General features: G+C 47.0%; 79 protein-coding genes (2 of these 79 only partly in view). 48 read left to right on the top strand and 31 right to left on the bottom strand.

Annotated elements, in window-relative coordinates; translation table 11 throughout:
- The 3 genes from ACYVD4_RS12310 to ACYVD4_RS12320 all read left to right on the top strand — a co-directional run.
- Positions 1-361, top strand: partial view of a cytochrome-c peroxidase gene (locus ACYVD4_RS12310; RefSeq protein WP_460945924.1) — the end only. Its footprint begins 827 nt before the window's first position; 361 of the gene's 1,188 nt are visible here — the last part of the coding sequence; the start codon falls outside the window, past its left edge; the stop codon is at positions 359-361.
- A gap of 166 nt (positions 362-527) precedes the next feature.
- Positions 528-2,612 carry an NAD(+) synthase gene (gene nadE, locus ACYVD4_RS12315; RefSeq protein WP_460945926.1) on the top strand — a complete coding sequence of 695 codons (2,085 nt, stop codon included), beginning with the start codon at positions 528-530 and terminating at the stop codon, positions 2,610-2,612.
- 2 nt (positions 2,613-2,614) lie between these two features.
- Positions 2,615-3,469: a DMT family transporter gene (locus ACYVD4_RS12320; RefSeq protein WP_460945928.1), complete on the top strand. Its 855-nt coding sequence runs from the start codon at positions 2,615-2,617 to the stop codon at positions 3,467-3,469.
- Positions 3,470-3,535: 66 nt separating this feature from the next.
- Here ACYVD4_RS12320 and ACYVD4_RS12325 read toward each other — a convergent pair whose 3' ends face one another.
- The gene (locus tag ACYVD4_RS12325; protein ID WP_460945930.1) at positions 3,536-4,471 is read right to left on the bottom strand and encodes an OmpA family protein; all 936 of its coding nucleotides are present in this window, start codon (positions 4,469-4,471) and stop codon (positions 3,536-3,538) included.
- A gap of 205 nt (positions 4,472-4,676) precedes the next feature.
- Here ACYVD4_RS12325 and ACYVD4_RS12330 point away from each other — a divergent pair, with 205 nt between their 5' ends.
- The 4 genes from ACYVD4_RS12330 (at position 4,677) to ACYVD4_RS12345 (ending at position 8,539) form a co-directional block, all read left to right on the top strand.
- Positions 4,677-5,789: a hypothetical protein gene (locus tag ACYVD4_RS12330; protein ID WP_460945932.1), complete on the top strand. Its 1,113-nt coding sequence runs from the start codon at positions 4,677-4,679 to the stop codon at positions 5,787-5,789.
- Positions 5,790-6,106: 317 nt separating this feature from the next.
- A complete protein-coding gene (locus ACYVD4_RS12335; protein ID WP_460945934.1) occupies positions 6,107-6,661 on the top strand; it encodes a peroxiredoxin in 555 nt (184 codons plus the stop codon).
- A gap of 93 nt (positions 6,662-6,754) precedes the next feature.
- Positions 6,755-7,342: a carboxymuconolactone decarboxylase family protein gene (locus ACYVD4_RS12340; RefSeq protein WP_460945936.1), complete on the top strand. Its 588-nt coding sequence runs from the start codon at positions 6,755-6,757 to the stop codon at positions 7,340-7,342.
- A 198-nt stretch (positions 7,343-7,540) separates the two neighbouring features.
- Complete coding sequence (locus tag ACYVD4_RS12345; RefSeq protein WP_460945938.1) at positions 7,541-8,539, top strand: c-type cytochrome; 999 nt, start codon at positions 7,541-7,543, stop codon at positions 8,537-8,539.
- 240 nt (positions 8,540-8,779) lie between these two features.
- Here the strand turns inward: ACYVD4_RS12345 and hemH are convergent, their stop codons facing one another.
- Both hemH and ACYVD4_RS12355 read right to left on the bottom strand, forming a co-directional pair.
- Positions 8,780-9,841 carry a ferrochelatase gene (gene hemH / locus ACYVD4_RS12350; protein WP_460945940.1) on the bottom strand — a complete coding sequence of 354 codons (1,062 nt, stop codon included), beginning with the start codon at positions 9,839-9,841 and terminating at the stop codon, positions 8,780-8,782.
- A gap of 66 nt (positions 9,842-9,907) precedes the next feature.
- The gene (locus tag ACYVD4_RS12355; protein ID WP_460945942.1) at positions 9,908-10,693 is read right to left on the bottom strand and encodes a hypothetical protein; all 786 of its coding nucleotides are present in this window, start codon (positions 10,691-10,693) and stop codon (positions 9,908-9,910) included.
- 270 nt (positions 10,694-10,963) lie between these two features.
- Between ACYVD4_RS12355 and ACYVD4_RS12360 the strand changes: the two genes are divergently transcribed.
- The 3 genes from ACYVD4_RS12360 (at position 10,964) to ACYVD4_RS12370 (ending at position 13,560) form a co-directional block, all read left to right on the top strand.
- Positions 10,964-11,797, top strand: coding sequence for an outer membrane beta-barrel protein (locus ACYVD4_RS12360; RefSeq protein WP_460945944.1), 834 nt, complete (start codon positions 10,964-10,966; stop codon positions 11,795-11,797).
- A 155-nt stretch (positions 11,798-11,952) separates the two neighbouring features.
- Positions 11,953-12,843: a hypothetical protein gene (locus tag ACYVD4_RS12365; protein ID WP_460945946.1), complete on the top strand. Its 891-nt coding sequence runs from the start codon at positions 11,953-11,955 to the stop codon at positions 12,841-12,843.
- Between the two features lie 150 nt (positions 12,844-12,993).
- Positions 12,994-13,560 carry a precorrin-2 dehydrogenase/sirohydrochlorin ferrochelatase family protein gene (locus tag ACYVD4_RS12370; RefSeq protein WP_460945948.1) on the top strand — a complete coding sequence of 189 codons (567 nt, stop codon included), beginning with the start codon at positions 12,994-12,996 and terminating at the stop codon, positions 13,558-13,560.
- A gap of 74 nt (positions 13,561-13,634) precedes the next feature.
- Here ACYVD4_RS12370 and ACYVD4_RS12375 read toward each other — a convergent pair whose 3' ends face one another.
- From ACYVD4_RS12375 to ACYVD4_RS12395, 5 genes are all read right to left on the bottom strand, one after another.
- Positions 13,635-16,430, bottom strand: coding sequence for an SBBP repeat-containing protein (locus ACYVD4_RS12375; protein ID WP_460945950.1), 2,796 nt, complete (start codon positions 16,428-16,430; stop codon positions 13,635-13,637).
- A 442-nt stretch (positions 16,431-16,872) separates the two neighbouring features.
- Positions 16,873-17,208 (bottom strand): MGMT family protein, encoded by a 336-nt coding sequence (locus ACYVD4_RS12380; protein WP_460945952.1) that lies wholly within the window; start codon positions 17,206-17,208, stop codon positions 16,873-16,875.
- Positions 17,208-17,783 (bottom strand): DUF3109 family protein, encoded by a 576-nt coding sequence (locus ACYVD4_RS12385; RefSeq protein WP_460945954.1) that lies wholly within the window; start codon positions 17,781-17,783, stop codon positions 17,208-17,210. The genes ACYVD4_RS12380 and ACYVD4_RS12385 overlap by 1 nt, the downstream gene beginning before the upstream one ends.
- A 132-nt stretch (positions 17,784-17,915) precedes the next feature.
- Entirely contained in the window at positions 17,916-20,312 is a 2,397-nt protein-coding gene (locus ACYVD4_RS12390; protein ID WP_460945956.1) for a lytic transglycosylase domain-containing protein, read from the bottom strand.
- Positions 20,313-20,353: 41 nt separating this feature from the next.
- The gene (locus ACYVD4_RS12395) at positions 20,354-20,995 is read right to left on the bottom strand and encodes an O-methyltransferase (RefSeq protein WP_460945958.1); all 642 of its coding nucleotides are present in this window, start codon (positions 20,993-20,995) and stop codon (positions 20,354-20,356) included.
- 459 nt (positions 20,996-21,454) lie between these two features.
- On the opposite strand from ACYVD4_RS12395, the gene ACYVD4_RS12400 reads away from it, so the two are divergent.
- The 3 genes from ACYVD4_RS12400 to ACYVD4_RS12410 all read left to right on the top strand — a co-directional run bounded on the left by ACYVD4_RS12400 (position 21,455) and on the right by ACYVD4_RS12410 (position 26,990).
- Positions 21,455-22,174: a BclA C-terminal domain-containing protein gene (locus ACYVD4_RS12400; RefSeq protein WP_460945961.1), complete on the top strand. Its 720-nt coding sequence runs from the start codon at positions 21,455-21,457 to the stop codon at positions 22,172-22,174.
- A 38-nt stretch (positions 22,175-22,212) separates the two neighbouring features.
- Positions 22,213-22,386, top strand: coding sequence for a hypothetical protein (locus ACYVD4_RS12405; RefSeq protein WP_460945963.1), 174 nt, complete (start codon positions 22,213-22,215; stop codon positions 22,384-22,386).
- Between the two features lie 410 nt (positions 22,387-22,796).
- Entirely contained in the window at positions 22,797-26,990 is a 4,194-nt protein-coding gene (locus tag ACYVD4_RS12410) for a non-ribosomal peptide synthetase (RefSeq protein WP_460945965.1), read from the top strand.
- A 260-nt stretch (positions 26,991-27,250) separates the two neighbouring features.
- Here the strand turns inward: ACYVD4_RS12410 and dtd are convergent, their stop codons facing one another.
- The 8 genes from dtd to ACYVD4_RS12450 all read right to left on the bottom strand — a co-directional run bounded on the left by dtd (position 27,251) and on the right by ACYVD4_RS12450 (position 43,152).
- Positions 27,251-27,703, bottom strand: a complete 453-nt coding sequence (gene dtd / locus ACYVD4_RS12415) for a D-aminoacyl-tRNA deacylase (RefSeq protein WP_460945967.1) — start codon at positions 27,701-27,703, stop codon at positions 27,251-27,253.
- Between the two features lie 33 nt (positions 27,704-27,736).
- The gene (locus tag ACYVD4_RS12420; protein WP_460945969.1) at positions 27,737-28,894 is read right to left on the bottom strand and encodes a serine hydrolase domain-containing protein; all 1,158 of its coding nucleotides are present in this window, start codon (positions 28,892-28,894) and stop codon (positions 27,737-27,739) included.
- Positions 28,895-29,077: 183 nt separating this feature from the next.
- Positions 29,078-30,586 (bottom strand): DUF1501 domain-containing protein, encoded by a 1,509-nt coding sequence (locus ACYVD4_RS12425; RefSeq protein ID WP_460945971.1) that lies wholly within the window; start codon positions 30,584-30,586, stop codon positions 29,078-29,080.
- A 1-nt stretch (position 30,587) separates the two neighbouring features.
- The gene (locus ACYVD4_RS12430) at positions 30,588-33,359 is read right to left on the bottom strand and encodes a DUF1553 domain-containing protein (protein WP_460945973.1); all 2,772 of its coding nucleotides are present in this window, start codon (positions 33,357-33,359) and stop codon (positions 30,588-30,590) included.
- 202 nt (positions 33,360-33,561) lie between these two features.
- Entirely contained in the window at positions 33,562-36,888 is a 3,327-nt protein-coding gene (locus ACYVD4_RS12435) for a VCBS repeat-containing protein (RefSeq protein WP_460945975.1), read from the bottom strand.
- A gap of 90 nt (positions 36,889-36,978) precedes the next feature.
- Positions 36,979-38,544, bottom strand: a complete 1,566-nt coding sequence (locus ACYVD4_RS12440) for a RagB/SusD family nutrient uptake outer membrane protein (protein ID WP_460945977.1) — start codon at positions 38,542-38,544, stop codon at positions 36,979-36,981.
- Positions 38,545-38,571: 27 nt separating this feature from the next.
- Entirely contained in the window at positions 38,572-41,631 is a 3,060-nt protein-coding gene (locus ACYVD4_RS12445; protein WP_460945979.1) for a SusC/RagA family TonB-linked outer membrane protein, read from the bottom strand.
- A gap of 180 nt (positions 41,632-41,811) precedes the next feature.
- The gene (locus ACYVD4_RS12450) at positions 41,812-43,152 is read right to left on the bottom strand and encodes a sugar porter family MFS transporter (RefSeq protein ID WP_460945981.1); all 1,341 of its coding nucleotides are present in this window, start codon (positions 43,150-43,152) and stop codon (positions 41,812-41,814) included.
- 92 nt (positions 43,153-43,244) lie between these two features.
- On the opposite strand from ACYVD4_RS12450, the gene ACYVD4_RS12455 reads away from it, so the two are divergent.
- Positions 43,245-44,126, top strand: coding sequence for an AraC family transcriptional regulator (locus ACYVD4_RS12455; protein WP_460945983.1), 882 nt, complete (start codon positions 43,245-43,247; stop codon positions 44,124-44,126).
- A 57-nt stretch (positions 44,127-44,183) separates the two neighbouring features.
- On the opposite strand, the gene ACYVD4_RS12460 is transcribed toward ACYVD4_RS12455, so the two are convergent.
- The 3 genes from ACYVD4_RS12460 to metG all read right to left on the bottom strand — a co-directional run bounded on the left by ACYVD4_RS12460 (position 44,184) and on the right by metG (position 52,845).
- Complete coding sequence (locus ACYVD4_RS12460) at positions 44,184-47,561, bottom strand: DUF5107 domain-containing protein (protein WP_460945985.1); 3,378 nt, start codon at positions 47,559-47,561, stop codon at positions 44,184-44,186.
- Positions 47,562-47,633: 72 nt separating this feature from the next.
- Positions 47,634-50,516 carry a sugar-binding domain-containing protein gene (locus tag ACYVD4_RS12465; protein WP_460945987.1) on the bottom strand — a complete coding sequence of 961 codons (2,883 nt, stop codon included), beginning with the start codon at positions 50,514-50,516 and terminating at the stop codon, positions 47,634-47,636.
- A gap of 262 nt (positions 50,517-50,778) precedes the next feature.
- Complete coding sequence (metG, locus tag ACYVD4_RS12470) at positions 50,779-52,845, bottom strand: methionine--tRNA ligase (protein ID WP_460945989.1); 2,067 nt, start codon at positions 52,843-52,845, stop codon at positions 50,779-50,781.
- A gap of 122 nt (positions 52,846-52,967) precedes the next feature.
- On the opposite strand from metG, the gene ACYVD4_RS12475 reads away from it, so the two are divergent.
- The 4 genes from ACYVD4_RS12475 to ACYVD4_RS12490 all read left to right on the top strand — a co-directional run bounded on the left by ACYVD4_RS12475 (position 52,968) and on the right by ACYVD4_RS12490 (position 57,111).
- Positions 52,968-54,065, top strand: coding sequence for an AAA family ATPase (locus ACYVD4_RS12475; RefSeq protein ID WP_460945991.1), 1,098 nt, complete (start codon positions 52,968-52,970; stop codon positions 54,063-54,065).
- A complete protein-coding gene (locus ACYVD4_RS12480) occupies positions 54,058-54,573 on the top strand; it encodes a hypothetical protein (protein ID WP_460945993.1) in 516 nt (171 codons plus the stop codon). Before ACYVD4_RS12475 ends, ACYVD4_RS12480 begins: the two co-directional genes overlap by 8 nt.
- Positions 54,554-55,594 carry an SDR family NAD(P)-dependent oxidoreductase gene (locus ACYVD4_RS12485; protein WP_460945995.1) on the top strand — a complete coding sequence of 347 codons (1,041 nt, stop codon included), beginning with the start codon at positions 54,554-54,556 and terminating at the stop codon, positions 55,592-55,594. The genes ACYVD4_RS12480 and ACYVD4_RS12485 overlap by 20 nt, the downstream gene beginning before the upstream one ends.
- 113 nt (positions 55,595-55,707) lie before the next feature.
- Positions 55,708-57,111 (top strand): tetratricopeptide repeat protein, encoded by a 1,404-nt coding sequence (locus tag ACYVD4_RS12490; protein ID WP_460945997.1) that lies wholly within the window; start codon positions 55,708-55,710, stop codon positions 57,109-57,111.
- 85 nt (positions 57,112-57,196) lie between these two features.
- Here ACYVD4_RS12490 and mtaB read toward each other — a convergent pair whose 3' ends face one another.
- The gene (mtaB, locus tag ACYVD4_RS12495) at positions 57,197-58,525 is read right to left on the bottom strand and encodes a tRNA (N(6)-L-threonylcarbamoyladenosine(37)-C(2))-methylthiotransferase MtaB (protein WP_460945999.1); all 1,329 of its coding nucleotides are present in this window, start codon (positions 58,523-58,525) and stop codon (positions 57,197-57,199) included.
- Between the two features lie 476 nt (positions 58,526-59,001).
- Here mtaB and ACYVD4_RS12500 point away from each other — a divergent pair, with 476 nt between their 5' ends.
- The 16 genes from ACYVD4_RS12500 to ACYVD4_RS12575 all read left to right on the top strand — a co-directional run bounded on the left by ACYVD4_RS12500 (position 59,002) and on the right by ACYVD4_RS12575 (position 78,059).
- Positions 59,002-60,036, top strand: a complete 1,035-nt coding sequence (locus tag ACYVD4_RS12500) for a glutamine synthetase beta-grasp domain-containing protein (protein ID WP_460946001.1) — start codon at positions 59,002-59,004, stop codon at positions 60,034-60,036.
- A 251-nt stretch (positions 60,037-60,287) separates the two neighbouring features.
- Positions 60,288-62,477 (top strand): glutamine synthetase III family protein, encoded by a 2,190-nt coding sequence (locus ACYVD4_RS12505; protein WP_460946003.1) that lies wholly within the window; start codon positions 60,288-60,290, stop codon positions 62,475-62,477.
- Between the two features lie 122 nt (positions 62,478-62,599).
- On the top strand, positions 62,600-63,160 hold the full coding sequence (locus ACYVD4_RS12510; RefSeq protein ID WP_460946005.1) for a hypothetical protein: 561 nt from the start codon (positions 62,600-62,602) through the stop codon (positions 63,158-63,160).
- A 92-nt stretch (positions 63,161-63,252) separates the two neighbouring features.
- Positions 63,253-63,726: a pyrophosphohydrolase domain-containing protein gene (locus tag ACYVD4_RS12515; RefSeq protein WP_460946007.1), complete on the top strand. Its 474-nt coding sequence runs from the start codon at positions 63,253-63,255 to the stop codon at positions 63,724-63,726.
- Between the two features lie 26 nt (positions 63,727-63,752).
- Complete coding sequence (locus ACYVD4_RS12520) at positions 63,753-64,205, top strand: GNAT family N-acetyltransferase (RefSeq protein WP_460946009.1); 453 nt, start codon at positions 63,753-63,755, stop codon at positions 64,203-64,205.
- A 15-nt stretch (positions 64,206-64,220) separates the two neighbouring features.
- Positions 64,221-65,468, top strand: a complete 1,248-nt coding sequence (gene pepT, locus ACYVD4_RS12525; protein ID WP_460946011.1) for a peptidase T — start codon at positions 64,221-64,223, stop codon at positions 65,466-65,468.
- Between the two features lie 78 nt (positions 65,469-65,546).
- Positions 65,547-66,515 (top strand): MBL fold metallo-hydrolase, encoded by a 969-nt coding sequence (locus tag ACYVD4_RS12530; RefSeq protein WP_460946013.1) that lies wholly within the window; start codon positions 65,547-65,549, stop codon positions 66,513-66,515.
- 159 nt (positions 66,516-66,674) lie between these two features.
- Positions 66,675-67,310, top strand: coding sequence for a ribonuclease H1 domain-containing protein (locus ACYVD4_RS12535; protein ID WP_460946015.1), 636 nt, complete (start codon positions 66,675-66,677; stop codon positions 67,308-67,310).
- Positions 67,311-67,480: 170 nt separating this feature from the next.
- A complete protein-coding gene (locus ACYVD4_RS12540) occupies positions 67,481-68,197 on the top strand; it encodes a tRNA1(Val) (adenine(37)-N6)-methyltransferase (protein ID WP_460946017.1) in 717 nt (238 codons plus the stop codon).
- A gap of 68 nt (positions 68,198-68,265) precedes the next feature.
- On the top strand, positions 68,266-69,261 hold the full coding sequence (locus tag ACYVD4_RS12545; RefSeq protein WP_460946019.1) for a glycosyltransferase family 2 protein: 996 nt from the start codon (positions 68,266-68,268) through the stop codon (positions 69,259-69,261).
- Between the two features lie 116 nt (positions 69,262-69,377).
- On the top strand, positions 69,378-69,980 hold the full coding sequence (locus ACYVD4_RS12550) for an inorganic pyrophosphatase (protein WP_460946021.1): 603 nt from the start codon (positions 69,378-69,380) through the stop codon (positions 69,978-69,980).
- Between the two features lie 149 nt (positions 69,981-70,129).
- On the top strand, positions 70,130-71,419 hold the full coding sequence (locus ACYVD4_RS12555) for a glucuronyl esterase domain-containing protein (RefSeq protein WP_460946023.1): 1,290 nt from the start codon (positions 70,130-70,132) through the stop codon (positions 71,417-71,419).
- Positions 71,420-71,668: 249 nt separating this feature from the next.
- A complete protein-coding gene (sppA, locus tag ACYVD4_RS12560) occupies positions 71,669-73,438 on the top strand; it encodes a signal peptide peptidase SppA (RefSeq protein WP_460946025.1) in 1,770 nt (589 codons plus the stop codon).
- Between the two features lie 91 nt (positions 73,439-73,529).
- Positions 73,530-74,738 carry a helix-turn-helix domain-containing protein gene (locus ACYVD4_RS12565; protein WP_460946027.1) on the top strand — a complete coding sequence of 403 codons (1,209 nt, stop codon included), beginning with the start codon at positions 73,530-73,532 and terminating at the stop codon, positions 74,736-74,738.
- Between the two features lie 102 nt (positions 74,739-74,840).
- Positions 74,841-76,826 (top strand): pyrroloquinoline quinone-dependent dehydrogenase, encoded by a 1,986-nt coding sequence (locus tag ACYVD4_RS12570; RefSeq protein WP_460946029.1) that lies wholly within the window; start codon positions 74,841-74,843, stop codon positions 76,824-76,826.
- A 33-nt stretch (positions 76,827-76,859) separates the two neighbouring features.
- Positions 76,860-78,059 (top strand): acyltransferase family protein, encoded by a 1,200-nt coding sequence (locus ACYVD4_RS12575; protein ID WP_460946031.1) that lies wholly within the window; start codon positions 76,860-76,862, stop codon positions 78,057-78,059.
- 101 nt (positions 78,060-78,160) lie between these two features.
- Here ACYVD4_RS12575 and ACYVD4_RS12580 read toward each other — a convergent pair whose 3' ends face one another.
- Together ACYVD4_RS12580 and ACYVD4_RS12585 are read right to left on the bottom strand one after the other, a co-directional pair.
- Positions 78,161-78,928 carry a hypothetical protein gene (locus ACYVD4_RS12580; protein ID WP_460946033.1) on the bottom strand — a complete coding sequence of 256 codons (768 nt, stop codon included), beginning with the start codon at positions 78,926-78,928 and terminating at the stop codon, positions 78,161-78,163.
- Between the two features lie 75 nt (positions 78,929-79,003).
- On the bottom strand, positions 79,004-80,413 hold the full coding sequence (locus ACYVD4_RS12585) for an OmpA family protein (RefSeq protein ID WP_460946035.1): 1,410 nt from the start codon (positions 80,411-80,413) through the stop codon (positions 79,004-79,006).
- A 157-nt stretch (positions 80,414-80,570) separates the two neighbouring features.
- Between ACYVD4_RS12585 and ACYVD4_RS12590 the strand changes: the two genes are divergently transcribed.
- Positions 80,571-81,356, top strand: a complete 786-nt coding sequence (locus tag ACYVD4_RS12590) for a UDP-2,3-diacylglucosamine diphosphatase (protein ID WP_460946037.1) — start codon at positions 80,571-80,573, stop codon at positions 81,354-81,356.
- Positions 81,357-81,427: 71 nt separating this feature from the next.
- Here the strand turns inward: ACYVD4_RS12590 and ACYVD4_RS12595 are convergent, their stop codons facing one another.
- The 6 genes from ACYVD4_RS12595 to ACYVD4_RS12620 form a co-directional block, all read right to left on the bottom strand.
- Complete coding sequence (locus ACYVD4_RS12595) at positions 81,428-83,035, bottom strand: RagB/SusD family nutrient uptake outer membrane protein (RefSeq protein ID WP_460946039.1); 1,608 nt, start codon at positions 83,033-83,035, stop codon at positions 81,428-81,430.
- Positions 83,036-83,046: 11 nt separating this feature from the next.
- Positions 83,047-86,193 carry a SusC/RagA family TonB-linked outer membrane protein gene (locus ACYVD4_RS12600; protein WP_460946041.1) on the bottom strand — a complete coding sequence of 1,049 codons (3,147 nt, stop codon included), beginning with the start codon at positions 86,191-86,193 and terminating at the stop codon, positions 83,047-83,049.
- A 538-nt stretch (positions 86,194-86,731) separates the two neighbouring features.
- Positions 86,732-87,460, bottom strand: coding sequence for a carboxypeptidase-like regulatory domain-containing protein (locus ACYVD4_RS12605; RefSeq protein ID WP_460946043.1), 729 nt, complete (start codon positions 87,458-87,460; stop codon positions 86,732-86,734).
- Positions 87,461-87,584: 124 nt separating this feature from the next.
- The gene (locus ACYVD4_RS12610; protein WP_460946045.1) at positions 87,585-88,418 is read right to left on the bottom strand and encodes a phosphatidate cytidylyltransferase; all 834 of its coding nucleotides are present in this window, start codon (positions 88,416-88,418) and stop codon (positions 87,585-87,587) included.
- On the bottom strand, positions 88,399-88,617 hold the full coding sequence (locus ACYVD4_RS12615; RefSeq protein ID WP_460946047.1) for a putative signal transducing protein: 219 nt from the start codon (positions 88,615-88,617) through the stop codon (positions 88,399-88,401). The genes ACYVD4_RS12610 and ACYVD4_RS12615 overlap by 20 nt, the downstream gene beginning before the upstream one ends.
- A gap of 63 nt (positions 88,618-88,680) precedes the next feature.
- Positions 88,681-89,565 (bottom strand): lysostaphin resistance A-like protein, encoded by an 885-nt coding sequence (locus tag ACYVD4_RS12620; RefSeq protein WP_460946223.1) that lies wholly within the window; start codon positions 89,563-89,565, stop codon positions 88,681-88,683.
- Between the two features lie 218 nt (positions 89,566-89,783).
- On the opposite strand from ACYVD4_RS12620, the gene dusB reads away from it, so the two are divergent.
- The 8 genes from dusB to ACYVD4_RS12660 all read left to right on the top strand — a co-directional run bounded on the left by dusB (position 89,784) and on the right by ACYVD4_RS12660 (position 96,959).
- The gene (gene dusB / locus ACYVD4_RS12625) at positions 89,784-90,782 is read left to right on the top strand and encodes a tRNA dihydrouridine synthase DusB (protein WP_460946049.1); all 999 of its coding nucleotides are present in this window, start codon (positions 89,784-89,786) and stop codon (positions 90,780-90,782) included.
- Positions 90,783-90,932: 150 nt separating this feature from the next.
- Entirely contained in the window at positions 90,933-91,841 is a 909-nt protein-coding gene (locus ACYVD4_RS12630) for a DMT family transporter (RefSeq protein ID WP_460946051.1), read from the top strand.
- A gap of 37 nt (positions 91,842-91,878) precedes the next feature.
- A complete protein-coding gene (locus ACYVD4_RS12635) occupies positions 91,879-93,399 on the top strand; it encodes a glycoside hydrolase family 32 protein (protein ID WP_460946053.1) in 1,521 nt (506 codons plus the stop codon).
- Positions 93,400-93,470: 71 nt separating this feature from the next.
- Positions 93,471-93,968, top strand: a complete 498-nt coding sequence (locus ACYVD4_RS12640; protein WP_460946055.1) for an acyl-CoA carboxylase biotin carboxyl carrier protein subunit — start codon at positions 93,471-93,473, stop codon at positions 93,966-93,968.
- A gap of 33 nt (positions 93,969-94,001) precedes the next feature.
- Positions 94,002-94,958: a sugar phosphate isomerase/epimerase family protein gene (locus tag ACYVD4_RS12645; protein ID WP_460946057.1), complete on the top strand. Its 957-nt coding sequence runs from the start codon at positions 94,002-94,004 to the stop codon at positions 94,956-94,958.
- A 119-nt stretch (positions 94,959-95,077) separates the two neighbouring features.
- Positions 95,078-95,809 (top strand): UMP kinase, encoded by a 732-nt coding sequence (gene pyrH, locus ACYVD4_RS12650; RefSeq protein WP_460946059.1) that lies wholly within the window; start codon positions 95,078-95,080, stop codon positions 95,807-95,809.
- 82 nt (positions 95,810-95,891) lie between these two features.
- Positions 95,892-96,452: a ribosome recycling factor gene (gene frr / locus ACYVD4_RS12655; protein WP_460946061.1), complete on the top strand. Its 561-nt coding sequence runs from the start codon at positions 95,892-95,894 to the stop codon at positions 96,450-96,452.
- A 243-nt stretch (positions 96,453-96,695) separates the two neighbouring features.
- Positions 96,696-96,959, top strand: a complete 264-nt coding sequence (locus ACYVD4_RS12660) for a hypothetical protein (RefSeq protein WP_460946063.1) — start codon at positions 96,696-96,698, stop codon at positions 96,957-96,959.
- A gap of 118 nt (positions 96,960-97,077) precedes the next feature.
- Here ACYVD4_RS12660 and ACYVD4_RS12665 read toward each other — a convergent pair whose 3' ends face one another.
- The gene (locus ACYVD4_RS12665; protein WP_460946065.1) at positions 97,078-97,332 is read right to left on the bottom strand and encodes a hypothetical protein; all 255 of its coding nucleotides are present in this window, start codon (positions 97,330-97,332) and stop codon (positions 97,078-97,080) included.
- Positions 97,333-97,520: 188 nt separating this feature from the next.
- Between ACYVD4_RS12665 and ACYVD4_RS12670 the strand changes: the two genes are divergently transcribed.
- From ACYVD4_RS12670 to ACYVD4_RS12690, 5 genes are all read left to right on the top strand, one after another.
- Complete coding sequence (locus tag ACYVD4_RS12670; RefSeq protein WP_460946067.1) at positions 97,521-98,714, top strand: glycosyltransferase family 2 protein; 1,194 nt, start codon at positions 97,521-97,523, stop codon at positions 98,712-98,714.
- A gap of 212 nt (positions 98,715-98,926) precedes the next feature.
- Positions 98,927-99,745 carry a TolC family protein gene (locus ACYVD4_RS12675; protein ID WP_460946069.1) on the top strand — a complete coding sequence of 273 codons (819 nt, stop codon included), beginning with the start codon at positions 98,927-98,929 and terminating at the stop codon, positions 99,743-99,745.
- A 4-nt stretch (positions 99,746-99,749) separates the two neighbouring features.
- Positions 99,750-101,939, top strand: a complete 2,190-nt coding sequence (locus tag ACYVD4_RS12680) for a GumC family protein (protein WP_460946071.1) — start codon at positions 99,750-99,752, stop codon at positions 101,937-101,939.
- A gap of 102 nt (positions 101,940-102,041) precedes the next feature.
- The gene (locus ACYVD4_RS12685; protein WP_460946073.1) at positions 102,042-108,791 is read left to right on the top strand and encodes an amino acid adenylation domain-containing protein; all 6,750 of its coding nucleotides are present in this window, start codon (positions 102,042-102,044) and stop codon (positions 108,789-108,791) included.
- Positions 108,792-108,803: 12 nt separating this feature from the next.
- Positions 108,804-112,889 carry a non-ribosomal peptide synthetase gene (locus ACYVD4_RS12690; RefSeq protein WP_460946075.1) on the top strand — a complete coding sequence of 1,362 codons (4,086 nt, stop codon included), beginning with the start codon at positions 108,804-108,806 and terminating at the stop codon, positions 112,887-112,889.
- Between the two features lie 73 nt (positions 112,890-112,962).
- Here the strand turns inward: ACYVD4_RS12690 and ACYVD4_RS12695 are convergent, their stop codons facing one another.
- Positions 112,963-114,402, bottom strand: coding sequence for an MOP flippase family protein (locus ACYVD4_RS12695; RefSeq protein WP_460946077.1), 1,440 nt, complete (start codon positions 114,400-114,402; stop codon positions 112,963-112,965).
- A gap of 100 nt (positions 114,403-114,502) precedes the next feature.
- Positions 114,503-115,343, bottom strand: the 3' portion of a protein-coding gene (locus tag ACYVD4_RS12700; RefSeq protein WP_460946079.1) for a gliding motility-associated C-terminal domain-containing protein. It continues 158 nt past the right edge of the window; the window shows 841 of its 999 coding nt (coding positions 159-999); its start codon lies off the right edge, out of view — the gene reads right to left on this strand; its stop codon occupies positions 114,503-114,505.

Below are 115,343 nucleotides of genomic sequence, written 5' to 3' on the forward strand. Positions count from 1 at the left end.
ACTACATTCGCTGGGCGTTGCCGATTATACGGCTTTGCCCAATTCAGACGATGGCCCTGATCATCGCTACGCCTTCCGAACGCCCTCGCTACGTAACCTGAATCATACGTCGCCCTACATGCACAACGGTACGTTAGGTACGCTTCAGGATGTGCTGATGTTTTACGAAGACCTGTCGGGCAGTAAGATTGCAAATAATCACGTAACAAAAGAGCAACTCGACCCACTCACAAAACATTTACGGGTAGAATTTCGGGATATAAACAGTATCGTCGAATTCTTGGGCACACTAAACGACGAACAATTCGACCGGACCATACCAAAACAGGTGCCAAGTGGCCTGCGTGTTGGCGGGAATTAAGTCTGAAGAGATATTGCCTAAATTATCTGCACAACTTTAACGTAGCACCAACCTATTTCCTCCGCATCTTTGTTATCCTTGCAGACGTATCGTTCACGCTGAATTAGATGAAAGTCGAAAGCAATTATTCGCACATTCACTCATTCACTCATTCGCAATTGTATCAATGAAGCTACTGAAAATTGCCGCTGGCGTTCTCAATCAAACCCCGCTTGCCTGGGAAAGTAATAAACAAAATATCATCGACGCCATTGCCGAAGCCCAACGGCAGAATGTTAGTCTGTTGTGCCTGACGGAGTTATGTATTTCAGGATATGGCTGCGAAGACGCTTTCTTCGCGCAAAACACCGTCGATCAGTCCATTGCGTCATTGCTGGAGATTGTTGAACACACACACGATATTGCCGTTGCTGTCGGGCTGCCACTACGTCATAATAACCGTACCTACGACGTAGCGTGTCTGATTGCCAACAAACGGATTCTGGGTTTTGTAGCGAAGCAGAATCTGGCCAACAACGGCGTACACTACGAAACACGCTGGTTTCAGCCGTGGCCAGCTTTCGTGCGCGACGAAATCAAAATCGGCGATTTCATGTATCCGTTTGGCGATCTTGTTTTCGATCTGTCTGGCGTTCGGATTGGGTTCGAAATTTGTGAAGATGCCTGGGTGGCGAGTCGTCCCGGTCGGATGCTTTACGAACGCGGTACCGATATTATTCTGAACCCAACGGCCAGCCATTTTGCGTTTCTGAAATCACAGGTGCGCGAGCGGTTCGTGGTCGATGCATCGCGGGCGTTTGGCGTGAGTTACGTGTATGCCAATATGCTGGGAAATGAGTCGGGACGTATCATTTTCGACGGCGATGCTATGGTGGCTTCGAACGGCGAACTGCTGGTGTCGGGAGCGCGGCTGAGTTATGAAGATTTTCTGATTGTTCCGGCTGTGGTCGACGTAGATGCTACTCGGTTGAGCCAGACACAAAATCGGTCTAACGTAGCACTAGCTTACCCAAATCTGCGCGTAACGGATCGGTTCGACTGGCCCGAAATTGCGCCTGTTGTACAAAAAGCGGAACTCGAAGCCTGGGAGCGGGGCGGTTTTCTGAAAGAAGAAGAATTTGCGCGGGCTGTTGCGTTGGGTTTGTTCGATTACCTTCGCAAAAGCCGTTCGCAGAGCTACGTACTGTCGCTGAGTGGGGGCGCTGATTCATCGGCCATTGCCGCGCTCGTATTTCTAATGATTCGGATGGCCGTCGAGAATATTGGTATCGACGGTGTGAAGAAGAAACTGAGCTATATCAAAGCGATTCAGGATTGTGCTACGTCGGAGGAAATGGTTGGTAAACTGCTGACGGTAATGTATCAGGGCACCGAAAATTCATCCGACGATACGTTCAATTCCGCCAAAACGCTGGCCGATGATATCGGTGCTACGTTCCTGAATATCAATATCAACGGTCTGGTTGAGACGTATCGTGGACTGATTGAAGAACAGTTAGGCCGCAAACTGTCGTGGGATACCGACGACGTAGCGTTGCAGAACATTCAGGCGCGGGTGCGGGCTCCGGGTATCTGGATGATGGCGAACATCAATAATGCCCTCTTGCTCAGTACGTCGAATCGCTCTGAAGCGGCTGTTGGCTATGCTACGATGGATGGCGATACGGCTGGTAGTATTTCACCGATTACGGGCATCGACAAACATTTTCTACGGGGTTGGTTACGTTGGCTCGAAACAGTTGGGCTGAACGTGAAAAACGAATGGACACCCGCCGACCGAACAGGTGCTGTTTCAGGTACTACGTCATCCGATCAACTGATAAAAGTAAAAGGTTTGAGCGTAGTGAATAACCTGCAACCCACCGCCGAACTACGCCCGCTCGACAAAAAACAGACCGACGAAGACGACCTGATGTCCTACGACGTATTGAATTCCATCGAAGAAGCCGCCATTCGCGATAAACAGCCACCTGTAGATGTGCTACGTATCGTTGAAGTACGTTACGCGGGAATTCATGACCGCGAGAAACTACTGCTATGGGTTGAGCGATTCTTCAAACTCTGGAGTCGGAATCAGTGGAAACGCGAGCGTTATGCGCCCAGCTTTCACCTCGACGATCATAACCTCGACCCCCGTTCGTGGTGCCGTTTCCCGATTCTGTCGGGTGGTTTCGAGAAGGAACTAGCCGAAATGCGCGATTGGGCAAACGAACAAAAGCCAAATAGCCGGAAGGGTAAGATTGGGTTTTGATAATGAAACAAACTCTTCCCGGTCTTCTTTTTGCGGCTCTCTGGGCGTCGGCTGCGGTGGCTACAAAGTTTGGCGTGCAGTCGGTGCCCCCGCTGATTCTGGCAAATGTGCGGTTTTTTATTGCGGGCGGTGGTATGCTGTTGTTTGCGTATGGCGTACAACGTTTGCCGAATGCGTGGCCTACGCGCACAGAATGGAAACGACTGGCCATTTTCGCATTGCTTAATACAACAATCTATCTGGGGGCGTTTGTGTTGGCGCTGAAGCAGGTATCGGCTGGTATTGGTAGTTTGTCTACGGCTACAAATCCGTTGTTTATTGCTATGCTCTCGGCCCTCTGGCTACGTCGAAAACCTCGCCTGAACGAAATCGGTGGATTGCTGCTGGGTTTAGTTGGAGTTGCTATTGCTACGTATCCGCTGTTGCAAAATAGCTATGCTACGGTCGAGGGGCTGGCTATTTTGTTATTCGGTATGGTCGCGGTGTCTGCAGCAACGGTTTACTACGCCCGTTTCGACTGGCGGTTGCCCAATCTGGTGATTAATGGCTGGCAGGTATTTCTGGGTGGTTTACAGCTTCTGCCTTTTACGCTTCTGTTTGCCGATTTCAGTGCCGCTCAGTACGACCAGCGATTTTGGACTTCGGCACTTTGGCTGATTTTACCCGTATCGGTGGGCGCTCTTCAGTTATGGTTTTATCTGGTCAGGCAAGATCCGATACGGGCCTCGCTGTGGCTGTTTCTCTGCCCAATTTTCGGATTTGTTTACGCGTTTCTGCTTACGAACGAGCCTATTACGTCCTACACCATTGTCGGAACGATACTGGTGATTGGCGGTTTGTGGTTAGGTAGAAAATAATCGGGGATTGCAGAGACGTAGTAAAACTACAACCCTGCAATCCCTACTATTCAGGCGACACTCAGCTTATTCTTTCAATACGGTCATTTCCACACGTCGATTCAACTGACGGGTAGCTTCTGTATTATTACTGGCTATCGGGCGGGTAGGGCCGTACCCGCGCGTAGTAATCCGGTTCGCTGTAATACCGTTTTGCACCAGATACGCTTTCACTACGTCGACGCGCTCTTTCGAAAGTCGTAGATTTTCGTCGAAATCCCCCTGATTGTCTGTATGTCCGGCTAATTCAATTTCCGCTGTACTATGTTCACGTAAATAAGCCAGCAGTTGTTCCAGCGCGGGTTGAGCATCGGGTAATAATTCGGATTTGCTTTGAACAAACTGAATGGCTTTCAACTGCGTCGTTTTGCCGGGCACCACAACCAGAGGAGGGGGTGTATACATGATTTTGGCATCGAGTGTTTTGGGAGGAGCTACACGCGCCGTATTCCCCGCTGATGCCACCTGCGCTGTGCCCCGTGCCGTTATTTCAGGCAGAGCAGTTGGTGGGGGCGACACCTGCGATTGACTGGCTACCGACGTAGCGGTTGGCGCTTGTGCTGGTGAATTAACCGGCTTTTTATCGGGGCGATACAGCAATGTAGGCCGTACTCTGTCCAGACTATTGGCTCGATCAGAGGTAAACGCAAACGATTCTTCAAAAGAAGCGTATCCATCGGCTTTCATCGTGAACGTGTAGGCCTGTTTGGCAGAAAGTTTAAGCTGATACCTGCCATCGGCGTTTGTACGTTGCTGATCCTGTACGGCTCCATTCTGATTTTTAGCTTGTACCGTAGCTCCCGCAATTGGTTTTTTTGTTTCTGCATCCTGCACAGTTCCACTAACCGTAGCCATGCCATCAGTAGGGGCAGCTTGCAGCACCGGACGAGTCTGACTTAATGATGGTAGTGCATTCCACAGGCATAGACAACCTGTGATTACTATGAACTTTCTCCACTTCATGTTGTAAAAGCAACGTACAATTTGACCCCAAAAGTACATCTAAATGCGTAAAAAATAAGAATTCTATGCGCTTCAGCTAAGGCTATTTATAGTGTTGTTTTTATAGGTAGAAAAATGTATTTAAGTTGCTGTATTTCAGTATTTTACATATAGAAAAAAGATACGAAAAAGTGAACGTGAAATGCGCTTTTTTCGTTAATAAAATATGAAACGAACAACCAACGCAACGATGCATTCCCCGAACGCTCAGGCACCTATTGCCCCAACCTCAACGGGCAATCTGCCACTCGATGACAACTGGCGGAAGCGGACTGCCGCCCAATCAATTCCGGCGCAGGTGTTTCTGAACCACTTTTTCGCGATGGACTATCATATCCATCACCAGAATGACCTTTTTGATCTGGCTAAATTCCCGATTTTTCAGCAATTCAACGGACTCATGACCGATGATACGCGAAAGTCGCTGGAGAAGTTATTGCTGAATAGCTGGAGTGCTGAGTATGCGTTACGTATTACGCCTGTTGTGAATGATGAGCAGTATCTACAAAGTTCATTGCATTGGACTTTCCCACAGGCTTACTATAGTGCCTTATTTAGTGCGCGTGCTTTTCTGGCCGTACAAGGTATTAATGTTAGTAACGAAGAACTGATCCGCAAGCGGATCGGTAATATGGTTGTGCGAGGTTATTATCCGGCCTCAATAGGTTATTATGCGCTTGGCCCAATCAATAACTACCGTATTCAACGGTTGCCCATGTCGCGTCGATTCAGTGTGGCTACCAAGTCTGATCTCCAATTGCCTTCACGCGAAGGATCTGTTCAGGCCGATTTGGCTCAGTTTCTGAAAACTACCCGTGATCAACGAGTTCGGGCGCTACGTAATGCAATTCAAAATAATCCGAAAACGGCGTTACGTAGTGCGAAAACTGGCGAGATTCTGCAAAAATTCAGCATTGAGCAATACAAGCAGTTAGCTAAACAAATTGGCTATACTACGTATTTCGATATGCTGAGCCGGTTACGTATCTCTACGTCGAACGGAAACGGTGGGCCACGTGAAATCGAGCGGTTTGTTGATTCGGAAATTGATGTGAAATTGTTTCACGAGAGTCTAGTTAATATTGTGGCGCATATTAACTCAGTACACGAAGCTTATATTGCCAAAGCGCTTGGTTTACAGGCATATCGCCAGCTTGTGGCGAAATTGCCGTCTTATTTGCAGGAAAGTTTTGTTCGCCAGCGAATGAATACTGTCATCGCTCCTATGTTAACTTCAACGGGTTCAGATCAGGATTCATTCCTGCGTATGGCAGCCTGATAAGCATTGTGTAATTCAATATTCTGTCCCGACTGGTTTTGCACTGGTCGGGATTTTTTGTTGCTCAAATCGTATATACACTATATAGTTAAAATTATATTTTGGATCATTTTAATGAATTGCATTATTCTTTTGAGAATATGGTGTCAATAATTTCCTTTCCCAACAACGTACTGCCCTGATATTCATTATAATACTTGGAAACTAATAGTTTTTATCTATAAGCTCATTGGTAAAAGTCATATTTTATCTGCCTTTTGATACCTTATTTTGCATTTGAATAAGATTATTGCTCATATACGACCTCAATAAATTCTATGAAAAATCAAATTATTTCCGTTGGTTCACAATTTCCTGATTTCAAGAAATTAGCCGTTGTTTCACTTGATAAGGACAACGAGTTCTATGAAATCTCGTCGGAAGATCATAAAGACGCTGGTCAGTGGCTGGTGATGTTCTGGTGGCCTAAAGACTTCACGTTTGTGTGTCCAACCGAAATCGCTGAATTCAATAAAAAATTTGAAGATTTTCAAGATCGCGACACAATGGTAATCGGTGCTTCTACCGATAGCGAATTCGTTCACCTGGCATGGCGCAAAAACCACGACGATTTGCGTGGTCTGAAATTCCCAATGTTAGCCGATACGTCGAAATCATTGGCCGAAGAACTGGGTATCCTCGAGGCTAACGAGAAAGTAGCGTATCGTGTTACATATATTGTTGATCCCCAAGGTATTGTTCGTTGGGTAAACGTAAACGATCTATCAGTTGGACGTAACGTGAATGAAGTTATCCGCGTACTCGACGCGCTGCAAACCGACGAACTTTGCCCATGTAACTGGGTAAAAGGTGAAGCTACACTGACGGCCTAATTTAATGGCGAAAGAGCGAAAGGGTGAATGAGCGAAAAGGCAATGCCAGATCATCCACTCTTGCACTCATTCGCTCTTTTACTCTTAAAAAAGATGACATCTACACAAAACGAAACGGTTGTATCGCTGTTGGGGCTGGTTGGACTCAACGTAGAGGGCGAACATCCTGCGCTCGATACACTGGCTCAAAGCGAACATCGTTACCTGCGCGATTTAAAAATTAATGTTGGTAACGTACTGAACAGCAGCCAGAATCTGAATAAAAGAGAAACGCTGTTGCTGGCATTGTCAGTAGCTGTGAATGAAAAATATCAGCCACTGATCGACTCATTGTCTGGCTTGGCCCGGCAGGAAGGTGCCAGCGATGCTGAGGTGGCTGAAACTATCGCCTGTACATCGTTGCTGAGCACCAATAACGTGTTCTATCGTTTCCGTCATTTCGTCAGCAAAGACTACTATCAGCAAACGCAGCCTGGTATTCGAATGAGCATTATGATGAATCCTGTGCTGGGGAAGGAGTTTTTTGAACTGATGAGTCTGGCTGTTTCGGCAGTAAACGGTTGCGAACTTTGCGTTCGTTCACACGAAGAAAGCGTTTTGAAACACGGTGCTAGTGAAGCCCGTATTTTCGATGCAATTCGTCTGGCGTCGGTTATCAAAGGATTGATTACGTTATTATAAACGTAGTATACCTGGTGTAAAGCTCGTTTCCATTCTGAATAATTTCTTAGTAAAGCCCCGTCTTTCTTCTGTTAATCAGCGAGAAAGACGGGGCTTTTAGGTTCTTTTTAAAAAAAGAACCGTTTAAACATTTTCTGTGAACGCCAATAAAAATTAAAATAATCTTTGTGAATTCCTCTACTAATCTTAACTGTATTCGTGAAAAAGAAAACTACAAAGATCATCTTTGGTGTCGTTGGCGCTCTCCTCTTGCTTGTTGGTATTGCACTATCGTATGTAAAATTAGCCTTGCCAGATGTTGGTCCTGCACCAGATATGAAAATTCAGGCTACCGCAGCGCAGATAGAACATGGTCGTTATCTGGCCAATCACGTAGCTGTGTGTATCGACTGTCATTCTAGCCGCGATTTTAGCAAATTATCGGGGCCAATTATTCCCGGAACAGAAGGGAAAGGGGGGGAAGCCTTTACGCGCGAAATGGGTTTTCCGGGGCAATATTACGCCCGTAATCTGACACCAATGAATCTGGGTAGCTGGACCGACGGAGAAATATTCCGGGCGATTACAACAGGAGTTAGCCGCGATGGTCATGCGCTGTTTCCGGTGATGCCGTATGCTAACTACGCAAAAATGGATCCTAGTGATATTAAAGACATTATTGCTTATCTGCGTACTCTGAAGCCAATTTCCAATGAAATTCCTGCCCCAGAGTCTGATTTTCCGATGAATTTTATCGTCAATACAATACCTCAAAAGGCCACCGGAGGCAACCGCCCGGATACGACAGATCGAATTGCATATGGGAAATACATTACTACGTTCTCATCTTGCGGAGATTGTCATACGCCTGTTGATGATAAGGGACAACCGTTGCCAGGTATGGAAATGGCCGGTGGACGTGAGTTTGCTATGCCAAACGGCGTAATACGTTCAATGAATATTACTGCACATGAATCAGGTATTGGCAAATGGACGCGCGAAGCATTTATTGCCCGTTTCAAAGCCTATGCTGGGAAAGCCAACGCCATGCCAATCGTTGCCGAAGGGGAGTTTAATACGTTGATGCCCTGGGCAATGCTGGCCGATATGAGCGAGCGGGATTTAGGTGCTATTTATGATTATTTACGCACGCTGAAGCCTGTTGATCATAAAGTTGAGAAATTTACTCCAAGAGCAAAACAGATCGCTTCCCGTTAATAACTAACAAAAAAATACAGCTTTTGTATAACAATACGTTATTGCAATTGTTATATATACGTAATGCAGAGACAACTACTAGCTATAAGGAAGACCATATTACTATAAACTATGTACTGTATATCAAGTATAAGAATGTTGTGATAATTAATAACTTATAGCACGTGGTTCTGTATCTGCCGTAATGAAAAGCCCGCTTTCTCTATGAGAAGCGGGCTTGTTTTTTCTCCTAAAATTTGCTTATGCCGATTTTATCAGATCGACTAGCGCGTCGATCCAGATCGGGCTATCGTTCAGACTTTCAACCAGTTGCCAGTGTGCACCACCAGCTTGCTCGAAAAGCTCTTTATATTCAACACCCACTTCAATAGTTGTTTCCAGACAGTCGGCGACGAAGGCGGGCGAAAAGGCCAGTACACTTTTAATTCCCTTACCCGGTAACTCTTTGATAACTTCGTCGGTGTATGGCTTAATCCACGGGTCGCTGCCGAGCCGGGATTGAAATGATGTAATGTATTTGCCTTCAGGGATACGTAGCGCTTCGACCAGTAATCGGGTAGTTTCGAAACATTGAGCCCGATAACAATGCTGATTCATAGAATGATACGTTCCACAGCAATCACCAAACCGGCAGGTCGTTTTGGTGATGTCGCCTTTACGAATCTGACTTTCGGGTAAACCGTGGTAGCTGAACAGAAAGAAATCATAATCGTGGGCTGCCATATATTTTCGGGCAGTTTGGGCAAAGCCTTCAATAAACAGCGGGTGCTCCAGAAACCGATTCACAAACCGAATCGACGGAATCACCTCCCAAGGCTTCACAATTTCCATCACTTTCTGATACACAGAACCCGTAGAAGCCGACGCATACTGTGGGAAAAGTGGAAGAATAATTATATCGGTAAGTCCCTGCTTCTGAAATTCGGCTAATCCGGCTTCGAGACTAGGGCTCTGGTAACGCATGGCCAGTTTAACCACATAGTCATCGCCGAGAAGTTTCTGCAGTTCATCAACAACCCGATGCCCGTAATATTTTAAGGGCGAGCCGGTGTCTGTCCAGAGTTCTTTATAAATTTTAGCAGATTTGGGCGCTCGAAATGGAACAATAATGCCGTTTATAAGTAATGAACGCGGAATCAGTGGAATGTCGATGACTCGTCCATCCATCAAAAATTCACGCAGGTATTTACGGACATCCGGCACTGATGGACTATCCGGCGTACCAAGATTAACAATTAAAACACCTGTTTTACCAACTGATTTTTTGGTAGATCTAGGGGGCTGTATAGCAGAAACTTCCATGTAAAAATGAACAGCAAATTGCGCCGGTTAGTTTGGTTTTCAACCTATTGCAATTGCGGAGAAAACTTATTTTGCTTCGGGGTACCGGCTTAAGTCGGTACGGGTAAAATCGCTGAAAACTTCACCGGGCAATCCGGTAAAAACCATAATATTAGTTAGATCGCGCCCACCTCGTGCGCCAGCCAATAAAATAGGACCATGATGTTCATACCCATCCCAGGGTAACGTAAAGAGTGGCTCTTTATCGGTATTGTTCGGAAAGTGAGCCCATTGCGTTACTAAATGAGATTTCTTGTCGACCCATATTTTATAACGACCACCGGGAATAGTATTACCATTTTTGGGGGCTACCTGCAATACGTCGGCGGGTTTTCCGGTTTGGGTAGGTTCGTCGCCAAGGTAACGTAGCGTAATACCCGAATCTTTCAGTTTGAATGGCATAAAGAGCCAATAGGAGTCATGAAGCCATTGCCGTTTACTTTGTTTTATGTACTTGGCTACCGAATCGGGTTGGGTTAACTCTTCGCCATTCCGGTAAACGCGCCCCATATCGTTATTGATGTTCAGGATTACCGTCTGGTCGTTATGCAAATTGTCGATACGTACCATTCCTGACCATTTGTTCCAGACAAATTTGCGTGCGCCGTCAAACGTCCAGGTAATTAGTCGAGTTTCGTCCCAGGCTGTCCGTCCGCCCATTGCCGTCATTACCGCGTCAGCAATCTGTATAGCGCGTGCGTCTGAGCCTGCCTGATCGAAACCGGGCGCGGCTGGGTTAGGTATACTCTTTAACTGGGCTATGCTAATTGTTCCAGCCAGAAGCAAGCAGGCCGACAGGTACACGATTTTCATAGACGAGAGAGATTGGGATAGCAAAATTAAAACAATCGCACTTTTGTTCAGACAGATTGAGTCTAGATTTCTTCAATCGATTTGATGCGAGTAGGTCATAAACACATTAACTCAGTAGTTAAAAAATTTGTTGGCCTGGTTTGTCACTAAAACATATACGTTTCTTAAAAAGAGAATAGTTCAAAACATTGCAACCCAATACGCTGTTAATAGGGTGTAATTTTGATTACACCTTTTTTTAATACAACTCAACGAGTTTTTTTAAACGTTATGAAAACCTATGGAACGCTGCTGGCTTTGTGCCTTGGCAGCTTTGGTCTCGCTCAGGCGCAGACAACCACAAACACGTATTCGTCGACCACGACAAACAGCACTTACAGCACGTCGCCAGTTACGACGGATAGCACGAACGCTACGCAATCTACCGACAACAGTAGTTCAAACATGAGCAATAGCAATATGAACAGCGTTCCGGCTCAGAACTACCAGACGACTACCACAACCACTACGAACTCCTATAACTCAGATGGCACTGCTACGTCTACTGAGACTACGTCGCCAAAAAGCGATCGGTCGTGGGGAAAACAAGGTAAATTTGGTATCTATGCCGGGGTAAATTTCTCGCGTTTTAGAAACGAACCGATTCCTGATGGCGCGTATCGGGCAGGTTGGCAGGCTGGTATCTATGGCCGTACGGCTGGAACTGTTTTTGGTCAGTTGGGTGTAGAATACCGCACCTCTACGTCGAATCTGGTACGTTCAGGCACAGGTCAGACATCGCAGACACCTAGCCAAATTCGCGGTCAGATTGACCAGCAGTTCGTAGCTATCCCAGCCTATGTGGGTTTGCGGATCGGTGGCGCACTAGGCCTACGGATTCAGGCTGGTGCCGAATTGTCGACACTGGTTGTTAATTCGAGTAACGAATTTGGTATTGGCCGTGACGATGTTCGTCGGACACTGCTGAACGGCTTAGGTGGCGTTGGTATAAACCTCGGGCCGTTGACGCTGGATGCTGTTTATAACGTTGGTTTACAGAACGTATTCGATAACAACGATACCAAACGTAATATGCTGGCTTTTAATCTGGGATTCCGGTTCTAAGCTATTGCACGAACGTAACGCATGAGCCGCTCAAATTTTGAGCGGCTTTTTTATATACGATAATCGCACATACGTAGCGAATTTCCCAAACATTCACTACGTATGAACGGTTGTAGAAATGAATCTAATTATTGATCAACTCAACGTACTACGTTATGAAAACTTCAACAAAAACAGCATTGCTGCTGGCTGGCCTGTGCAGTACAGGTGCGGTGTTTGGACAGCAAAACTCGTATGACGACCGTTACGACCGGCGAGACCGGAGGGAAGACAGACGGGAGGAACGGCGCGACGAACGACGGCTTGATGATCGTCTTGAGCGACGCCAGGAATACAACCAGCGGAATGAAGATGAACCGCGTTATAATAACCGCTATGAAGAACGAGGTGGGCGGTCGGTTCGAAAGTATGACGAAGAAGACCTAAGTAAAGCTTACGACGAAGGATTTGAAGACGGGCAACGTAATCAGGAAGTAGAAGAACGTCAGGAGCGCCGGGAAAATTACAAAAACTTTGCATTTGGGATTTATGCCGGAGCCAATGCTACCCGTTTCGAGGGCGAAAATCTGGAAGGAGAGAAACTAAGCGGCCGATTGGGGTATCAATTAGGATTCTTTGTACGGGGTGGAGGTCGCGTTTATGGCCAGATTGGGGCTGAATACCTCACGTCAAGTTCTGAACTGTCGCGAACAGGCGATGGAACCACCACCGGCGTTAGTGATATTGTGGGTAACATCAATCAGCAATACATTCATGTGCCAGCTTATATTGGTATTAAACTGGCTCAGTCAGACCGTGGTACGTCGGCCGTACGCTTAGCGTTTGGTGCTGAATATGCAACGGCTGTGGGTGTAAATACGAATAAATTTGACTTGAAACAGGCTGATTTTAAAGCTGCTACCATCAACGGTCTGATCAATCTAGGCTTCGATGCGGGCCCGTTGATGGTTGGATTTGTGTATCACCACGGATTTGCTGACGTAGTGAAAGACACCGATAACACCAAACGGCGGATTCTTTCGGTAAACGTTGGGGTGAAATTTTAAAAATTGTCGATTGTCGACAATCAATAGTCGTAAGTTTGTCAGCGTAAGTCAATTAGATTTACAACGATGGCTTGCGACTATTGTCGTTTCAAACAACGTAGCAAATACGTGTCAGAGCCAAATGCCCACAACGGATGACTATCTACTCCTATGAATACTTTATTTCCTATTTTCGTGAAAGCCGAAAATCTGCACACACTCATTGTTGGTGGCGGCTACGTTGGGCTTGAAAAGCTAACGGCCTTGCTCGGTAATTCGCCCGAGGCTCGTGTTACGTTGGTGGCACCTGAGATACGTAGCGAAATTCAGGAACTGGCGCGGCAATACCCCAAACTGCAACTTATTCAGGAGCCATATCACGAAATTCACCTGTCGGACAAAGATCTGGTTATTGTTGGAACGAACGTTAAAACCGTTAATCAACAAGTTCAGAGTGACTGTAAACGCCACCGGATTCTGGTCAACGTAGCGGATACACCCGATTTATGTGATTTCTACCTGAGCTCTGTCGTGAAAAAAGGTGACCTGAAAATCGCCATTTCAACCAACGGAAAGTCGCCAACGTTTGCCAAACGTTTTCGGGAAGTGCTGGAAGATATTCTGCCCGACAGTTTACAGGAAACCCTCGATAATCTGACTGCGATTCGTAATCAACTTAAAGGTGACTTTGTTCAGAAAATGGAGAAACTGAATGAAATTACCAAAGTGCTACGTTAATTGATATGTTACGTAACAAGGCCCGGAAGTGCATTATTTCCGGGCCTTGTTACGTTGTGTAATTGCCTGATTTACTAATGCTTAATAATTTTGAGTTGCTGCTGCTGAGTAGGTGTGTTCACGTGCAGTAGTAAAAGCCCACGGTTCGCACCTAGTTCCAGACGAATACGTTCGTGATTTGTTGCCTGTTCCAGATTTTTACTGTTTATAATCTGACCCTGTAGATTCACTAAACGTAGTATAAGCGGTTGGGCTTCGGCTCCCAGAACTTCAACCTCTACACCAGTGCCTACAACGGGGTTTCCGAGTACACGCACTTGCAAACCCGTACCAGCTTCGCTTACACCCTGACGTACCGGAATTGGGCACCCACCCAACCAGGAATAAGTGTACTGACTTACCGATGCGCCCTGACTAGCCATTAATCGAATGGTGGGGTTGTCGGTATACAAATCCAGACTATAAGGACCCGGATTGCTGGTAGGAGTTAGTTCGTTGGCAACCGAGAAACTGAAGGGCTGATTCACATCACGACCTACGTACTGCGGATTGAACGTAACCCGATATCGTTGGGGGCTGAGCAACTGACATGACACTGCACTAACTCCGCTTATTGCGAAACCCGATGGTGGTGTAACCGGAGTTGCACTAACCGAAAGCTGGAAGCTGGTACTTATGCTAAGTCCGCCGGGGTCAAGTGCTGTGATGCTGATCGTTGAAACTCCAGTTGTGCTGGGCGTACCGCTGATAAGCGAGCCCGTGCGGCTTAACCCTGCGGGTAAACCCTGATCGGAGAATGTAAGTGGTTGTCCGTCAGGATCGGAGAAGTAGCTGGCCAGATTAAGTTGATATGGCTGATTCTGCGTCAGATTCTGATTCGGAATGCCCGACGTAGTAGGTGCCTGATTAGGGCTGGTGCCCGTCTGACACGAAGCCAGCCAGTTATAGCTATAGTTGGTTATGCCATTGCCTGACTGAGTTGCAACCAGCGTAATACTTGGGTTATCGTTGAAAAGCGTTAGCGTGTAAGGACCTGAATTGGTAGTAGTTACCATCTCATTCACAACTGAGAAGCTGATTGGATTGGCATTGGCACCCGAATAAAGCGGGTTGAAACGCACCCGGTATTCGCCCCGGCTAGGATTAACCTGCTGGCACTGGATCATATTGACCGACGTAATAGCAAAGCTGGCTGGCAGCACTTGCACAGCAACAACGTTTGAAGCAGGGCTAGTGCAGCTACCCTGTGAGCAGGTTGCTGAAAGAGAATAGGAGCCAGGTTGAGAAAAAGTATAGATGTTCCCGTTGGCCTGCCCAGTACCACCTGTAGGTGTCCAGTTTATTGTTCCAGCACAGCCAGTCGCCGTGATCGAAATGGGTTGATTAGAGACCGGTGCACTGGCAACTAGAGACGGAGCGGTTATATTACAAGGACCTAGCTTGCTCAAAAAACCACCGTTTCCTGTTAAATTTACTACGCCTGTTCCGGGATCGAAATCAGCAGGACCTGAGAAAATGCCAGTGGTATAAACATTATCAGAAGCAACGGCGATTGCATACCCTTCATCTGAATTGGCACCTCCTAACTGTTTAGCCCAGACAAAATTTCCAGACCCATCTAGTTTACTTACGAAGATATCAAGACTGCCAAATGTAGTGAGAGGGAAGGTTCCTGCTCCCGGATCAAAATCGGCTGTATTTTCGAATCGACCAGTCGTATAAATATTACCAGACGCATCTAAAGTTAAAGAATAGGCTATATCTCCATTCGTTCCTCCAAGCTGTTTAGCCCAAAGCAGATTTCCGGAACCATTCAGCTTGATGATGAAAACATCTGCGGCCCCAGCCGACGTGAGGTTCGTAATACCCGGACCAAAATCAAAGTCTACCGTATCGTTAAAGTATCCGGTTACATAAACAGATCCTGAACCATCAGTTCGTATCGATGTGCCATCGCAATTATCGTCGCTACCCAGTCCTTGCGCCCAGACAAAATTGCCAGACGCATCCAGTTTGCTTATGAAAATATTGGGGTATGAGCCAGAATTAAGCGTAAAAGAACTCGGCCCTGGATCAAAATCTGTAGTGCCATCAAAGCTACCTGTAGTGTATACATTGCCTGAGCCATCAACCGCCACAGAATTGCCTCTATCTTCACCACTTCCGCCCAGTAATTTAGCCCAGACATAATTACCTGAAGCATCTAGTTTGCTCACAAACGCATCATAACCCCCTAAAGAAGTTAAATTGGCAACAGATGAACCAGGATCGAAATCCACTGTTTCTGTAAAAATGCCTGTTGTGTAAACGTTCCCGGAGCCGTCGAGTGCTAATGAATAACTGACGTCGTTAAAACTGCCCCCTATGCGTTTTGCCCAGATATAATTGCCTGATGCGTCTAGTTTACCTATAAAAATATCTGGGCCTCCGGCAGAGGATAGATTCACTACCGCTGGGCTGGGGTCGAAATCGACCGTACCCATAAATCGTCCTGTTATATAAACATCACCTGATCCGCTTACAGCTATCGAAAACCCGCGATCATCGGAGCTACTTCCAAACTGTTTTGCCCAGATCAAGTTACCCGCTGGGTCCACTTTGCTAACAAAAATATCATTGCTTCCCGCAGAGGTCAGATTGACAACGCCTGGCCCTGGGTCAAAATCTTTAGTACCTGTAAAATAGCCAATGGCATATACATTACCACTGCCGTCTACTGCTAAGGCATTGCCTCTGTCTCCTCCAAGCTCTTTAGCCCAGACATACTCTTGAGCTACGCTAACCTGAAACAGGCTAACCTGAAACAAGATGGCTAACAACAGCCATCTGTACCGTTCTGAATGTGAAAAGATTGATAAATGTGACTTCATAAATAAAAAATTGAGGAGTCGAGAATAAATAAGAGGGGGGCGAAAAGTTGACTTGAGGAATTGATACGTGTGAAGCGGATAGACATCAGCTAGAGACGCTAGTTGGAGCGCGTATTGATCGTTTCATGGGGCATGTTGTTGAACGTATTGTAAGTTTTAGTAGGGAGACCTTGTAACTAAGGCAGAACAAAACTCAGTTTTTGCTAACTAACAGACTCTACCGAATCGGACAAAAACTCTACTCAAATGACCAAACAGTGTTATTATTCAAAAAATATTATCTTTTACTATGCTTGTAGTGTGCGAATACTTGATATTGTATACTTGCGACATTTCGTAGTTATTACTGAAGAAATCTCTACTGAGAAAATCAGACTCGAATGGATATAAAAAAAGAGCCCTTCATTTTTGAAAGGCTCAGCAGAAACGGGAAAAGAAATTCTTACAATGCTAACTCTACAGACGGGTCCCAGAAGACAAGTTTGAACTCAACAACTTTATCGTTCTCTATCCGAACGCCCTCGTTTTCGAGTAATCGCTGCATGACGTTCGGCTCGCCAAAAAAATGTTTGCCCGACAATACGCCCACACTATTTACCACCCGATGCGCCGGTACGTCGGGGCGGTTGTGGCAGCCGTTCATGGCCCACCCAACCATACGGGCTCCCGCCCGAAGGCTGAGGTAACGCGCAATGGTACCATACGTAGTGACTCTCCCTGCCGGAATCTGCCGTACTACGTCGTACACATCTTCAAAATAATCGCGTTGTTCGGCCATTACTTCGCTTCGTTCTTTTCGTCGATGGCCTGACATAATCGACCGTACCATTCTTCGCCATACGCCCGTATCAGTGCTTCACGGACAAACTTGTAAATCGGTACGTTCAACTGCTCTCCAAAGCCACAAGCTGGGCTGCAAATGGGCCAACGGTCGTAATTAAGCGCGTGAAAGGATTCGTATTTGGTTACCCGAATGGGGTATAGATGGCAGGAAATGGGTTTTTTCCAGTCGATTTTCCCGTCATTATATGCTTCTTCGATACCGCACTTTAAAATGCCTCGCTCGTCCCAGATCGCATAGACGCACTCACGCCCGCCCACGGTTGTTGTCACCGAACCACCACTACCATCGGGTTCATGACCTCCCCGCTGTTCAAGAACTTTAATGCCTTCGGGCGATAGATATGGCTTAACATCGTTATAAATCCGGTCGAGAATGGCGGGTTCATCACCCTCTAGCGGAGCACCCATATCGCCTTCAACACAACAGGCACCTTTGCACTTGTCGAGATTACAAACGAAAAATTTTTCAGCAATGTCGTCGCTGAGGCAGGTATTGTCAATGAGAATCATAAAGTAAAGATACGTAGCCGTGAGCAATTTTGACCCACAGATGCTATCTATGAAAAAAGCCACCCTGATTTTCAGGATGGCTCTTGACGGTGATACGTAGCAAACTTAGGCGTAACACAATAGTCAATGCTCTTATTTCATGATCTTGAGTTTCTGCCCCACTTTAACGCCCGTATCGGTCATGTTATTCCACGACTGAATTTGCTCGGCCGTTACACCATAAATCTGAGTAATCCGAAACAGGGTTTCGCCTTTGGCAACCGTATGATACGTTACTGATGGTTTCCCGGCTGACGTAGCATTGCTGGCCGATTGCGATATCTGAGTTTTCGTGGGACTTGCTTTTACCAGCAATTGTTGCCCGGTTTCCAGCACATCGTTATTGGTCAGATTGTTCATGGTCAATAGCTGATCGACAGTCAGGCCATAGAGCCGGGAGATGCTGTAATACGTTTGCCCTGCCTCAACAGTGTGCGTACCCGATGCGCTATTTCCGGCAGTTGATGTAGTAGCCGGACGAACAGGGGCAGTAGCAACAGGAGCCGTCGGTTTCGCGGTAGAGGGGCTCGCTGTAGGCGTTACCGGTTTGGGCTCTGTCGTACTACGTTCGGGCGTAACAGACTTAGTCTCATTTTTCACAACGGCAGGCCCGGAAGTCCGATTCGGCGTTTTGGTTACGGCAGTTAGTGAACCATCAGCTTGCTGCTCGCGCGGCCCTTCGTATTTACTTGTTTCAGGGCGGCCCATGTCGGCATCCGATACGACAGGCTTTGCTGGTTTCGGGGTAGACGCCACTGGCGTATCGGTAGGCTTAATACGTTCGGGCGTGGTAGCCACGGGTACTTCCTTAACTGGTTGAGTAGCATCGGGCGTCCGAACAATCACTACGCGTTGCGAACCATCCGAATCTGTAGAACTACTGGTAGTTGTTGGAACCGGGCGGTTAGTTGGTGCAGGTGTAGTATTCGTTGGCTGAATGGACGGACGTTGCGGTTCTGTGCGAGGAGGAGCAGCCGCAGGTTCAGAAGTTCCATCGCTGGGCGTAACACCGCCACCCACCAGCTTTGGCTGGTAGAGTTTCCGCTCGGAAGCGTTACGAGGTACATTTTCGTTGCCACTCACGGTACGTGTTGTGCCAGCCGCTGGATTTGTTGACGCAACAACAGGCCGATTCGAAGGTGTAGGCGTCTGGTCGTAAACTGGAGGTGCTGGCGAATTGATGACTTCTACCGGCTTATTTGCTGGCCTACGTTCACGCAGCCACATAACCCGGCCCGTCAGCAATTTCTGAACGCGGTCTAGTCGGTTGTAACGTAGCAGTTTCTTCAGGCGGATGCCGTATCGTTGTGAAATGCTACGTGCGGTTTCGCCGTCTCGAACCGTATGAAAAGGAACGAGTGCTTTCTTACGCTTCTTGGCCAGATAATAAACGTCGTTTACAATAACTGGGTCGCGTTCGCTCATGTCGTTATAACGTAGAAAGCTCGATAGGCTGATTTTAGCTTTCCGCGATAAAGAAGCCGCATTATCACTAGCCTGTGCCTGAATACCGGGTAGCCCGTTGATTTCGTACAAAACAGGATCGTCTTTGCTGCTCAGTCCTGTTGTTACCCGACGTAGCACCGGAAAGCCAACGTCGTTCTGAACAAATTCAGGCGTTTTCTTCCCGCCAACGTTAACGATTTTCTGCCGAACATCATTGATCTGATTGCTGGCCACAGGAACGGCCATGATGTATGTTTTGTCAATCGGAAGGGTTTCGCCTAATACCCAGCGGTTGTATTTTCGAAGCTCGAATTCATCGACATCCAGCTCTTCAGCAATGGCTTTCATCGTTTTACCGCCACCGTTTGGGTACTCGATCAGTGCAAAGCGATTGCTGGTCTGATGGGACTGGAGCGCATTTTCGATGGCTACTTTATGCGCGAAAAAACGGAGGATATACCGGTCAGTACGTCCGTCAAGAGCCACTTCACGTGCATACGACCAGTCGGGGGGAATCAGTTTGGCAATACCACCCGCTCCGAGATAGTACGAATACAACGAAGCAATCCAGTTATTAAATTGTGAGTTGCTCTTTTTTAGGTACTTAGCTGCCCCACGGGTTGAGCTGGTAATGCTTTTGCGTTCATCGACTTCATCGTCAACGCGCAGCCCGTGGCCCAGCGCAGTTTCTTTTTTGAACTGCCAGTAACCAACGGCTGCCGACGACGAAACCGCATCGGGCGTAAGCGAACTTTCCTGAACGGCCAGATATTTAAAATCGGTCGGTACGTCTTCATCGATCAAAATCGACTCGATCATCGGAAAGTAAAGTACGATCCGGTCGAGTTTGGCAGTCCAGTACTGACGATTTGAAAGCAATGCGTTTACGTCCTGCTGAATGATACGTCGGGCATCGGGGTCGAGCCGAACCGAAATATCGGCAAAGGAAAGCTGATCGGGCACGGTCGGAACGGCGTTTTGGGCCGATACCAACAGGCTTGCCAGCGTGAAGAGAATGGTGAACGAATACGTAATTTTTTTCATGCTTGTTCCGCTACGGCGGTTTGTTTTGGGTCAGTCGTACGTTAACGTTTGCGGATCATCATAATCCCGTCTCGAACGGGCAACAGCACATTTTCCACGCGTGGGTCGTTAAGAACTTGCTGGTTAAATGCCTGAACAGACTGCGTATCCAGATCCGACGGTTTAACACTCTCAACAACCTTGCCACTCCATAATACGTTATCGGCCAGAATAAAACCTCCAGGTCGTAATTTGTCAACTATCAGCTCAAAATAGAGCGGATTGTTCCGTTTGTCGGCATCAATAAATACCAGATCAAAGAATTCGTCAAGTGTTGGTATGATATCGGCAGCTACTCCAAGCCGGAAATCGATTTTAGAGCCCAGCGGAGATTGCTGCCAGTAAGACCGGGCGAATGATTCGAGTTCTTCATTCTGATCGATGGTTATCAGCAAGCCGTCGTCGGTCAAGCCTTCGGCTAGGCAAAGGGCTGAATAACCAGTATACGTACCAATTTCTAGAATGCGCCGGGGGCGAATCATGCATGATAGCATGGCCAGCAAACGACCCTGCAAATGCCCCGACAGCATACGCGGAGCCATAACATGTGCGTGGGTATTTCTATTAAGACTACGTAGCAGATCACTTTCGGGTGAGGTGTGTGCTTCTGCGTATGTGGCTATGTCGACAGGCAAAAAATCCATTCGATGAGTAATTGTTACGTCCTTTATTGTGGTGGAAAAGGAGTAACGAATGGGCTGGTTTAGGTAAAATTAGTGAGTTTTTAGCTAACGAACGTCGAAATTACGTGTCTAGTACGTAAAAAAGGCTAGAATCGACTACTTATAATACATTCCTGATCCAGTTCTTTGCTACGTTCCATTCTACGTTTTCTTAATCGCCCCCATCCTTGACGCATTTAAACCGTATAAATCGCCTGGTCAACTACTACCTTTACCAAAACAGAATCTATCGAATTGGCAAAGTGGGAACGCAACCAAACGAGACGAATTTAGGTAGTGTCTCATTTTGACCGTAAAATTTCCCCCAACTATCGTCTCTTCAGTTGGGTTTGGCGTTTTTTGTTGCCTTTCAGTAACAATCAATTATATTATCATTTGATTATCATAATATTGCTATACGTAAATTTTATCTTTTCTATTATGAGTAAACAATTACTGCTCTCTATATATTTGTTCCTCTTCAGTACTCAACTTCTGGCACAGGTGGGTATTGGTACCGAAACGCCCGCGTCTAGTGCCATGCTGGATGTTACGTCAACAACAAAGGGATTCCTGCCGCCTAGAGTAGCCAGTACTAACGATGTTCCCTCTCCTGCTGAAGGACTTATGGTTTATCAGACAGGAGGGACCAGCGGATACTATCTGTTTAAGCAAGGAAGCTGGAAACGGTTAATTACAGAAGATGAAGTGATTTCAACGGTCAATGCCGCCGTTGCTTCAGCTACTGCCCCGCTGAGTGCGTCTATTGCGGCACTTATCGAGGCAACAGCTCCCGTTTCTGCATTTGCAGCGGGGTCAGCCTTTCAAAATGTTTTCCCTAACTCAGATTATTCTTTCCCAAACAATCAAAATGTTACAGGAGGCATAACTATAGGTAATGGGAGCAGTACGTTCACCTTTGCCAGATCAGGCACGTATATCATCACCTATACAATAAATACGGGCTATCCCTTTCAGTTAACTGCCGGGGCTTATTTAGATGGGCTTCCAATCTCCTATGGAGCCGCAGGTCCAGCCGTTGGTACATTGACGACCAGCTTTGCTGTGACCTTATCCGCTGGCGCGGTGCTTACCATCCGAAACACGTCGATCTTTATACTAAATCCACCAAGTGCGAACATAAACATAGTACGGGTATAATTGGCGACACCCATATCTTAGCGTTTTTGCTGACTGCTATGGGAAAGATAGATCTGGCAAACCACCACCGCCACCCGACCCTCACCGGTGGAACCGGGACAAAGCAGTTTTCGGGTGAAAAGGACTGCCGTAAGATTCAACGATTTGCCGACGAAAAGAACGAAGAAAATCTGGGTAAACTGGAAGCAGTACAGATTGATTTGGGCGAATAAATATAAGTAACGTAGTGAGTAGTTGTTCCTGACAATATCCTGCTGTCGGAGCTGAAGGCTAAGGTATAGTTAGCGTGAATTATGGGTAACTTTATGTAGTTTTCTTTGTCATTTCGACGATAGGAGGAATCTCAAGTTTTGTATCAAATAGGCTTAAATGGCTCGTTCACAATAACTTACCGTTAAATCAATTTTTGCAATTTCTTGCGGGTATTAAATCAGGTAAAAATTGCTTCGATACAGCAGAAACGCTGTTTTGGCAATACGTAATCTCCCGGGCATTGATTAATAAATATGACCGAGCAACATTAAAAAAGTCTTAAAATCACCAGCATAAACAATAGTGGTTAAAAATCTTTCTATTTCCACACGATAGAGCGCATTATTAGCGGATGTATCATTGGCTGGCTATGTTCTATTCCATCATACTTTACGCCAGTGCTATGACTATGGTTTCCAATGGATTGTCGATAAGTTACGTGCCGGTCGATTTCGATCCGTTTGCCGGAAATGAATCGACACTCTATGCGCCAGTTACACAGTCGCAACAAGAAATTTGGACAGCCTGTCAGTTAGGCGGAGATGATGCAAATCGGGCATTTAATGAATCGCTCTCTCTTCGTTTCGATGGCAAACTCAACGAAAATGCTTTTCGTCGGGCCTGGAATGACGTACTAAATCGCCATGAAGCGCTACGTGTTACGTTCAGTCCGAACGGAAAGCATATGTGCATTGCCGAAAGTCTTGTCATACCAATTCGCTTACAGGATATTTCAGATACAGATGCTACCCGACAGGACGCGATTTTAGCCGAACATACGCAAGACGAAGCTCATTTTCTATTCGATCTGCAAACAGGACCGTTAGCCAGAGCAACGCTAATAAAAGTAAGCGATACGCGTTGGCAGTTCACGCTGACAGCTCATCACATAATCTGCGACGGCTGGTCGATGGGAGTTTTATTTCAGGAATTAGGTCAGCTCTATTCGGCCTACAGCGTCGCGAATGATGCCATTTCATTACCACTTCCTATCCAGATTAGTCAATATAGTTTTGATCAGCAGGCATTTGTAAGAAGTGATACGTATATAACGTGTGAAGCGTTTTGGCTTAATCAGTTTTGCACAAACGTTCCTGTCGTCAATTTACCCACCGACGTACCGCGCCCGATACCACGTACGTATGCAAGTTGTCGTGCAGATTTCTTGCTGGAAACCGATACGGTTGAGGCTCTAAAGCGGTTAGCATTGCAGGTAAAAAGTAGTTTTTCCGCTACGTTGACTGTTGCGTTCGAAATATGGCTGCATCAGCTTACCCGTCAAAAAGAAATTGTAGTCGGCTTGCCCACTGCTGGTCAATTCGCCGTCAATCAGTATGATTTGGTTGGCCATTGCGTTCATCTTCTACCGTTACGTAGTCAATATGACGCCACACGTTCGTTTATATCGGTGGTGCAACAACGGCGCGATGAACTGCTCGATTCTTATGAACATCAGCAGGTTACATTTGGAAGTCTTCTGCAAAAATTAGCTATTCCGCGTGACCCGGCGCGAATTCCGTTGGTGCCGGTTGTATTCAATGTAGATAGTGCGCCGGAAAAAGGCATAGCTTTCGCCGGACTTCGTCAACAGTTGATCAGTAACCCGCGCGCTTACGAAAATTTCGAACTATCGCTTAATATTCTTGGCGATACAGGTACCCTTCGTCTGTTATGGTCTTATAATAAGCAATTGTTTCGGCCCGAAACTATCGCGCAGTTTAACCAATCGTTTGTGGCTCTTCTTCAGGCGATTATACAGCAACCAGACGTAGCACTGTCCTTCATCGGGATTGCTTTGAGCCGGACGACACAGCGCTACGTACCTGATTATACAAAAAGCTACCAAACCTATCCGCATGACAAGGCCCTCACTACGTTGCTGTCTGAAACGGCAAGTCGATTTTCCGATAAAATTGCGATTCGTTATTTAACCGAAAGCCTGACTTACAAGGCTCTGGATGAACAGACGAACCAGATTGCGCATGGCCTCCGTGCCCAGGGCATTCAATCGGGCGACCGGGTTGGTCTGGCTATCGAACGGTCGATGGCAATGCTTACGTATATGTTGGGCATTCTGAAAGCTGGCGCTACCTACGTACCGGTTGACCCACATCACCCGGCTGATCGTCTCTCATTTATTCTGCAGGATAGCGGTTGCCGTTTGCTGGTAACCTCGTTGGATTTTAAAGGGAAAGTGAAACTGGCTGGTCATGAACTTTTGATCGAAGATCTTGAGCCAACTTTGAGTCAGTTTCCCACTACGTCACCGAAGCAAGAGCCTGTGGGAAAGGATATTGCCTATATTCTCTACACATCCGGCACCACAGGTCGCCCGAAAGGTGCGCTTATCCGGCACCATAGCGTCGCGAACGTAGTATATAGTGTTGTCCGCGAACCGGGGCTTACGCATACCGACAAAACGGTTGCACTGGCAACGATCGCTTTCGATCTGGCGGTCGTAGAAATTTATACGCCCCTTCTGGTTGGAGCAGAGTTGGTTTTAGTCGATTCAGCAACCGTACGTAATGCCGAATCGCTCACCCAGTTGCTACGAGACCCCTCCATTACGTTCGTGCAAACCACACCTGCTACGTTTCGAATGCTCCTGGCTGCTGGCTGGCAGGGCCATAATCGACTGAGGGTTGTTTCCTGCGCCGAAGCCTTACCAATGGATCTTGCCAAAAAGTTGCTGAATTGCTGCGCTGAACTCTGGAATTTTTACGGCCCCACCGAAACCACCATTTACGCTACCGGGAAACGAATTTTACCCACTGACGAGTCTATAACTATTGGTCATCCTATCGCCAACACCCGTATCTATTTAGTGGATGAAACTGGTCAGTTAGCTCAGGAAGGGCAATCGGGCGAAATATGCATTGCGGGCGAAGGTGTATCGGGTATGTATTTAAATCAACCCCAATTAACGGCAGAAAAATTTATTGATAACCCTTTTTCCGCCACGCCCGAAAAACTTTATAGAACCGGCGATTTGGGTGCTTTCGTACCGGGCAGCGGAGCAATACGTCCGGATATTATCTATAAAGGGCGTCTCGATCATCAGGTGAAAATTCGAGGTTTTCGTATTGAATTGCCTGAAATTGAGCAAGTAATACTAAAACTTCCGACCGTTAAAGAGGCTACTGTGCTGGCCCGCGAATATCAACCCGGCGATCAACGACTGGTGGCATACGTAGTCGATTTCACTATTCCGGGAAAACGCTTCGAAGAACATGGACACGTTTGGCTCGTTGGCGAAGAGCTTCAAAACTGGCGTCAACTGGTTGCTACGTCGTTGCCTGACTATATGGTGCCTACTGATTTTGTTCTGTTAGCTCAGTTGCCGATTACAGCTAGTGGCAAGCTGGATCGTCAGGCGTTACCTGCTTTGACAGCAGCTACATACATCCCGACAGAGGTTGAAAAAAACGATGCAATAATACAAACTCGTACGCCCGAAGAGCAGATGATTCTTGCGTTATGGAAAGCGGCCCTCCACACCAGACATATTTCTCTCGACGATAATTTCTTCGAAATCGGTGGGCACTCATTAACGGCGGTGAAAATAATGTCAGAACTGACCGAACTTACGGGTCGTCGGTTACCGCTTTCGCTGCTTTTTGAGTACCCAACCGTTCGAAAACTGGCTTTGTTTGTGCGACAGGGCGCCAAGCAGATTTCGTGGAAATCGTTGGTTCCAATCAAACCAACGGGCAGCCGAAAACCGCTCTATATTGTACATGGGGCCGGATTGAATGTACTGTTATTCAATACCGTTGCACAACATCTACATGCTGACCAACCGATTTATGGCCTTCAGGCACGCGGCCTGAATAACGTAGATGAACCTTGTCAGACGATTGAAGAGATGGCCGCGCATTATGTATCCGAAATTGTGGCACATGACCCTTATGGGCCCTATTCATTGAGTGGGTTTTCGCTAGGGGGAGTAATTGCTTACGAAATGGCTCGACAGCTTGTAGAGCAGGGAAAAAAGGTAAGTCTGGTTGCCCTGTTTGATGCGGAAGCATTTGAATCATCGTCAAATTGTGGCTGGTGGTTCAGGAAATATAATAGCCTTAAGCTATCAGGATACAAGTTTTCGCATACGATTGCCCTGTTGAAAAAACACGGCTGGCAAGGCATAAAATACAAACTGGAATCTATCGACCGGCGGCTTATTAAAAAGTATTGGCGTGCAAAAGGGAATCATCGGTTTGGCTCTATTCTGCTTCGCAAAGCAGTAGAAACGTACTGGCACACCCGATTTGGCGGTTCTCAACAACAGGAAGCGATTCTGGATTCAGCGTATAAAATTGAAGCGATCAACGACGTAGCACTGGCAAAATTCGAGTTAAAACCCGCCGATCTGGAAGTTCACGTCTTCAAGGCCTTAATTCAAACTTTTCACGTAGCGGATAAAGAGTATTATGGCTGGCGGAGCTTCGCCCGAAAGGGTGTTCATGTTCACGACGTGCCGGGCGAGCATAGTTATATTTTTGCACCACCCAATGATAAAGAGTTTGCTCGAATTTTACAGCAAGTACTCGATAGTCGGCAGAATTAGCCCCGCTACGTACTAACTACTGGCATTGAAGGACGGCCTTGTCGCCGGTGTCGGAGCACCATCAGCGCTAATTGAATAACTAATGTAGAATATAGATAATAAATAAGGTAATTTGTTATTTATCAGTCAGTAAATAGACTATTCAGTGGCCTAAATTCCGGTTATTCATAATTTACGCTAAATATAACAGCGGGCTGTAGAATTTAATAATAGTTCCACAGCCCGCTCAATATACAGTCAGACGCTACTCAGAATCAGAATCAAATTCGGTTTTTCGAATCGATAATAATCGTAACCGGGCCATCATTTAGCAACGACACTTTCATGTCGGCACCGAATTCGCCCGTCTGGATAGGGTTTCCCAACTCCGTCGAAAGCAGTTTAATCATAGCTTCGTATAGCGGAATGGCTACGTCGGGCCGGGCGGCTTCGATAAAGCTAGGGCGATTCCCTTTTTTTGTATTAGCATGAAGCGTAAACTGGCTGATCAGCAGGATATTACCTTCTGCTGCTTTTATGTCGAGGTTCATTTTCCCAGCCTCGTCGCCAAAAACGCGCAGTCCAATAATTTTTTTACCAAGCCAATCGACATCTTCCTGTGTATCGGTATGGGTAACCCCTAGTAACACCATAAATCCGGCGTTAATTTGTCCTTTAATCTGGTTGTCGATACGTACAGACGCTTCCGTAACACGCTGGATAACAGCAATCATAAGCAAAGAATAAACGAAATATGAAAAGACCGCTTATCGGCCACTAACGGTTTTAGATCGACTCGGACGCAGATACAACGTAGCAATTTCCTGAGCCATCTGAAGCGGTTCGTCGCCCTCGCCATTGGTCAGAACAATAACTGAAATACCTGACTGCGGGAAACGCGCGTATGCAGAACGAAATCCGGGCAACGACCCAGTGTGCTGAACCCGCAGAACTCCCTGTACTGAATCGATTCTCCAGCCAAATCCATACGGGTACGTAGTGCCGTTGGTCAGCGAAATAGGCGTCCACATTTGTTTTTTGCTGGCTTCGGTCAGGATTTTGTCGGTATTGAGGGCGGCATCCCATTTTGCCAGATCCTGAACCGTCGATAAAAACGCACCACTCGGACGTAGTGCCCGGTACGCCACAGCTCGGTGGTAATGATCTTTTTCCCATCTATAGCCATCAACCCGGTTTGGAACAACTTCGGTTAACGTAGTGGTTCGGGTAGCATTCATGCCCAGTGGTGTAAAAATCCGCTGCTTCATAAACGATGGCCAGGATTGCCCCGAAACTTTGCGGATAATATCGGCCAGCGCAAAATAACCCACGTTGCAATATTGCCATTTAGAACCAACAGGGAATACCAACGGGAGTGGGAATGCCGCTTCCACTATAACAGAATCTGGTTTTACCTCGGTGGCATCGAACGCTGGAGATTCACGGATCAAGCCCGATGTATGCGAAAGTAGATGACGTAACGTAATACCGTTCCAGGTCGACGGAGCGGTGGGGTAGTATTTGTGAATATCGTCGTCGAGTTTCAATTTGCCTTCCTGAGCCAGAATCATAATACCACTGGCAATCAGATGTTTGCTAACCGAAGCAATGGCGTAGACACTCTGCGGACTAGCTGCTATGTTCAGCTCCAAATTAGCTATTCCATATCCTTTGGCCAACACTACGTTTCCCTTCTGGACAACCGCTATTGAAACGCCCGGAATATGTTTGCCCTGTATATGCTTCTGCACAATCGCGTCGACACTATCGGCCGGAACCGAACGCGACTGCCCTGCTACGTAGCAACTAGTTAGCAAACCACAACAGAGCAAACCCAGACGTAGTGATCTGGAAACACTACGTAGCGATTGTGGTCTGCGGTAAGAGAAAACGGTTGATGGTTGAGAAACAGGAGAATGATTCATCGATTTTTAGCTATATACGTAGTGAAAAAGTCAACTGTATAAGCCCTAAAAGTACGTATTGAATCGGAAATTCGGTAAGGGTAGCTAAGCCGAAACGATACGTAGTGATTTTTTTAGCGTAAAAACGCCAAACCCAGACTTTTTTTAGAGTCTGGGTTTGGCTCGTCTGGGATTGTATGTACGCTACGCCAGAATGGGCTTAACAATTTTTCCTGCTACGTCGGTCAGGCGGAACGGGCGGCCCTGAAACTGATACGTTAATTTTTCGTGATTGAACCCAAGCAGGTGCAGAATCGTAGCCTGTAAATCGTGTACGTGTACTTTGTCTTTCACGCCGTAGTAGCCAATATCGTCAGTTTCGCCGTACGAAAAACCGCGTTTTACGCCACCCCCCGCCATCCAGACGGTGAACGCGTCGAGGTGATGGTCGCGTCCTTTGAAAGGTAGATTTTGACCATCGCGGTTTTCCTGCATGGGCGTCCGGCCAAACTCTCCGCCCCAAACTACCAGCGTATCTTCCAGCAAACCGCGTTGTTTTAAATCGGTTAGCAGTGCCGAAACGGCCTGATCTGACTGGCGACATTTGTCGTGGAAACCAAGATCAAGCGCAGTGCTGGTATCGGTGCCGTGCGCATCCCAACCCCAGTCGAACAGTTGCACGAAACGTACTCCACGCTCCACCAAACGACGAGCCAACAGGCAATTCCGGGCAAAGGAACCCTGGTTCGGGTCGACGCCATACATATCGAGCATGTATTGCGGCTCTTTTTTAATATCCATCGCATCCGGCACCGACATCTGCATCCGAAACGCCAGTTCATATTGGGCGATACGTGTCAATACTTCCGGATCTTTTACCTCGTCGTACTGTTGGCGATTGATTTCCGAAATGGCGTCAATGGTACCTTTGCGAATGTCGCGGGGCATACCAGCGGGGTCCGAAACGAACAGAACCGGATCACCATCCGTACGGCACTGAACGCCTTGATAGACAGATGGTAAAAAGCCGCTTCCCCAAACTGATTTTCCTGCATCGGGCTGTTTGCCACCCGATGCCAGCACGATATAGCCGGGCAGGTTGTCATTCTCCGAGCCAAGTCCATACGTAACCCACGACCCAATACTTGGCCGACCCAGCCGCGCCGAACCCGTGTGCATCAGCAACTGCGCGGGCGCGTGGTTAAACTGATCGGTGTGCATGGCTTTCAGAAACGTAATTTCGTCGGCCACGCGGTGTAAGTGAGGCAAATAATCGGAAATCCAAGCACCCGACTGACCGCGCTGAGCAAATTTCGCTTGTGGCCCCAGCATTTTCGGAACGCCCCGGATAAAGGCGAATTTCTTACCCTCCAGCAACGATTGCGGACAATCTTTACCGTCATATTTCTGGAGTTCAGGCTTATAATCGAACAGTTCGAGTTGCGAAGGTGAACCGGCCATGTGAATGTAAATCACCCGCTTAGCTTTCCCCGCAAACTGAGCCGAACGTACTGCCATCGGTGAATTATCGTCTGCATCCGGCACCTGAATCAGCGAGCTACCTTTCTTCTCCGATTCGCCAAAAAAGCCGCAGCTTCCCAGCACCGTACTCATCGCCATAGCACCCAGCCCCGTGGAGCAGGTATGCAGAAAATGCCGTCGGGTTTCGCGTTGCAGGGCTGCCTGCTGAAGTTCTTCAAGGAGTTTTTTCATATCACTCTTTCGTAATAACCTCGTCCAGATTCAACATTGTATTGGCTGTTACCGTCAGCGCGGCAAGTTGGGGCGAATGGTCTTTGCAATCCAGAAAAGTCTGCGCGTCGGCAGGATGTTGTTTGTAATACGCTTCCGATTGCTGGTACAAACAAACCAGTACGGCCAGCTTTTTCGGGCTCGCATTACGTTGCATAATCTGCCTAAAACCGGCCTGAATCTGTTGTTCAACCGTTTTTCCCTGCTTCTGCATCGATGTTGCCAGCGTTTGCGCCGATTCGACAAATACAGGATCGTTCAACGTGACGAGTGCCTGCAAAGGTGTATTGGTACGGATACGCCGAATCTGACAAAATTCCCGACTTGGACTGTCAAACGTGAGCATCGACGGGTAAGGCGCCGTCCGTTTCCAGTGCGTATATAAAGCCCGGCGGTAGCGGTCTGAGCCATCACTCAACTTCCAGCTTTCACCACTATAGGGCGATTGCCAGATGCCATCGGGTTGTGAAGGCATTACGCTCGGTCCAAACATTTTTTTGCTCAATAACCCACTGACAGTCAACGCCTGATCGCGAACCTGCTCGGCTGTTAGTCGTACACGTGGCCCGCGAGCCAGCCAGCGATTGAATGGGTCCTGTGCCAGTAATTCGGGCGAAGCCGTTGAACGCTGGCGATACGTAGCGGACGTAACGATACGTTTCAGCAACTGTTTCACCGACCATTTATCAGTTTCTATAAACTCGGTAGCCAGATAATCGAGCAATTCGCGGTGTGTAGGCGAAATGCCCTGCGTGCCTAAATCCTCGACCGTTTCGACCAGACCAGTTCCGAAAAGCTGCTCCCAGAATCGGTTCACAGCAACCCGCGCCGTAAGCGGATGTTCGCGGCTGACCATCCACTTGGCAAGTCCCAGCCGATTTTTTGGCAATGGTTTGCCATCTGAGTCGGTCGATAGGGCGGGTAATGATTTGGGTACGTCAGGCGATACCGGTTTGCCTTTCACGAGCCAGTTGCCCCGTTCGAAAATGTGTGTTTTTCGAGCAAAGTCTCCTGTACCTTCAAGCAGAACGGGTGTTGTTTCGGGGTCTACGTTCAGAATGGCCTGAAGCTTGTAATCGGGCTCGCTTAAAGCCGTTGCCGACGTACCGGGTAGGGCAGGCATGAATGACAGCCATTTGATCATGGTCCAGTCCTGCGGCTGCGCTGGATTGTCGAGGGTTAGATATACATTGTGACGACCTGAAAGTTTTGGCAACGCATAAACCATAATCGTATCGCGCCATTGATTTCCCGTTTTCGGAACCGGCAAGGAAAGAATAATTGACCCTGTTGGGCTATCCTGACGAATGTTTAACGTAGCATTATCGGACTTGGTCCCGATTGCCATCACGAGCCGGTTCGCTCCGGTTAGATTTACGTTTTTAATACGTGACGAACCTTTGTGATACACCCCATAATATTGCGCACCAATAAGTGATGAATTAACGTACTGATCGAAGTCGTGTGAATTGATTTTTGGCTCGGTTGTTCTGACAAAATTCTCCCAATCCTGCACCTGTTGCGGACGACTTGCGTGCGTTTTTACCCACGTTTTCAACTCTGCTACGTTCACCGAATCGGCACCCTGAAAGAAACGTAGCATCGGCGTATCGTTCTGTACGTCTTCGTCGCGGGTGTTGTTGAAAAAGGCGAGGTATTTATAATATTCGTCGTGCGTGAATGGGTCGTATGGGTGGCTATGGCACTGCACGCAGGCAAACGTAGTGCCCTGAAACACATCCCAGGTTGTATTGACCCGGTCAATGATGGCCGCCGTGCGGAACTCTTCGTCCTGCGTACCACCTTCGTCGTTGGTCATCGTATTGCGGTGAAAACCAGTGGCAATCAGGTTATCGTCGGTACGGTTTGGTAATAAATCACCAGCCAGTTGTTCGACCGCAAACTGATCATACGGTTTGTCCTGATTGAAAGCTTTGATCACCCAGTCGCGGTACCGCCAGATTTTCCGTTCGGCATCTTTTTCGTACCCTTTTGAATCGGCATACCGGGCCAGATCGAGCCAGAGCGCCGTCCAGCGTTCGCCATACGCAGACGAGGCCAGTAACCGATCTACCACTTTTTCGTAGGCATTCGGCGACGTATCATTCACAAAATTCGCGACCTCCTGCTCCGTTGGTGGAAGTCCGGTCAGGTCGAGCGAGAGACGACGTAGCAGTGTTGTTTTATCTGCTTCGGGCGATGGTTTTAGCTTTTGCTCGTTGAGTTTTTCGATAACGAAGTGGTCAACTTCATTTTTGGCCCAGTTCAGTTCATCGTTTTTGGCCAATCCCAAACGACTCCAGAACGTACCGATTTTAGGAACGTCAGGTTTTTCGATGCGCGTGTACGCCCAGTGGTCACCCCATTCGGCACCCTGATCCACCCATTTCCGGAGTGTTTCTATGTCTTCGGGTTTAAGTGGTTCAGCTTCCAGCGGCATCCGCTCCTCGTGGTCGGTAAGGGTGAGCCGACGTATCATTTCACTGGCATCGGCATCTCCGGGAATAAGGGCCGGTTTGCCTGATTTGGCCGGAGCCAGTGCTTCGTGCCGAAACAGGACAGAAAAGCCTCCCGCTTTTTTTACCCCACCGTGGCAGGCAATGCAGTTTTTGTTGAGAAGCGGTTTAACCTGCGTATTGAAATCGATACGTTCTTCAAACAATCCAAGAAACGACGACAGGAATAGCCCTGTGCCAATAACGACTCCACTAAAGACGATGACTTTGAGATGCATAAGCAGTTGTAAACACGATACGTATCAACTCAACACAAATTTAAGTGGCTTAAGTGCAAAATGGAATGGAGCAAAATTTTCTTTTCATGGATAATTTTATGGCAGAGCCGATCTGTCTCATTTTTGATCTTGTGATTCTTGTGGTGGCAGGTTTTCGAACCTGCCACCACAAGAATCACAAGATCAAAAATGAACTATCAGTTTATTTCTTTGCCGCTCGGAATACACGTAGCGGACCTTTGTTGGCGGAAACAAAAAACAATCGGTTGGTGGTGTTATCTATCGCAATAATGCTTTTACTGTCGCTGTCGGCCAGAAAACCGGTTTTTGGGAATAGTAAAGGCTGAAATTTGCCTTTCCCGTCACCTTTGAGAATGAGACCCGTAAGCGCATCGTACTGACCAGCTACTGATTCGGCATCATAGGCATTACCAACTGCCAGTACGTCCAGATTTCCGTCCCGGTCTACATCGTCGACAAGCAACGCCTGAATGGGAGCCCACTGCGCAAAAATCGGTAACGGATGGAGTTTAAAACCACTTCTGGTGTTTTCGAGCAGAACACTTTGTTGCTGGCAAGCCTGGAGAATCGTACTATTTTTTTGTTGATCGGGTAATAACAGATCTGCCAAAGTTGCTTTAGCGTAAAGTGCGTAATTGGTGAATTTCTTTTTGATAACAGGCAACTGGCGGCCCAATTCATCACGCGAGGCAATCGGGTATTCAACGCCGTTTAGATAATAGGAGCCAATGGCGTCGAGCCTACCATTGTTATCAAAATCGCCCGCGTAGATACGCATCGGTTGTTCGGGCGATATTCGATAGCGGCTGTTCAGGCCCATATTGCCAATAACAAAATCCATGTCACCGTCTTTATCGAAATCGCCAGCACGGATGCAGTTCCAGAAACCTTCTGTGTTTTTCAGTGCATCGATTGCCAACGGAGCAAGCTTCCCGCGATTGTTTTTAAATACAGAAATCGGCATCAGTTCACCAACCGCAACCAGATCGGGCCACGAATCACGGTCAACATCGCTCCAGACCGCATCGGTAACCATGCCGATGCTACGTAGTGCGGGTGCTATTTCATCCGTAGCGTCGCGGAAACGCCCATTTTCGTTTAGTAATACGTAGCTTTTGCCGGGCATCGGATACTGCAACGCATGCAATCGTCCACCCCGAAACAGGTCGAGGTCGCCGTCTTTATCAATATCGACCGCCATAACGCAGGAACCGCTATGGCGAATAGATGGTAGTCGATCCGCAGCAAGCGTAAATTTTCCTTTGCCGTCGTTCAAATACAGTCGATCTTGATAATAGGCCGAGCCATCGTAATACTCGTTGGAGCCGCTTACGATATACAGATCGTTGTCTTTATCACCGTCGGCATCGAAGAGCAATACGCCAATATCTTCTTCATCTTTTGACTGGCTTTCGTCAGTATAAGGTTTTTCGACAAAACGACCATCGGGCGTCTGGATGAGCAATTTGCCATAATGCCGGAACGAGCCACCAATAAATACGTCGTCAAGGCCGTCGCCGTTCACATCGCCCGAAGCCAGTTTCGGCCCTTGTTGCGACAGCTTATGCGGCAGCAAAGGCTCCTGATTATAATCCAGATACGACTCTTCCTGATGCGTAAAGCGAATGCCTGATGAATTCGTTACGTCGGCCAGCAGGGTAGGGGGCGCTACGTTGGTTGGTTTGGTTGGAGGAGACGTAGTGGCCTGAGCATACGCTACGTTCAGCAACGTATCGGCGGGAACCTGTTTCAGAAGTTGCATTTTGCCATCCGGCCAGACTACTTTAAGCGAATCGACCCGATTGCCGGTGCCAAGCCCAAAATGGATTACATAATCGCTAGCCGACTGATAACCACGGGTTACGGTCTGATGATACGTTTGGGTAAGTCCTTGACTATAAAGCGTTACGTCGGTTCCCAAACCAAAACCGTTACGTGGCGGACCTTCGAGTTTGAGCTGGAGATAGTGCGTGTTAGTAGTGTTATTCTGAAGAATATACGCTTCCTGATTTATATTATTAACAACCAAATCCAGATCGCCGTCGCGGTCGAGATCGGCATAGGCGGAGCCGTTTGAAAGCGAGGGTTCGGCATCGGACCAGGTGCCTGTGAGATCGCCGAAGGTTAGATCGTGACGGTTTCGGAAGAAATAATTCGCCTTTTTGATGCTGGGCATTTTTACGGCTCCCTGCCGTAAATATTGATTAACTTCTTCGGGTGTGCGGCTGCCTCCCTGTGCAAACTGGTTGTTGAACGTAACGAAATCCAAATCCGTGATGTCGCGCAGGTAGCCGTTGGTGATAAATAGATCACGCCAGCCGTCATTATCCAGATCAACCAATAGGGGAGACCAGCTCCAGTCGGTGCTATGAATACCCGCCAGCTGACCAATTTCGGAGAAAACCATGCGACCATCAGGCGCTTTTCCGCCGTTTACCTGAAGCATGTTGCGCATAAATTGTGGATGGTAGCCCTGATTCAGCGTATTTTCAAATTGCTGATAATTAGCTGGTCCCGCCATTTTCTTGCGTTGCTCATTATCGGCTGGAAGCATATCGGCAACAACCAGATCAGGCAGGCCGTCGTTGTTTATGTCGGCCGCATCACAACCCATCGAAAACTGACTGTGGTGCTTGAAGTAGCTTTTCCCAACTTCCGAAAATGTGCCGTTTTTCTGGTTGACATACAGAAAATCATTCGCCAGAAAGTCGTTCGCTACGTAAATATCTTCCCAGCCATCCTGATTGAAATCGGCTACGGTAATGCCAAGCCCAAAACCATCGTGCAGAATTCCGGCTGATTTTGTTACGTCGGTAAACTTTGGGCCAGAAGCATCCGAATCGTTCCGAAATAATTTGTCGTTAGCTAGTCCCGAACCGTCGTTAATGACGGGCGTCACCCGGTTCGGATTGCGAACCAGATTGGTGCTGGTCAGTAAAAACAAATCGAGGTCGCCGTCTTTGTCGTAATCGAGAAAAGTGGCCTGATTCGTATAACTCGTGTCGGCCAGACCATAGCGTTCGCCACTTTCTTCGAAACGTAGCGACGTACCGTTGCTTTTATTGATATAGAGCTGGTTCTTGCGCTGATTGCCTGGATAATTGCCTGACTTACAAACGTAAATATCCAAGAGTCCATCGGCGTTTACGTCAGCCATCGTTACCCCCGTCGACCAGCCGCCTTTCTTCAGATTTGCTTTATCTGTTACGTCCTCAAACTGAGGTTTGCCTGAACCCGGTTTCGTTACGTTCAGGTAAATACGGTCGCCGGTTTGGTTGCCAGTGAAGTACAAATCAGGGAGATTGTCGTTGTTCAGATCGCCAACGGCCACGCCACCGCCATTGTATATGTAGTAATAATCGACAAGGTTAAACGAATCATTTTCGGTAACCGTATTCTCAAAACGGACGCCAGTTTCGGACGACGATAAGCGGGTAAATAAGGGCCTGGGTTTCTGTTCGCAGGCGAATAAACCTGTCAACAGTAGCAACAACACTACGTACTTCATGCGGGCATTTTTAAAACTTTTGGGAAGTTACTTTTCAGAAATAAAAAAGGGCTTAATCAAGCCCTTTTTTATTTCTATCACCTATATAAACTACCAACCTGGATTCTGCTTCACGTTCGTGTTGCCCTGTATCTCCTTGAGCGGCAGTGGCAATACATAGTCGCGGGCTTTTAGAGTTCGGCCTACGGTGTATTTCGAAATGAAGTGATTGATGTGCGCTCCCAGATAATCGGGCGTGCCACCAAACTTACTTTTCCGACGTAGTTCAGGATACATCACCTGCTCAAACACAAACTCCTGTTCGCGTTCTTTGATGATAGCATCACGCAGTGCCGACTGGCTTAGTCCACTTAAAGCGGCCAGACCTGCTCGGGCACGCACTTTATTGATACTCACAAATTTGTCGCCCTGATTGCTTTCGTTGCAGGCTTCCGAGTGACCCAATAATACGTCGGCCAGACGGAGATAGATGGTGTTCTTTTCGGTGTTGTTGTAGTTGATTCCCAACTCAACCAGCTTGGCCGACCAGGCTTTTCCGAAAACCATCTGTGCTGGAACGCGAGGATTGGCATCGGTTTTTACGACACCACCAAAACGAGACAGGTTGAAATCAGCCGTCGGGCTCCATTTTACCATTGGATACTGACCATCTACTTTACCAAACCGACCCGTTGGATACGACTCGATGAACGTACCGTCGATACGTTTGTCTTTGCTGTCGTACGATGCCCGGAATTCCTGCGTAGCACTCAACCAGCTCCAGCCAGCACCACCCAGTTCGCTTGGGTAATCTTCGGGGTTGAAGTGAGCCGAATGGACCGACCACTCGTTGGCGTTGGCACCAGCCGAAACCTGCGCTTCAAAAATCCGCTCGCCCTGATTTTCGTGCGCGAGGTCGAAATTGTAGGCAAAATTTTCGTAGAGCTGAATGCCGCTGGTATTGATAATTTCTTCCGCCGTAGTTTTCGCTTCGGCCCATTTTTCGTCCCAAAGCTGCGCTTTCATCAGAATCGTTTTAGCGGCCCATTTGGTCGCCCGGCCAGCATCGGCACCCGTATACGTAGCAGGTAATACGTCAGCAGCTGCTTTTGCATCGGCATAAATCTGATCAAGAACGGCGCGTTTGCCACCCGAGTTCGAGGGTAATTCGCTGATACCCTGTGTCGATTTGATCGTCAGCGGAGGATTGTCGAAATAGCTGATTAAACCGTAGTAATAAAACGCGCGCAGAAACTGTGCTTCGGCTTTCAATCGCTTGATCAGCGCATCGTTGGCCGGATCTTTCATGCCATCGGCAATTTCAATCACCGCATTAGCCCGGTTAATCGACCGATAGCTGATTTGCCAGTACGCTTCAATGTATTCATCGGCGTTACTCACGTTGCCGAGGTTGTACTGAAGCGGCCCTTTTTCCCAGCCAATCTGATCGCCCGTCAGGCATTCGAATACGTAGCGATCGTAGAAATAGCCTGAGTAGCCAGAGTTCAGATCGTCGTAAATACCGTTTACGCCTAGTTTCAGCTCATTGGCCGACTTGTAGAACGTACTGGGATTAATAAAATCGGGTTTTTCCTTGAGGTCCGAACAACCAACGCCTACCGCCATAATAGCCAGTGCGCTCAGGTATTTCATTCGGGAAGATATTTTTAGTTTCATGAGTCGTTGGAATTGACGAGTTACGAGTTAGAAGCCAAGATTTAAACCTACCGTAGTCATACGGGCGCGAGGATACGCATCGTAATCGTCGCCCCGGTTCAGGTTGTTCTGACCCTGATTGTTCACTTCAGGATCGAAACCTTTGTACTTGGTAATCAGGAATAAATTCTGGCCGCTGACATAAATCCGTGCACTGCGGATGAACTTGGTTTGAACCGGCACCGTATAGCCAAGCGATACGTTTTGCAGACGGATGAACGAACCATCTTCGATGAAGAACGACGACCGACGGAACGAGATGAAATCTCTACGACCATCGATAACCGGACGGCTGGCGCTGGTGTTGGTTGGTGTCCACGAATCGGTCAGGATATTGCCCACCTGATTGATTTTCTGCACACCATCGCCCATTTCAGACTGTTGCAGGTTCCGCACTTGGTTGCCCTGAACACCCCGGAAGAAAACCGCGAAGTCGAAGTTTTTAAACTTGATAGTCGAGTTCAAACCCCAGGTGAATTTTGGGTTCGGATTGCCCAGAATTACGTAGTCATCAGCCGTGTATTTACCGTCGCCGTTGGTATCCTGATACTTTGGATAACCTGCTTTAGCAGCAAAACTTTTGCCTTCTTCGTCGCTCTGGAACAGACCTGTGTACTTATAGCCTTTCCAGGTGCCGATTGGGTTACCGGCTTCAACCCAGCTTCCGAAGATACCAAGGTGACCGCTGGGGCTGCCCGCAAAGAATGGTGTGCTTTTGCCCAGATCGGTGATTTCGTTCCGAAGAATCGACAGGTTACCGCTTACGTCCCATTTGAAATCCTTGTTATTCACGATTTTATAGTTCGTAGAAAACTCGAATCCTTTATTGGCCAGCGAACCCGAGTTGAGCATGATGGTGCTGAAACCGGTACTTTGTGGAATCGATACGTCGAGCAGTAGATCGGTGGTTTTGTTGCTAAACACGTCGAACGTTACAGACAGGCGGTTGTTCAGGAAAGCCATGTCTAAACCGAGGTTAAGCATAGCGGTGCTTTCCCATTTCAGGTCAGGATTGGCAATCCGGTTTGGCCCGTAACCCGCTACCAACGTATTGCCGAACACGTAGTTATACGGCACCAGACCGCTCAACGAGCGATATACCGGAATCTGCGAGTTACCCGTGATACCATAGCTGGCCCGGAATTTGAAATCGTTGAACACCTTGTTGAGTCCAGAATTCTGGAAGAAATTCTCGTTCACAACGCGCCAGCCGATAGCTCCCGATGGGAACGTAGCCCACTTGTTGTTTGGCCCGAATTTCGACGAACCATCGCGACGGAATGTGAACGTAAACAGGTAACGGTCGTTCAGGTTATAGTTCACCCGTCCGAGCATCGATTGCAGTGCCCAATCCAGCCGACCCGAGTTCGGAATCTGTGGCTTGCTACCATTCTGCATGTTTACCGACGTTGGATCATCGGATGGTAAATCACGCGTAGCCGCCGAGGTGAACAGGTTGCTTTCCTGCTGATACGTATACCCCAGTGTTACGTCGAGATTGTGGCCCGGTATGATCTGTTTGTTATACGTCAGGATGTTTTCGTTCAGGATACTGCTTACGCTACGGTTCGCTTTTTCCAACTGGCGGTTATACTGGCGACCGGTGAACGTAGAGTTGTTGTAATACGTAGTACGTTCGGCCGATACTACGTCGGCACCGATGCTGGTACGGAATTTCAGCCCGTCAATAATGTTAACAGTCAGCGCAGTCGTACCAAACAAACGGTTCGTGTTGTCGCGATCGTACCCTTCCATTGCTTCGGCCAGTGGGTTAATATTGAACCGCTGGTCATAACTTGGATAGTTATACGCGCCGTTCTGGTCGTAAATAGCAACGGTTGGATCGAGACCCAGGGCCGTGATAACAATACCCCCCGGACCACCACGGTCAGTTGCTACGTTGCTGCTTCCGGTACGGTTATACGACCAGCTATTGCTCAACGTAGCACGGCCATTCAGAAAGTCGTTGTCGAGGTTCAGGCGGAAACCGTACCGATTGAAGAACGTATTTTTGATAATCCCTTTGTTATCGAGGTAGTTACCAACCACGGCGTAGCGCATTGTTTTTGTACCACCCGTAAACGAAAGCTGATGGTTCGACAAACCGCCGGTTTGTGTAACGGCATCCATCCAGTTTGTTCCCTGACCAATTTGAGCGATTTGCGCATCGGTGAACCGAGGGCTACCTCCCTGACTCTTTTCGAGTAAGTTCAAGTAACGTGCATAATCACCGCCATTCAGTACGTCGATGTTGCGGGCAATTGTCTGGGCCGAATAAGAACCCTCGTAATCGACCCGGCTCTGGCCTTCTTTACCGCGTTTGGTCGTAATCAGAACAACCCCGTTGGCACCCCGCGAGCCGTAAATCGACGTAGCAGACGCATCTTTCAGGATTTCAATCGACTCAATTTCGTTAGGGTTGATGGTTGCCATGGCGTTGCTGGCCTGCCGATTGCCCGACGTACCGATAGCACCATTATCGGGATAAACCGGAAATCCGTCGATTACATACAACGGCTCACTACCGCTGTTGATGGAGTTTGCGCCCCGAACCCGGATCGAAATACCACCACCCGGTGCCGACGACGTTTGTGTAACCTGCACACCTGGTGCCCGCGACTGAATGGCCTGATCGACCGAAACAACGGGCATTTCTTTGATAGCGTCTGATTTAATGGTCGAAACCGAACCCGTTAAATCGCTTTTCTTCACCGTACCATAACCTACCACCACAATCTCTTCGAGGCTGCGGGTATCTGGAGCTAATTTGATGGAGAATTCTGTTCTGTTACCTACTGCGGTTTCCTGCGTAACGTAACCTACGTAACTAAAAACCAGCGTTTCGTTGCTGGCAGCGTTGATGCGAAAAGCACCAGATGCATCCGTCGATGTTCCTCTGGTTGTGCCTTTAACCGAAATGGTAACGCCAGGAATGCCATCGTTCTGCTCACCCACTACTTTCCCGGAAAGTGAGTTTTGAGCAAATGCAGCCAGAGTGAAGCAAACTAACAAACAGGTTAGCTGCAAGCGCTGTAAATAATAGTGCATAAATAGGTAAAGGGTTTAGTAGGTTTTGTCTAAAACCGAGAGAAATAAAGAATTTATCAACAAGCCAGTGCTAATAAAATGCAAATCATTGTTGACTTAATTCTATTCAGGCAAAATTGCCTGATGTGTCCAATTAAATCAATAGAGAGAATTTCGATAAAGATGGACGATATGCTGAAATCAATGACCCACAAACGAGCCTTCCAATTCCTCCAGCGTTTTGCCTTTGGTTTCGCGTACATTTCGCCATACAAACCCAAATCCGATCAGGCAAATGATGGCGTATAACCAGAACGGCCCATAGGTGCCAAGTTGCTCGGCCAGAATCGGAAATGTGAAAACCAGAACGAAATAAGCGCCCCAAAGTGCCAGAATCGCCACCGACGAAGCCAGTCCGCGAATCCGGTTCGGAAAGATTTCTGAGATCAAGACCCACGTAACAGGAGCCAGCGACGTAGCGTAAACGCTGATTGCCAGCAATACAAACACCGACAACAGGCCAGAAGCTGCCCCGGTTTTGAGTAGTAGAGCAATGATAACGTAGAGAACCGACAAGCCAAGTGTGCCAATTAACATCAAAGGCTTACGCCCAAGTTTATCGACTTGCCACATCGCCACCAGCGTAAATGCCAGATTAACAATACCAATAGCAACGGTTTCGAACAATTGCCGATTGAGGTTGGCGCCCACACTCTCGAAAATGGTGGAGGTGTAATTGAACACTACGTTAATGCCGCAAAGTTGCTGTAATACAGCCAGTCCCATGCCCACAAAAACAGCAGGACGCACTTGTTTGTCGAACAGCATAGCAAGTGAGGGTTTCTCGTTGCCCTGCGTCGATTGGCGAACCGCGGCTACAGTACGTTCAACAAACGTAGCACCGCCAATACGTTGCAAAATAGCTTCTCCTTTAGCAACCTGTCCGGTCTGAATCAGCCAGCGCGGACTTTCGGGAAGAAAAAATACGCCAAGTACAAATAGCAAAGAGGGTACTGCACCAAGTCCGAACATCCAGCGCCAGGCATCAGGTCCGCTGTCGGCCAGCCCGTAATTGACCAGATTCGTAATCAAAATACCAATCACGATGGTGAGCTGGTTGATCGATACGTTACGTCCGCGCACTTCGGCGGGTGAAATTTCAGCGATGTACAACGGACTCAGCGTAGAGGCCATACCCACGCCAATACCCGCAACAAACCGCATAATTATAAATGTTGTCAGGCTGCTGGAAAAGGCCATGCCAATAGACGAAAGCGCAAAAATCAGAGCGGCCAGCAACAAACCGGGACGTCGGCCATAGCGGTCGGCGAGGTTACCCGCCAGCACGCAACCCACCATACAGCCAAGGGCCAGCGAACCAGTTAAAAAACCTTCCCACCACGCGGTGAGCCCAAACTCGGTACGAAGAAAGGGGAGTGCTCCCGAAATAACGGCGAAGTCGAACCCGAACAGGTAGCCGCCAAGGGCCGAAATAAAAGCGATCCGAAAGATATATCCGGCGTTAAGACCCGATTTTGTCATGGTATTTTTTAGGTGGCTGAGTGGTTAAGAAACGATTAAAGTCTCTATTTTTACTCGGGCGTTTTTGTGGAAAACCTAGATAAAAATAGGATATGCTAAAAAAGAAAGAAGGCTTTGCTGGTCAACGTAGCTACGTATTACCGGGTGAACTGAAAAATCAGATAGCCGCTCATCCGCTTTGTGCTTCTTTGTACATTACTGATATTGGTTATTATCCGAAAGCGGCTTTTCACGACCGCGAACGGCGTAAGGGAAGCCAGCAGTATATTCTAATTTATTGCGTTCAGGGTGTGGGTTGGTACTACGTTAATGGTCAGAAATATGACGTAAAACCTAATCAGGCCTTTATTTTGCCCGCCGACGTAGCACATCGTTACGGAACAGATGCCCAAAATCCGTGGACGATCTACTGGCTGCATTTTACCGGTAATCAAGCGCACTATTTTTTGGACTTTTTAAAGCCTTCTGATGATCTGTCTCCCGTAACCGTATCGCCACAACCCGAACGTTTTCAACTTTTTGACGACATCATGGCGCACATCGAAATGTCGTTCAACATGGATAATCTTATCTATGCAAATACAAGTCTGGCTCGCTTTCTCGCTACGTTTAATACGTCGGTTTATAACCCTGCCCCTAACGTCTCAGAAGAGAGCGATCCGATTAGTCGGAGCATTACGTTTATGAGAGAAAATTTGAGTAAAACGCTCTCGCTCGAAGAACTGGCTCAGGTGGCGGGTATGTCGACCTCACATTACTCGGCGGTGTTCCGCGAAAAAGTGCAAAGTGCGCCCATCAATTTCTTTACGTTTCTGAAAATTCAGGAAGCTTGTCGGCTTCTCGAAAACACCCGACTACGTATTAAAGAAGTCGCCTATCAAATTGGCTATGGCGATCCGTATTATTTTAGCCGGGTGTTTACGCAGGTCATGAGCGTATCTCCACGTGATTTTCGCAAACTTCGCAAACTTTAGAAGTTGCTAATCCTGTGGTGGCGGGTTCTCAAACCCGACACCACATCAGAAAATATATCATACTATCTGTTCCTGAAAACTCAGAAAATCAACCATTTTCTTGTGTAGCAAAGCGCCCTGATGGTTGTTGTCGAGCGACAGTACCTTGTCGAAATAATCAACCGCAAGCCCCGTGTGTCCATTCCCAAGCCCCAGATTTCCGAGCCCAATCAGGTAGTAACAGTGAATACGATTTCGCTCGCTCAGATCGGCATCGAACACCAATAAATCAGGGAGCGACACCGCGAAATAATCCATCTTTATAAGATCGTTCTGGTGCGCTTCGCCATACTGAATCAGCCGATTAAACAAGGTTTCAGCGCGCTCATGCTGACCCAATTTGCGCCAGGCCAAACCCTGATATAGCAGTTTGTCGGGTTGCTGATCGTTGTAAAAAACAGCCTGCGTTGGCGTATCTAAGCCTTCAGTCGCTTTTTCAAAGCATGTAGTTGCCAGTTGTTCCTGTTCCAGTGCTTCATGCGCGAGTCCTTTCAGATAAAAAATATCCGATTCCTGCGCGCCATATAGCTTGCCTTCGCCCAGATTGGCTGGATAAACTTCGGTGGCAGTGAGTAAAGCAAGCGCCTGTGAATAATCACCCTGACGAATAGCCAGTTTCGCCAGTTCGATGTGACAAATCAGAAACTGATTGACTACTTTCCCTTCGCCACCTTCCCATGGATGGAACTGCCGAGCTGCCAGCAGTTGCTGGGCACGTGCATAATTCCCTAACTGATTATACAACGTAATTCGCTCCAGATATAGATCGTCGCGTTGTTCCGTTTCCGCAAGGTGTTTTTCCAATAAAGCCAGCCGGTCAGCGTGAGTGAAATTCAGCTTTTTATAGAGCTGGTCGAGTTCCATTAACACCCGCGCATCGGTAGGATCGAGCGAAAACGCTTTCTCAAGGGCTGTTAAAGCCTTTTCTGGTTGCTGAAGCTTGTTATAATAAGCCAGCGACAGGTTTCGGAATACGGTCGGGAACGTATCGTTGAGTTGCGCGGATGTTTCCCATGCCTCAATTGCTTCGGTGTACTGACGATTGGCGTACCAGAAATTGCCCAGAAAATACCAGGTGTTCGCATGATTAATCGATGTATCGTCAACTTGTTGATCAACGGCCCAGCGCAGCACTTTTAGCTCATCAAGCCGGTTCGGGAAAACAAAGTCGGGGCTTGATTTGGTGGCTTTTTGGAGAAATTCGGTGCTACGTTCGTGCTGGCCCTTCTGAGCGTAGAAATAGGCCAGAAAGTAATATACGATTGGGTAAACGGAATCGGCTGGTTGGATGGCTTCGGAAAGCAATTCGATAGCTTCGCCATAAAGTCCGGCCTGGCTGTAATCCAGCGCGTATTCCAGGTAATTATGAACGTAGTGCCGCATCAACTGATTGAGTTCACTACGTGTTTGCGCAGCTGATTCGGGATTACTGTTTTGTTCGAGCAACGATTTCTCGAACAGGCAGCCGAAGTGAAAACGGTCAATTTCCAACGTATCCTCAATCAGACGTAGTGCCGCTTTGGTTTGTCCGGTTTTACGTAGTAACGCCACTTTAAGATGCCGCGCCGAATGACCGTGCCAGTTCCGCACCAGCGACCGCTCAACTAAGGTAAGTGCTTCAGTATAAGCGTTACGTCGGGTGGCGATACGTGCTAATTCCAGAAAACTCACATCCTGCCAGGCGGCATTCCAGGTAGCTTTGAAAAAGGCGTCATACGCTTCATCGTAGCGGTCGAGTTTAGTCAGGCAAAGGCCGAGGTTGTAGTATGGTTCGCCATCGGATGGATTCGGATTGCGGGCTGTCAGTGTTTGTATAGCCTTCCGAAAATAAGGTTCGGCTTTGGCAAACTGGCCATGTTTTACGTACCAGAGCCCCAGCGCATTATTGCATCGAACATCGTTCGGGTCGCGACGTAGTGCTTCTTCGTAATAGTCGGTTGCTACGTACGTTGCGTGCCTATACTGTTCAATGTGAAGTCCCGTCAGATAAAGCTGCTCGTTATTTTCAACCGCATCGGGGTCTTTGGCGGCCTGCGCTGGTTCGGGAATGGTTGGCGTAGCCGCTACGTCGGGCTGGTAAGCGACCAGTTCAATTCCATCGGCGGTGGTTACCGATAAACGTACCGATGTCGGTTCTGAAACGGATAGGGGAAGCGTGTGTTGAAACGTAGCCGCTGGCGAAAGATCAAGAATACGTTCGAAAGCGGTCTGTCCGTCTACCGTAAGTTTAACCGTTGTGCCTTCGTAAAGAGCCGTTACGTAGACGCCGATTTGTGTTTGATTATCACTAAACTCCAGATTAACAGCCGCTTCTTTGGTGGCATTCTTAACCATCCCGATTTCGCTATAGGGCATGAAGTACTGCGTAAATGTGCGTTCTTCATTCGGCATGATCCACGAAAAGTCAGGCTGATTGTCGGTGAAAACGCCGGTCATCAGTTCAATGTACGGGCCGTCTTCGTCGGTCAGATTACGGTCCCATGCGTAGCCGAACTCCCCATTTCCCCAAGTCCATTGTTTTTTGCCAGGCGATAGATGATGGTTGGCTACGTGCAGTAAACCGCCTTGGCTATCATGTTCGTACCCACCCATAAAATCGTATTTCGACGTAATAGCCATGTACGACGTAGGTACGGGAATGTTTTTGTAACGCGAAATATCGGTTCCCGGCGAATAATCGACTTTGTAATACGTACCGGTAGCAATCGGGAACGACGATACGTCTCGTTTGCCGTGGTCGAAAACGGCATATACATCGGGCGGAAAAACTGATTGATAATGATCGTTGACTTTCACCGCCGGATTCGCCCACCACAGAAACGTTTGCGGTAATGAGGTTCGATTATACAGTACGCCCTGAATTTCGAGATAGGCTTTGTCGGGATATAGTCGGAAACCGGCCATTCCCTTCGTCTGAAACATGCGTTCTACCTCGCTCACCCAAACCGTTTTGGAACCATCGGGATGCGATTCAGTCGTAAAATCAATAGGTTCGAACGTACTGGGCCGATGGTGTTGTGGCCAGTTAAACTCAATTCCGCCCGAAATCCAGGGGCCGGTCAGACCAACCAGAGCAGGTTTGATAACTTGATTGTAATAGATAAAATGGCGGTCTTTTACTTTGTCGTACGCCATCTGAATCCGTCCGCCCAACTGCGGCAGAATCATGATTTTCAGGTAGCTATTCTCCAGAAAAAGAGCCTGATACGGCTGGTCCTGCTTATGGTCGTCAATTTTTTCGATAACGGCGTGCGGATACACAACGCCACTACTTCCCTGATAAACCCGTTTTTCGAGAAACATCGGATTTTTCTCAGGTTCGCCAACGCCATAGGTTGGAATAACGACCTGCTCTTCCCAAACACGTACTTCATCGGGGGTCATTGGTGCGTTCATTGTGGATGGTCTTTTCTCTTACCTGCGAACGTAGTAAAACGCAGTCAGTCAGTTGAATAGGTGGTAATTAATTTAGTTTTTTGCGGCAGAAATCAGCGTTGTTTCTTTCTGGAATAACTGCTGAATCTGTTCGGGGTTTAGCTCGTTATTCGGCTGAAACTGCTTGCTGTTCATGTAGTTGAGTAAGCTGTGTTTTAACTGGCGAGCCGACGGACGCTGCGCAATGTCGGTGTCAAGGTCGACGCTGCACACCATCAGTTTTCCTTTGCCAACCCGACCTTCGAACGCCAGTGACAAACGCCGATTTTCGAACCACGTATCAATGGGTTGAATGAGCGGACGTAGCGTTTTGGGGAAATCGTTGAGAATAATGGTCTGCGAATGACTCACAATATCCTGCCACTGGTAGTTGCTGCTGGCTTCGGTGGGGAAACTGGCAAACAACGGATGCTTCGGGTTACAAACCAGACCGAGCGTGTGCGGTGCCTGCCCGCCAGTCCAGGACGTATTCCAGAACACAGTCGAGAACCCAATTTCAACTTCGGCGCCTTTGCCCTTCCGTACATGCCCGTAAGGCAAGAGCAATACGTTCGCGCCGTTTTGTAGCTGATTCACTACGTCGGGCGTAAGCTCATTCGTTACCACTACGTTGCCCGTTGCCGCATTGGCGTTCAGCCCGGCGGGGTATACCCAGAAATTCCATGAATTCACTACGTCGGTGCCTTTTAGGGAAACTTTTAGCGTCAGCATTTCCGGTTTTTTAAAGGCCGAGAGAGCAAACTGAACGTCGCCGATTGTTTGTAGATTATCGATTGCTACGTTGTCTTTGGTCAGCGAACCGCTCTTTTTGACTTTTCCGGTAGCGTCGAGTATTTGCCAGACGATGGTTTGATTTTTCAGCGCATCGGCACCGAAATGGGCAATTTCCAGTGCGGCTTTCAGGGATTCATTGTTTTCATAAATCAACTTATCCATCCGGGCCAGCAAAACGGTTGTGTTGCAGAACGTCCGGTATTCCTGAGGAGTTGTATAGCCTTTCGATTCCCAGAATGTATCCAGTGCGCCTACTAAAGCCGTGCCTTGTCCGGGAAAATCGTGCAGGCCAAGTAGTTGAAAACCAGCGAATCCGGGCGTACGTAGTGCCGCTTCTATATCGGCTTTGTAGCAAAGCGTCTGTAATCGGCCCGACGAATATAGAAACGCTTCGGCCTGATCACCCATACCGTTTTCTTCGAGCGTTTCTTTGAAAATCTCGTAATTGGTTGGTTTCACCGCGCCTGTATATTTGGCCATCTCCTTAAAATTGGGATATACGCACCATTGACCAATTTCGTGGCTAACGTAAGGGGCTGAAGCTGTTTTGGTGGTTTCGCGCCAGTCGTAACTGGTTTTGGGCATTCCCTGATTGATAATACTTTTTACCCCTTCGCCCCAGCGCTGAATCCGCGCATCGGAGTGAATGTGAAACTGATTTTCAGGAATCATTGGCCAACCCGCTCCACTGGTGTATAACCGGCGACTGTCTTTCTGTTTGAAGTGATCGACCCACCGCCCCAGAAACTCGTTTTGATACGCTCCGCCGGGTTCGTTTCCGGGCGACATCATGCAAAAAGATGGATGATTTCCGTATTCGTTCAGGATGCGTTCCGACTCCTGATAAATGAACGTATCGATAACCCCACCCGTACCAACGGCACTGCTTTGGTTGGCCCAGAGCGGACTCTCTACGTAAAGATATAAACCAAGCCGGTCGGCTACGTTGAAGGCGGCTTCGGGGGGGCACCACGAGTGAAATCGAAGATGATTCAGGCCGTATTGCTTGGCCGTCTGCATGATTTTTTCCCAGTACGGTTCCGTCGTTGGTGGATAACCCGTTAGTGGGAAAGCGGCACAATCGACATCACCGCGCAGAAAAACAGGACGTCCGTTAATGGCAATTCGCGTGCCTTTCGTACTCATTTCACGCATCCCAAACGCTACGTCCCGCTCCGACATCGTCTGCCCTTGTGCATCGACCAGTCGGGCGGTTAGCTTGTAAAGATTCGGGTTGAATTCGTCCCAAAGTTTCGCGTTAGTAATGGCATACGTAGCGGTCAACGTAGTGGTTTCGGTAGAAAAGCTAACGGGAATCGGTAGTTCGGGTAGGGTAGGAGAGTTGGGCTGAGTGCTACGTACCTGTAATAAAACTTTTCCCTGAAACGACTGATGACGAGGTTGTTGCAACGACAATGCTACGTTAATGTTCTGAGCCGCTACGTTCGGATAAACCTGCACATCAGCAACATGAGAGAGCGATTCGACCGAAAGTGATAAGTCGCCCACAAGCCCGTTCCAGTTTGTTTGCGTATGATCGGCAATGCTGTGCGAGTTGGGGCCGATGTGCATTTTGATTCGATTGTCGACCCGAACGGTAATGCTGTTTTGCCCGGAACGTAGCAGTTTCGTCAGGTCGAACTGGTGTGGAGCAACCAGACTATTTCGGGTGCCGCAAAACTGGCCGTTTACATAAACCGTGGTTTCCCAATGGCAGCGTTCCAGATTGAGCGTTACCCGTTTTTTTGCCCAGTTGGTTGGAATATCGACGGTACGTTTATACCAGGCCGGGCCGACGTAGTATTTTACGGGTTTCAGCCAGAACGGAATTTTTAGATTACCCTCCCGGTATTTCTGGTATTTGTCTGAGACAAAATACGTACTGTCAATTACGTCGCCCGTCCAGGGAGTTTGCAGGGTGATATCGTTGCCTTTGCCATTTTCGGTTAATGAACCGGGCAGTTGTACATGGTCTGTAAACGTTTGTTGCCACCAATGTTGCCGTAAGCCGAGATCGTCGGGATCAAGACGGAGTTGCCATTGCCCAGCCAGCGAAATCTTCGTTTGCGCGAAAGTTAAAAAAGGACAAAGTAGCCAGAGGGCTATGGTAAAGGGCAGGATACGTAAACCGATTTTTTGCATCGTTCCGTAAAAGTAACGTTAGGGTGAGGTCGTATTGCTTTCGATGATTATGCAAAAAACACAAATCCATATACGATAAACCATAGAGTTATTTCGGGAAAAGATGGATTATCTAACGAAGGAGTCTGTTATTAGCTGAGTGAGAAAGACATCGGTAAGCTTTTCGAGTTCGGCTTTATAGCTGTGCCTGGCTTTTCAGCCACAAAAAAAGGCTGCTTCTAAAATTCAGAAGCAGCCTTTTCATTGTATTGATACGTAGTAGTTACGACACCGTTCCGCCATTCCAGACCGATTCGCCGGGGGTGATAAGCGAGAGTTTACCATCGCGATCTTCGGCCATCAGAATCATTCCCTGCGACTCCAGCCCCATCATCTTACGAGGAGCTAAATTTGCTAAAAACGTAACCTGCTTGCCAATGACTTCTTCCGGGCTGAAATGCTTGGCAATTCCGCTCAGAATCTGCCGACCGCCCAAACCGTCATCTACTTTCAGTTTCAGTAGTTTATCGCTTTTCGGTACACGTTCAGCTTCGGTAATGGTGCCAACGCGGATATCCATCTTGGCGAAATCATCGTATGTAATTTCCGACCGGATTTCTGGTACGGCTTTAGTTTCTAATTCGTTCATGTGTTTAGCATTCAGCAGTTTCTGGACCTGTTTCTGAATCTCGTCGTCTTCAATTTTGGCGAAAAGTAAATCCGCTGGCCCCGCCGGAGCCTGACCCAACGCGTGTCCCTCTACCAGCAAATCGGCCCGACCAGCGTTTGTCCAGTTGAAATGCTCGGTTATGTTGAGTTGCGCCCGAAGCTTTTCCGTAGTAAATGGCAGGAACGGTTCACAAACAATGCTGAGATTCGCTGTGATTTGTAGAGCAATATTCAGAATCGTATGAGCGCGTTGTGGATCGGTTTTGATCGCTTTCCACGGTTCGGTTTCGGCCAGATATTTATTGCCTAATCGCGCCAGATCCATCAATTGATTCAATGCTTCGCGGAACCGATACGTAGCAATTGCTTGCCCGATACGGTCGGGGAACTGCGCCAGTTCGTCCAGAACCTGTTGATCATACGTAGTGAGTTCGCCGAGCGATGGTACGTTCCCTTCGGCCATTTTATGCGTAAGCACAACAGCACGGTTCACGAAATTGCCCAGAATGCCCACCAGTTCGGAGTTGTTACGTGCCTGAAAATCTTTCCACGTAAACTCACTGTCTTTGGTTTCGGGTGCATTGGCGGCCAATACGTAGCGTAATACATCCTGTTTGCCCGGCAACTCGTCCAGATACTCATGTAGCCACACAGCCCAGTTGCGCGACGTACTGATTTTATCTCCCTCGAGGTTCATAAACTCGTTGGCTGGTACGTTGTCGGCCAGAATATAGCTTCCTTCGGCCATGAGCATCGCCGGAAAGATAATGCAGTGGAAAACAATGTTATCCTTACCGATAAAATGCACCAGCTTAGTGTCTTTGTCGCGCCAGTACAATTCCCAGTCGCGCCCCTGCTGTTCGGCCCATTCTTTGGTCATCGAGATATACCCAATTGGCGCATCGAACCAGACGTAAAGTACTTTGCCTTCGGCATTGGGCAACGGTACTTTAATGCCCCAGTCGAGGTCGCGGGTCATGGCGCGGGGACGTAGCCCTTCTTTCAGCCAACCCTGACATTGTCCAAATACATTGGTTTTCCATTCGGTATGGCTGTTCACGTATTGTTCAATATCGGGCTGCATCCGATCCAACGGCAGGAACCAGTTTTTGGTCGAACGCATCACTGGTTTTGAGCCTGACAAAGTAGAATGAGGCTCAACCAATTCCGTTGGGCTGAGCGCCGTACCACAGCGTTCGCACTGATCGCCATACGCATTGGTATTTCCGCAAACCGGACACGTACCAACAATATAGCGGTCGGCCAGAAATTGTCCGGCTACTTCGTCGTAATACTGCTCCGTGACTTCTTCCACGAAATCGTTGTTGTTGTAGAGTTTGGTGAAAAACTCCTGCGAGGTTTCGTGGTGAATCTGATTCGACGTCCGCGAATAAATATCGAACGAGATGCCGAAATCCTGAAACGCCTGTTTGATCTGGACGTAGTATTTATCGACAACTTCCTGGGGCGTAATCCCTTCTTTTTTCGCCTTAATCGTAATCGGAACGCCGTGTTCATCGGTACCGCTTATAAAGGCAACGTCTTTTCCGGTTGAGCGCAGGTAACGCACGTAAATGTCGGCGGGCAGGTAACAGCCAGCAATATGCCCAATGTGAATTGGGCCATTGGCATAGATGAGAGCCGCTGTAACGGTGTATCGTTGTGGGTTTTCGAGAGGCATCTGTAGGTCGTTGGTCAGTAGTCGTGAGTCGTTAACCTATCGACTAGCGACTAATTTTGGCAAAATTAGCAATTCAGGGCCGAACGTTGTTATGTTTACACAAAGAGTGCAGCCGAGCTATTATGGAGAACAACACGCCTGATACGAATAATTTCCTCAACTGGGTCGAAATCAAAAACTTCAAGTCCATCAAAGACCTCCGTCTCGACTGCAAGCGTGTGAACGTATTCATCGGTAAGCCAAACGTCGGCAAATCGAATATTTTAGAGGGGTTGGGTTTGTTGGGGGCGAGTTATGATGACGATAAATATTTGAGTGGAGCTGTTCGCTATAGTGAGTTGAGAGACCTATTCCGTGATAATAATCCTGAAGAGTCGATTGAAATAAATACTAATGTACTTAATGCCGTTCTTGAGCGACGTGATTTAGGGGAGAATACTGCTGAAGATGAGTATGACCTGAAGAGGACACGTGCAAATGAAGATAAATATGATTTAACAAGAAAAAGTACTGATTCTACTTATAGAAGTTTTTATCTAGATTCTAATGGAAATGTTCGAACCTTATCTGCTGGAGTATTTAACAAACGTGAAGAAAGGGATCATTTTGAAACTTATCGAACAAGTCCAGTAAAGAAATATGACTTCAAGCAATTAGATAACTTTAAAAATACATTTAGCCAATATTTACTTCCTCCTCATGGCGGAAATCTTTATGCTGTAGTTAATCGGTATTCAGACTTATGGCAGGAGTTTGCAAAACTTTTTGAAGAGCAAAGCTTAGAGTTTGTGTTATCAGATTTTGAACAGAATTTTATTCTTCAAAAGAAAGAAGGCCCTCGGGTCAAGCAATATCCTTACTTCTCCATTGCCGATACGTTCCGCAGATTCATGTTCTACGTAACGGCTATTGAATCCAATAAAAACTCGGTAATTGTTTTTGAAGAGCCAGAGGTTCATTCTTTTCCGCCATACGTAAAAACAATGGCACATCGGATTGCTTATAGCGAAGAAAATCAATTCTTTATCTCAACGCATAGTCCTTATTTGTTGCAAACGCTAGTAGATGAATTGGATGAGACTGAGTTAGCTGTTTACATTACGTACTACAAAGATTATCAGACGCATGTCAGGCAGCTTACAACGGATGAATTACAGGAAGCTCGCGATTTGAGTATTGACTTGTTTTACAATCTTAGTCGCTACGAGCCGAATGCCTGATCGTCCTGTTTTATTTTTACCTGAGTGCCATGCCGACACGGCTTTGATTCGTTTTCTATTTCCTGACCACAAAATGAGTATTCATGAGCAAGGATGCCCCGAAGTGGCAAAGGCTATGTTATCGCCCCGAGCGAATGAATATAACTTAATTGGTATTGTAGACAATGATAAAAAGCTAAATATGCATTGTAAAGGCTTTTTCGCCAAGTTTGAATATGTAGACCAACGTGATAAACTGTTGGTTAAAAAGCATCCCGATACAAACCAATTCATTGTTGTAGTTGATAAAGCAATTGAAAGCTTTCTATTGTGGAATGCTGAATTAGTTGGAGTTGATGTAGGGCAGTATGGATTCAATATTGAGGTTAAACGATTTGGTCTACAACTCAAGACGCCAACTATCGAAACCGATTCTAATTACCTCCAGCTTCTTGTCGAACTTCACGCTCGTCAGGCTCCGGGCTTCATCACTCTTGAACGTATTTTAAATGCCCTCATCACTACGTAATAACGTATTTATAACAGGAGGAACTGGTTTTATCGGTTCCCACATTGCCCGGCGTTATCTGGCCGAAGGATATAACGTTTCCGTATTGTATCGCCCGACGAGTGGGTATGGTATGCTGGCTGACCTAGCAGATCAGATTACGTGGCATGAAGGCGATATAATGGATATTCCTTCACTCGAAACCGCTATTGAAGCCGAAAGTAAGACTGGCAACATAGATGTTATTCACGCGGCAGCCATTGTGTCGTTTGTTCCGAAAGATCGCGACCGGATGGAACGTATCAATGTAGAAGGTACAGCCAACGTAGTGAATATCTGCCTGAAAGCGGGTGTGCGGAAATTAGGGTATGTAAGTTCGGTTGCTGCTATTGGTCGGCCAGCCGCGAAAGTAGGTGAACGTGCTGGTTCTGTGCTTATTAATGAAAATCAGAAATGGGAAGATTCACCAAATAATTCAATTTATGCCAAAACCAAGTATCGGGCTGAACTGGAAGTTTGGCGGGGTGTGGCAGAAGGACTAAACGCTGTAATGGTTAATCCATCGGTTGTGCTCGGTGCTGGCGATTGGCAACGTAGCAGCCTGCAATTGATTAAATATGTATATGACGAACGTCCTTTTTACCCGGCGGGGCTGGTTAACTACGTCGATGTACTCGACGTAACCGATTCGTTGGTTCGGCTGATGAAGTCCGACGTAGCGGCTCAACGGTTCATCTTAAATGGGGGCACCATTCCGTATCGTTCGTTGTTAGAACAGATAGCAGGTGTTCTGAAGAAGCGTCCGCCAACCATGCGGATACCGCCCTTGCTGACAAAATTGCTTTGGCCGTTAGAAGCCGTTCGCGCGTGGGCAATGGGAAAAAATCCTCTTATTACGCGGGAAACAGCCCGGTCGGCAAGTGCGTCATATCGGTATGATGGACACAAATTAGAGCAGGTACTTGATTTTCAATACCGACCACTAAGCGAAACATTACAACGGGTAGCGAGTGCCTTCGAATTGGCTCCACCAACGGCGTAAATTTTGCAAATGGGGTATTGGAAATTCAATATTTTGGTTTAAATTTCACTGCCAAAGGATAAACCGAGCCAATGGCTTCGGCCCCTATCCGCCCACATTTTTAAGGCAATAGTATGGAGCAAGAGTTCGAAGAACGAGAAGGCGATATTAAAGAATCTATCCGGCGTTTTGAGCAGATGCTGGACCAGCAACAAAGCCAGTTTTTCGATTTGGATGTCTATGAACAAATGGTTGAGCATTACCTCAATCAGGGCGATTTAGACAAGGCGTTCAAAGCCGCCGAATCCGGTCTGGAAAACTTCCCGTATGCGCTGGAATTAATGCTCGACAAAGCCCAGATTTTAGCTAATTATCAACGGTTCGACGAAGCGCTTGATTTACTGGAACGGGCTTCGTTGTTTAACCCCGGCGACCTCGATGTACCATTTATGCAAGGCTCTGTCCTGAATATGGCTGGCCGCTATGAAGAATCGATTCAGGTGTTGGAAGAGCTACTCGACCGGGCCGAAGATAAAGATGATATCCTATTTCAACTAGGGCAGAGTTATCAGAATTGGGGCAAATACGATGAAGCGATTACCCAGTATAAAAAATCGATAGCGCTAAACATTAATAACGAAAATGCCCTGTATGAACTGGCGTTCTGTCTCGACATAACAGGTGAACTGGAGAATAGCCTTTCGTATTACCAACAGCTAATTGACACTGATCCGTATTCATACAATGCGTGGTATAATATGGGCATAGCTAATAGCAAGCTTGCCCGTTATCCGGAAGCTGCTGAAGCCTATGATTACGCTGTACTGATTAAAGAAGATTTTGCGTCGGCGCATTTTAATCTGGGTAATACGTATATGAATCTCGGCCAGTTTGAGAAAGCGGAACAATGTTACCGTGAAACACTCAAATATGAGGAGCCCACTGCCGATACGTACTGCCATTTAGGAGCTAGTCTGGAAAAACAGGACAAAATATCCGAAGCTGTTAAAGAATACCGTGAGGCTATCCGTATGGATGCCATGTGGGATGAAGCGTGGTATGGGATTGGTGTTTGTCTGAGCGAGTCGGGAAAATGGTACGAATCTTTACCTTTCCTACAGAAAGCAGTTAAACTAAACGACCAGAACGGAGATTATTATATTGCACTGGCCGAAACGGAATACAAAGTCGGCAATGCGTTGGCGAGTGTCGAAGCGTTTGAGAAAGCGGCCGAAGTTGATGCCGAAAACCCAGATGTGTTTCTGACATGGTCGCTAGTGCCCTTCGATCAGGGCGATTTTCTAAAAGCGAACGATATTATTCAGTCGGCTATCGAGGATATGCCTACTGAAGCAGATTTGTATTATCGCTCAGCGATTTATCTGATTCATGCCGGTCATTATCGCGAAGCGCTGATTCAACTGGAAGCAGCACTCTCGCTCGATTATGATGCACATGTGCAGTTATTCGAGTTTTTCCCTGAGCTGGAAAAACAAAAAGCACTTTACAAAATTATTCAGCAGTATAAAAAAGACTAAGCTGAGATTTGATTTTAACAAAAAGCCCGTTTCTGAATCAGAAACGGGCTTTTTGCTTGTATAGCGTAATTGAATGAAATGGTATTCAATGGTGCTCCAAAATAACTTCTGGTTCACTAACTTCCATTAGGCCAGCCGCATTGATCGTGGTCATACGTACCGGCAGAATTTCGTTTATGAGCAAAGGGTCATATTTGGCAACTACGCGAACATAGTTTTCGGTAAAGCCCTGCATCAGACCATTTTCTACGTCTTCCTCAAACAGTACTGTTGCATCACGTCCTACCTGCGATTCGTAGAAAGCACGACGTTTTTTGTCTGACAGAATATGCAGCATTTTCGACCGTTCGGCCCTTACATTTGCAGGCACGATTGGTGTAATGTCGAGTGCCGTTGTGTTAGGCCGTTCGGAATAAGTAAACACGTGTAGATACGAAATAGGTAGCTCGTTCAGAAACTGATACGTCTCCTTAAACGCTACGTCGGTTTCGCCGGGATGCCCTACAATTACGTCGACACCAATACATGCGTGTGGCATTAACTCCTTGATTTTCTGGACGCGGTCAACATAAAGTTCACGTTTGTACCGACGACGCATTAGCCCAAGTACGCGATTACTGCCCGATTGAAGCGGTACGTGAAAATGCGGAACAAACCGTTTCGACTGGGCTACAAACTCGATAACCTCGTCGGTAAGCAAATTCGGTTCGATGCTCGAAATGCGAAACCGTTCGATGCCTTCTACTGAATCAAGTGCTTTGATTAAGTCGAGAAACGTCTCCTGCCGATGTCCATCGATCAACCCAAAATCACCGATATTAACACCTGTCAACACAATCTCTTTTACAGAACGTTCGGCAATTTCCTGGGCGGCACGTACTACGTTGGCGACCGTATCGGAACGGCTTTTGCCACGGGCAAGCGGTATGGTGCAATAAGCACAAGGATAATCGCAACCGTCCTGCACTTTTAGAAATGTGCGTGTACGGTCGTTAAGCGAGTACGAGGAATGATACTCAATGGCATTCTCAATCGGCGAGTTAAATACCTGAGCGGGTTGGCCCGTTGGCACTTTCTCGAATGTCGACATGAGTTCGTGCAGACGAAACTTTTCAGATGCGCCGAGTACGGCATCGACTCCCGGAATCTCCGAAATCTCCTTTGGTTTCAACTGTGCGTAACAGCCTAATACCGCTACGTAGCCATCGGGATTGATTTTCTGTGCTTCGCGAACAATTTTCCGGCATTTTTTGTCGGCATTGTCGGTCACGGAACACGTATTGATGATGAATATATCTGGTTGCTGATTAAACTCCACCCGCTCGTAACCGTACTGTTCCATCAGACGGCCTAGAGTTGATGTTTCGGAAAAGTTCAGTTTGCAACCGAGTGTATAGAAAGCAACTTTTTTCACAGTATAGACTTATATCTCACAAAATTACGAAAAAAACAGCGGCTGACCGGGACTTGTTCCTGCTACGCAGTAAATGGTATTCTTCCGTTGGAAGAAATTCAGGTAATGTTGAATAAAATACAAACGAACAGGCCTTTTACAAGCGATGTAAATCGACAATTACAACGTAGTATAAATAAAACCTGTTTTCTAGGAAAAGAACCTTTAAACGAGAGAATTACGCGTATTTTGAACGACTTATGGGGTATAGATACGATTTTATGAACAAAACCCACAAATCTGTATAGTTCTAATTTTTTTGGATAAAGTAGGGTTATTTACTGGACTGAACGAATTTTAATTATAATATTTCCATAAAAACAGTAAATAATACGGCTAAACCCCTTGGAGGCATTTATTTTTTATGGTGATGCCGCATTATATTTGTCGAAAGTATTGAGACAAAACCCCTATTTAAAACAATTCACTTGTACATCATGGCAAAGGCGAAGTTAGAATACATTTGGCTCGATGGTTATAAGCCCACCCAAAGCTTACGTTCAAAAACAAAAATTGAAGCTGATTTCTCTGGTAAGTTAGAAGATTGCCCAATGTGGTCGTTCGACGGTTCTTCGACCGAACAGGCTCCGGGTGGTTCGTCTGACTGTCTGTTAAAACCTGTTTTTATCTGCCCTGATCCACAGCGCAAAAACGGTTACCTCGTTATGTGCGAAGTACTGAACGCTGACGGAACGGCTCACGAGACAAATGGTCGCGCCACGATCCAAGATGATGACAATGATTTCTGGTTTGGTTTTGAACAAGAATACTTTCTTTGGGACGAATCAATCAATAAACCACTAGGATTCCCAGCAGAAGGTTTCCCAAAACGCGGGCAAGGTCCTTACTATTGCTCGGTAGGTGCTAATAACGCCTATGGTCGTTACGTTGTTGAAGAACATCTTGACGCTTGCCTTGATGCGGGTCTGAACGTAGAAGGTATCAACGCTGAAGTAGCTACAGGTCAGTGGGAATTCCAGATTTTCTCGAAAGGTGCTAAAGAAGCTGGCGATCAGATTTGGGTTGCCCGTTATATTCTGGAGCGTATCGGAGAAAAATACGGTCTTTCGATCAACTGGCATTGTAAGCCTCTTGGTGATACCGACTGGAATGGTTCGGGTATGCACGCGAACTTCTCGAACACCACGCTACGTACGGCTGGCAGCAAAGAAGTATACGAAAAAATCTGTAGCGGATTTGGTCGTACGCCCGAAATCATCAAAGAATGTATTGATGTCTACGGTGCTGATAACCACCTGCGCCTAACCGGTAAGCACGAAACCCAGTCGATCAGCCAGTTCTCGTTTGGTATCTCTGACCGGGGTGCTTCGATCCGTATCCCAATCGCTACGGTAGAACGCGGCTGGAAAGGCTGGTTAGAAGATCGTCGTCCAAACTCGGCCGCTGATCCATACAAAGTAGCTGCTGTTATTATTAAAACCGTTAAATCGGCTGAAGCTGTAGAAGCATAAATCGGTGAAACGAAATAGATAATGGAAAGCCGCTCCGACAATCGGAGCGGCTTTCTTATTTAGCAAAGAAACTTCACTGAATAAAAGAGTAAGAGCCCACCTCTGCTACGTTTATTATTTGCAGCAAAAGTTGCCGTAGACCTGTGAAACGAGCCTATAGGAAACGTAGCATACGGGCCGTTACGTTGGAATATCCACGAAGGCGTGTATGTTTGGTAAACTTTTGATCTTTAAACCGCGAAACCCACCAAATGAGCAATTTTCGTTTCAAAGCCCTTGAAATTGCGCAAAATCGGCAGGCCTTGCAGGTAGCCGCGCCTACAGAACGAGTCGGCGATTTTTTTGGCAGTTATACATTTAGTAACGAAGTGATGCGCGGGTTACTCTCGCCCGAAGCATATTTGAAAGTAACTGAAGCCATAAATACGAACGGTCAAATAGATCGTACTATTGCCGATGAAGTTGCCAGTGCACTCAAATCGTGGGCTACCTCAAAAGGAGCCACGCACTACACACACTGGTTCCAGCCGTTAACAGGCGAAACTGCCGAAAAACACGATGCCTTTTTCGACGTCGGGGCCGATGGTAAAGCCATGGAAAAGTTCAAAGGTAGCGCGCTGGTGCAGCAGGAACCTGATGCATCGTCGTTTCCGAACGGAGGCTTACGTAATACGTTCGAAGCGCGGGGTTATACTGGCTGGGACCCTAGTTCACCCGCGTTTCTGATGGATAATGGGGCCGGAGGCAAAACGCTTTGCATTCCATCGGTTTTTATTAGCTATACCGGCGAAGCGCTTGATTATAAAACGCCTTTACTCAAAGCATTAAATGCGTTGGATAAAGCAGCAACGGCCGTTTGCCAGTATTTCGACCGAAATATTACGAAAGTGACGCCTACACTCGGCCCTGAGCAGGAATACTTCGTGGTAGACCGGGCGTTGTTCTACGCCCGCCCTGATCTGGTGCTTGCTGGTCGGACTGTATTTGGGCATCAGCCAGCGCGCGGACAGCAGTTGGATGACCATTATTTCGGCTCTATTCCGCCCCGTGTCAATGCGTTTATGGTCGATTTTGAGTTTGAGTCGATGAAACTGGGTATGCCGGTACGTACTCGCCACAACGAAGTAGCTCCCGGCCAGTTTGAGGTAGCGCCAACGTTCGAAGAGGTGAACCTCGCCATCGACCACAACGCATTACTTATGGATTTGATGGAGAAAATTGCCGAGAAACATAATCTGAAGGTACTTTTCCATGAAAAACCATTTGCAGGTGTAAACGGATCGGGTAAACACAATAACTGGTCGATGGGAACCAATACGGGGGTTAACCTGCTGGCTCCCAGTACTCGGCCAAAAGAAAGTTTGCGCTTTCTGACATTTCTGGTCAACGTAATAAAAGCCGTTCATGACAATGCCGATCTGCTACGTGCCAGCATTGCTTCGGCTGGTAACGAACATAGATTGGGGGCTAATGAAGCACCACCGGCTATTGTATCCGTATTTTTAGGAGAAGCATTGACGCAGGCCCTTAACGACCTCGAAACCAAGTCGGAAGTGACGATCAACAAAGGTGATAATGTGTATTATAAACTTGGTCTGAATCGTATTCCGAGCCTGATGCGCGACAATACCGACCGGAACCGTACGTCGCCCTTTGCCTTCACAGGTAATAAATTTGAGTTCAGAGCTGTAGGTAGTTCCGCTAATTCGGCTTCAACCATGACGGTGTTGAATGCGATTGTGGCCGATCAACTAACGAAATTCAAAACTGATCTTGATGGCCGGTTAGCCAAAGGCGAAAAGAAGGAACTAGCCATTGTCGACATTCTGAAAGAGTATTATGCCAATTCCAAACGAATTCTATTTGAAGGAAACGGGTATTCAGACGAATGGGTACAGGAAGCCGCTGAACGCGGTTTGTCGAATATCAAGTCGACGCCCGATGCGCTGGGTATTTATATACAGCCCGAATCGCTGGCGTTATTCGAACGAACGGGCATTATGAATCATGCTGAGGTAGAATCGCGCTACGAAATCGAGCTTGAAAAATACATCAAAAACGTACAGATCGAGTCGCGGGTGATGGGCGATCTGGCCATGAACCATGTAGTATCGACGGCGCTCAAGTATCAGAACAAACTGGCTGAAACCGCCCGAAATCTGGTTGAGCTGGGCATGACCGCTGAAGCAGAACCGATAAAAGATATCCTTCGCGAAATCTCGACACGGGTAATGGTGATCAAAAAAGGCGTCGAAACGATGATTGAGTCACGTAAGAAGGCTAATAACGTAGAAGACACAACCGACCGTGCTCGTCTGTACGCTACCGAAATAAAAGACCATTTCGAAATTATCCGTTACGAAGTCGATAAACTCGAACAGATTGTGGACGATGAAGATTGGCCGCTCGTAAAATATAGAGAATTATTGTTTGTGAAGTAAACTGTCTGAATCTGGATTTCAACAAGATTGGAACGATTTACAAGATACATACATAGCTCAGGTAATTCTGTAAATCATTCCAATCTTGTTGAAATCCAGGTTCAGACTATTAGCTTTGTCTTATGGCAACTTACAAAAATGAGGGGTATGACCCTGAAGAAATAAACGCACTGATCGAAGAGTGCAGCCAGGAAGGCAAGTCGTTTGTCTATGTTGAAGACAACGATCTCGACGTATTGGAAGAGGGCGAATGTGCTCATATTCAGTTTCCTGGGAAATATCAGGGTGCAGAAGTGATTTTCGATACGTTGGTCTATACGCTCCGGCTTCATCATAGCAGTCTGGTTTATGAAATGGCTGTAGATCAGGTGCGTAAAACATATCCAGAATACGTTCCGCCCGAAGAGCGTGAAGAAAATTACAAAATTTCGTCCGATCTGGAAGAAGAAGCCGAAACGGCTCTGACTGAACTCATCGACGAACTTGAAGAAACAGAAGCGGTAAAAGTACAGGAGCACGTAGAGGTTGATTTGCAGTCGGACTACGGCATCGCACTCGACGTTTGTTTGAACGTGGAAGAAATCAACGACGAGGTTATCGAAAATTTCATTCGTAATTTCAAAAACAATACGTTGTCGCTAGACAACACGCTGTATTCGTTCACCAGCGAGGAAGAAAATTAATGAGTGAGAGAGCGAAAGGGTGAAAGAGCGATTAAATCTTTCGCTCTTTCACCCTTTCGCTCTCTCACTTTTTCCCCATCAACTCAGTACCTATGCAACAACCTGACTCATTAAATCAGGTCGCGGAATTTCACCGCACCTTTCATGCTCCTGTTTTAGAAACTCCCCAGATTCCATCCGAAGCCCGTTGTCAGCTGCGGGTTGCTCTGTTGGCTGAAGAACTCGACGAACTACGCGACGCGATTACCGAAGGCGATATTGTTGCCGTAGCCGATGCTTTATGCGATTTGCAATACGTATTATCGGGAGCCGTGCTCGAGTTCGGACTAGGGCATCAGTTTAAAACGCTGTTCGATGAAGTGCAGCGGTCAAATATGAGTAAGGCCTGCCTTACGGTCGCTGAAGCTGAAGAAACCGTAGCCGCTTATCAGGCCAAAGGTGTTCCCTGTCATTTTATTGAGTCGGAAGGGAAATATCTGGTATTTCGGGATGCCGATCACAAAACACTCAAAAGTGTTAACTACTCACCGGCCGATTTAGTAGGTGTTCTGGCAAAGAGCGCTTAAACGATTCGTTTCCCGCCTTTTGGTAGATGATTTTTAGAAAAGCAACCCGGCCCGACGTAGCGTCGATTGTTCAATTGTTGGCCAATGATAAACTCGGTCAACTACGCGAAAATTACGCCGAATCGTTGCCAGTTCACTATTATGACGCTTTCGATAAAATCAGCGCTGATGCGAATCAGGAACTGATCGTTGTGGAGAATGAAGCGGGTGAGGTGATCGGTAGGTTGCAGTTAAGCTTTATTCAGTGCCTGACGTATCGGGGCGGAATTCGGGCGCAAATCGAAGCCGTTCGTATTCGGGAAGACCAGCGCGGGGAAGGAATCGGACAAAAGATGATCGAATGGGCCATTCAACGCGCCCGCAAACGTAACGCCCATCTGCTTCAACTCACCACCGACAAACAACGCCCCGACGCGCTACGTTTCTACGAAAAACTTGGTTTCAAACCATCGCACGAGGGCATGAAAATGAACTTGTGACCGCCAAAATTGACTATGCAAAATTACCAATTCACCGCCGTTGACCGCTTTCTGCGCTACGTTCAGATTGATACGCAATCGGACCCGCAATCGACAACCAATCCAAGCACCGAAAAACAGAAAGACCTGAGTCGCGTGCTGGTGCAGGAGTTGCATGAGATGGGAATCAATGATGCCGAACTCGATGAGTGGGGCTACGTTTACGCAACCATTCCGGCCAATACCGATAAAACGAACGTACCGGTTATCTGTTTCTGCTCGCACGTCGATACATCGCCCGACGTAACGGGAGCTGGCGTAAAGCCGATCATTCACCAAAACTGGAACGGTTCTGATATTACACTGCCCGACGATGCTGCTCAGGTGATACGTATCGCCGATCATCCAGATCTGGCAAACCAGCTCGATAATGATATTATTACCGCCAGCGGCACTACGTTGCTCGGTGCCGATAACAAAGCGGGCGTGGCCGAAATTATGGACGCAGCGCATTATCTGTTAACCCATCCCGAAGTCAAACACGGCCGTATTCGACTGCTATTCACGCCCGATGAAGAAGTGGGTCGTGGCACCGAAAAAGTAGATATTCAGAAGCTGGGCGCCGATTTTGGCTATACGATCGATGGAGAAGCGCTGGGCACACTTGAAGACGAAACGTTTTCGGCCGATGGCGTTGCTATCACTATTCAGGGCGTTAGTACGCACCCCGGTTTTGGGAAAGGCAAGCTCGAAAATGCACTTAAAATTGCCGCTGATTTTTTGGCATCCTTACCAAAAGATACCCTTTCACCCGAAACGACTGAAGAAAAGGAAGGTTTCGTACATCCAACTCGCTTTGAAGGAAATCAGGATCAGGCCGTGCTTGAATTTATCATTCGCGATTTTTCGGAAGCCGGTTTGCACGAGAAAGAAACGTATCTGCAAAATCAACTGAACAACGTACTGGCTCATTATCCGGGCTCGTCAGCCAAACTTGTGGTTAAGGAGCAGTACCGGAATATGAAGGAAGTGCTGGATCAGTACCCGGCAGTTGTTGAGAATGCACTCGAAGCCATCCGGCGGGCGGGTTTACCAGCGGAGCAACGTAGCATTCGAGGTGGTACGGATGGGTCTCGACTGTCATTTATGGGATTGCCCTGCCCGAATATCTTTGCGGGTGAACACGCGTTTCATTCGCGGCTTGAATGGGTGTCGGTGCAGGATATGCAGAAGGCTGTTGAGGTCATTGTGAACGTAGCGCAAGTGTGGGAAGAGAAGAGTTGAAAGGTTTAGGACCATTCGCATAGTTTATAGAACAATGTTGTTAGTCAGTAGGTTGAGCAGCTACAAAACTCAACTTACATGGAAAACGAATTCGACCTTGATTGGCCAATCGACACTTCTAAAAAATCGCCCTACGACGTAACCGATGACGTAGCAGGATTGAAAACCCTGTTTGTCAATGTTTTTTTTATTGGTAAGCCCGGCTCTGGAAATAAATGGGTATTGGTCGACACTGGCTTTATGGGCTATGCCGATGCCATAAAAAAACGCGCTGAAGAGTTGTTTGGGCATGGCACAAAACCGGATGCCATAGTTCTGACGCACGGTCATGCCGACCATACCGGAACCCTGAAAAACCTGCTTGAAGAATGGAACGTACCAGTGTACGCACATCGGCTCGAACTGCCTTATTTACGGGGTAAATCGAGCTACCCACCGCCCGATCCGGCTATTGGTGGAGGAGCAATGGCGTATATGTCGTGGGTATTTCCAATTGGCCCAACCAATTTTGGTGGCCGGGTTCAGGCCATTGCCGAAGATGGTAAAATTCCAGAACTACCAGATTGGCAAGTGATACACACACCCGGTCACTCGCCCGGACATATTTCGCTTTTTCGGGAGAAAGACCGGACGCTGCTGGCTGGCGATGCCTTTGTGACGACCAATCAGAATGCCATTTCAGCCGTGGCTACGCAACGGGAAGAATTTCATGGCCCACCTGCCTATTTCACCTGTGATTGGGAAGCGGCTAAAAAATCGGTCTTGAAGCTCCACGAACTCAACCCATCGGCTGCCGGGACTGGGCATGGTGTAGCCGTCAGGGGGCATAATCTCGAACTGGGACTCTATCGATTATCGCAGGATTTTGAAGCGCGTTCTATTCCATCGCCCGATGGACGCTACGTTAAGCAACCGGTTGTAACGGACGAGGATGGCATTGTCGAAATGCCGCCACCAGTATCGTTTCATGTAGCGCGCATTCTCGGATTTGCTTTGTTAGGTGGAGTTGTAATTTATGCGTTACGTAACATTCGTCGGCATTCATAATTAGTAATACGTAGTGAAACAATTTTACACTTGAGACTAGGTGTGCGCCCTCGGAGAATCCTGTTTGTAGGACTTTTTCGGGGGTGTGTAGCAATAAGTCGACAAAGTTTCGTTGAAAGCTGGTCTGCTCGTATTTTTGCGGAAAAAGTACGTTTCATTATGGCCGAAAAAAAGCCTAAATACTACGTTGTCTGGCAAGGCCGAAAACCCGGCGTATACGATAGCTGGGACGAAGCCAAAGTGCAGACCGACGGCTTCGCCAAACCACTCTTCAAGTCGTTCGATAGCAAACCGGCTGCTCTGAAAGCGTTCAAGGAAAAACCTCATCTGCATATTGGGCAAACGCCTAAAACGGCCAAGCAAGGAAAACTCGACGGATTAGTTGGACTTCCCCGCCAGGATAGTCTGGTGGTTGATGCTGCTTGGAATACGGCTACGGGCGACATGGAGTATCAGGGAATCTATTTGGCAACCAAACAGCGCCTGTTTCTAATGGGCCCGTATGCCGACGGTACCAACAACATCGGTGAGTTTCTGGCTATAGTGCATGCGTTAGCGTTATTGCATCAGAAAGGCAGCAATATTCCGGTTTATTCCGATTCTCGAACCGCGATTGGTTGGGTGCAGAAGAAGAAAGCAAATACGAAGCTGGAAGAAACAGATCGTAATTCCGAACTTTTCGAGTTACTCGACCGGGCCGAAAACTGGCTTAAAACGCACAGATACGGTAATCCCGTACTCAAATGGGAAACTACCGTTTGGGGCGAAAACCCCGCCGATTTCGGGCGCAAATAGAGCCGAAGCGTCGGCCCGGCAGGATTCTAACAAGATTCAAATGATTAGCCAGATTTTGTTTTCGCTTCTTTGAAGCTGTCGGGGAAAGCAAAATCAACATAATTTTTTCAATCTTGATAAAATCTTGGTTCAAAATCCGTTTAATCCATCAATCAGCTAAATCCCGGTCGATGTTTCAGTTCAAGCAATTTACCATTCATCAGGAGCGGGCGGCTATGAAAGTCTGCACCGATGCCTGTGTGTTGGGAGCTTATGCTGATGTGGGCGTGGGAGGGCGGATACTCGATATCGGTACAGGAACGGGCCTATTGGCGCTTATGGCTGCCCAACGTAACGGATCGGCGCATATTGATGCCGTAGAAATCGATACGGATGCTACCGCTCAGGCGCGTGACAACGTAGCAGACAGCCCGTTTTCCAATCGGGTGAACGTAGCGCAGAAACGTATTCAGGATGTTGATGCTACGTTGCTTTATGACCGAATTCTGACCAATCCGCCGTTTTACACAAATCACTTGCGTTCGCCGGATGCGGCTATCAATCGGGCGTTGCATACGGGTGATTTGCCGTTTGGCGAACTGGTTGACGCCGTTAAGCGTTTGCTAAAGTCTGATGGAGAATGGTGGGTTTTGTTGCCACCCTACGAAATGAGCAAGCTGATCGAACTGGCAGAGATGCAAAACCTGTACCCGTTTCATCGGCTGGCGTTACGTCATCGGGCAACAAAGCCAGTTTTTCGAATGATTACTGGTTTTTCGGTCGGAAAACCAGTTCAACTGAGTGAATCTACACTTGATATTTACGGAACCAGCCCGCAAGATTGTTCTAAGGAAGCGTATACATCAGAATTTCGGGCGTTACTGCGCGATTTTTACCTGATTTTCTGAAAACTCTACGACCTTTGCGATACTATTTGCGCTAGTTGCCAATTTTCTGGTACGGTTTATTAAAATATATGTCCGAAGCACTTCAACTGACTGTTCTGATTCCGCTCTACAACGAAGAAGAATCGCTGCCCGAATTACATGACTGGATTGTACGGGTAGTGACAGAACGTCGGTATACCTACGAAATCCTGTTCATCGACGATGGTAGTACGGACGAATCGTGGCCGATTATTGAGCAATTGTCGGAACAGAATTCGCATGTGCGCGGTATTCGCTTCAACCGTAACTACGGCAAAACCTCAGCTTTGCAAACTGGCTTTCAGGCTGCTCGTGGTCAGGTGGTTATCACGATGGATGCTGATTTGCAGGATAGTCCCGATGAGATTCCAGAGCTGTATGATATGATTACGCAACAGAAGTTCGACCTTGTGTCGGGCTGGAAACAGAAACGGTACGACCCACTGACGAAAACACTGCCAACCAAACTTTTTAATGGCGTTTCGCGCTGGATTTCGGGTGTACAGCTTCACGATTTCAACTGTGGTCTGAAAGCGTATCGGCAGAACGTAGTGAAAACCATTGCACCAGCCCTTTACGGCGATATGCACCGAAACCTACCGATTCTTGCCAATTGGAATGGGTTCAAACGTATCGGCGAAAAGGTGGTTCAACACCGTGCGCGTAAATACGGAACCACCAAATTCGGGCTCGAACGGTTTGTGAACGGCTTTCTCGACGTACTGGTCATTGCCTTTGTTCATCGATTCAGTAAGCGGCCCATGCACTTTTTTGGTACGTTGGGTACGTTATCGTTTTTTGTGGGGTCTGTTATGGCGATCTGGCTCATTGTTGAAAAGCTAATTAATATTTCGAAGGGCATTCGGTTTCGCAACGTAACCGATAATCCCATGTTCTTTTTTGGTCTGGTGGCCATCATTCTGGGCGTTCAACTATTTCTGGCCGGTTTTCTGGGCGAAATGCTGGTACGACAGAATCAGCACCGTTCGGGCGAGCAATTGGTTGCCGAACGAGTCGGTTTCATCGATCACAAAGCGTCGGCCTAAGCCGATTAATTAATTGTAAAATGACGAGGTCACGAGCTTAACGTCCTAACGTAGCGGTTTACATTCGTCATTTTATTGAGTTCATTAAACAAATTTGTAATTATTACACAAAATCAATGAAGAGTAACTTTAAAGCTCATCCCTGGCATGGTATCCCCATTGGCGAATTAGCCCCGAAGCAGGTCACTGTTTTTATCGAGATCGTACCAACCGACACGGTTAAATACGAGATCGACAAAAACACCGGTTATCTGAAAATCGACCGGCCACAACAATACTCAAACGTATTGCCTGCGTTGTACGGGTTTATTCCGCAAACGTACTGTGGTGATCAGATTGCTAGACTAGCTACCGAAAAATCGGGTCGGCACGTAGAGATGGGCGACGGTGATCCGCTCGATATTTGCGTATTGACCGAGCGTGAAATTACCCACGGTGACCTGATTCTTCAGGCTATCCCGATTGGTGGTTTCCGGATGATCGACAAAGGGGAAGCCGACGATAAAATTATTGCGGTATTGAAAGGCGATGCCATGTACGGTCAATATACCGAGTTGGCTCAATTGCCCGAAGCGGTTGTAAAACGCCTGCGTCACTACTTCCTAACCTACAAAACTCTGCCCGACGAGCCAGTAGCAATGGAATTGGCCAATGTTTACGGCCAGTCCGAAGCCTGGGAAGTAATTCAGACGTCTGTCAACGATTATAAGTTGATGTAGAAACGGGTCTGTTTTTGTTCATAAACTTGGGGTGAGCACTACGTAGTGCTCACCCCAAGTTGTTTTATAGTCAGATAAAGTTAGGGTAGGTAGTTGTTCAATGAAATCCACTTTATCAGTCATTAAAAAGATTGAACTGTAGTAAAGGGATGAGAAAATTTCTGGTAATCAGTTGTTTATTTATTTTCTCTTTGAAGGTTTTGGCGCAACAGGCTGCAAACCGGCCAACGTTGGTAGCCGGTATTCCTGTTAATTATCAGGAGGATTCGGTTGGTACGTATACGCTACCCGATCTGCTGACAACTACAGACGGACAGCGGGTGACTAACTCGAAAATGTGGCTTCAGAAACGGCGTCCCGAACTACTTAAGCTGGTGGAAGAAATTCAGTTTGGGAAAGCGCCTTCGCGTCCACAGGCGTTACGTTTTCACGTTTTTGACAAGGGGACAGGCACTTTTAATGACAAGGCCATTCGAAAACAGGTCAGAATATACCTCACGAATGACACTACCACCCATCAGGTCAACGTAGTGATTTATCTGCCCAAAGCGGCAACGAAACCGGCTCCTGTCTTGCTTTCGATTTCGTTTGCGGCCTATAACCAGGTTATCGATGATAATGGTCTATTGGTAGGTAAAATTTGGTCACGGGAAGGAAAACTAGTTGCCGCTGACAAACCTAGCTCGTTTGGTAAGCTGAACGTAGAACAGTTTCTTGACGCCGGAATTGGCTTTGCTACGTTGTATTACGGTGATATCGAACCCGACTTTAAAGACGGTATCAAGTACGGCATCCGGTCGACGTATCTAAAGCCGGGTCAAACAGACGTAGCATCTGACGAGTGGGGCGCTATATCGGCCTGGGCGTGGGGACTTAGTCGAGTCATGGATTATTTTGAAACCGACAAACAGATTGATGATAAGCGGATTGCGTTGCAAGGCGCTTCTCGTTTGGGCAAAACTGTTCTCTGGGCAGGAATTCGGGATACACGTTTCAAGCTGGTTGTGGCTAGTATTTCGGGCGAAGGTGGTGCCGCACTGAGTCGGCGGAATTTTGGGGAAACAGTGGCGCATATCACCGATTCAACGCGTTATCAGTACCAGTTCGCCAGAAATTACCATAGCTATGCCAACAAGCTTGCGCAATTACCCTTCGATGGGCACGCGCTGGTGGCGTTAATGGCTCCCCGTCCGCTCTTGCTACAGACAGGTAGCACTGATTACTGGTCTGATCCTAAAGGAGAATTTCTATCGGCAGTGGCTGCTACGCCCGTCTATGCACTTTTCGGTGAAAAATGTCCGCAAACCACTACGTTGCTGAGTGCGGGTGATACGTCGCAACTGCTTAATTCGCTAGGTTATTTCATGCACGAAGGTGGTCATTCAGTGTTGCCAACCGACTGGCCGCACATTATTACTTATCTGAAGAAATACCTTTAACTGAACGACTTGCGCCAAAAAAATACAAAGGCAACTAGTAATCGTACGTATACGACTGGAATGAGTTACTGAACAGCTTTGTTAACAAATGGGTTGTAAATAAAGCGGAGGGATACTGATTTATTTTCCCGGGCTTTTTTTACCATTTATCCGTTGGGGAGTACACTCAACATTTTTTCCATACGATGCCTCGGTTGAGGTGTATTTTTGCGTATTGTGTGTAGCGACACACTAATTAGCTATCTAGTCATGCGACAGTTTCTGAAGTACGTACTGGCCACCATTGTAGGGCTTTTGCTGTTCTCTTTTGTTGGTTTTCTTTTATTTATCGGTGTAGTTACTGCCTTGTCGTCGAGCGATAGTAAGCCGACAGTAAGCGCAAACTCGGTGTTGAAAATCAAGTTAGACGAGCCAATCGAGGAGCGTAATCGGAATAATCCGTTTAATAGTTTAGGGCCAGTTTCGTCGGGTGGCGATGCAACCGGGCTAATCGAGCTGAAACAGGCATTAAAGGATGCCAAAGACGACGACAACATCAAAGGTATTTACCTTGACGTTGCCGAACCAATGGCAGGATGGGCCTCGCTCGAAGAAGTACGTAACGCGCTTATTGATTTCAAACAATCGAAAAAGTTTGTTTACGCGTATGCCGAGGGCATGAACGAAAAAGGATATTATCTGGCTTCGATTGCCGATAAAATATACCTCAATCCGGTTGGTGAGCTGGAATGGAATGGGCTGAACGTCGAAATGACCTTCTTCAAAGGCACGCTCGATAAACTGGGCGTGAAGCCCGAAATCTTCCGTGTTGGCGAGTTTAAAAGCGCTATCGAACCATTCGCACGGGAAAATATGAGCGATCCAAACAAGCTTCAGGTGTCATCGTTCCTGAACTCGGTAAACAACCACATGCTGGTGCGTGTAGCGCAAAGCCGGGGTCTTCAGGTAAATACGCTCAAGGATTTGGCGGATAAACTCAGCATTCAAACGCCCGAAGATGCGCTACGTGCCAAACTGATTACCAACATCGGCTATCAGGATGAAGTGGAAAGTGTAATACGTAAGCAGTTAGAGCTCGACGAAAAAAAGAAAATCAATTACATCACGCTACGTAAGTACGAAGATTCTGAGAAATCGACTGACGATGAAAGTGGTAGCGGCTCGAATCGGATTGCTGTTATTGTGGCCTCGGGAGATATAAGCACTGGTAAAAGTGGCGACGAAAGTATTGGTTCTGAGACTATTGTTGAAGAACTTCGCAAAGCGCGGCTGGACGATAAAGTGAAAGCGATTGTGCTACGTGTCAACTCAGGTGGTGGTAGTGCGCTGGCGTCAGATATTATGTATCGCGAAGTTGAGCTGGCTAAAAAAGCCAAACCCGTTATCGGTTCCATGTCTGATTATGCGGCTTCGGGCGGCTATTATATGCTGATGGGTTGCAACAAAATCGTGGCTCAACCCAATACCATAACGGGTTCGATTGGCGTATTTTCGGTGCTGTTCAACACCGAATCGTTCCTGAGGGAAAAACTCGGCATTACGCACGACCGCGTAAAAACAAACGAAAATGCTGATTTCCCAGCAGTAACACACGAAATGTCGCCGTTTCAGAAACAAACGCTCCAGCGCGCTACGGAACGTATTTACAGCCAGTTTACGGGTAAAGCTGCCGCTGGTCGTAAGCTTCCGGTCGATAGTGTACGGGCGATTGCCGGTGGTCGTGTCTGGACGGGCGTGCAAGGAAAATCCATCGGTCTGGTCGACCAGCTAGGCGGTCTTGACGATGCGATTAAACTGGCAGCTCAGTCGGCTAAATTGAAAGATGGTGACTATCGTATCCGCTACCAGCCTCGCAAAAAAGAGTTCTTCGAACAGTTGATGAAGTCGTTTAGTGGAGACGAAGAAAGTAAAATTCAGGCGCAGCTTGGCGATCTGGCTCCTTACGTGAAATACATTAAAAAAATTAAGACCTTCGAAGGTATGCAGATGCGTCTGCCATTTGAGGTAAATATTCGTTAAGACTGGATTCTATAAAAAATGAAAGGTGAATATGGGCTAGTACGTCCGTATTCACCTTTTTTGTTAATTTGGGAAAGGTAACCGGAATTCAATGCAATATCAGCCAATTCACTTCGATCTGTTTACGTTCATCATTCTGTTGGGTGTGGCTCAGGCTATTTTTCTGGGCTTCTTTTTTCTGACAGGGTCACGTAAATATAACGTAGCGAATCGTTGTCTGGGTTGGCTTATGCTCAGTCTGTCGGCGGTTATTGGCGAAATTTTCCTGTGCTACAGTAATTACATGTTTCGGATGCTGGCGCTGGTCGATTTTTCGGAACACCTGAATTTCCTGATGGCACCGCTGTTTTTCCTGTTTGTTGTTGCTCGCATTCAGGGAAAACTCCCGCGAGGCTGGGGCTGGCATTTTGTTCCAGCGGCTTTCTGGACGCTCTATGCCGTTACGTGGTTGTATCAGCCTATAGAAATAAAATACAACAATTACCTGAATGCCTTTCATCCTGAACTGCCATACGTAGCAGAACCAGCTCACTACGTACCCGAAGATTTTCTCCATATACGCCAATATATCAACCAGTTAACGCTGATTAGCTGCCTGTTATACAACGTAGCATCTTTGATTTATATCTATCGGGCTTATCGTCGTGCCGGGAAAACTATCTGGCAGAATTCGCCAGTACGTCTGGCGCAACTTCGCAATCAGACACTGCTGTTTTTAGTGCTGCCTATCCTGATTGTTATTATCAAGCCGCAGTTTCACGAAGATCTGGGCGATTACCTGCTGGCGAGTTACCTCACCCTTATCATTTACCTAACAAGCATTCGGGTGATGGCCGATTCTACTTATTTCACCGGCGAACCTGAGCCACTTCCAAAAGCACCGGAAGTTGTGATTGAAATCCGGAAGAAATACGAAAAATCGTCGCTGTCAGACGAACAGGAAGAAGCGTTGCTGGCTAAGCTGAATCGGATAATGGATGCTGAAAAGCCTTATCTCGAAAGTGATCTTTCGTTACCTAAACTGGCCCAGCGGCTCAATACGTCACCCCATCATCTCTCACAAATCCTGAATGATCGATTAGGACAAAACTTTTTTGATTGGCTGGCTACGCATCGAATTGCCGAAGCGCAAATTCTGTTGAACAATCCAGACATTCTGCACCTAAAAATCGATGAGATTGCCGAACGGGTTGGCTATAATTCGCCGTCAGCGTTTCATACCGCATTTAAGAGAATAACCGACCTGACCCCCGCGCAATTTCGAGCTGGTCGGCTAGCAAGAAAGGCTTATCGGAAATAAAATAACTTCGTCCCGGTCGGCATGAACTTCGTAATCATCGGGAAATAGGTTGTCTGAGGGCTGTGAGTGGCATTTTTGTGTTGTCAATTAAAACTGCTCTTTATGAAAACCAGTAACTTCCCACTACGTAACCCGGTTTGTGTGTTTATGGGTTTATCGCTCCTGTTGATGAACCCGGTTGCTACGTTACGTGCGCAGGGAACAGGCTCTGCAAAGCCGAGCAATGCTGTCGAATGGCCTGCGTACGGTAACGACGCTGGGGGTATGCGCTTCTCCCCGCTGAAGCAAATCAATGCCACAAACGTAAAGCAATTAACCGTAGCCTGGACGTTCCGAACGGGCGAACTGGAGCACTATAAAGGCACAAGTGCCGACGAAAAAGCGGCTTTCGAAACGACTCCCGTAATGGTCGATGGTACGTTGTTTTTCACCACACCAACTTCGCGAGTTTTTGCCATCGATGCCGCTACAGGTCAGAAAAAATGGGATTATGACCCCGACGTATATCTGCGTCAGGACTTGTCTGAAATTACATCACGTGGTGTGTCTGTCTGGCCAGCGGCTGGTGATAAAACCACATCAGTAGGAGCAAGTAAACGAATTTTTGTCGCAACGCTCGATGGCCGATTAATTGCGCTGGAGGCTACTACGGGCAAGCCTATTCCCTCGTTTGGTAAAGCGGGAAGCGTCGATTTACGGCAGGGCGTTGGCAATATCAGTATTACGTCGCCACCGGCAATTATTGGCAATACGATTGTGGTCGGGTCGTCGATGGGCGATAATAGCCGATTCAACTATGAACGGGGCGTAGTGCGCGCGTATGACGTACTTACGGGTGCACTACGCTGGAGTTGGGACCCTATTCCGCGCAAAGAAGGTGATTTAGGATTCGATACGTGGAAAGGCCCCGTAGCTACGCAAACGGGAGCGGCCAATGCCTGGTCTATTATTTCCGCCGATGCCGAACGTGATCTGGTATTTATTCCGACAACCAGCCCAAGCCCTGATTATTACGGTGGCGAACGGTTGGGTAAGAATCTGGGTGCCAGTTCGATTGTGGCAATTCGGGCATCAACGGGTAAAGTGGTCTGGCATTTCCAGACGGTTCATCACGATGTCTGGGATTACGACAATGCTGCTCAGCCGTTGCTGTTTATGTTTACCCAAAACGGTAAATCAGTCCCGGCGGTGGCCGTGGGAACGAAAATGGGGCACGTATTTATTCTGCATCGCGAAACCGGTGTACCGTTGCTGCCCATCGAAGAACGCCCCGTTCCCAAATCGAACGTACCGGGCGAGGAAACCTTTCCCACTCAACCATTTCCTGCTACGTTACCTTTACTCGGTTTGCAGAAACTAGATATATGGGGTTTAACGCCTGCTGACAAAGAAGCTGCTCAACGACGGATTGCTGGATTACGTTATGACGGCGTTTTTACACCTCCATCGCTCGAAGGCACTGTTGTTACGCCCGGAAACGTGGGCGGAATTCATTGGGGAGGCATGTGTTATGACCCGGAATCAGGTTTGCTTATCACCAATGTAAATCGGCTGGCGGCTGTGATTCGGCTGTTACCACGCGAGAAACTGGCGGCTACGGTAAAAAATGATCAGGATTTACTACGTGCCGAAACGGGCATGCAGAATGGTACGCCCTACGTACTGAAGCGGAGTTATATGTTTAGCAAAGACGAACGAGGCATTCTGATGCAGACACCACCACCCTGGGGAACATTGGTCGCTATAAATCTACAGAAAGGGGCGTTGGCTTGGGAGGTGCCGCTGGGCTTTATGATGGACCCGGCAAAATACCCAGAAGCCAAACAGTGGGGTTCTTTGAATTTTGGCGGAGCAATTGCCACCGCCGGAGGGCTAACGTTTGTTGCGGCCAGTTTAGACGGGCATCTGCGGGCGTTTAAAACACAGGACGGCAGTTTGCAATGGGAAGTACCACTTCCTGTTAGTGCGCAGGCCACACCTATGACGTATCAGATAAACGGTCAGCAGTACGTAGTGATAGCGGCTGGTGGACACGGAAAACTCGGCACAAAACTCGGCGATTACGTAGTGGCCTATCGGCTTCCTTAACTCATTTCCTCACAAACAACATACATCTCACTCATGGAAACTGTGAGCAAATCATCCATGCCCGCTGCCCTAAGCGCCCCGCCCTATGCTACCCCTAATCGCCGATACGACTTGGATTGGCTACGTGTTATCGCAATTATAACTCTGCTATTTTACCACACGGGCATGATTTACGTATCGTGGGGATGGCACATTCAGAGTGCGGAACATAGCAAACTGATGGAAACCGTTATGTCCTGGCTGCATCACTGGCGAATGCCGCTGTTGTTTTTTATTTCGGGAGCCGGTACGTTCTTCGCCCTGAAAAAGCGGACATTTGGCACGTATGCGGGAGAGCGAGTTCGACGGCTCTTTATTCCGCTGTTATTCGGTATGTTCGTTATTGTTCCGCCACAGATTTATATCGAATGGTTGTTTCGCGGAAGATTTAGTGGAAGTTACGCTGACTTCTATCCCGAAGTATTCAACTTTCAGCCGTACAGCGATGGCGGGAAAGGGGGAGCCTTTAGCTGGCATCACCTCTGGTTTGTATGTTATCTGTTTTTCTATTCCTTGCTCAGTATTCCGGTATTTCGCTGGCTCAAATCCGATTCTGGGCAACGGTTTACCGATCGGATCGGGCGATCGATTGCTCGTCGTGGAGGTGCTTTGTGGCTGGTAGGTTTCCTGATTCTGAACGACGTAGCATTAGGTGGTTTCTTTCCCAACGAAACCCACGCTCTGATTAACGACTGGGCGTATTTTATGAAAAACCTGATTCTGTTCTGGCTGGGTTATCTGCTCATCAGTCGGCAGGCTTTCTGGCAGATCATCGCAGATCAGCGACGTTATTTTCTGGCGGCTACGTTGGTCTGTACGGTTATTTTTTACAGCGTTCGTGGCTTTGTTGGTTATGAGGCAATTCACGCATCCCGATTAATCACTACGTTGTTTAGCTTCAATAACCTTGGCCTTACGTGGTTTTCGGTGTTAATGACTATTGGCTACGGTTATCGTTATCTCAATAAAAATCATCGAATTCTGCCTCAACTGAATGAAGCCGTTTATCCGTTCTATATTCTCCACCAAACGGTCATTGTGCTGATTGGGTACTACGTATTAACACACACAGAATTAGGTGTTTACGATGGGTTTCTGGCTATAAGTTTATCGTCGCTCGTTGTTTGTGTGTCTATTTACTTATTGCTGATACGTCCGTTTAAATTCACACGAATTGTATTTGGTTTGAAATAGAAGCAACTGATTGTACACAACAACTTTCCCTCAATGCTACGTATAAAAAAGGGACGCTACTTACTGTAGCGTCCCTTTTTTATACGTAGTAATAATCTAGATTACAAGTATTTAACGTACTCGTTATCAGCAATTTTCTCTATCAGAACTTCTGATAGAGTCTCTGCCTGATGTTTTTTCTCTTCGGCTTTCGCTTTCGATTCAACCGTTACGTTAATGATATGATTCTTGTACAAAACATGTAACTGGCCGGTCGTAGCATCCCATACGGCTTTGTCACCTACACCAGAAACAGGCTTATAATTTCCCGAACTAACGGCATGTTTAGCCGGCGAAGGTACAGCCGCCGTTACGCCTGAATGGGTGGGATGCTCATCAGCCGCAGCGGGGCTTTGATGGGTTGAATCCGAAGCTGATGTTTCAGAGTTAGTGCCTTCTGGCTCTGGTCCGCTGGTTGTTTCTTCGTTTGCTTCTTCAATAGGCTCTTCAACTACGGCAGCTGGTTTGCCCTGAAACATATGATCGAAATAGTAAGCGGCTGTTTCGAGTGAATTGTAAGGCTTTTTGCCGCCAAACGAAAGAACAACTTTATTACCTGCCCATTCAAACGCACAACCATCGTGCTCATGTCCTTCGGCAAGCTCAGTTTTTTCGTCTAAATGTAATGTCTCGCGAATCAACGCTTCTTCAAGAAGATGGCAGGGAGCATCATAGTTGAAGTCGCTTGCAAGTGAATTAACTCCCGCCACTTTCTTGGCCGTAAATGGGCTTGCTTCCATCTGGAGAGCTGGGTCAGAAACGTCGGTGCTGGAGCTACTGCAAGCGAAACAAAGTGCAGGCAAGGCCAGTAACAGCGATTTGATTTTCATAGTATGTTATCAGAAAAGCCAAAATTAGCGTTTTCTTCAATACCATCTTCGTCTGTCAGTTGTTTTTGAATTCGCTTACAATTTTACGAACTCTACACGCCGGTTGTTGGCTTTACCTTCGGCGGTGGTGTTAGGGCCTGAAGGTTGCGATTCACCCTTGCCATCGGTTTCCATACGACCGCCATCAATGCCGAACGTAGTACTCAATTCGGCTTTTACAGCGGCTGCCCTTTTTTTCGAGAGCGTCATGTTCGATGCATCGTCTCCATCGGAATCAGTATGACCAATGATACGTACTTTCACATCGGCGTTTTCGGTCAATACGTTGGCAATATCTTTCAGCGCACCGTAAGATTCGGGTTTGATCTTATCCGAATTGGTATCAAATAGAATTCCGTTGGTAACAAATTTTCCTTCGGTAATTAGTTTGTTACGTGTATCGGGCGCGCCAACGGCCAGCCTCAAATTTCCAACGTAGTAGCGATCCTGATCGTTATGCATATCGGCGGTTGAGAGCACTACCCCGTTATACGTAACGCCCGGCTGAAAAGCGCGGGGAATATCCCAGATTTTGGTTTCATCGACATAGACCCGTAGCCGCTGTCTCTGCCGCCAGATTGATACTTTCACTACGTTATGGTCTGCTGTGGTAAAGGCACGTTGGTCTGTTTCGTTTTTCATCATTTCCTCGCCTTTGGCGTAGGTAATAAGCTGTGTAATACCTGTCTTGCCCGTGCTACCGGCACCTTGTGGATGAAGACCAACCCGAACACCATCACTGGCTTGGGGAAAACGTCCCCATTTCGTGAATTCTTTAGCCGGATTTACCATAGCGACCATATTTACGAAAAGGTAGGTGGAATAGAAGCTGAACTTTTCGTTGGACGCTAAATCGAACTGAAGCGTAAAGTTTTCGGGAAGACTGTTGATAAACTCAGGCAGGTATTCGCCCTGTTTCGCTAACATGAGCCAGTGGCCAGTTTTTCCATCAATAGTAACCACTTCGCCGGAACCGCTTGAGTTCCATTTGGCCGGAAAATCGCCGATGGCGTCCTGCATAAAATCTTCGACAGCAATGATTTTTTCGCCCGGAACAAAGTCAAACTTGCTATATGACTTTAACGTAGCGGGAGCATTACCCGAACCAGCTACGTTATCGTTGGCCGACGTATTACCAGAAGAACGATTAGCGCGCGAATTATCGGAGGAGGTGTTATCTGTATTCGAATTGGTATTTGTCTCGTTGCTCTCGTTCTTGTCACTCTGCTGATTCGTTGTCTTCGGCTTTTCCTTTTTCTTAAAAATACCCATCACTCCTTCCTCAACTTTATCGAGCCCCCGGTTGATTCCCTGGTCAATTTTACTGTTAGTCCGGGATTCAACGCTACGTTCCAGCGTACGGCCGGGATCATATACCCGTATCTGAGCCTGAAGAGAAGTTGCTGAAAGGGCAAAAACGAATAGAAGAGCGCAAATTGTTTTCATATGGAGTGGTCGATTATTGGGCTTTGCTAGCAGAACAAAGATGGTTTTTTTTCTGACAGTCAACGTGGTTGAATGAGTTAACGGTTATAAATGCGGTATGAACGCTAGTAGTAAACCCTATTCGTTACGTAGTTTTGCTATCGAATCACCTGTATGCATGTCTGCCATAGAAACCATTTCGCTTACCGCCGGCCAAAAAGCCTATTTTGCTTCTGATTTCCATCTGGGTACGCCAACGCCCGAACAAAGCCGCATCCGCGAACAGGCGGTGGTTAACTGGCTTGACTCCGTACGTACTGATGCCGCTGTGATTTTTCTGGTAGGCGATGTGTTCGATTTCTGGTTTGAATACAAACGTAGCATTCCCAAAGGCTTTATTCGATTGCAGGGAAAACTGGCCGAACTAACTGATGCCGGGTTGCCCATTATTCTGTTTACGGGCAATCACGATATGTGGATGAACGACTACTTTACACAGGAAATGGGTATTCCCGTATATCGGCAGCCGCGCCAATACGATATTGGTGGAAAGCGGTTTCTGATTGGACACGGTGATGGACTTGGCCCCGGCGATTTTGTTTATAAACGCCTTAAGACGCTATTTGAAAGTAGGTTGGCTCGACAATTATTTCGCTGGGTACACCCTGACATGGGTATCGGATTGGCGCATGCCTGGTCGCGACGGAGCCGAATTAGCAATCAGAAGAAGGGGGAGGAGCAGTTTCTGGGCGAAGATCGGGAGTGGCTCATGCAATATTGCCGTGAAGTAGAAGCTACTGAACATCACGATTACTACGTGTTCGGGCACCGGCATTTACCGCTCGATCTGACCGTATCGCCAACGAGCCGCTACGTTAATCTGGGTGAATGGGTTTCAGTAAAAACATATGGCGTTTTCGATGGAGCAAAGTTGAGTCTGAATAAGTGGGAGAAGACGTATTAAACGCCTTTTAAAGTTAAATAAAAAATCCCTCCCAGTGTTCTCAGGAGGGATTTTTAGAAAAGAGCAACTGGTTAATAACCGGGATTTTGCTGTTTAGCTAACGTTGGGTTGTTGTTTAGCTCTTCGAGTGGAATTGGCCACACAAAACGGAAGTCGCTATAAGGCAGACCCGGCTGCAATGAGATTGTTGTTTTTGGGTCGTTTGTGTATAGCGGAGCAAAGTTGCTGATCGATATGTTTGCTTTAGCCGGAATGCCATCAGCCTGCTTGAAATCCGAATCTTGCGCCAACCGATGAATATCGAGCCAACGCAGCCCTTCTGCAACGAATTCAGGACGGCGCTCATTGATAATGGCACGGACTAGATCTTTGTTTGTTGTGAAGCTGGCCGTTGTATATTGATTGGCTGGCGTAGGCACCGAACGATTTCGAACCGCACTTAGCAACGCCAATGCCCGACTGTCGACGCTAGTATTAGTGCGGGCAATCGCTTCGGCCAGATTCAACAACACTTCAGCGTAGCGAATAATAGGAGCGTTTTCAGAACGGGCTGTTACGTCGGGATATTTTCGGCTGAAGTTGCCACCTTTACCGGCCGAACCAGCAGCATCCTTTGCAATAGCAGTGGCCGATTTACGCAAATCGTCGGCAGGAAAGAATGGTTGATTCCAGAGAACAGGACTGATCAACACAATACCTCGCCCATTTGTACCCACTGCCGAATACATGGCTGCCATTGCTCCGTTTGTTCCTGAGTTGTCGACATCGTTGTTTTCTATCGAAAAAATCGATTCGCTATTGCTCTTATTGTTTGAGCCGAAAGGACCGAGTGCTGTGCTGGTAAGTGCATATGCACCAATAGGGCTGCTAAAGGGAGATGCTATAGGTACCAGTTTGTTGGCTTCCTTAATCACTTCGGCCCAATTGTTCTGATGCAGACGAACGCGTGTTTTCAGCGCAATAGCTGCCCCTTTGGTGGCACGGGTAATTTTAAGGTTGCCACTACGTGTATCCGGAAGGGTTGATTCGGCATAATTCAGATCGGCGATGATCTTGTCATAACATTCGGCAACTGTGTTGCGCCCTTGTTTGATCGCTTCATCAACCGAGTTTCCTCCCGTAACAGCCACCTCGCGATACGGAATGCCACCGCCTGCTGCTGTAGGATTATCGCTAAACGGACGCGCGAAATTTACCAGTAAGTAATGATGGGCCATGGCACGTAGCAAACGGCATTCTCCTTCGTAGGCATCAATCTGAGCCTGGGTAAGTGTAGAAGAAGGTTGGGCTGTTTTTAAACCGGCAATCACAATGTTGGCCCGGTTAATCATGGCATAAGCGTTTTGCCAGTAATAGACGTTGTTGGCCGACGTAGCGTTGTAATTATTCTGATACGTAGCCGCGTAGAACGTAGCAGCCAACGCCATATCTTCTCCCCGCATATCACCTTGTTCAATATGGGCAGAGCCGAATACGTAGCCACGCACAGCTCCACTTGCATAAAAACCCGACTGGCCACCGTCGTATACGCCCGCTACTGCCAATGCAATACGTTCGGGCGTCTGGAAGGCCGTAGTTTCAGACAAGGCTGTTTGTGGGACCAGATCATTTACTTCGCAGGATGATAATACAAGCGAGCTACTGAGTGCAAGTACAATATATGATTTTCTAAGATTCATGACGTGTTCGTTTAAAGGCCGATAGTTACGCCGAAGGTCATTACGCGTAATTGAGGGTTTGTGTTATAGTCAATACCAGTCTGGCTGTTATTGTCAAAATCGCCGTTTACATTGGCGCTCAATTCCGGATCAAGCCCTTTGTATTTAGTGAACGTAAAGGCATTTTGGAGTTGCGCAAACAGACGTACTGAACTCACGGCAAAGGCGCCTTTAGGCAATACATTTTTGGGGATAGTGTAGCCCAGAATAATGTTTTGGATGCGAACGAAATCGCCATTTTCAACAAAGCGGCTAATTGCATTATTATTTTGGTTGATAATGCCACTTTTCGACAGCCAGATTTTCGGAACATCGGTAATGTCGCCTTCTTTTTGCCAGCGTTTCAGAATTTCACGGCCATTGTTATTGAAATCCTGATTCAATAAGGCTTCCTGACGTGTTACGTTCAGTACTTTGTTGCCACCCGAGAACCGAACGAATACCTCCAGATCAAGCCCTTTGTAGCTAAATGAGTTGGTTAAACCACCGTAGTATTTCGGATTGGTATTGCCAAGAATGGCTCGATCTGTAGATGCACTGAGTGTTGCCCCGTTGGTGTTGGTCAGGCTGTTTGGCGACGAAGCGTCGTAAAATGAATAGGTGTTTGTGTTAATATCATGCTGAACGGTCCGCCCGTCACCTTTATAATACATCGGATTACCATTCGACGAGTTTACGCCCGCATACCGATATCCATATAATGCAGCTACTGATTCACCAACGCGGTTGATGTTATAGGTGAACGTAATATCCTGATCTACACCTTCATTGTTTTTATTGAGCGACGTAATGCGATTGTTGAGTGTGGTGAAATTGGCACCTACGTTCCAGCGGAAACCATTTTTATTGATTGCTTCAAAATTGATACCTACCTCGAAGCCCCGGTTAATCATCGACCCGACGTTCTTGTTTATCGAGTTGTTGGGAACGCCAATGGAGCTTGGCGTTGGCGCGGCTAGAATCAGGCCATCTATATTGTTGCGGAAGTAATCGAAATTGGCGGTTAGGCGATTATTGAAGAAGCCCACATCGATACCATAATCTTCTTTCTGACTACGTTCCCAGCGTAAGTCCGGATTACCGGCCTGAGTATAGGCGATACCATTTTGCGAAGCGTACTGCGCTGCCCCAAACGTACCCACATACGGAAACGAACCAATATCGGTGTTACCCACTTCGGCATAGCTAGCCCGGATTTTTAAGTCGTTCATGATTAGGCCAATAGGGGAGTTCTTGTAAAAATCCTCCTGCGAAAGCCGGTAACCAATCGATCCGCCTAAGAACGTACCACGACGGTTGGCCTGTGGAAGTGATGAAAGACCATCGTTACGTGCACTAAACGAAAGAAGGTATTTGTCGCGATACCCATATTGAATACGACCGAAGTAGGAATCAAAGCCGGTTGGTACAAATGTTCCTTCCGAAAATTGCGTACCGTATGTGCCCTCAATAAGGCCGTTTTCAAGGAAGAAATTATCAGAAAAATTCCGCCCCCGGGCATTGAAAGATGAGGTAGTTGTTTTCTGATACTCAGTACCTAAGGTCAGATTGATGTTATGAAATCCGAAATCGCGCTCAAAATTCAATACGTTTTGCCAGTTCCAGCGCAATACCTCACGAGAGGTCTGGCTTACTTCACCATTCGCGCTACGTCCATCACCATGACGCGGGTCATATTTTCGGTAACTACGCGTACCTGTGTAATCGCCACCAAGTTGGGTACGTAGCGATAGACCATCCAGAATATTTACTACCAGATAGCCTGTTGGCAAAACGCGCGTGGTGGTTGCATTGAACTTATTATTAGCCAGTATAAAAGCAATGTTTGTATAGTTATTGTCGATGTTACGTAGATTGGCTCCTCTTCCCAGAATAGAGTTATCAGGCGAGATATTGTAGCCGGTTGGGTGCGTAGCGTCATAGACTGGTACGTTCGGAAGTAAGCGCGCTACGTTTGTCATGTTTCCCGACAGCGAACTCTCCCCGGTATTTAACCCATTATTGATTGTGCGGGCTACCTGCACTTTCATGCCAATAGTAATAAACTTATTGATTGCATGATCGATATTAGTCAGGAACGAAAAACGGGTCTGGTCGTTTGGTTTGATTGCCCCTATTTGCTTATTGAATCCTAACGAATAATAGTAGGATGTTTTTTCTCCACCGCCTGTTACGCTCAGGTTATAGTTTTGAGAGCTGCCATTACGTAAGATTTCGTTTTGCCAGTCGGTGTTAGTATTATTAGCGTCCATAAACGCAACAGCCTGACCACCTGCATTAATGCTTTTCTCGTTCGAAATGGCTACAAATTCTTCCGCATTCAACAAGTCCAGCCGTTTAACCGTAGTTGACGTACCGCCCTGAATATCAAGGCTAACCTTAACTCCCGAATTCTTCTTCCCTTTTTTGGTTGTAATCAGAATCACACCGTTTGCTGCACGTGAGCCATAAATAGCCGTTGCTGCTCCGTCTTTCAGAATCTCATACGATTCGATATCCTGCGGATTAATGTCGCCCAGTGGGTTAGTTGGTGTAGCACTGCTTTGACTGCCCGTAATAACTGGCACGCCGTCAACAACGATCAGCGGATTGGAGCCCGATGAAATAGAATTTGTACCTCGAATACGTATGACTGGCGGTTGCCCCAGAATACCCGACGGTACGGTAACCTGAACGCCTGCTGCTCGACCTGCCAATTGTTGGTCGAAACTTGGAGTAGCCAAATTAGCCAATGCATTACCACTAACAGTCGAAATAGCGGATGTAACGCGCTGGCGTTGCTGTGTACCATAGCCAATTACGACAACTTCGCCCAGTTGCTTTGTGTCGTTAGCTAATACAACATTGATTGTCGAGCGATTGCCAATTGCTTCTTCTATTGACGAGTAGCCAATGTAGCTAAAGATTAGCGTGCTGTTGGCTGGAGCATTAAGGGTGTATTTGCCTTGCGCATCAGTGGTTGTACCGCGATTCGCTCCTTTAATATATACAGTTACACCGGGTAATGTAGCACCGTCATCAGAAGACGTAACGTGACCATTCACTGTTATATCCTGAGCCATAACAGGCAAACAGAATAGCAGTGAAAGCAGGTAAATGCCTAATAAAATTCTACTCATTTGTTTGTAAAGATTAATTTATTATGTGTTGCTTTACAAAGATAGAGTAAGAATTTAAATGTAATTTATCTTAGTAGGTATTTGTAATTTACATTGATTTGTAACTTTTATGTAAAAAAAACATATTATTTGTTAGCATTTATTGTGCTAAAGAATATACAGTTTTGTGAATATACCATTGGTAAACTTTATGTTTTTACTTTGGCTGAATTAGCTTGTCAGAAAGGTCAATTTTTTCGTGTTCAAAAGCCAAAAATTATTATCTACTCGCTTACTTCACGAAAAAAGGAACACTCTACCAGACTTTTAAACCAAAAGCTGGTTAGGAAATAGAGTATGAAGGGTATGTAAATAAACGTTACCAACCCAACGAAGTAAAGTTTAGGATGTAGGTTGGTACTTATGCTTTAAGCAGATGGAAAGTTGACCTTAATAAGAGGCCGATAAGATAGGCTATACTATAAAAATATCGTTATAAATCGAATCGATATTTCGACTACGTTGTAGGCTAGTCAGAAAAGTAAAAAAGAATACAGAGTTAATTGCCGTCCTGTAGCATATCCTTTCGGGATACGTTCTCACGGGGCGCTTTATTGAGCTCGCTACGCCACTCTTTGTTTTTTAGCTCACCCCGTTTCACCGAGCGAATGAAGTTGGCCCACGCAAACGGATTGGTAAAAGCAAACGTAGGCGTTGCGCTACGTCCAACCATAGATTCTCGTCCGAAGAACTGCTGATTCACAAAGTTCTGGTGGTTGGCGGCCGCACTCATCGGCATAGTTGCCGCCTGTCGCATAATAGCTTCCGGGCTGGTATTTCGAGCCAGGTTTTCGCGTTCTTTCTCGTCGGGAAGTTTCAGATTGACAAAAGCTTCCTTAAAGAGTTCTTCGGTTGCGTAGGGGTAAACCTTAACTTCGGCCAGTGTTTTTACATCTTCCTGCAACGCTACAACGGCTGAATACGTAAGGTCTGTTAACCGACTGGGAATGATGTGATACTGCGTTCGGAAACCAACGTAGCTGAAAATAACGCTATCGCCGGGGAAAACGGGGAGCGCAAAATAGCCATTCGGAGCTGCTAATACCCCGCGACCTGCTTTGGGAATATAGATATAAGCCCCTGGTAAGGCTTCGTTGGTTTTACCTCCAGTGATGAAGCCCGTGAACGTTACCTGACGGTCTTGCCCTTGTGCCCACGCGGCCGAGAATTGCCCCGCCAGCGCAAACAACACCAGAATGGACACCAATAACGTTAACGATTTCTTCATATCTCAGGAAAAACAATCTACAAAGTAAACGAGGAAAAGGCAGGATATGGTTTCGAATACCCGATTTTTAAGAAAATTAACAGAATTTAACCCGGTATTGTTGCCCTAAACGTATTACTTAAAATTAGGCAAACAACTTCAGAAAGGTGATAATAAAGGGAGCTGCCAATAACAAACCATCGAAACGGTCGAGGAAACCGCCATGCCCCGGAATGCTGCTGCCTGAGTCTTTAATAGCGATGCTACGTTTGAATAAAGACTCCACTAAATCGCCATACGTGCCCGTCACCACAATGATTCCGCCCACACAATACCATTGCCACGGACGTAGTTCATTGTCGAAATAAGCCAGCAAACCGGCAATGATGGCAGCGGCAGCGGCTCCGCCCATTGCGCCCTCCCACGACTTCTTGGGCGATACGCGCTCAAAAAGTTTCCGACGACCGAATTTGGTGCCGGCGAAATAAGCACCAATGTCGCTGGCCCACAGCAGTAATAGACACCCAGTAATAATCATCGGGTGGAACGTACCGCCACGTAGCGCCAGAATAATGAGCAGGGCGAATGGCATTGCTACGTAGATAATACCCAGAAAAGTGAAGCCAATGTTGGTAAATGGCTTCATGTCGCGTTTTTTATAGAGCTTGATCAGGAAAATCATCGACGACGCCGGGCAAATCAGAAAGTAGTTGCCCATACCGATCCGGTCGGTTTCGATGAAATAAGCGAGTATGCAGATTAAACAACCGACTACCGTGCCGTAGGCCGTTAAGGGCTCAAAACCATCCAGCCCTAATAATCGGTAAAATTCACGCTGGGTTAGAGCACTAATGACACAGAATAACAGCGCAAACGTCCAGTCTCTGTACCAAATCATGAATAAAATAAACGGAACCCCAATCAACGCAGCAATTACCCGTTGCTGGAGGTTCGACAGGCTAGCTAAACGTTGCTTCATTCTCTAAAATAACTTTGGCCAGCGTTGCGTCTTTGGCTGGTACATGAACCTCACTTTTGCCCCATCCAATAGACGGATAGCTACTACTTTGCGAATTAATAACCACTGCCGGAATATCATGTTCCAGCAATAAAGCCTTTGCTAATTCGGCCCGATGCGGAAGGGGAGTAGCGTAAATCGATTCCCAGGTTTCTGCCATAACTCTAAAAATTGGTTCATGTTCAAGCACTGGCGTTACCAGCATGGACTATGAAACCTGTAACTATACGTAATCCGATTGGTTCAATCGCCTAAAATAATAGAGCAACCCGGCTGTAACAAGCCCGGCAACCATCGAGCCTAAAAAAGGAACCGATTCCGTGCTTTCAATATCCATATTGGTCATTTTTTGCTGGTATAGATAAACCATCAGCACCGTAAACCCATTGTTGACAAAATGCGCCAGAATGGGTACCCATAAATTCCCCGACCACAGGTATAAATAACCAAATAAAGCACCCAGTAGCATACGTGGAAAAAAGCCCAGAAACTGAACGTGAATAGCACTAAATAAGGCTGCCGCCAGCCAGATGCCAACATGTCTATTTTTGGTCCAGATGATGAGATTACGCTGAAGAATGCCCCGAAACAGAACCTCTTCGCCGATGCCCGGAATAATGGCAATGACCAACACTGCCACTAATAATTGCCCGGTTGTCTGAAACGACGTAAGGTATCGCGTAATACTTTCAAGCCCCTTCTCCTTGTCACGAATCCATTGTTCGAGTGGGGCAAGGGTTTCCGGCAAATGCAGGCTGCGGTTCCATTCGATAATTAGCCCGTCGAAGGGCATAAAGGCGATGACAATCAACGTAACGAGACTAAAACCTGCCACGGCTGATACTGGCCGAGCATTGAATTGATTCCATGGACGACGTTCAACAAGGTACCAGTAGGCCAGTGCAGGAAGCAAAAACGTACCGAGGTGATTGATAGCCTGAAGAAGCATTAATACGTACCAATTATCGGGTGACGTATCGGGATTAGTAGCGAGTTGAGTCAGGTAACGCTGTGCTTCTTCGAAACCCATGCCTTTGCTGGCGACCAGAATCACAAAGAGTATCAACGTACTCAAAACACCTCCTATTAATACAAAACCAATCAGGATCATCAAGCCGCTTACTGTTGGCGGACGAGAAGTAGAATTTTCAGTGGGCGTGTAGACTTCCATATTCCCGGTAAATATACATCAGAACATGGCTGATTAACGTAGTATGCGTTACGTTTTAACGGTTGTCTGACACGAGAGGGAACCAAACAGCCGCTTGAATCGTAATTTGAGTGCTACGTTTGTCTGGGCAATTCAACTCATAAATCCGTATTCACTTGGTTACTATTGGTACTATACAACTCCCTGATTTTCCGTTATTACTGGCTCCGATGGAAGATGTTAGCGATCCGCCTTTCCGGGCGGTTTGTAAAGCCAACGGCGCTGATTTGATGTATACAGAATTCATCTCATCGGAAGGATTGATTCGGGATGCTGCCAAGAGTGTACAAAAGCTCGATATTTTCGAGTATGAGCGCCCAATTGGTATTCAGCTATTCGGCTCCGACGTAGAAACGATGGGCGAATGTGCCCGTATTGCCAGCCGAGTGGAGCCAGATTTGATTGATATTAACTACGGTTGTCCGGTCAAGAACGTAGCGTGTCGGGGCGCGGGGGCCGCTTTGCTTCAGGATATTCCGAAGATGGTTCGGATGACGGAAGCGGTTGTAAAAGCTACCCATTTGCCTGTTACGGTAAAAACCCGGCTAGGTTGGGACGATCACACCAAAAATATCGGCGAGGTAGCCGAACGCTTGCAGGATATTGGCATCAAAGCCCTTACGGTACACGGACGCACGCGCGTACAGATGTACAAAGGCGAAGCTGACTGGACGCTTATTGGCAAGATCAAGGAAAACTCGCGTATTCAGATTCCTATCTTTGGTAACGGCGACATCGATTCGCCCGAAAAAGCATTGGAATATAAGAACCGTTACGGTGTCGATGGTGTAATGATTGGCCGGGCAAGTATTGGTTATCCCTGGATTTTCAACGAGATCAAACATTTCGTACGTACCGGCGAAACCCTGGCTCCACCCACTATTGCCGACCGGGTAGCCGTATGTCGTCAGCACCTCGATTTTTCGATACGTTGGAAAGGTGAAATTGTCGGTTTGTTTGAAATGCGCCGTCACTACGCCAATTATTTCAAAGGGTTATATGATTTCAAGCCTTACCGGATGCGTCTGGTAACATCCGATTCCTATAACGAAGTAAGCGCTATTCTATCTGAGATTCAGGAGAGCTATAGCACTTTCGCGGAAGCAGTAGCTTAATCAATATCTTTTTCCGATAACAAGCAATGTCGATACGTAACGAATCGACATGACAATAGCAACGTAGTAAAGCCAAATGTAGTAGCAGGTAACGTAGCAGAAATGCCCGTCGTTTTGTAGTTTAGCTACGTCGCCTTTTGTTCTGCTTTTATGATTGCTGAAGAACCTGTTGTGTTGCCTCAGAAACGCCCGCTCTTAGCCTGGTTACTGCTTTGTTGTCTGGCACTTGTCTGGGGAAGTTCGTTTATTCTGATCAAGCGTAGTCTGGAGGCTTTTCCGCCCCAACAGGTAGCCGCCGGTCGATTGTTATTTGCCTTTTTATTCTTTATTCCCTTTTTGGCAGGACAAAGTCGTCAGTCCGAAATTCGGGTCGCCGTGCGACATCGTTGGGTAGCATTGCTGGCGTCTGGGCTGGTTGGTTTTGTGATTCCGGCGTTCATTTTTGCCGAAGCTGGTGCGCATCTAAACAGCTCTTTGTCTGGTGCATTGAATTCGCTAAGCCCGTTGTTTACTCTTATTCTGGGTGGGCTTTTTTTCGGTCAGCCGCTTAGAATTCGTCAGGTAAGCGGTATTCTGCTCGGGCTGCTCGGTTCGATGCTTTTAGTCTTTTTTAGTGCTACAGGCTCGTTTCAGATAAACGAATATGCGTTGCTGGTTGTGGGTGCTACGTTATGTTACGGGCTGAATGTCAACTTGGTAGGGCGTTATTTGAAACATTTGCCCGCGTTGGTCTCTACGGCTTGGTTATTTGCGTTTGCTGGCCCAATTGCGCTGCTGACACTGATGCCAACCGATTTTCTGGATCGGGTTCTGGAGATAAAAAATAACTGGTCGTTGGGAGCCCTTGTAATACTCGGAATTTTTGGATCGGGGTTAATGTCTATTTTCTTCAACCGGGTCATGCAACTGGCCTCCCCACTTTTTGCTGCTTCTGTTACGTATCTGATTCCGATTGTTGCCCTGATGTGGGGATTTCTGGATGGCGAAACCATTTATACAGTTCAATTTATCGGTATGGGCATTTGTTTGCTGGGTGTTTGGTTAGTGAATAAGTCGTAAAGATTGCTGTATATTACACCACCACAGGTGATGTACTATGAAGAAGTTGCTGCTATTACTGGCCTTGTATACCGTTGGTGTGTCCTATTTATTTGGACAATCAGGTTCGCCCAGAAAAATGGAACCCCACCGCCCTCGGTTTCATTTTACGCCTAAAGCCCATTGGATGAACGATCCTAATGGCATGGTCTATTACAAAGGCACGTATCATTTATTTTTCCAGTATTATCCAAAAGCCTCCGTTTGGGGGCCTATGCATTGGGGTCATGCCACCAGTAAGGATATGGTTAATTGGCAGGAACAACCCATTGCGCTTTATCCAGATAGTTTAGGCTGGATTTTTTCGGGCAGCGCCGTTGTAGACGTGAATAACACGAGTGGTTTCGGTAAAAATGGACAGTCGCCATTAGTGGCAATTTTCACGCATCACAACGATAAACTGGAGAAACAGAAATCTACCAAGTTTCAGTACCAAAGCATCGCGTATAGTCTGGACGAAGGAAAAACCTGGATGAAGTACAAGGGAAATCCCGTGGTAAAAAATCCGGGTATCGTTGATTTTCGCGATCCTAAAGTTCGCTGGTATGAGCCGAAGAAGAAGTGGATTATGACAATAGCGGCTAAAGATCGTGTTACGTTCTATTCCTCGCCTGACCTGAAATCGTGGTCGAAAGAAAGTGATTTTGGAAGCGATCTGGGTGCGCATGGTGGCGTGTGGGAATGTCCGGATTTGTTCCCGTTAACACATAATGGCAAGCAGGCATGGGTACTTCTGGTCAGTATCAACCCCGGAGGACCGAATGGTGGCTCGGCTACCCAATATTTTGTGGGTGATTTCAACGGTAAACACTTTAAGCCATACACCAAAAAAACGAAGTGGATGGATTTCGGTACCGATAACTATGCTGGCGTTACGTTCGCCAATACGGGGAATCGGGTTGTGCTGATGGGCTGGATGAGCAACTGGCAATACGCTCAGAAAGTGCCTACGCCGACCTGGCGTAGTGCCACGACCGTACCCCGTGAACTTGGTTTACAGGAGGTAAATGGCGAATTATTGCTCACATCAACACCCGTAAAAGAACTGAACGTACTGGAAGGCAAAGCGACATCTCAGAACCAGTTGAACGTAAAAGGTACCTATGATCTGACCGCGAAAATCGGCAACAGAAATGATACGTATAAACTTATTCTGACAGCACTAGCAACGCGCGACTTTTCGATTGTCTTAGCGAATGATCGGGGAGAAGAAGTTGTCGTTGGTTATGACAAAGGCGCAAATACGTATTACATCGACCGAACAAAGTCGGGTAAAATAGATTTTGAAAAAGGGTTTGCGAAACGCATTACGTCACCCCGACTGTCGACCGATAAAAATCTGTCACTCACAATCTTGGTCGACGTAGCGTCGGTTGAATTATTTGCTGATAAAGGACTTGGCGTGATGACAAGTATATTTTTCCCAAATCAGAACCTTAATAAAGTAGCTATAAAATCAACTGAAGGCATTACCATTTCAAACCTAACGTATTCACCAATAAAGGCTTCGGTAAAGTAACGTCCTATGTATGCTACGTAGTAACTTACTAAATACTACGTATGATAAAGATAAAGAGCGAACAAATAATTATGTACACAACGACCCTAAACGACCAGCCTTTTACGATTGATTTTACAACCGATGGCCCAACGCTCAACGGGCAACCGTTCGAATGGGATTTGGTGAAGCTCTCGGATCGAACGTTTCATATCCTCCATCAAAATCAGTCGTACACTGCCGAAATTATTGACTTGAATCTGACTGAAAAAACGGTTCGGTTGAAGATAAATGGTCATTTACACGAAATAAAGCTAAAAGACCGGTTTGACCTTTTGCTCGAAAAAATGGGCATGAGCAGTGCCGCCAACGCAAAAGTCAATGACCTGAAAGCGCCGATGCCGGGTCTTATTGTTGGTATCAGCATTGAGGCTGGCGATACGGTTGGAAAGGGTGATAGCTTACTGATACTTGAGGCTATGAAAATGGAGAACGTACTGAAATCGCCCGGCGATGGAACGATAAAAACAATCCGCGTAGCAAAAGGCGACCGGGTAGAAAAAGGGCAGGTACTGGTAGAATTTGCCTGAGAACTGGTTTTGTAAGCAACTCGTCTTACGGCCATGAAAAAAATCGTTTCCCGGCGTCAGTTTTTGAAACAGACAACGCAGACGGCGGCTGTGCTGCCTTTGCTTCCTGATACGTTCCCAACCGTAGCCGCTACTGTTGACGTACCGGTACCCGACATTCATATTTTTTCGAAACATCTTCAGTTTCTGAATTATGCCGATATGGCCGATGCGGCAGCTACGATGGGGTTTGCTGGCGTCGACCTAACCGTTCGTCCGGGCGGGCATGTGCTTCCCGAACGGGTAGAAGACGATTTGCCGAAAGCGGTTGAAGCGTTCCGAAAGGTGAAGCTGGCTCCTAAGCTGATGACTACGGCAGTAGGCGATGCCGCGAATCCGGTAGATAATCGCCTGCTGAAAACTGCGGCTGGATTGGGCTTTACGACGTATCGGATGAACTGGTATAAGTACGACGATAAACGGCCAATTCCAGAGTCAATTCAGGTGTTTGGCGAGAAAATACGTGGACTAGCCGATCTCAACAAAAGTCTCAAACTGACGGGCTGTTATCAGAACCATGCCGGTACGTCGGTGGGAGCGTCGGTTTGGGAAATCTGGGAAATTCTAAAAAACGCCGATCCCTCCTATATGGGTGTGCAATATGATATTCGTCATGCAACTGTTGAAGGTGGTCAATCGTGGCCAAATGGCCTTCGATTGCTGATGCCTCAGTTGAGGGCGATTACGGTCAAGGATTTTCATTGGGGGAAACAGAACTCTGGAAAATGGGTTGTGCAGGACGTACCGATGGGGCAGGGCATGATTGATTTTAAAACCTACTTTGCTACGTTGAAACGTAATAATATTCAGGTACCTATTACGCTACATATTGAATACCCAATGGGAGGAGCCGAACATGGTGCTACCAAATTGACTATACCTCAGAATGAGCTATTTACGGCTATGAAACGGGATATGGATCGAGTAAAAGAACTCTGGAAAGCGGCCTGAAAAGAGACCCCAAACGAGTACACATACTAACATCACCTGAACATACTTTATGCCTTTGGCTAGTTTCAACGTTCGACCTTCCTTTGTTTTTCCTTATCTTTGCGCGCAAATTTTCCCTCATGGCATCGCAAACAAAGTATAAACGTATCCTGCTCAAACTGAGTGGGGAGGCTCTTGCTGGGCCTAGTGGCTACAATATTGATCCGGCTGTACTCGAACAGTATAGTAAGGAAATCAAGGAGGTGGTCGATTTAGGGGTTCAGGTCGCTATTGTCATTGGTGGAGGAAATATCTTCCGGGGAGTATCTGGCGAACGGTCAGGTATCGACCGTGTGCAGGGTGATTACATGGGTATGCTGGCCACGGTAATCAATGCCATGGCTATCCAGAGTGCGCTCGAAAAACAGGGTTTGTATACCCGCGTTATGTCGGCGATTAAAATGGAGCAGGTTTGCGAACCTTATGTTCGTCGTCGGGCAGTACGTCACCTCGAAAAAGGCCGGGTGGTTATTTTTGGTGCAGGAACAGGTAACCCTTATTTTACGACGGATTCAACGGCGGCTCTGCGCGCTATTGAAGTAGAAGCCGACGTAGTGCTAAAAGGTACTAAAGTGGATGGCGTATATACGGCCGACCCCATGAAAGATAAAACGGCGGAGCGATACAAGACGATTACGTTCGAAGACGTTTATGAAAAGAAATTAAGCGTTATGGATTTGACCGCTTTTACTCTTTGCCAGGAAAACAATTTGCCGATTATCGTTTTTAATATGAACCAGCAAGGTAGTCTGTTGAAACTGATATTGGGCGACGATGATCAGGGAACGCTGATTACATCAAAAATTGAATAATTGAATGATTGAATATTTGGTGAATATACCTGATCAATCATTTAACCATTCAATTATTCAATCATTCAAACTCTAAGGAAACATGGAAGAGATCGAGTTGTTTCTCGACGATGCAAAAGACACGATGGAAAAAGCGCTCAAGCATTTAGCCATCGAACTTACTAAAATCCGGGCCGGACGTGCCAGTACGTCCATGCTCGACGGTATTCAGATTGAGTACTATGGAATGCTCTCGCCATTAAATACGGTTGCGTCTGTTACTACTCCTGATGCTCGTACCATTACGATCAGGCCGTTTGAGAAAAAAATCATTGGCGAAGTTGAGAAAGCCATCAGAAACTCAAACCTTGGCCTCTCGCCATCTAACGATGGTGAAAATATTCGGTTGAATATTCCTCCACTGACAGAAGAGCGTCGGCGCGACCTTGTCAAGAAAGTGAAACAGGAGGTAGAAACCGCCAAAGTTAATGTTCGGAACATTCGCAAAGACACCAACGACGACATCCGCAAACTGGTGAAGGATGGTGTATCGGAAGACGCGGTGAAGATTGGCGAAGAGCGCGTTCAGAAATTGACAGATGCCTTTATTGCCCGCATTGATGAAACGTTTGTAGCGAAAGAAAAAGATATTCTGGTGGTATAACCCCAATCCAGCCAACAAAAAGGCGGATACAGCTTTGTCTGTATCCGCCTTTTTGTTGGCTGGATTTCACTCATTTACTAGCGGATAAAAGCTGGATTATCCGGAATCTTCTTGCCTTTATATTTATAAACAAACTAGCTCCTTACCGATAGATAAGTAGATATCGTTTTGAACGATGCGATTTTTATATTTATCGTTTGATACTGAATAGATTGTATTTGATTCTGCTTAAGCATCCATACCATGGCATTTATCAATCCTAAAACGGGCTACAAAGTTGCTACCAACTGGACTATCAAAACCATTGGCGACGCTGTTCAACTACACATTATTATCATAACATCGGCCGCGCCCGATACGATTCCGGCTGGTACGCGGGGAGTTATCGACGCTATTCGAGACAATCGTGTGTACCTAACATTGAACCATGGGACCCACGGAACAATTTTTCTGAACATCGATCAACACTCGTTCGGGTCTTACTTCAATATCGAATCGGGAATTTAGTACGTTACGTTGGCAGGAACGTAGTAGTGTTAATTTCTGAATACTACGTAGTATAGACTGTAGCTACTACGTAACCAGCCGGCCAAACTCTTTTGTTGAGCAAACTTTCCTAAAATTACTACGTTGTTTGCCGAATGGCTGCTTTCAGATAATCGAGCGCAATTTTGCTGATAACTTCATCTGTTACATCCGCTACTTGTTCGCCCCTGTGTTCATAGAGTGTTACCTGATTGGTCAGCGCATCATAGGTGCCATAGGGCAGCAAATCATATTCTTCGTATCCCCAAAACAAAAAATCGATAGCCTCGGCGAAGTGATCGAAGCCGACAGCGTAACCGATTTCATTCTGAGCAAAAACAACAATATAGCGCATACAATATATACGCAAAGATTGTCGTGACGGTTGCGTTAGTGTTTGTGACTTAGTTGCTAAATATGGGTCAAATAGGTAGACGATTATGGCAAAAAGACACTGTAAGGCTGAAATAGAAGCCTGAAGCATGTACGGCAAAATTAATTAAGCGGTAGCCATGTTTTTAAATTGCCCGTTGTTCCTTCATCATGTCCATTATTTATATTCCCTATCTGATTTTCCTGAGTTTTATTCTACTGAACGTACTGTATTGGGCCGTATTTGCAGTTGCGGGCCGACTAGGGCGGGCCGACGACATCGATACGTCAGTAGAACCGGCAGTTTTTAGAAAAATTGGCGTACTAATTCCGGCTTACAAAGAAGATGCCGTCATTATTGACTCCGTAACCGAAAATCTGAAGCAAAACTATCCAGCCGACCGATTCGACCTTATCGTGATCGCGGATTCATTCCAATCAGAGACGCTTACCAAGCTCGCTACGTTACCAATTAAAGTGCTGGAAGTCTCGTTTGAGGTATCTACTGTAGCGAAAGCGATTAATTCGGCTCTATCGAGGATTCCGCTTAACGAATACGATATTCTGGTGGTTTCAGACGCTGATAATCACATGGCAACTGATTTTCTTGGTCGAATAAATCAAGCCTTCGAGCACGGATGGAAAGCAGTTCAGGGGCATCGGGTCGCTAAAAACATAAACACCAGCGTAGCCATTCTTGACGCTGTTAGTGAGGAAATCAACAATCATATATTTCGGAAAGGAACCCGCGTATTAGGGCTTTCGTCGGCTACTATTGGCTCAGGTATGGCATTTGAGCCGATGTTGATGAAGTCGGCTATGGCTACGCAGCGAACAATGGGTGGTTACGATAAAGAACTGGAAACCAACGTAGTGCTAAGCGGTCATCAAATTGGCTATCTGGAACATGCCTACATTTATGACGAAAAGGTAGCCAATCGGGCGGTGTTTCAGAACCAGCGCACACGCTGGATTGCAGCTCAGTGGCAGTTTGTACGATTGTATTTCGGGCAGGGCATTCGCGATATCCTGAGCGGACAGTTTGCCAAAGGCTTAAAAGTGATACAGGCGGTTGTATTACCCAAAATATTACTACTGGGTTTACTGCTGCTAGGTTTGTTTATTGGACTATTTACGGGCATACCTGCTCTTTGGCAAATACCATTCATGTTTCTTCTGGTGCTGAGCCTGAGTCTCATTATTTCGGTGCCAACTTATTTGTGGAAACGTATCAGTTTCCGGGAGTTGCTCCTTATTCCGATGTTACTGCTCAGCTTTGTTCGGGCATTATTGAATATTCGTAAAGCCTTCAAGCGGTTCATGCATACGCCCCATACCGGAACAACGAATCCACAAGGCTCATAAACTGATAAAACAAAGAACATTCTAATAAGCAGTTGCAGACGTATTGTGACAAACTGAGTAAGCCTACGTCATAAGTTTATAAACAATTAGCTTGCTTGAAGGAGATAATGTGGTGGTTGGTGAATAATAGCTTGCCTTGTTTTGTAAATCAGTAACTTAGTGCCTAGCAAAAGTTATTCTTAAAACGTGGGGCTCTGGTAAATTTATTAAGAATGGATTCGGGTTTTAATAAGTCGCATAGTGTAGTGCTTTTTCGATTCAGTTTCTTTATACTGTTCGGTTTATTATCGTTCACGGATTGTTTAGGGCAGCAGAAGCGAGGGGCTCGTGGACTGGTTTCGTTTGGGTCGGCATCAGGAATGGCCGAAGATACCATGTATCTCGATATCAATCAGGACATTGCCGTTCAGCTACTTCCCTTCGACGAAATTGTAAAAGTTGCCGTAACGCATTCTCCTTTAATCAAATATCAGAATGAAGTTGTGAACGGACTTGATGCGGCTCATGCTGTATCGAAGGTGCAGATTTTACAGAATGTATCTGGTTTTGTAAATGGATCGATAGGTAATCAATCGTTAACTTCATCATTGGCAACCGCCGGACCAGATATTCAGCTTAATAATGGCTATCGTGCTGGTGTTGATGTACGTTTGCCTCTGTATGAGTTATTTGGTCGCAAACATCAGATTCGGCAGGCTGCCTCAAATTATAAGGCGGCTGTTATCCAGAAAGATGTCATTGAATTACAGTTACGGCGTGAGCTGATTGCCATTTATCAGGATATGATAACAGCTCAACAATTGCTTAAAATCCGTTTGATGGACGAACAGGCTTCGTTAACGGCCCTACGGGTCGCGGAAGCTGAATTGCAGAAAGGGGCCGTATCGGCCGATGCTGTGTCTATTATCACCAGCCGATACGTACAGGCTAAAACTTCGTCTGAACAGTCAAAAGGTGATTTTCTGAAGAATGTTCATTATTTTGAAGCCTTAACGGGCTCTCCCATCCAACGATTGAAACGTAATAATTAAGTTTATGACTATTGAGGTATTTTTTCGTCTGCTGAAACAGCATCTGCTCTGGTTTATTCTGCTGCCCTGCGTAGCGGCTGGAGCGGCTTTTCTGGCAACTCGAAATGAAATCAAGGTCTATAAATCGCAGGCTACGCTTTATACTGGTTTGGTATCCAGATACTCGCTGTTGTCCGATAAACAAAGCATGTTTAACGACCGGTCGGCCAGCGCAGTCGATAATATTCTAACGACACTAAGTTCGCGAGAAACCGGAATTCAAATAGGAATTGAATTATTAACAGATCACCTTCGGTTACGTCAACCTGATACGTTAGTGTTGTCTGCACCGGGTTTTCAGAAACTTCATCAGGCTATTACGCCCGGCTGGGAGAATCTGTTCTACATTGCTGCCGATTCGGCCTTGCTACGTCGTACGATTGATAGTCTGGTAAAAGTGCCATCCGATAACCCAATTAAAACGCTACTATTGACCTCCGATTCGTATTACTCGGTGCAACAGTTAAGCGAAGGAATCAAAGCTACTCCTCGTAAGAATACGAACGATATTCTGATGATGGAATACGAGTCGGACGATCCGGCTGTGGCACAGAGTACACTACGTTATGCCATTGAAGTTTTGAATAAGCGCTATTCAAACCTGAAAACGTCAGAGACAAATTCGGTAATTGGGTATTACGAATCGAAACTGGAAAAGGCCAAGTCGAAACTAGCGCAGGCCGAAGCAAATCTACGCGCATTTGGGGCTCAACACCAAGTGCTTGATTACGATGAAGAGGCTCGAAATATGGCTACTTCGCGTGAAGCACTTAGCCACGAGTATAATCAGGAGTTATTACGTAAGAATGCGGCAAAAGCGGCTCTTGATGCGCTCAGTAAGCGTATGGGCCAGCAAAGCACAGTTCGTTCGGCTAACAACGATCTGAACGAAAAACAGAAAAAATTAACGGAAGCCGAAAATAAGCTGGCCAATGCACGAGCCTATGGTCAGTCCAGACAGGCAATCAGTCAATTGCAGGCTGCGGTTAACCAGGCATCGGAAGAACTGAAAATCAGCGCGCAAAAATATGATGCGGTTGTAAATACTGCCGATGCCGTTCCGAATCAGACCGTAGCAAACGACCGGCTGAATAAATCGCTGGAATACGAAGAATCGTCGGCGAGAGTGGAGTTGTATAAGAAACAGATGGATGATTATCAGGCCAAAACCGACCAATATGGTCCGTTGGGGTCGCAACTTCGCCAGCTGAATCGGGATATGGAAATTGCCGAAAAGGAATATCTGGATTTGCTACAGAACGTAGAACAGTCGCGTACGCGCCGTCAGGACGTATCGATTGGTGGAACGCTCGAAATTCTGGATGCGCCTGATTTTCCGTTGCTTCCAAAGCCTTCCAAGCGTTTTCAGTTGATAGCCATTGGTTTTGGTGTTGGTATATTTTTAGCCCTCCTATTAACAGCATTACGTTTCTGGCTCGACAAACGTATTAAATCGCCTGAGCAGGCCGAAGAAATGATTGGGATGCCTGTTACGGCCCTTTTTCCGACAGTACGTAAGCCACATGTTTATACGAAAGCGACGCGGGCGGCACGTAGCATGTTTGAACAGTTGTTCAACGCTATCAATATCGAAGTAACCCAAAATACGACGAAACCGTATCCGCCTATCATTACGCTTTTCAGCATTCGGTCGAAACAGGGAAAAACCTGGGTAGCTAATGGATTGATTGAATTATACGAAAAAGCTGACCAGCAGGTTGCTTACTGTTATCCGCGCTCAACCGGTAAAGAACAGTTGGAACGCCGAAATGGCATTACGTATTTCCCATATACTATTCGCCCCGATTTCATGAACGTAACGGGTGTGGATTATTTGATCGATTATAATCACGGTTTTGAAGCCTCTCAATTTGACCGGATTATTCTCGAACTACCAGCGCTGATTAACCATCAGATTCCTGTTTACCTGCTGAAAAGCAGTGCTTTGTCCCTATTCTTAATTGACGCTAACAGCCCCTGGTCGCGTACCGAAAAACAATTGTTGAGTATGTACGTGCGTGTAACCAACCAGCCAATACTAACGGTATTAAACCGGGTTGAAGGAAACTACGTTGACGTTCCAAGACGCGCTGATGCTATGCCGACAACGAGCGAGCAGGAGCGCGCATTGCAAGCGCAACGTAACGCATTATAGATACGCAAGTATGTAGTAATGCGTGTAAGTTAGCTGATCTGCAATTGGCTAATCGGATAATTTATAGTTTGGGTAATTGCTGACAATCAATCGATTACCTCTATGCAGGTTAATGGCATAAGTCGGGGAAACCTCACCCCGCAGTATCTTCATGAATGGGTAGCACAAATAGCTACTACGTATCCAGGCCAAACGGCTGTGATAGCGAGCGACCGTTCATTACGTTATGAGCAACTTAATCGGCTGGCGGATGAACTCTGTCAGGCTATTCTGCTGGTAGCTCCAACTACTACGGTAATTGGCGTCAGTACAACACGTAATCTGGAAATGGTTGTCGGTGTGCTGGCAATTCTAAAAGCAGGTAAGGCTTATTTGCCGCTTGATCCAGCTTACCCGGCGTCGCGGCTTGAACAAATTATTTCCGATTCAGGACTGACAACCTGTCTGGCAACAGAGCAGGATGAACCGCTTTTCGCTGAGCTTAACCTTCAGGTAATTCGCTCAGATCGTGAACACAAGTACGCTGCTCCAAAAATTCCGGAACAGACTGGCCTTGCTTACGTATTGTATACATCTGGATCTACCGGCAAACCCAAAGGTGTTTGCATGGGACAGGAGCCGCTAATGAATCTGCTACGTTGGCAGGAAAAGAATTCGGAAGCTGATAGTAACACGCGCACGCTTCAACTGGCCCCGCTTAGTTTCGATGTTTCGTTTCAGGAGATTTTTGCTACGTTCTGTACAGGCGGTACGTTGTTGCTGATCGATGAAACGTTGCGGCTCGATTTAAATGCATTACTGCGGTTTATTGATGAACAGGCTATCAATCGCCTGTTTTTGCCGTTCGTTGCGCTTCAGTATCTGGCCGAAGCGGCTGTAAGCACCAAGCGTTTCCCATTGTATTTGCGGGAAATTATGACGGCGGGGGAACAACTGAAAATTACCCCACAACTGGTCGAATTCTTCTCGAACCTGCCCGATTGTACATTATTTAATCAGTATGGCCCAACCGAATGCCACGTAGTAACTCAGTTGAAACTGGAAGGTGAACCGTCTAGTTGGCCCGCATTACCGAACATCGGTACGCCCATCGATAACGTAACACTTTTAGTTGTCGATGAGCAGTTAAATACGCTTCCCGATGGCGAAACGGGCGAACTGTGTTTTGCTGGAGCGTGTCTTGCCGAAGGATATCTGAATCAGCCAGCTTTAACCAGCGAGAAATTTATACAACTCCAGACTGCCGAAAATGGATCAATACGTGTCTATCGAACAGGCGACGTTGGTCGTTTGCTACCTGATGGAAATATTGAGTATTTAGGCCGTCGCGACGATCAGGTAAAGATTCGGGGGCACCGGGTTGAACTGGGCGAAGTTGAGGTTGTCATCAATCACACGGCTGGAATAAAGCAAGCCGTTGTTGTTGCTCGCGAAGGAGTTGGTGGACAAAAGCAGTTAGTTGCTTATCTGGTTTCAGCTACGGATCAAACTGATACGTCGGCACTACGTAAGGCGCTTGATCAGCGTTTGCCGGAATATATGATGCCATCGGCTTTTGTCTGGCTCGACGAACTTCCGAAAACAACCAGCGGAAAAGTTGATAAGAAACGCCTGCCCGAACCCGAACGAAAACGTCCCGAACTGGCTGTTGCTTTTCGGAAACCGAAAACAAAAATTGAGCAGAACGTTGCCGAACTATGGTGTAGCGTGCTTCAACTCGATAAGATCGGCCTAGACGATAATTTCTTTGAACTGGGCGGAAATTCGCTACTAGCTCAGAAAACAATAGCAATACTCGCGCAAAATCAATACGTAGTACCGGTAACCAAACTATACCAATTTCCGACCGTAGCGGGTGTGGCTCGTTATCTGCAACCTAAAGAAGATCGGTCAACCTCCGAAACACCTGTTTCTGCTACGTCTTTGTCAACGACTCAGGGCGACATTGCCGTGATCGGGATGGCAGGACGTTTTCCGGGAGCCAGCGATATCGCTACGTTGTGGAACATCCTGAAACAGAGTAAAGAGACAACTCGCTTTTTTACGGATGATGAACTGGATGAGTCGATTCCGGCTAGTCTCAAAAATGATCCGACCTACGTAAAAGCAAGAGGAGTTATCGATCACGCCAATCAGTTCGACGCTACGTTTTTCGGTTTGTCGCCGAAAGTGGCTCAACTGATGGACCCGCAACAACGGGTTTTTCTGGAAATAGCATGGGAAACTTTAGAGCAAACGGGCTATTTACCACAGCATTATAAAGGTCGGGTTGGGGTATTTGCCGGATGCGGAAATAATACGTATTACCTCAATAACGTACTGCAAAACACGGATTTAGTCAACCAGATAGGTGCGTTTCAGGTAATGACGCTCAATGAGAAAGACTACATTGCTTCGCGTACGGCCTACCAGCTAAATCTGAAAGGCCCTGCGGTAAGTGTTTATTCGGCCTGTTCTACGTCGCTATTAGCTATTACTCAGGCCGTTCAAAGCCTGCGTAACGGACAATGTGAAGTGGCATTGGCCGGTGGAGCCAGTATCACTACGCCTATCAACAGCGGCCATTTATACCAAGAAGAAGCCATGTTGAGCCAGGACGGCCATTGTCGCTCGTTCGATGCTGAGGCAAAGGGAACTGTTTTTAGTGATGGGGCTGGGGTTGTGTTGCTCAAAAATCTCGAAGCGGCTCGGCGTGATGGCGATACCATTTACGCGGTTATTAAAGGCATTGGCGTCAATAACGATGGAGCGGGCAAGGGCAGTTTTACCGCGCCAAGTGCTGAAGGTCAGGCGGGTGCCATTGCGATGGCTATTGCCGACGCCGGTATTTCGCCCCAAACCATCAGCTACGTTGAGGCTCACGGAACGGCTACGCCACTTGGCGATCCTATCGAGATTGACGGACTTATTCAGGCTTTCGGCGAACAGACCGAAAAACAATTCTGCGCCATAGGTTCCATTAAAAGCAATATGGGGCACCTGACGCAGGCTGCGGGAGTGGCGGGTTTCATCAAAACAACGCTGGCTTTATATTACCGACAACTTCCGGCCTCGTTGCACTATAATCGGGCGAACCCCGCCATTGATTTTGAGAATAGCCCGTTTTTTGTCAACACCCAGCTTACAGACTGGACACTACGTGGTGAGCGGGAAAATACGCTACGTAGAGCGGGCGTAAGTTCATTTGGCGTTGGCGGCACCAACGTTCACGTAGTACTGGAAGAAGTTGCCGATAGCGTAGCTGATACTTCTGCCACAGAAACACCTTCGCCACAGCTTATTACGTGGTCGGCGAAATCAGTACGTAGTGCCGACGAGTATGCAATGCAACTTGCTGAAACGCTACGTCAAAATCCATCGCAGAATCTGGCCGACGTAGCATTTACACTACAAACAACTCGTGCGGATTTTTCGCATCGACGCTACGTAGTGGCAACCACTGCATCGGAGTTGAGCGAAAAGTTAATCGCATCGGGTAGTGGAAGCGCCGTGAAGTCGGCCGAAACAACCGTTTTGCCCGACGAAATCGTTTTCTTATTTCCGGGGCAGGGTTCGCAATTCCTGAACATGGGATGCGGATTATACGAAAGCGAATCTGTATTTCGGGAAGCTGTTGATACCTGCGCCGAACTGTTGAAGGAACATCTTGATAAAGATATTCGCCAGATCATGTATCCGGAAACGGCTGATTCAGAAGCCGAACAGCGTCTGAAAAATACGCGATACACGCAGCCCGCGCTGTTTGTTACCGAATACGCATTGGCCCGTTTATGGATGAGTTGGGGAATTGAACCAAGCATTTTCTGCGGACATAGTATTGGTGAGTTTGTTGCGGCTCATCTGGCGGGTGTTTTCTCGCTGGCCGATGCATTGACATTGATTGCCGCCCGTGGGCGTATGGTGAGTGAATTACCACGGGGCAGTATGCTTTCGGTACGTATGGAAGCGCAGAAAGTGGAGGCCATATTGCCCGAAACCTTGTCGATGGCGGCTATCAATAGCCATCGGCTGTGTGTGGTTGCTGGCCCAGACGAAGATATTGCCGATTTTGCCCGTTTGCTTGATGAACAGGAAATAGCGAATCAGCCATTGGTAACCAGTCATGCGTTTCATTCGGCCATGATGGACCCAATTGTTGATACGTTCGCCCAAACAGTCGGTAAAATTTCGTTGGCTCGTCCCCAAAAACCGATTGTATCGACCGTAACAGGTACGTGGTTGACCGATTCTCAGTCCACAGATCCGCTTTACTGGGCAACTCACCTTCGGGCGACAGTACGTTTCGCCGATGCGCTCAACACAATCTTTACGCTCGATAATCCGCTCTTACTCGAATCCGGGCCTGGTTTAGTTGCGGCTACGTTGGCTCGCCAACAGGCTGGTAAAAAGTCAGTTACGATATTGGCTGGATTGCCGAATCAACCTGATTGGACTACTGCCCGACAATCGGTGCTTGCTACGTTAGGCCAACTCTATATAAACGGTCTGACTCCCAACTGGAAATCGGTTTACGCTGGTCATAAACGCCGGAAAGTAAACCTGCCAACCTACTCCTTTGATCGAAAACTCTGCTGGGTAAATCCGGTGAAAATGGATAGCACATTGTTGCTACGTAGCTCGCTGGAACTAGCCGATCAGATTGTAACTGATAACTCCGTAACACATCCTCAAAAAGGGGCTGACAAAGTCCCAAACTACCACTCCATGGCTGCGGGTGTGCCAACCCCGTCACTCGTTATGAGAAAAGATTCATTGATTAGCCGAATAAATAACCTGCTCGAAGATGCGTCGGGTATTGATATGCAGGGCGTATCTGCCGACAAAAGTTTTCTGGAAATCGGGCTGGATTCGTTGCTCCTTACACAGGTGGCATTGACGCTAAAAAAGGAATTCAACGTACCGATAACGTTTCGGCAATTAACAAATACTTATTCGTCGACGGCATTACTGGCTGATTATCTGGATCAGACCCTCCCTGCTGAAGTAAGCCAGCCGTCTGCTGTTGCAACTTCTCAGCCTGGTGCACCTGCTGCCCACGCGATGCCAGTTTTGCCAGTGGCTCCTGTAATTACGCCATCGGCAGGTGGTGACTCAGCGTTGAGTTTGATCGCCGAACAGCTTCAACTGCTGGCACGGCAGGTTGCTCTTTTGCAGGGTACAAGTACGCAGACGGCACCAGCACCCACACCTACAATTGCACCGGCTGTGCAAGCCAATGGCGTTTCATCTGCTAAACTGACGGTTTCGGTTAAGCCGCTAACTGATACGTCAGATTTATCGGCAGAAGAAAAAGCAGAACTCAAAAAGCCTTTCGGCGCAACCGCACGTATCGAACGTCAGGCGTCTGGATTGCCCGAAAAACAGCAACAGTTTATTGATCAACTGACCCAACGGTATAACCAAAAAACTGCCAGTAGTAAAGCGTATGCCCAGAAGCACCGATCACACATGGCCGACCCGCGTGTAGTAACGGGTTTCCGGCCACAAACCAAAGAACTCGTTTATCCACTTGTGGTCAATCGCTCAAAAGGGAGTCGCCTGTGGGACATTGATGGCAACGAATATATCGATGCGCTGAATGGCTTTGGTTCCAATATGTTTGGTTACCAGCCCGATTGGATTAAAGAAGCATTACATGCTCAGATTGAAGACGGTTACGAAGTAGGCCCACAGCATGAACTGGCTGGTGAGGTAAGCGAGCTGATTTGTGACCTAACTGGTGCCGAGCGTGCTGCACTTTGCAATACCGGTTCTGAAGCGGTGTTGGGAGCAATGCGCATTGCCCGTACTGTCACCGGTCGCTCGTTGATTGTAGCGTTTTCAGGTTCCTATCACGGCATTGTCGATGAGGTTCTGGTACGTGGAACCAAGAAATTAAAATCATTTCCAGCCGCGCCGGGTATCATGCCCGAATCGGTTCAGAACATGCTGATTCTGGATTATGGAACCGATGAGAGCTTGAAAATTATTCGCGAGCGGGCGCATGAACTGGCGGCTGTTCTGGTTGAACCGGTTCAGAGTCGGCGTCCGGAGTTTGTACCGATTGAGTTTTTGAAACGCTTACGAGCAATCACAGCCGAGTCGGGTACAGCTCTTATTTTCGACGAAGTCATTACGGGATTCCGTATGCATCCAGGTGGTACACAAGCGTTATTTGGCATCAAAGCCGACCTCGGAACTTACGGGAAAGTGGTGAGTGCTGGTATTCCAATTGGCGTTATTGCCGGAAAACGACAGTTCATGGATGCGCTTGATGGCGGTTTCTGGCAGTATGGCGATGAGTCTGTGCCTGAGATTGGCGTTACGTATTTTGCAGGTACGTTTGTGCGGCATCCGTTGGCGCTCGCTGCTGCTAAAGCATCGCTGACGTACATGAAAGAAGCCGGTGTTGAGCTACAACAACAGCTTACGAAAAAAACAAAACGACTAGCCGATGCGCTCAACGTAATATCAGAGCGGCATCATCTTCCTTTATTTATAGTCCAATTTGGCTCATTATGGAAAATAAAGTTTAAAGAAGATGTGATTTATGGTGAGTTGTTGTTTACTTTAATGCGTGAAAAGGGTATTCATATCTGGGATGGATTCCCGTGCTTTCTGACAGAGGTTCATACAAATTCAGAAATTGATGTAATCATTCAGTGTTTTACCGAAAGCGTTGAGCAACTGATAGATGCAGGCATTTTTAAAGGGACTTCTGGTCAGGAGAATACAGAGAAAGCAAATGGCGTAACTTTTGCAGATAATGTACCACCAGTTCCGGGAGCCAGACTAGGACGCGATCTATCAGGAAATCCTGCCTGGTTTATACCGAACCCCGATCAACCCGGTAAATATCTGCAAGTTGACTAACGTAGAGGACGGATGGTAAAAGATAGTACGGGCGTAAATCTTATAGCTGTTGATTTTGATCCCTTTGGTGGTCCTGAAATTGTGCGCCTGGCGGCATCGACTGAGCCACAAATTGAAATATGGACAACTTGTTTGTTTGGGGGCGATGATGCAAACCGAGGCTTTAACGAATCCGTTTCGCTGCGATTCAATGGCACATTAGACCGTCAGGCATTTGTCCGGGCCTGGCAATCTCTGCTACTTCGTCATGAAGCACTTCACTCGGCTTTTAGTGCCGATGGAAGGCAGATTTGTGTTTTCGAATCGCTTACTTCTGATCTAACTTATCTTGATTACTCGACAAAATCAGGTGCTGAGCAGGAAAAGCTTGTTCAGAAATACCTAACGGAAGATGCTCTTTTTCTATTCGATCTGGTAAATGGGCCTTTGATTCGGGGAGGCTTAATCAAACTGTCGGATTCAACGTATCATTTTACGCTGACCGGGCATCATATTGTTTGCGATGGCTGGTCGCTGGGGATTCTTTTGCAGGACTTGAGCAAACTCTATACCGCTTTTGTTCGGCAAATGACTCCCGACCTCCCAGATGCGCCTTTATATAGCCAGTATGCGGCTGAACAGCACGCATTTATTGGCAGTGAAGAATATCGGGACACTGAGAAATTCTGGCTTGAGCAGTATCAGGAATCGGTGCCCGTTCTTGATTTACCTACCGATTTTGCCCGACCAGCATTACGTACATACGACAGTCTCCGGAAAGATTATCCGCTTGAGGCTTCATTGGCACTGGCGGTAAAGCAGATGGGGTTAAAAGCAGGTTGTAGCTTTGTAACAACATTACTGGCCGCTTTTGAGGTGTTTTTGTATCGCCTGACGGGCCAGCAGGATATTGTGGTTGGATTGCCTACGTCTGGCCAGTCGGCCACGGGTTATTTAAATCTGGTGGGGCACTGCGTCAATCTATTACCGCTACGTAGCTTCCCACGGTCGGAACAGAGTTTTCTTCAATACCTTAAACAACGTAAAGAAGACGTATTGGATGCGTATGAGCATCAACGGCTGACATTCAGTACGTTACTTAATAAACTGGCTATTGCCCGCGACCCATCCCGAGTGCCACTTGTTCCAGTTATTTTTAACGTAGACATGGGACTGGACGATGGCGTTTATTTTGATGGGCTCACGTATTCGCTCATTAGCAATCCGCGTCAATTTAGTGCCGTTGATTTATTCGTTAATATTAGCGGAAGCGTACCTGCCAACGCATCGGGAGAGCCACTAGTGGTTGAGTGGGCCTACAATACGCATTTATTTAAGGAAGAGTCTATTGATCGGATGATGACCGAGTTCAAACATATTTTGAATGAACTGGTCATCAATCCCGCTGTGCTTGTTGAGCATATTCAGTTGACCGATCAGCGCGAACAGATACAGAAGTTAGCCGATTGGAATGCCACAGACGCTGACTATCCGAAAGATACCGCCTTGCCTGTGTTGTTAACGCAAACCGCAAAGCAGTATCCTGACAAAACCGCGCTGATTTTTACCGGAAATACACAACGGCCATCGCTAACGTATCGTGAGCTAAATGAACTGGCCAATCAGGTTGCCAATGCTATTCAGCAACAGGGGGTAGGAGCGGGTACAGAACGGCGCGTGGTTGGCGTTGTGCTCGACCGTTCGCCCGAAATGCTCATTACGTTACTGGCAGTCTTAAAAGCCGGTGCCGCCTACGTACCAATCGATCCGGAATACCCACACGACCGAATTGCGTTTATGTTAGCTGACTCATCGGCTAGCATGGTCGTTACGTCGGCCAAATACAATGCTGGCGGTGGTGCTACGTATCAGACAGGTAATCAGACCACTGTATTATTAATTGACGACGTACTACGTAACCTCGACAATTATTCGAAAGATGAACCTGCGTTGCCTGTTGCTCCCACTGATCTGGCGTATATTCTCTACACGTCCGGTTCAACGGGGCAGCCTAAAGGCGTACTGATTGAGCATCGGAATCTGGTGAATCTGTTATATGCCATGATTCCCTGGCCCGGTATCACCAAAGATGATGCTTTACTGGCCGTTACAACCATCTCGTTCGATATTGCTGGTCTGGAATTATACCTTCCGTTGCTGGTTGGTGCTACGTTGGTACTGGCTGATGCGGAAACAACCCGCGATGGACGGGCCTTGCTCGATATTTCGAAACAACAGGCTATTTCTATCATTCAGGCAACTCCGGCAACATATAAGATGATGCTGGCGGCTGGCTGGGAAGAGCCGTTACCGCTGAAGATTTTATGCTGTGGAGAGCCCATGTCGAAAGATTTGGCGCAGAAACTGACTGCCCGTTGCGATACGCTCTGGAACATGTATGGCCCAACCGAAACAACGATTTATTCGACGGGTAAACAGATTCTGGCGAGCGACGAAATCATTACTATTGGCCGTCCAATCCAAAACACGCAGGTTTATATCCTTGATGAACAGCTCAAACCTGTGCCGGAAGGGGTTGTCGGAGAAATCTATCTGGCGGGTGATGGCGTAGCACGAGGGTATCTGAATCGTCCTGAGCTGACAAAGGAAAAGTTTGTACCTAATCTATTCGATACGTCGAAAAAGACAAAAATGTATCGGACTGGCGACTTGGGTAAGTTTATGAGTAATGGCGAAATCCATTGTTTGGGACGTATCGATCAGCAGGTGAAAATCAGAGGGTATCGGGTTGAGCTTGGCGAAGTTGAACATGCGCTGGTTACACAGACGGGTATCAAAGATGCCGTTGTAATGGCTCGCGAAGATCGTCCTGGCGATCAGCGATTGGTGGCTTATCTGGTGACGGAGCCTTTTCTGAAGACCGACGCTTTTTTAGCACAGGTACCCGCCTGGCGAATAAAGCTTCAGGATTTGTTGCCGACCTACATGGTTCCGTCGGATTTTGTCAGTCTGGAGAAATTGCCGGTTACGCCCAATGGCAAAATCGACCGGAAAGCCCTGCCAAAACCAAGTTCATTTGCCGCCAACAAAGGTGTTAAAGCCGAACCGGTTACCGAGACGGAAAAGCTGATTGCACGTATTTGGGCAGAAGGACTGGGGTTAGATGAGGTTGGTATAGACAGTGATTTTTTTGAGTTGGGAGGGCATTCGATGATTGCCGTTCAGGTCATGACCCAGCTCGAAAAAGAAACAGGTCGGCGGTTACCGTTATCGACGTTGCTTACCTACCCAACTATTCGGAAACTGGCCCAATTGGTTCAAACCGAAGAGCCCCCAACTGCCTGGAAATCGTTGGTGCCGATTAAGCCGCAGGGAAGTAAAGTGCCCATTTATATTATTCATGGAATTGGACTTAATTTATTGAATTTCAGTAGTCTGGTTAATTATATGGACGCTGAGCAACCTATTTATGGCTTGCAGGCAAGAGGTTTGGATGGTGTTGAAGAACCGCTCGATAATATGGAAGCCATTGCGTCAACGTATCTGAGTGAAGTACTTGAACAAAACCCTGATGGACCATATGCCATAGCAGGTTATTCGTTCGGTGGATACGTAGCACTTGAAATGGCCCGTCAGTTAAAAGAAATGGGCAAGGAAGTGAAAATGTTGGCTATGTTCGACACCAACGCGCAGGAATCAGATAGTCGTCAGGATATGATTGGTTGGGTACGGAAAAAAATATTCCGACAGTTCCCTAAAATGCTATGGTTTGCAGAGTCATTGGTAAAACATCCAATATTGACAATTCGCTACCAACAGAACTACGTAGCGCGGCAGTTTCAAGCATTGTTGATGGCCACAGGTATTCAAAAACCGCCAGTAGTAGAAAAAGAATTTGATCAGTTAAATGCCATTATCGAAAAGCATGAGGTTGCGTTCTACAATTATAAAATGCGGCCTTACGACGGTATTGTCGATCTTTTCAAAGCGCAACTCCGGGTATATTTTGTTGATGATAGTAAGTTCTTAGGCTGGAAAAAATACGCACTACAAGGTGTACGAATTCATAGCGTTCCGGGCGATCATGAAATGATGTTGCTTCCTCCTAACGATAAAGCCTTCGCGCGTGCTTTACAAAAAGCACTGGACAATAGTTAGGGTTTTTTCTGTGACGTAGTGCTAATAAAAATCCCCGTAATTGTTCGTTACGGGGATTTTTATTAGCACTACGTTACAGAAACGATTCGCGGTAAGACTTAATTTGCGACAAGGGAAGTTTGTAAAGCAATGTCAGAATAGCATACGTAGCACCACCCAAGCACACCTCTGCTACCGTGTTCCATACACCCGTACTACCAAAAAACAGTTTGTATAGCGCAACGACACCAATCATTATAGCACAAAAAAGCAGCGGTTTGGCAAAGTTTTTCAGAAAAACGCCGATAAAATCACCAATCAATGAATGGGCTATGGCAAAATTGGCAACCATATTTAGAAAAGTAGACAACATAAATGCTATAGCAATACCTGTAACACCCCAATACGTACCAAAAATATACACCAAAGGAATCTTAACGACCAGCGTACCCAGATTCAAATAAAATAATAAGTTAGGTTTCCCTTTTGTAAAAGCCAAGGTGAATAGCGGATGGCTAAGACACGCGAAAACACTTATAAAGACAAAAATCTGGATCAGTTCAGTCGTTTTTTCCCAGCCCGGTCCGTAAATCAATGGCACTACGCTATCGGCAGTAATAAAAAGTCCGGCCAATAGGGGTAGATTACAATAGCTGAGAAAATCCAGAATTTTGAGATACGATTTCTTTAGTCCATCATTGTTATCCTTCATTTTAGCCAATATTGGGTAAGCTACCTGTAGAATAATTGGATTTAGTTTCGTGATCGGAAAAATGGCCAACTGGTAGGCAATTGTGTAATAACCGAGCATCTTCACGCCCAACATACCACCAATGAAGATATTGTCGGAGTTAAACTGGATAAAGCCCAGAATACCATCGCCCATGTTGTAAATACCAAACCGCAAATGTTCCTGAATAGCATTCAGCTTGAAGTAAAGCGCAGGTTTGAAAAGCGACCAGCCAAAGATGATTTGTAGAACCGATTTAATTGTTTGTGTCACCAACGTACCGATGATAAGCGATAACTCGTGAAATCCATTGTAGGCCAACGTAACGGTGGTAATTGTGCCAATAACACTCGCGCCAATTTCGATGCAGGCTACCGATTTAAACCGGAGTTCTTTTTCGAGCAGGTACATGTAAAGCTGCCCAAAATAACCGATCACAAAATAATAAGAAGAGATCTCGAGTACGTGAGCCAGCTTTGGTTCATGATAGAACGTAACAATTAGGGGACTACTTAGGTGAACCAGCGCATATAGAAAGACGCCAACCAGAATATTCAGAAAGTATAAAGTCGATAAAACGTTACGATTGCTTTCCTGCTTATAAATAATAGAGTTCGCAAACCCCATATTTGAAAAAAGCTGGAAAAACGAGATGATCAGATTACTGATGCTGACAATACCAAAATCAGCCGGATCGAGTACGCGGGCGAGTACGGCAACCTGTAAAAATTGAAATAAAGTCGAAATAACAGTAGACAGTGTTATCCACTTTCCACCGTCCATTGCTTTTTGGGTATTACTCATTTCGGTATGTTGTTGACGCCCCTTTTTTTCTGGTGCTTTATATGTAATGCCTAGCAATTTAGTATCGATTGATTCGTAGTTCTCAGCGTAAAAAGAGTAGTTAACGTATTAACTGGACGCGACCTCGCCGAACAAAATTTTGTTCGCCCTTAGTTGGATGCGCCGACTTATAACCTATAACCCAAGCATAATCGCCAGATGCGCAAGAATGGCCGTTAAATGTACCATCCCATTTATGCTCTGGCGCGTTGCTTACAAATAGTAGATTTCCCCATCGGTCGTATATTTTTAGGCTAAATGACGTAACATTCTGAAGAAAAATATCTAGATCATCATTCGTGCCATCATTGTTTGGAGTGAATGTGTCGGGCACATAAACTGGATCGGGCATACATGCACTGCACTGTCTGAGCTGAATATCGTCGATTGCCAGATCGTTTCCGCAACCGCCTTCCTGATTCAGAAGCTTGATCACAACACGCTGATCGGTTTCCGGAGCCGTAAAAACAGTTGAATACTGGTTCCAGATGGGCGTTGGTGTTTCGGCAATTGTTCCTAAATCAATTGATTTAAGAAGTTCTCCATTCTCTGTTTCGACGCGAATTGTGAGATTGGGTAACACTGAATTCTGGCAAACACCGGGTTTAATTAAATTGACCGCCCATAGTGATAATTCGTAACTTGAACCCGGACAAAGACCAGCAGCAATCGGTTGTTTGTAAAACTCGCCAGCCTCGAAAGCTCCATTTACAATCATAAGATTGCCGCCTACATCGCCGGGCGTATGATCTTCTGGTAAAGCATGCCAGAAGGAGCTAAAGCACGTACCGTCAACTGTATCTGAAATCGTATATTGCCCGTCTTCGGGGCATGCCGCTGCTACGTAGTCATAGGAGGTCAAACCTGTTAATGAAGGCGTCTGCTGCGTGGTGCCAAAAGAT

It is taken from the genome of Spirosoma daeguense, from assembly GCF_054776875.1.

Bases quoted from the DNA above. Each gene is read 5' to 3' on its own strand.
- hemH (WP_460945940.1), bottom strand. From the start codon at position 9,841: ATGGAAGTTTCTGCTATACAGCCCCCTAGATCTACCAAAAAATCAGTT.
- ACYVD4_RS12405 (WP_460945963.1), top strand. From the start codon at position 22,213: ATGGGAAAGATAGATCTGGCAAACCACCACCGCCACCCGACCCTCACC.
- ACYVD4_RS12330 (WP_460945932.1), top strand. From the start codon at position 4,677: ATGAAACGAACAACCAACGCAACGATGCATTCCCCGAACGCTCAGGCA.
- ACYVD4_RS12545 (WP_460946019.1), top strand. From the start codon at position 68,266: ATGTCCGAAGCACTTCAACTGACTGTTCTGATTCCGCTCTACAACGAA.
- dtd (WP_460945967.1), bottom strand. From the start codon at position 27,703: ATGATTGCTGTTATCCAGCGTGTTACGGAAGCGTCTGTACGTATCGAC.
- pepT (WP_460946011.1), top strand. From the start codon at position 64,221: ATGCAAAATTACCAATTCACCGCCGTTGACCGCTTTCTGCGCTACGTT.
- ACYVD4_RS12675 (WP_460946069.1), top strand. From the start codon at position 98,927: ATGGATTCGGGTTTTAATAAGTCGCATAGTGTAGTGCTTTTTCGATTC.
- ACYVD4_RS12425 (WP_460945971.1), bottom strand. From the start codon at position 30,586: ATGAAAAAACTCCTTGAAGAACTTCAGCAGGCAGCCCTGCAACGCGAA.
- ACYVD4_RS12335 (WP_460945934.1), top strand. From the start codon at position 6,107: ATGAAAAATCAAATTATTTCCGTTGGTTCACAATTTCCTGATTTCAAG.
- ACYVD4_RS12535 (WP_460946015.1), top strand. From the start codon at position 66,675: ATGGCCGAAAAAAAGCCTAAATACTACGTTGTCTGGCAAGGCCGAAAA.
- ACYVD4_RS12365 (WP_460945946.1), top strand. From the start codon at position 11,953: ATGAAAACTTCAACAAAAACAGCATTGCTGCTGGCTGGCCTGTGCAGT.
- ACYVD4_RS12440 (WP_460945977.1), bottom strand. From the start codon at position 38,544: ATGAAACTAAAAATATCTTCCCGAATGAAATACCTGAGCGCACTGGCT.
- ACYVD4_RS12430 (WP_460945973.1), bottom strand. From the start codon at position 33,359: ATGCATCTCAAAGTCATCGTCTTTAGTGGAGTCGTTATTGGCACAGGG.
- ACYVD4_RS12400 (WP_460945961.1), top strand. From the start codon at position 21,455: ATGAGTAAACAATTACTGCTCTCTATATATTTGTTCCTCTTCAGTACT.
- ACYVD4_RS12570 (WP_460946029.1), top strand. From the start codon at position 74,841: ATGAAAACCAGTAACTTCCCACTACGTAACCCGGTTTGTGTGTTTATG.
- ACYVD4_RS12445 (WP_460945979.1), bottom strand. From the start codon at position 41,631: ATGCACTATTATTTACAGCGCTTGCAGCTAACCTGTTTGTTAGTTTGC.
- frr (WP_460946061.1), top strand. From the start codon at position 95,892: ATGGAAGAGATCGAGTTGTTTCTCGACGATGCAAAAGACACGATGGAA.
- ACYVD4_RS12645 (WP_460946057.1), top strand. From the start codon at position 94,002: ATGAAAAAAATCGTTTCCCGGCGTCAGTTTTTGAAACAGACAACGCAG.
- ACYVD4_RS12410 (WP_460945965.1), top strand. From the start codon at position 22,797: ATGTTCTATTCCATCATACTTTACGCCAGTGCTATGACTATGGTTTCC.
- ACYVD4_RS12590 (WP_460946037.1), top strand. From the start codon at position 80,571: ATGTCTGCCATAGAAACCATTTCGCTTACCGCCGGCCAAAAAGCCTAT.
- ACYVD4_RS12465 (WP_460945987.1), bottom strand. From the start codon at position 50,516: ATGCAAAAAATCGGTTTACGTATCCTGCCCTTTACCATAGCCCTCTGG.
- ACYVD4_RS12395 (WP_460945958.1), bottom strand. From the start codon at position 20,995: ATGGATTTTTTGCCTGTCGACATAGCCACATACGCAGAAGCACACACC.
- ACYVD4_RS12325 (WP_460945930.1), bottom strand. From the start codon at position 4,471: ATGAAGTGGAGAAAGTTCATAGTAATCACAGGTTGTCTATGCCTGTGG.
- ACYVD4_RS12375 (WP_460945950.1), bottom strand. From the start codon at position 16,430: ATGAAGTCACATTTATCAATCTTTTCACATTCAGAACGGTACAGATGG.
- ACYVD4_RS12595 (WP_460946039.1), bottom strand. From the start codon at position 83,035: ATGAATCTTAGAAAATCATATATTGTACTTGCACTCAGTAGCTCGCTT.
- ACYVD4_RS12665 (WP_460946065.1), bottom strand. From the start codon at position 97,332: ATGCGCTATATTGTTGTTTTTGCTCAGAATGAAATCGGTTACGCTGTC.
- ACYVD4_RS12610 (WP_460946045.1), bottom strand. From the start codon at position 88,418: ATGAAGCAACGTTTAGCTAGCCTGTCGAACCTCCAGCAACGGGTAATT.
- ACYVD4_RS12640 (WP_460946055.1), top strand. From the start codon at position 93,471: ATGTACACAACGACCCTAAACGACCAGCCTTTTACGATTGATTTTACA.
- ACYVD4_RS12680 (WP_460946071.1), top strand. From the start codon at position 99,750: ATGACTATTGAGGTATTTTTTCGTCTGCTGAAACAGCATCTGCTCTGG.
- sppA (WP_460946025.1), top strand. From the start codon at position 71,669: ATGCGACAGTTTCTGAAGTACGTACTGGCCACCATTGTAGGGCTTTTG.
- ACYVD4_RS12360 (WP_460945944.1), top strand. From the start codon at position 10,964: ATGAAAACCTATGGAACGCTGCTGGCTTTGTGCCTTGGCAGCTTTGGT.
- ACYVD4_RS12540 (WP_460946017.1), top strand. From the start codon at position 67,481: ATGTTTCAGTTCAAGCAATTTACCATTCATCAGGAGCGGGCGGCTATG.
- metG (WP_460945989.1), bottom strand. From the start codon at position 52,845: ATGCCTCTCGAAAACCCACAACGATACACCGTTACAGCGGCTCTCATC.
- ACYVD4_RS12635 (WP_460946053.1), top strand. From the start codon at position 91,879: ATGAAGAAGTTGCTGCTATTACTGGCCTTGTATACCGTTGGTGTGTCC.
- ACYVD4_RS12530 (WP_460946013.1), top strand. From the start codon at position 65,547: ATGGAAAACGAATTCGACCTTGATTGGCCAATCGACACTTCTAAAAAA.
- ACYVD4_RS12505 (WP_460946003.1), top strand. From the start codon at position 60,288: ATGAGCAATTTTCGTTTCAAAGCCCTTGAAATTGCGCAAAATCGGCAG.
- ACYVD4_RS12695 (WP_460946077.1), bottom strand. From the start codon at position 114,402: ATGAGTAATACCCAAAAAGCAATGGACGGTGGAAAGTGGATAACACTG.
- ACYVD4_RS12370 (WP_460945948.1), top strand. From the start codon at position 12,994: ATGAATACTTTATTTCCTATTTTCGTGAAAGCCGAAAATCTGCACACA.
- ACYVD4_RS12480 (WP_460945993.1), top strand. From the start codon at position 54,058: ATGCCTGATCGTCCTGTTTTATTTTTACCTGAGTGCCATGCCGACACG.
- ACYVD4_RS12600 (WP_460946041.1), bottom strand. From the start codon at position 86,193: ATGAGTAGAATTTTATTAGGCATTTACCTGCTTTCACTGCTATTCTGT.
- ACYVD4_RS12475 (WP_460945991.1), top strand. From the start codon at position 52,968: ATGGAGAACAACACGCCTGATACGAATAATTTCCTCAACTGGGTCGAA.
- ACYVD4_RS12320 (WP_460945928.1), top strand. From the start codon at position 2,615: ATGAAACAAACTCTTCCCGGTCTTCTTTTTGCGGCTCTCTGGGCGTCG.
- ACYVD4_RS12550 (WP_460946021.1), top strand. From the start codon at position 69,378: ATGAAGAGTAACTTTAAAGCTCATCCCTGGCATGGTATCCCCATTGGC.
- ACYVD4_RS12555 (WP_460946023.1), top strand. From the start codon at position 70,130: ATGAGAAAATTTCTGGTAATCAGTTGTTTATTTATTTTCTCTTTGAAG.
- ACYVD4_RS12510 (WP_460946005.1), top strand. From the start codon at position 62,600: ATGGCAACTTACAAAAATGAGGGGTATGACCCTGAAGAAATAAACGCA.
- ACYVD4_RS12515 (WP_460946007.1), top strand. From the start codon at position 63,253: ATGCAACAACCTGACTCATTAAATCAGGTCGCGGAATTTCACCGCACC.
- ACYVD4_RS12615 (WP_460946047.1), bottom strand. From the start codon at position 88,617: ATGGCAGAAACCTGGGAATCGATTTACGCTACTCCCCTTCCGCATCGG.
- ACYVD4_RS12565 (WP_460946027.1), top strand. From the start codon at position 73,530: ATGCAATATCAGCCAATTCACTTCGATCTGTTTACGTTCATCATTCTG.
- ACYVD4_RS12435 (WP_460945975.1), bottom strand. From the start codon at position 36,888: ATGAAGTACGTAGTGTTGTTGCTACTGTTGACAGGTTTATTCGCCTGC.
- ACYVD4_RS12420 (WP_460945969.1), bottom strand. From the start codon at position 28,894: ATGAATCATTCTCCTGTTTCTCAACCATCAACCGTTTTCTCTTACCGC.
- ACYVD4_RS12690 (WP_460946075.1), top strand. From the start codon at position 108,804: ATGGTAAAAGATAGTACGGGCGTAAATCTTATAGCTGTTGATTTTGAT.
- ACYVD4_RS12660 (WP_460946063.1), top strand. From the start codon at position 96,696: ATGGCATTTATCAATCCTAAAACGGGCTACAAAGTTGCTACCAACTGG.
- ACYVD4_RS12385 (WP_460945954.1), bottom strand. From the start codon at position 17,783: ATGATTCTCATTGACAATACCTGCCTCAGCGACGACATTGCTGAAAAA.
- ACYVD4_RS12390 (WP_460945956.1), bottom strand. From the start codon at position 20,312: ATGAAAAAAATTACGTATTCGTTCACCATTCTCTTCACGCTGGCAAGC.
- ACYVD4_RS12585 (WP_460946035.1), bottom strand. From the start codon at position 80,413: ATGAAAACAATTTGCGCTCTTCTATTCGTTTTTGCCCTTTCAGCAACT.
- ACYVD4_RS12380 (WP_460945952.1), bottom strand. From the start codon at position 17,208: ATGGCCGAACAACGCGATTATTTTGAAGATGTGTACGACGTAGTACGG.
- ACYVD4_RS12340 (WP_460945936.1), top strand. From the start codon at position 6,755: ATGACATCTACACAAAACGAAACGGTTGTATCGCTGTTGGGGCTGGTT.
- ACYVD4_RS12355 (WP_460945942.1), bottom strand. From the start codon at position 10,693: ATGAAAATCGTGTACCTGTCGGCCTGCTTGCTTCTGGCTGGAACAATT.
- ACYVD4_RS12455 (WP_460945983.1), top strand. From the start codon at position 43,245: ATGCTAAAAAAGAAAGAAGGCTTTGCTGGTCAACGTAGCTACGTATTA.
- ACYVD4_RS12500 (WP_460946001.1), top strand. From the start codon at position 59,002: ATGGCAAAGGCGAAGTTAGAATACATTTGGCTCGATGGTTATAAGCCC.
- ACYVD4_RS12575 (WP_460946031.1), top strand. From the start codon at position 76,860: ATGGAAACTGTGAGCAAATCATCCATGCCCGCTGCCCTAAGCGCCCCG.
- ACYVD4_RS12630 (WP_460946051.1), top strand. From the start codon at position 90,933: ATGATTGCTGAAGAACCTGTTGTGTTGCCTCAGAAACGCCCGCTCTTA.
- ACYVD4_RS12605 (WP_460946043.1), bottom strand. From the start codon at position 87,460: ATGAAGAAATCGTTAACGTTATTGGTGTCCATTCTGGTGTTGTTTGCG.
- ACYVD4_RS12485 (WP_460945995.1), top strand. From the start codon at position 54,554: ATGCCCTCATCACTACGTAATAACGTATTTATAACAGGAGGAACTGGT.
- ACYVD4_RS12685 (WP_460946073.1), top strand. From the start codon at position 102,042: ATGCAGGTTAATGGCATAAGTCGGGGAAACCTCACCCCGCAGTATCTT.
- ACYVD4_RS12490 (WP_460945997.1), top strand. From the start codon at position 55,708: ATGGAGCAAGAGTTCGAAGAACGAGAAGGCGATATTAAAGAATCTATC.
- ACYVD4_RS12520 (WP_460946009.1), top strand. From the start codon at position 63,753: ATGATTTTTAGAAAAGCAACCCGGCCCGACGTAGCGTCGATTGTTCAA.
- nadE (WP_460945926.1), top strand. From the start codon at position 528: ATGAAGCTACTGAAAATTGCCGCTGGCGTTCTCAATCAAACCCCGCTT.
- pyrH (WP_460946059.1), top strand. From the start codon at position 95,078: ATGGCATCGCAAACAAAGTATAAACGTATCCTGCTCAAACTGAGTGGG.
- ACYVD4_RS12580 (WP_460946033.1), bottom strand. From the start codon at position 78,928: ATGAAAATCAAATCGCTGTTACTGGCCTTGCCTGCACTTTGTTTCGCT.
- ACYVD4_RS12670 (WP_460946067.1), top strand. From the start codon at position 97,521: ATGTCCATTATTTATATTCCCTATCTGATTTTCCTGAGTTTTATTCTA.
- ACYVD4_RS12450 (WP_460945981.1), bottom strand. From the start codon at position 43,152: ATGACAAAATCGGGTCTTAACGCCGGATATATCTTTCGGATCGCTTTT.
- ACYVD4_RS12460 (WP_460945985.1), bottom strand. From the start codon at position 47,561: ATGAACGCACCAATGACCCCCGATGAAGTACGTGTTTGGGAAGAGCAG.